The following is a 115,343-nucleotide window of genomic DNA, read 5'->3' as shown; positions in this document are numbered from 1 at the left end:
CGATTGCGTGGGCAATCTCTTCCGGGTTGCCAGGCTGTACGAAAACCCCGTTTTCTTCGGGGGTTATTATTTCTCTGACGGGCGGCAGATTTGTTGAAACAACCGGAATCTCCATGCTCATGGCCTCTGTTACGACATTTCCAAAACCTTCATAAATTGCTGATAAAACAAACACGTCAAAAAAGGACATTATCTCAGGCACATCCTTTCTTGCGCCAGTGAACATTACACTGTCAGATATTTCAAGGGTCTCACTCAATTGCTTTAAATCGGCATATTCCGGCCCGCTGCCTACAATAATCAGGAAAGCATCTTTGATATTTTCCTTTATGATTTTAAAGGCGTGCAATAAGGTTTTGAAATCCTTCTGTTCGTGAAGCCTTCCCACGGATCCAATAACAAAAGAGTTTTCAGGGATTTTAATATCAATTTCAGGAAACCCGACACTTTCTCTGGAGAACCTGTCGATATCGATTCCGTTATAAATTCTCACATACTTGTTTCTGGGCAGTCTGGTAAAACTCATGTCATATTCAAGAACTGCATCTGTTATGCACATGATCTTTCCGTTCATCTTCCCCAGTAGTTTATCCCAGAATTGTTGAAGATTGCTCCTTTTCTCAATATTGCATATTGTCGCTATCCTTGTACTTCTGCATGCAAGGATTGCAGCGATTCTACCCACCGTGTTTGCATCGGGTAATTGTGTGTGAACAATGTCGTATTTGCCCTTTTTCAGCATGCAGGCCAGCTTCAGAACAGCAAATAAATTTATTCTTAAAGGGAATGGTCTGGAAAAATCGAATACCTTTATAACTTTTACACTGATGCCAAGCCTTTCAAATTCCGGGATAAGGCTGTTATCCTCATCATAAAGGCAGTAGAAATCCAGATGGAATCTTTGTCTGTCAATATATCTTGCAACAGTCAACTGGCGGGTCTCCATACCCCCCAGACCCAGACCGGTAATAACTACAGCTACTCTGATTTTTCGGTCTGTCATGTCCTTATCTCCGAAACAAGAGTCACTCTATCCCGAAATGACGTTTAACCATATCGTCTTTTTCCTCAACAGAAAGCAGTTTGGTATCTATGCGGTTTTTACTGGAGAGCAGAAACTTCTCCATCATGCTGGTTTTCATGACGACTTTTCCTGGGTTTCCCATAACGACGGAATCATCCGGAACTTTACCCCTTACAACCGCACCTGCCCCTATTATGCAGTTTGATCCAATCTCCGTATTTGCCAGTATGATGCAATTAATCCCGATGAAGGTATTGGACCCTATCTTTATTTTGCCGAAAACACCTATGTCCGGAAACCTGTCCCTCAAGAGCCAGACCGATCCGTCATGCGTTATAAATTGCGTGCCTGATGAAACTACCACGTGATCTCCAATCTCAATAAGATAGGGTTCTGTTGAAAATTCCATTGAAAAGAGAAGACAGTCTTTTCCAATTTTAACGCCCCAAGATTTCGCCTTTTGAAGCCGCCACTCGAAAATATCTTTTTTATACAGCCTGCGCCAGTATATGCTTGTTTTGAATCTGTCGATAAGTGATATGAATTTCATAGTATTACTCCTGGGGTCATTTTTTGGAAAAACCTCTCAAAAAAATAACCGGATGGACAACAGCATTCTTCAATACCTCTTTTTCTTTGGAATTGAATATCGGAAGTACTAATATGCCCGCAATGAAGACAACAAATAACGTCAAATCCAAAAAAAGCGATAATAAAAGATTGTACTGATTTAATGATACAATCACGGAGACTCCATAAATAATTATACCCACAGTAAGCATCGAAATGGTTTTTATCCATGGCAAATGCAGGCGAAAATATCTTTGAGAAAAATAATACACCAGGCCGAATCGCACGCTGAAACCTATAATGGTAGCCAGCGCTGCGCCGTATCCATGTAACGGCGGAATCAGTATAAAGCTGAAGATTATTGTTGTGGCTGCTGCAGCAATTATGCTCCAGGCCAGATACTGAGTTTTTCCGCTATAATAAACACCGAAATTGCAGAAGGCAGTCCATATCTGAATAATATACGCCAGCACTATCAAAGGCACGATCTTGTAGGCATCCCAGAAATTGCTTTCGGACATTATCCTGAAAAAATCAAAGGAGAACAGACAGATAAGAAACCCACTGCTGATGGTTACAATATTCATTAAAAGGAAAACAGTGCCGTTGATCTCCTGAACGTCGGGTCTTCTGGCAATTTCGAACCTCTTCGGTCCCCAGACGTTGAATACCGGCTGTGCTGCAAAAACCCAGAGCACAAAGCCCAGTTTGTATCCGAGAGAATAGATGCCTACTTCAGAGAGGGTAGAGTATGCGTTGAGGAAGTATCTGTCTGAAAAGGTCAGAATGAAATCTCCCAGATTTGAAATAATCAAAGGGGCTCCATAGAGCATCATGGAGACTGCCAGCTTTTTTGAGAATCTGAACCCTACTTCCTTGAATGTATATACTATCAGCCAGGAGCCGACAATCAACGATGAAATAAGGGTACTATAAAGTACGCCCTGAATACTCATCTGTTCTATGACAACAAAGTAGATATTGAGTGAAAGCTGTAGAGCAAGTTTAATTGTTGTTATCAGGACAAAGAAAACCGGCTTCTCCTGGGCCCTTATAAATATCAGAGGTATTTCAATGAAGGCCTGGAGAAAGAAGCACATGAATATAAGCCTGAAATAGAATAAATTCTTATCACCTCCTCCGAGAATCAATCTTGAGAGTTCTCCCGAAGATAAGAATCCTATGCTGCTTGTTATGAAATATAACAGTATGAGTAGAAGCGAGACAGTCGATATTACACTGTTTCGCTCCTTTTCGTCCTCAAATCTGTAATAATAGCGGTATACTGCTGTGGATAAGCCGACGCCAGCTATTATTGAAACAACATCTATTGTCATCGTCAGAAGTTCCACTGTCCCATAATCCGATGGCGTGAGATAGCGCGTATAAATGGGTATCATTATAAAGCTGACTGCGCGGTTAAGTATCACACCAATGGCGTATATGGCCGCTTGTTTAGCTGTATTTGTGATTTCTGACATGATTATATTCTATATTTCAAAACCCGATCGGATCGGAATATTTGTTTTTCAAACGAGCAACCATAATTTCATTGTTAAAAGCTTTTTGAAAATATTTGACACTTGTTCTCTAACCTTTTCTGAGAATCGAATAGTAGATATCCTCAGTGTGTTTTATATTCTTTTCCAGGCTTAAAAAATTTTCTACCCTTTCACGCGCTTTTCTTGACATTGTCTCTCTCAAGGGCTTGTCGGTTAAAACCAGCCTGATCTTCTCGGAGAGATCTGATGGGTCTTTTGCCGAAACCAGGAAACCTGTTTCGCCGTCCTTTATGCTTTCCACGGCACCACCCAGGTTCGTTGCTATAACCACCTTGCCGAGAGACATGCCTTCAAGGATGACATGAGGAAACGGATCGGGTTCTATCGACGAGTTGATCTGAACGTCCAGTGCATTTACAATATCCGGTACGTCAGATCTGTACCCTGTGAATATAACCTTGCCGGCAAGGCCATATGCACCAATTTTCTTTATCAGCCGCTCTTTGAATCTGGTATCTTCATCGGAATTCTTCGCAACATCTCCAACGAGCAGACATTTGAAATTGGGGATATTCTTCTGCAGGATGTTGAGGCTGTCTATCAGCAATTCCTGGCCCTTCCATTCCCTGATGTTGCCAACAAGCCCTATTATATAATCATCTGGGCCTATTTTGAACTCGTCCGCAATGTCGGCTCTGGTTTTCTTCACCCTATTTCTGTAGGCGGCGGCATCAATTCCGTCATAGACTGTTTCCACCTGTTCCGGATTAAAACCCTGATCAATCAAGTTGTTTCTTATTACATCGGATACCGTAAGGACTTTTGAAAATCTTCTGGATAGAACATGAAAAAACTTGAGGTTCAATTTGTCGAACCTGAAATATGTGCGGTCATGTGTGATACAGGGTATTTTTGCCAGAAGGGCGGCAGGCAGCCATGTGTCATAACCACCGGCAACGGAATTGTTCAGGTGTATCAGGTCGATCTTGTGTTTTTTCAGGAACAAATAGCATCTCGCCACCGTCCTAATGCTAAGAATCAGATTCAGGATTTTCCGGACAGGCGTTATCTTGAAAGTTGAAAGCCTGAATTTATCCATAACGAAAGTAGCACCCTCTCTACTGAACAGATCCACCAATTGATTTGATTCATGAAATACCGTCACCGGCTCAAATGCATCACGGTTGAGGCGTTGTATCAGGTAGAGCAGGCAATAATGGGAACCTCCGATGGTGCCGTCCATGTTCTGTTCGACAAACAATATTTTTTTCTTATCCATAATATACATCCTTGTTCATTTATTTTTTCAAACAAGTATTTCCCTGTAGAGGGAATAATATGTTTCAACCATTCTCTGCATGGAGAACGACTCATGCACTCTCAAGCAGGCATTATCTCCCATTTCCCTGGCAGTATCCGGAGAGCTGATAAGTATTTCAATGGCTGCTGCAAATGATGCCGGGTCCCTGCCTTCTATAAGAAAGCCTGTTTTGTTATTTTCGATAATTTCCATAAGGCCCCCTACTGCCGGCGCGATTACAGGAAGTGAGTAGTTCATGGCCTCCAGAACGGTCATCGGGATGCCTTCATGTAGCGAGGTGTTGATGTAAATATCCAGTGATTCATAAAACTCTGCAACATCCTCGATTTGACCCGGCAATCTGAATCTGTCTCCCAGTCCATATTCATCTACTCTGGCCTTGAGGTGTTCCATCTCGGGGCCGTCGCCAGCAATTATAAATCTGATATCCGGAAATTTAGCACAGATTGACCTGGCTATTTCAGTTAGCAGAGTATAACCCTTGACCGGGACAAGTCTTCCTGCAGATCCCACTGTTAAGAATGCATGGCTTTCTTTCTTTTTTTCCATCCCCTGCACCGAGTCTATCCCATTGTAAATACGAGTCACCAGGTTTTCTGGCATGCCGAGATGCTTAATGAGATAATTGCGAAGATCATCTGAAACGGCAGCAACCTTTGAAAAGCATTTTCTTAACAGCAGCCGTTCAATTGCAGAGACGATCTTTGTGTACAAAGATACCTTTACCTCGGATATGCCGTGCACGGTCGTTACAAGCCTGGGAAATGTTACAAACGGAGCTACAATAGCTGCTAATATATTTTCTTTGTACCGGTGTGAATGAATTATCTGAGGTTTTATATTTTTCGCTGTTTTTATTAACTTATATGCAAGTGCAATAAACCCGTGTCTGTTTTCATCAATGACATAAGTTTTGATGCCCGCATCAGTGCACAGCTGATAAAGTCTCCCGTAATTGAAAAGTACCAGATGAACCTGAACTCCGGGCTTGTTCCGGAGTCCTTTGGCCAGCTGGTAGACAATGGCCTCGGCCCCGCCCCAGAGGTCCCCGGAAGCTAAAATCAGCAGGTTTATTCTTTTAGGTTCATCATGCATGTTTATTTTTGTTTCAGGATATTGACTCCGATCTCTCCTGACCGGGTTTCTGATGCATCATAAGCTGGACTGCGGTTGCCCGTCGCAATCGGAAAAACAAGTATATTTCTGCTTTCAAGTAGCGGCCTGTGGCTTCTGCGAAATGAATTCCGGCTTAACGGGGAGGTACGATCTTTTTTATTTCTTTTGCGGGATTTCCACCTACAAGAGTCATTGTAGGCACGTCCCTGGTGACAACAGAACCTGCCGCCACAACAGAGCCCATGCCGATTGTTACACCCTTCAGGATCATTGACCGCATGCCTACCCATACATTGTCTTCGATGGTTACCGGCGCGACATCCTCCTTTGTCATCTTTCTATTGTCGGTGTAATAAATCGAGTGGGAGTTGTTGTCGAAGATTACGGACTCGCCGGCTATCTGACAATTTCTGCCGATGCTCACTCTGCATTCGGCGCTTATGCCGACCTGATAGTTGATGGTTGTATTATCTCCTATTATCAGTTCAGGGCGTTCATAAAGATTGGGGGATAAAATCCATGCGTTACGGTTACCGATCCTGACATTGTCGCCGATTACAATTCTTCCGCTTCCTGAAATAAGCGGTATATCACCGTCCGTCTGCACATTCTTTCCTACGGAAGTGCATCTGCTCCTCAGCATAGGCTCATAATAGAATTTATTCAAAATCCATAACACCATGTTATGCCTTAATGTCCTTTCTGAGTACATCGCCCCTGCAAGTGCGGACGGTACTGGCACATTTACTCTCTGTATTGATTTATAGGAGTCATACAGAAATCTGTAAAAAGGATTCGATCTGCTTCTTATATTGTCAATCAATGCTTCAAGTGACATTTTCTGCTCCTGTTATAGCTTCCGCTACACGATAAATCCGTATGAATCTCCTACTTTATTAAGCATATCCAGGCGTTTTCTTAGATCAAGGTTGTTGATCAGGTAGTCTTCTCCGAACACGCCTTTATCAGCGCTTAAAGCCCGTATTTTTTCCATGTATTCATCAAGTGTTGCAATCACTTTTGCCGGATTCCCGGCGGCAACACTGTTCGGGGGTATGTCCCTGGTTACGACTGAACCGGCGCCGATGACTGCATCCGGACCAATAGTTACTTTTGGCAGTACAATCACTGAATCACCGATGAAACACCGTTCCCTTATATTGATTTTACCGATTTTCGTATATCCGAGTATTTTCTTGGTGCTGGCGTCATGAGCTATAAGCCTTACTTTAGGACAAATCGTACAATTATCTCCTATTGATATTAGAAAACAATGTGAAGGGTCAAAGAAAAAATCATCGATTATCTCTACGTTTTTGCCAATGGTAAGCCCGTTTTTAATAAGGTTATCCATGTAGTTTCGCTTTTTCCAGACAAGAAGTGCATGATATTCTCTCTTTAAATATTTGATAAACAGGTTTCCAATTTTCATACTATCCTCATTGTTTGTCCGTTATCATATCCGTGTACGTATAAGAAGGTAACAAAGGATAAATCGCATTCAGGAAATCCAGCATTTCATTTGTTATTTTTTCTTCGTTGCTTTCCAAAGGGGCCATTATGCGTACGAATGTTGCCGATGCCCTTTTGAACTGTAGCCTTCTTTTTAGGATGTTCAATCTTATTACTGACTGGCTGGTTGTTATTTCCCCTTCAACATCGAAAAAATACAGTACAACATGTTCCGAATTATTATAAATTGCCACCAGTTTATTTATTTCACAATCCCTGCCATTTAACTTTACCTTTACAGGACTCTTCTCAACGATGTTAATCCCCACTCCTCCCAGGCAGGCTTCCGGTGCGTGGAAGGCCACCATCCTGTCATCAAACCATACAAGCGAAAGGTTGACAGGTGAGGAATACCTGTCTGAACGGTAATTCCTCATGAACGAGTATCTGGTTTCAAGACTTTGATATACATAACCGGCCATGGGTACTTCTTCGCCCTTCCATTCGCCTATCACCATTGGGAAATCGAAAAATCTGCTGTTTTCAAGAGGCGGTTCATAACCTATTTGGGCGATAAAGCCTGCTGTGAGAAGGGTGATTGCAATAACGATGATAAATCTAATCCGCACTTTTTTCATTTTCAATCTTTCTGGAGATTATCAGTAACAGTGCAATCCCGATGATGAATACAAAAATGCCTGAACCGTCATGCAGATAGCTCTCGGGTGAAGCGGCTTCCTGACCATAACTGTTTGCAATGAAAAGGAGGATCGCTATCCTGAGGCCGTTTAATGCTATCGATATGATGGGAATGATAAAAAGAAAAATTATGGATTTCCACCAGCGGGGTCTGATGAAATAAAGGAACAGAAAACCCAGCGCGAAGTATGATATCAAAGAGCGCATCCCGTTGCATGGAGTGCCGACAACGAATGTTGAGGCCGCAAAGTTTATTTTGAACCCCTCACGGATATATGGAATACCGCTTAAATCAACAAGTTTCAGCGCGAGAGTCGTGGACAGTGATTTCATGGGAAGGGCTACCCAGTTGATTATGTTGTCGGGAACAGGGCACATGAATATCAGAAAAAGAACAGGAAAAGCTATCTTTCCTGAAAATTCCCTGCCCATGAGGTAAAGGACCGCCCCTGCTATATACAGCACCATGGAGAAGCTGGAAACGAAATTGATTACGGCAATCTCGCCTAAAACATGAATGATCAGGGCTGAAATTATAAGCCAAAGCCCCGCTAATGATGATGACGGTCTGATCGCCTTAAGTTCGCTTCTTTTGAGGTAGATCAGATAGACCGTGACAAACGGTACGAGATAGCCGTGCGAATAGTATGAATCCTGGCCTGAGAACTTGCCGTTGAGCCATAAAAAGGTCGGCAGGTAGCATAAAATGAAAGATACCGCCAGAATGCCCCAGAGGATCGGGTACTTCCCTTCTGCCCGGGTATCAGGAGGTTCTGTCATCTCTCGGACGGTGTCCATGTAACGAACCGTTCTCCCTTTAGGTATTTAATCCATGCGACCGCTATCGCCCTGTTTGAGGAGACAAAGAAATACGGGATTTTGAATACCGAAGAGAATCCGGCAAGCACCGGGCCCAATGCCGCCAAAACATAAAATAACGCATGCAGGACAAGGATCAGAAAATATAATCTTCTCTTCGTTGCGAGGATAATATTGGCGGCAAATGCGGCAGCCATGAACCACGGCACCATCCAGCGCATGAATTTGTGGGAAAACAGCTGCCATGAAAAAAAACCGTATTTAAAGGGATTCAACAGGCCAATGCTCACCATGAGGGCGGAAATGCCACGTGTGATGGTGCGCACCTTGCGATCGAATTCCTTTTTATCATCCCTGATATCCGTGTATATGCCTATGCTGTGCGGATCGCTTATGCCGCGGAAGCCTTTTTTTATTGAATTAAGAAGGGTATTGAAGTCGCTCGGGATATTAACGGGCCAGTCTTCGCATACCGTTTTCCTTGCCGCGAAGAACGAGCCGCTCAGGCCTACGACCGAATTCACCCTTGTCTCAAGCGACCTGAGCCACATCTCATATTTTACATAGGCGCCTTCGCCGCTTGCTTTGCCGTCCCTGCCGAGGAACCTGTCCTCGCTGCTGACGCTCCCGACACTTGCGTCGGCGAAGTTCGATACGATCTTCCTGATTCCGTCCCTTTCGAGCATTGTCGCCACATCGGTAAAAACTATTATATCACCTTTCGCTTCACCTATAGCGCATTTCTGGGCATACTCCTTGCCGCCTCTTTTGTCGGGTCTGACGAGCCTGAAACCGTTCGCGGAATATTTTCTCACAATATCGTCGGTGCCGTCGGTAGAGAAATCGGAAGCGAATATCACTTCGAATCTGTCCTTAGGATAGATGAGAGCAAGCGTGTTTTCTATCTTGCTTTCAATGCGCTTCTTCTCGTTATGTACCGTAATGATAAGTGACACCGTAGGCAGGTAATCAGGATCCTGCCTGACTTCCCGGTTTCTAATCATGGATATCATGTATAATGCCAGCGGGTATCCGAAATACGCATAAAATATCCCGCAGATGGACAGCCAGAAAACCGTCAGCATTAATACGTCTCCTTGATTATTGCCGCAATCGTTTGTGCAATATCAGGCGTGATGCGTTTATGCGTCGGCAGCGTAAGAAGTCTGTCCGCCACCGATCTCGACCCGGCAAGTCTTCCCGGAAGCCCGGAGATGTATGGTTTTATCTGAGGATCATCGGCTATTGCCTTCGGATACATCCTCCTGACGCCCAGACGCCTGAGTTCAGGAGAAATGTTTCTGGCACCGGCCAGAACCGGGAACCTTGTATATACAGCGATTCCGTTCTCAGGGACATTGATGCTTATATCGCCAAGGTTTTTTGAATAGACACTGGCCAGCTGCCGCCTGTGCAGATTGAGATCTGAAATGTAATTCAGCGATAACGCCCCCAGCGCATTAATCCTTCCGGACATGCTCCTCAAGGTGAATGCCGGATCAAAAACCGTTCTGCCCAGGCCGAGGGGCAGGCGTTCCATAAGGCCGTAAATCAGAGGATATGAAAACATCCTCATTGCAGCGGTTTTCATGACCTGCGATCTTCCTTTTCCGGAAGTCTTTGGATTTATTTGTTTCAGTATTTCGGAATGTTTGCCGGTTACCGCTCCTCCGCTTCCGAGAGGCAGAGGTTTTCCCCTGCCGAAGCTGAATAATCCGAAATCACCTATTGTACCAAGGGGCTTTCCGGAAATGCTTCCCCCCAGACCTTGTGCCGCGTCTTCAATAAGCCAGACACCGCGTCTGCTTGACAAGTCTCTGATATCTTCCATCTGCATCGGGATTCCGAACAGATGCTGCACCAGTATTGTAAGCGTATTTCCGCCCAGGTTTTCCTCTATGGATTCAATATCGGGCGCCAGTGTCACCGGGTCGATGTCATAAAGTCTTATCGCAAGCCCTGCATTAACGACCGAAGCGGCGACCGAGTAGCACGTGTAGCCTGGTATCAGCACCTCATTTTTGTCAGGTGAAGTCTGCTTCAATGATTTCAGCAGCTCTGCAAGCAGACCCCTTCCGCTGTCGCCCAGTACCAGCCGGGGAACTCTCAGGTATGACGAGAGCTCTTTTGAAAATTCAGGCGCCTGGCCGCTCATGGCCTGCAGTATGGCCTTTTTTGAAAGGCTTGTTTCTGCCGGTGGATACCAGAACATGTCTTTGATATTCATTATAGTGAGATATACCTTCTCAAAACAGGCCCTAAAAAATCCGCCAGTTTCTGCGGGAGTTTCGACCATGCTTCTTCAGCTTTCTTTCTCAGTTGTCCACTGAAGGCCATGCCATCCGTTTCGTCTTTGAACCCCTTGCCGTACCAGAAGAGGGGCTCCGGTTCGGCGCCCCACTGCTCCTTGAATTTGTAGGTGCCTTCGCCCGGGGTTGACCTTCCAAAGTCGAAAAACCTGAAACCGTTATCGGAGGCGTATTCCAGAAACCCCCAGTAAAGCATCATGTTGGGGCTCAAACTGTTGTATTCAGCCAGCGTCGATGCCCAGGGTATCGTTATCGTATCCCCGCAGGCAAGTATTATGCCGCCCCCTATGGCTTCTTCATCCCTGTAGACAATTCCCGTGCGGGCTTTATTTCCCATGAGTTCAAGAACCGAGCTGATCCATTTTTTTGAGTGTACCGGAGAGCCCAGGTCATGCATGTTGATCCTGAAGACATCATAAAAATCATCGAGAAGTTCAATGCCGCCCAGTCTGAAAACAAGCCCTTCCTTCCGGGGTTTTTTTATCTGGCTCCTGAGTTTTGACTTGAAACCCTCCCACAGCATATGTGAACTCTGCGGCAGCTCAAGTTTCATCCGGACCTTGTGGGAAATCACGCCCATGCCATATTTTTCTTTGAGTGCCGGGATCTCGCTTTTCGAGCGGATTTCGAGTTCTGCACCCAGGGATGATGCAAGCTCTGAAGCAAAACCGGCCAATCCGTCTGCGGTCTCGTCATCTGAGGATATGATGCCGCCGTAATCACAGAAAGGCAGAGATACGAGCAATCCCTTCAGAAACGGCGGTTTTATGAATACAAGGGGCAACGCGCCGTCTGCTTTTCCATCAGGTCCGAAAGACATTATATTGAAGGCTTTATGGCCGTACGCCTTTCTTGCCGCCCGTCCCCAGGCATAAAGCATGTATGGACCGGCAATATTTGATGAGAGGATGAATTCATCCCATATTCTGTTCTGACTGTCATTTATGAGACTGATATTTTTCATGAGAGGTTTAAACCGAATGTAATTTAAAGCTCCGCCACTAAAGGTGAAAATCATTCGACTAATTTTTTCTTTTCTGTAAAAAACACCTTCTCAGTTCAAGAGTTGTTTCTCTGCTCATCGGCAAGGACAGCGATTAACTTTATTAATTGCAGTAAGAAAAGCTATCATTGTATTTAGGTATTATGAAAGTATCAAAAAAGCGGAATAAAGTGTTCTTCGCAATAATTATCTGCCTGCTGATCGCCTTTGTTCTTCTGTTTAATCCGAATACCGGTTCATGGTCATTAAAGGAACTGATGGACTTCGGCCATGTGTTCCTGTTCGGCCTGATAGCCATTCTTGTGTTAAAGTTGATTGACAGAGGACAGGGGCTGTCCGGAAACAGGGTTAAAGCCTGGGTGATAACCATGTTTCTGGGGGGTTTTGTCGAGGTCGTTCAACTCGGCATGAAAGACAGATTCTTCGAGTTTAGTGATCTTATGAATGATGCAATAGGTGCGTTTGCCTTTCTCGCCATTTTTTCCGTCTATTCCAAGCCGTTAAGGGCCTTCACAGTGCGAATCCTGTCGGTCGTTCTTATTCTTTCAGCCGGTATCCCTTTTTATATTGTTTTCTTCGATGAGGCATATGCCAGGCTCAATTTCCCCCTCGTAAATTCATTCGAGAAGCCTTTTGAGATTTCGTTATGGCAAAAGGATAACGCCGGGATTGTCAGATCACAAAAGTTTCCGGCTGAAGGCTCCTGTTCGGCATTGGTGAGCTTTCTCCCCGGTGAATATTCCACCATATGCAAGGAAGGCTTCGTTCATGACTGGAGAGGATATAAAACTTTCAGCGCCGATATTTATCTGCCGGGAGACAGCGATTTGAGAATCACTTTAAGGATTAACGATAAGATGCATGATAACGAATTCAGTGACAGGTTCAACGGAAGAATCCTTCTCAAACCGGGCCTGAACCATATCAGTATAAACCTTGATGACATCAGAAAATCACCTGCAAAAAGGCAAATGGATATGAGCGATGTAACGAGGATATGTTTTTTTGCAGCAGGACTTTCAAAACCGGAGACTGTCTATCTGGATAATATAAGGCTTGAATAGTTGATCTGTCAAAGGCCCAGGTAAGCGGTCTTTATCCGTTCATTGTTCAGGAGTTCTTCAGATTTTCCCTCAATCGAAATCCTTCCCGTCTCCAGCACATATCCCCTGTCTGCAATTGCCAGCGCCATATTCGCGTTCTGCTCGACGAGGAATATTGTAGTGCCGTTTTCTTTGTTGATTTTTCTGATTGTGTCGAAGATGAGTTTGACAAGGACAGGTGCGAGCCCCAGGGAAGGTTCGTCAAGGAGCAGGAGTTTCGGTCTGCCCATAAGCCCTCTTGATATGGCCAGCATCTGCTGCTCGCCTCCCGACAGTGTGCCTCCCGGCTGTCCCCTGCGCTCGGCCAGCCTCGGGAAGAGTGAAAAGATATAGTCCATATCCTGTCTGATTGCCGTCCTGTCTTTTCTCAGGTATGCGCCCATGTCCAGGTTTTCCCCGACAGTCATTTCCGGGAATATCCTGCGGCCTTCCGGCACCTGGACAATCCCTAGGCCGAATATTTTGTCAGGGGCGAGCCCCTTTACCGATTCTCCCATGAAAACAATATCACCGCCTCTCGGCGGCACGATCCCGCAGATTGACATGAGAGCCGTTGACTTGCCAGCGCCGTTTGCACCTATCAGCGTGATAATCTCACCTTTGTTTATATTCAGGCTTATGCCTTTGAGCGCCTGAATTCCGCCGTAATAAGTGCTCAGGTCATTTATCTCAAGCATCGAATTCCTCTCCGAGATATGCCTTGATGACCTTCGGATTAGAGGCTATTTCCGCTGGCGTCCCCTGGGCGATCATCTGGCCGTAGTCGATTACATACACCCTGTCCGATATGCTCATCACGAGCTTCATATCGTGTTCTATAAGCATTATCGATATGCCGTCTTCATCGCGGATCGTTTTTATCAACTGGTCCAGCTCTTCGGTCTCCTTCGGGTTCATCCCTGCTGCGGGTTCGTCCAGGAGGAGCAGGAACGGTTCGGTCGCAAGCGCCCTTGCGATTTCAAGCCTCCTCTGGTCGCCGTACGGGAGCTCTCCGGCAAGGACGTTCACATTCCTTTCAAGTGAAAACCTTTTAATCGTCCGGTATGCATAATCAATAGTATCCTTGTGCTCCCTGCGCACGCTCTCTGTCCTGAATATCGCCCCGAGGATTCCAGATTTTGTCCTGCAGTGCCTTGCAACCATTACATTTTCAAGCACGGTCATCTTCTTGAAAAGCCTTATGTTCTGAAATGTCCTTGCAAGCCCTTTTTGGGTGATCTCATTCGGTTTCAGGCCGTTGAGAACCATATCAGCCCCGTCTCCGGATGATGCCGTGATGGTGCCTTTCGTGGGTTCGTATATGCCTGTTGCGCAGTTGAAGAATGTCGTTTTGCCGGCGCCGTTGGGCCCGATCAGTGCAACGATCTCACCCTTATCGACAGCCAGATTAATATCTCTCAGGGCGCTGAGGCCGCCGAACTGCATGCACAGGTTTTTTACATCAAGGACGTGGCCCATCTCAGGTGTTCTCCTTCCACCGGTAGTGCTGCCTGATACCGCTTATAATGCCCTGAGGCCTGAAGACCATCATCAGGACCATGCATGCACCGAATATTAACATCCTTATCTGCGAGATGGACTGCAGGTATTCAGGCAGCAGTATCAGTATGAAGGCACCGAGGATCACGCCGGCTATCGAACCCATGCCCCCGAGCACAACTATTGAAAGTATTATTATCGATTCCCAGAAAGTGAAGCTTGCCGGGTTGACAAACGTGGTTTTGGCTGCGAATACGCATCCCATCATGCCTGCCCATGTTGCGCCAAGGGCGAATGCGGTCAGTTTGGCCCTGGTAATGTTTATGCCCATGGACCGGCAGGCGGTTTCGTCTTCCCTCATGGCGATCCATGCCCTTCCTATGCGAGAATTTCTGAGTCTGCCAACCACGAATATTGTCAGGATCACCAGGACGATCATGATATAATAGAGGAAATCGCTTGACTGCTTCAATGTCAGTGTCTTTCCCAGAACTGAGGGCTGTGCGATATCCGCGATCCCGCTCGGGCCCATGGAGAAGCTGCTCCAGTTGTTCAGCACCAGTCTGATGATTTCGGCGAATCCAAGCGTCACAATGGCCAGATAATCGCCTCTGAGTCTCAATACGGGGAGACCCAGCAAAACCCCGAAAATGGCGGCCAGTATCGCACCTAGGGGCAGCGCAATCCAGAAGCTGATGCCGAAGTGATGGTATAAAAGCGCATAGGTGTATGCCCCTACCGCATAAAATGCCACATAGCCCAGGTCCAGCAGTCCTGCCAGGCCGACCTCTATGTTAAGCCCCAGACCAAGAACCACATACATGAGCGCCGTGGTCACAACCGAGACCTGATATCCTGAGAATACAAGAGGAAAAGCAATCGCGGCGGCTATGACAACGGCTGCCAGGAGCGGCATTAGTTTTTTCTGCTGCTTGAGCTTCAGCGCGGTGAGGTTCTGCCATGTGTTTTCGTCATCCTTTTTCTTTAGCCTCTTTTTCATAAGGTAATGCCAGAAGAAAGACAGCACAAAAGCGCATATGCCTACATATACGACATTTATCAGACGCCATGTAATGACCTTTTCAACTGTATTGACCTTGACCGCCATTATGGGGAAGGTGAGGAACATGAACCAGACCGCAACAACGAGAGAATTGAACGTTTCTTTAATGACCCTGTTCATTTCTACACCTTTTCCGAGGGTTTTCTGCCGAGCAGGCCTGACGGTCTGAATATAAGGATGAGGACCAGGAGCCCGAATGCGAATACGTCTTCATAGTCGCTTGATATGTATCCCGCGGCAAAGCTTTCGGTGCATCCGAGTATCAAAGCCCCGAGTACGGCCCCGGGGATGCTTCCGATACCTCCGAGAACCGCGGCCGTGAATGCTTTGAGTCCTGCAATGAAACCTATGTAGAAGTTTATCTGCCCGACATGTGAGGATATCAGCACCCCACCCACTGCGGCGAGCGCCGAACCGGTTATGAAGGTGACCGAGATAACCCGGTCGACGTTCACGCCCGAAAGCATGGCCATGGTCTTGTCCTGGGAGGTCGCACGCATGGCCTTTCCGATTTTCGTGAACTTGATGAAGATCGTGAGCAGTACCATCATAACCACGGTTGTCGATATTATGACAAGGTCCGAGGGCTGCATGAAGGATCGGTAATTTTCCATGAATTCGAAGTCCGGTATCAGCTGCGGAAAGCTAACGAAATCCGATGTCTGTGCCAGCAGCACATAATTCTGCAGGAATATGGACATGCCGATTGCGCTTATTAGGGGCGAAAGCCGGGGGGCATTTCTGAGCGGTTTATAGGCGATCTTCTCCACGGTATAACCGTAGGATGACGCATAGACGACGGCAATCGCACCTGCCAGGACAAGAAGAGAAAGACCGCTTATTCCGAGTAGCGCAAGGATGCTTGCAGCGATCAGGGCAGTGAAGGCCCCTATCATGTAGATTTCACCATGTGCGAAGTTAATAAGAGCGATTATCCCGTAGACCATTGTATAGCCGAGTGCGAGCAGGGCATAGATGCTGCCCCTTGTCAGACCGCTGAAGAAGAGTTCGAGAAAATATTCCATCCGCTTGAAAAAGAAAGGGGCGGATTGTCCGCCCCGTGCTGGTCTATTTAACCTGCGCGTACCTGCCGTTTTTCACGACAAAGACCGAGAACCCTATGCCCTTAGCATCGCCCTTGGCATCAAAGCTTATCTTACCCAGAGGCGTTTCGACCCACTGGGTCTTGAGCGCCTTTCCCACTGCATCATAATCTGTTGAGCCCGCTTTGCTTATCGCATTGGTAAGGGCCATGATTGCGGAGTATGCGTTCAGATAGAATGCCCCCGGGTCTGAACCGAAGCGGCTTTTATGTTTTGCAATCGCCTCCTGCGCGAGCTTGAGTTTTGTCGTATCCGTAGGGCCGGTTGCATACACCCCTTCCGCATACCTGCCCGCCACCTTGATGAAGGTGTCGTCCTTCAACCCGTCATCCGAGATGAATATGGTTTTCATGCCTTTCTTCCTCATGCCGCTCACTATCTTGGAACCTTCGGGATGATAGCCGCCGTAAATCACAACATCCACCTTTTCCCTGTTGATTCTCTGTATTATGGCCGAATAGTCCACGGCTCCCGGCGTGATGCCTTCAAACAGCTTAACCCTGCCCCCGTGCTTTTCGAGATATGCCCTGGCAAACTCCGCGACATCCTTACCATAGTCGCCCTTGTCATGAATGACGGCGAAGGTCTTGAGCTTGAGTTTGTTAACAGCGAAATCGGCCATCAGTTCTGCCTGAAGCTGGTCCGAGCCTATTGTCCTGTAAAAGTTAGGATAAGCCATTGATGTCGTCAGGTCTGTTTTGGTGGCTGATGGTGATATTGTTATTATTTTTGCATCACGGTATGTGCTCAGCGCGGTGCGTGTCGCACCCGAGCATATATGTCCGACAACGGCGACAACCTTTTCCGAAACCAGTTTCTGGGCGACATTGGTTGCCTGCTCGGGTTTGCATACGTCATCCATCTTTATGATTTCTATCTTGCGGCCGTTGATACCGCCTTTTGCGTTGATGTCATCCACCACTATCTCAACTGCATTGGCGCTTGGTATTCCGTAAGACGCAAGGTCTCCGCTGTGAGGGCCCGCAACTCCGATTCTTATAGTATCGGCACCGAAGACGGGAAGGGCGAATAATGCCGTGATGATGATTGCCAAAACAGACTTTTTCATAAGCATCCTCCTGTATGCATTTTAAAAATCCGGCTTTGAGAAAAGCTGAGCCAGCCTGAAAAATATGCATTAAATAGAAGGTGCTGTCAAAAAATATTTGCCTGTGCCTTTAAGCGTCGCATACCCTGACTGCTTTAAGATTTTTAGAAATATCCATGGCCTCATTCCATTCAGGGACGGCGGCCCTGCCTCCATACCCACGGCATGAGAGGGTGGCAACGGCTATTGCGAGCTTGACCGAATCCTTAAGGGAAAAGTTTCTGCTCAGCGCCAGCGCCAGGGCACCATGAAAATTATCCCCTGCACCCGTTGTGTCAATTATTTCCACCCTGGGGGGCCTGATATTGAATATATTGCCGTTTTCAATGAAATATGCGCCGTTTCTACCGTCGGTCATGATGAGCCGGTTAGAAACTTTCCGGGCGAGAGTCTTGATGCCCTCTATCGGGTCTGATGTTTTAAATCCCATCTTTTCATCTTTCAGGAACAGAGAGGACGGCACGAAATAATCGGCCAGGTCCATCATGTCATATATGCCTTCACGCCATCTTTCGCAGTCGTAGACGATCGGAGGCCTGTCCTTGATTGCTTTGAGTTCCGTAGCCAGGTGCGTGACCGAAGGGTCAAGAAGCAGAACACCTGCCCTCGAAATCGAAGACCTCATCATTCTGTCAAGCCTGAGATCGGGAAGGGCCTCGGATTCGTACATGAGGGTGCGCTTTCCGCTCAGGCGCGAGATGAAGACAAAAGAGACAGTAGTATGCCCGCCTTTGACAAGCCTAATCGAGCTTGTGTCGATGCCGCTTTTATTAAGAAGCTCAATACAAAACCTGCCCTCGTCATCATTGCCAATGCGGCTTATGAACTTGAGGCTTCCGCCCAGCCTCTTTATGCAGCAGCTGGTATTGCCTCCCTGACCTCCGATGTCGGAAATGCGTTTAATTATCCTTATCTTTGTATCTTCTTCCGGGTATCTTTCAATCACGCACAGATAATCGACGTTGAGGCGACCTGCTACGAGAACTTCTATTGGTTTATTCATTAATCTTCTGTCCCCCGTAAATTGAAGTGATGGCCTTAACTGTATCGTAATAGCCGATGTTGGCTGTATCCAGAAATTTTACCTTATCGATCTCGATGCGCCTTACGGGAAGCGGCCTGCTGGGTGTGATTATATGAAGCTTATGCTTTATTTCATCCGGGATGCTAGAATTGAGCTCCCGGATAGCATTGGGAGATGCCGCAGCGAGCCATATCTCATCAAACCTGTTGAGGTCGGTTGCATCCAGCGGGATGCGTCCGGTCAGTCCGCCGTCAAGGCATCTCTTTCCGCCGACAAGAGTTGATGAGAATATGCCGTTTATGAACGGCATGTGGCAGCTCGCCCTTATCGCTGTTAGAAGCGCATTTGTATCGAAATCGCCTTTGAAGCTCAGATACCTTCTCCTGAATATCCCCTTGCTCCATTCGAGAAACGGCCTTATTTCAGATACTCCTATATGAACCGTCTTGCCCGATTTCTTGAGCCCCTCGACATCGAGCCTCGGAAGGGTATCGTTCGCAATCATCCAGTCCAGGTTTTTTGAGGTATTGTTGTTAAAGAAAGGATGAATCGTAAGCTTTTCAACAGCTATCATAAGCCATGTATCAATGCCTGTTATACCCTGTCCTGCGGCATGCCAGGCCGCTCCCGTAGAGCCCACGCTGATGCCTGCGAACTCTTCGAAGTCAACGTCCGCTTCGGCCATCGCCCTCATCACTCCCGCATAATAGACGCCTCTCATGGCCCCTGATGCATAACACATAAGCCTCTTTGTTTTCACGTTGATCATGGAATTCCAATACACTGTTTTAGCATATTTTCAACCAGGTCTTTCATCCTGCGACATGCATAATTATTTGATAAAACTGGGAATCGCATCTTGACAAAACACGCCCATTGATATTAGAAGAATACCTCGACGCGGGGTGGAGCAGTCTGGTAGCTCGTTGGGCTCATAACCCAAAGGTCAGAGGTTCAAATCCTCTCCCCGCTACCAATTATAAATATCAATCCCGGAATATAATCCCAAGCAGATCTGATTTAATGTTTAGAATTAAATCTATTTGTCTACTCGTTGACGTTGTACCCATATTCAAGGCCGCCGTCGTCGGAGGTGAAATCCCGGATCACTTCAAATTGTTTTACCTTGACGGGGAATTTACGTGCAGTATCCCATTTTGCATATGTGGTTTTTTCAGTCAGTCTGGAAACAACCACGTGAACATTTACCCCGAGCGCCTCGAAATCGCTGAAGATATAGTCCTCATGCGGAAACAGCAGCCTGTTGTAGTCTCCGATCTCGGAGTTGAAATCCATCACGGTCTTATAGTTAGTCGTCTCAATTGTGATCTTCTGATTTAAAGGGATTTTCGCCGAACCTATAGCATCGGTATAAACCGCCCAGTTGTTGCGCTCAATCCTGAATATCTTTACCAGCCCGTCGTTTGTGGTCACAAAGCCGGGCTGATAAACATCCTCAACGGAATCCGGCGACATGATGATGCTCCTGACCCCGATATGCGTATTGCCGTCAAGCCTTATATCAGCGAACTTTCCCATTCCGGGAATATTCGCTTGAGACGCTTTGCCGCTCAGGGCGTTTGCCAGGTTATGCCTTCCGATCCCGGCTATGATTGACAGGTCTTTTTTGGGGTCCGCATCGGGAACGTTGACGTGATACCAACCCCACGGGAAATCGATTGATGGTGTGCCTTCCGGGAAGTTCTCGCCCCAGTTCATGTCGCAGTAGGCCCTGAAATACTCGTTCCTTTCTATGTTGTATATGGTGCTGCCGATCTTTATGAAACCTTCAACTTCCGAATCGTGCGAGTACGTATTCCAGTGTATGAGGCCAACGGCCTTTGCTATGTTCTGGATGTCATACTGCCCGTACCAGCCGTAATTCCTGTGAATGATGAGGTCCCACTCGATGTACATATCCGGGTCGCAGCCTTCGGCAAACCATACATTCGAAGGGTTCCTCATCTTCCCGCGTACATGGTATGTGTCATTATCGATTACCTTTATCTCGAAATCGACATCCTGATTGTTCCTTATGGTGATGTCAAAATTCCGTTCTGTCTTGAAGTTTTCAAAAGGATAGCGTTCGTATTTCTGGAAATTTTTACCGCTTCCCTTATCGACCATTGCAAACAGAACATATGATCCCCTGTTGGTCATGTCATTCGCGCAGTCGGACACGCTGTAGTCGAACGCAAAATAGCGCTTGCTCCTGTGATCCTTTATTGCAAAGTACCACCACTGGAAGAAAGGCTTGTCAGCGTCGAATTCCGCACCGCGATACCGCTGATGGATACTCGGCGGCTGGACTACCCCGTCCCTCTGGAGCAGTACTGTCTTCTGGGGGTCTGTAAACGGATATGCCTTCAGATCATAGGCATGGGACAAGGCAGGCAGCAAAAACAATGCAAATAAAACAAGAGCGGCTCTCTTCATAAATTATAATCTCCCCGTAATTAATTGTTATAAAAATAACTCTTAAGGCCGATGCTTAAGCCCTACTGTAAACTCTTCATTAAATAAGGCGAATAGGAACTGCCTTGTATTACCTTATCAACCGAATATGCGGTTATTTTTATTCTAAAGAAATCCACCTTGGTTCCTGCCGGAACAGTCTCAGCCAGAGTGAATGCCGCGCTGTTTTCTTTGATGCCTTTTGCAACGGGTATGCTGAGTTTTGAAGTTACCAGATCGACATCATATGTCAGCGGGTTTCCCTGGTCAGGGTTTCTGACTTTCCAGCCCACCTCTATTACTTCATTGGTTTTGTAAGCCGTTTTTTTAGGATAATTATTCACGCTTATGTTAAGCCTGGGTATTTCATAGCGGTGCATAAGCTCCCCGAAAGCGCGCCCTGATACCGGGACATTGTCCAGAGTTCCGTCGACATGTATGCTTCCTTCCCAGAAGTCACCGTTTAAGGGGAATTTGACCATCTGGTTTTTGAACTCGGGGGTCAGCGTCAGTTTTAAATTAATCGCTGGCGCTTCAAGCGTCCATCCCATGGACATGTAATTTTTACTTTCAGGATCCTGCCAGTAGCCAGTCCTGGTGAATATGGAAGTAAGACCGGGGACCGTGTAGCCGTCGGGACCGCAATACTGGATTCCGCCGTATTTCCCGCCGTAGGGAAGGTTATAGTTTCTGTCAAAGATATTGCTTATCATTATTTCTGCGCCGTTATCGAGCTGTACGCAGAACCATTCATATGTTTCAAATACCCCGAACAGTTCGACAGGCGATACCAGGAATTCTCCCCATTGATGGTCAAACCATCCAAGACCAGTGATTCTTTCGGTGATGCCGTTATAGGTAAGGACGGCATCTACATCGAGTCTGGTCAGCGAATAGTACCAGCTGTTTCCGCTTGAGCCTATCGGTACATATCCGGTTCCACCGACCATCATCGGCGGCTTTAATGATTTCAGTTGCCCTTGAATGTGCATGTCCGAATGATTGGTTTCAAATTCATATTCGAACGCGACAAGTTTTCCGCCCGAATCTTTTTTTGTTCTCATGTAGTCGGTTCCGTATTGGGTCGTTTGTTTAACATCGAGATATCCGTGTTTTGAATTCAAAAGGCCCATTGTCGTTCCGCTCTTGTGGGTCTGCTGTGTTACATTGGTGACGGTGAAAAACCTGAACTGATTGTTGAAATGCGTGACAAGAATCGAATACTTATCGCCTGTAGTCTCTCCTGTTGCATGTATGACCATATACCACCATTCAAGGCCCAGAACCGGCGCATGGGAACCCTCGTCATCAGGAAACACTATCTTTGATTCAGGATTGTTATAGGGGTAAGCTTTCCAGTTGTCTGCATGAGATGAAAAAGGAAAAAAAAGTAGAGTAATCAAAATAAGAGCGTATTTTTTCATATTATTTAGCCCCCTCATATTAAATATTATAATCTCATTAAATCTTGTTATCTTTTTATATGTCAATGAAAAATTGGCTGGCCATGTGCATTTTGCTGCGTACTTCTTCCACGCATTGATGTTGCCGTTCAATTTTGTTTAAAATGAGCGGCAAGAAGCTTAGTGTAAATTATTCCGGTTTTTTGTTTGAAGGATTCTATAAGAAGAGGGGATGTAATTCCTACCGTGAAACAGGATTAAGTGGATTAATCTTATTATCTAGTTATTTTCCGGTTTGTCCTTGTTGCCGTATTTTTCAAGCATCCCATACTTATGAAGGATGTCTCTGGGCGGTATCCCCTGGGCTACTTTTGCCCCATGGACATAGGCGTAAGTTCCGGACTTATGTTTAAGGATGGCAAGGTCGCCTGACAAGTCAAACTCGATATAACCGGACTGCATCAAACGAACGACGTTTTTTTCAAAATGATTCATTATTTTCTATTCCTCCTTTTTTCTAATCCAACCTGTTTCAATAAAAATGCATAATAATATGAAATAGTTACGACAGAGCAAAAATATTAACAAATTAACCTGATGCAAAACATAACATTAAAACGCTAATGGAACAATAATTATTATTTACTTAATTAATATGATAAAAAGGAAACAAGTGTTGCCTTCCTCGGAGCAAACATAAAAGTATGAAAAAGGAGCAAGGGGCCTGATGCCGGCCACCTTGCTATGATATGGGTTGGGTATGGCTATTCTTTATGTCAGAAGTTCCAGGTGAGTCCGAAATCCAGGCTGTCTTCGACAAGGGTCGAAGAAAGGGTAACGGGCTGGCCGAAAAGGTCAGTTCCCGATTCGTTGATTGTCTTTTCGAATGCATGCATCCAGCCCACATTGAGGGTAAAGGTATCGCTGAAGCTGTAGCCAACCCCTAGCGTCAGGTGATTTTCGACGATAGCCGGGAATCCTATTATCCTGAAAGTCTCATAATAATATGTGGGAAGCATGTGTCCCTGTACATCGTTTACGCTGTTTGGCATGCCTGTCATCGGATTGAAGCTTCCATCGAAACCGTCATGGTTCTTAAGCGGGTTTTTCGCATAATTGTATCCTGCCCTTAATGAAAGCCTCTTAATTGGTTCGATCTTGACGCCTATCGAATACACCCACTGGTCGTTCCAGTCGAAATCCTTGTAGCCGTCCGCTCTCGACCACTGAAGCAGCTTGATGTCGCCCTCGATGAGAAGATTCAGCAGGTTCGCATTTGTATATGCCACGCCTGCTCCGAATTCCTGCGGGGATTCAAGTTTGAGCGAATCGAGACTGCCTTCCGGCGCTTCAAAATCGATTACCTTCCTGTAATTCACATTCTGCGGGGTTGTATAGGTCAAGCCAATTGATATCGGGGCAACAGGTTTGATGACCACTCCAAGATTGACGCCGAGGCCGTATGCGGATGACGAGCCATGCCTCAGGTCGAGAGTCGAGTAGTCTATCTGAACTGCGGCGCCTGCCGAGAACATGTCATTTATCCTGTAGGCAAGAGAAGGTGCGAATTTCATGATCTGAAGCTGTGTATATTCACCCTGAACAAGGGGCGCGGTCATACCGCCGCCGAAATCATATGCCGATGAATTGTCCAGCGCTGTTCCCCTGTAGTCGACACCCAGGCCAGTGACGCCATATGCCGCAATGCCGAACCTCAGATCTTTCAGGTTTTTGCTGACAGGCGTGTTGAGTCCGATTGCAGGGATGCTGAATATGGAATTTGAACTGTCGGCCTGAACCGTTCCTGATGTCCTTTCCACAGATGCCTTCACTCTCGGCATGAAAACCGTTCCTGCAAAATCGAATTCCGTGCTCTTCGAGATGTCGTCGTTTACCATGGTTGCCGGGTTGGAGAAAATCGAACTGACTGCATCCTGAGGTTGGGCAATACCCACACCACCCATGGACCGTGAAACCGGGCCTACACCGATGAGATTATCACCGTTTGTGGCAAACGCGTTTGTAGCGAGAGTAAAAATGATTGATAAAAAAAATGTACCTGTGATCATCGATTTTTTCATACCGCTCTCCCCCTGATTATTCTTGTAAGGTTATTAATTTATCATATAGCTATTCGGCTCATGCATGTACATCGGGGTAATCAATAAACGTTGATCTGAATCAATGATCTATAAGAAAAATGCCTGCCGGTTATCAACAGGGAGTCAATCCTGACCCCGGAGCTCAGGCTCCGGCGCAATGCTTAAAAGTTTAAACCGAGTGGATACCTTATTTATTCTGGCTGCCGTGCGCCTTGACTGGAGTCTGGTCCTTCTTGAGCGTTTCAACAGGTTTCACGATGATCCCGTCGCTCCAGGCTCCCATATCGAAGGCTGCTTCGTTCATACCGTCCAGCATTGAATCAGTGGCGGCATAATATACCCTGTAATCAAAAGCGTTTTCCTGGGAAAAGAGGCACTCTCCGCTACCTGGCTTTATCGAGCAGCCGATGATAAGCGGGCCGCAATGATCGGCAGTAAGCCCAGGCTTTCCGTGATAGTCACTGTGCACCATGTACAGTATCTTTGAAGTGGCGTTTATCAGCGCGTTGTAAGCGCTTATGGTGTCGGTAACGGGCGCGAAAGAGTCTTCTTCGGCGCTGAAGAGCATGACCGGGCAGGTAACAGCAGTTGCCTTTGTTTTAAAGTCGAGCATGGTCATCTTCTGCTGCACGAAATCAGGGACCCTGTCGTTCGTTACCGACGGGTTCTGCAGTATGATGCCCCTCGGTTTTATGCCGCCGTCCGCCTCCCAGCACAGTGCAAGCAGGCCGCCCAGAGAGTGGCCGACTAGAAGGACTTCGCTGCGATCTGCTTTGTTCCCGAGTTTTGTCAGGGCCGTTTCAGTCAAACTGATAGCCCTTGAAAGCATGAGATTCTGGTCAAGGTCCTGGAAAAAGCCTAGTCCCGTTAGGCCGAACTGCGGGAAGATGACTATAGAACCCTGCCTTACATAATGCCTTATCTGTCCCATGCTCCATGAAGGGTCGGTCTGCGAAAATCCATGAAGAACGATGATGACAGGCGCCCTGTCGCCGTGCTTCAGTGTTTCGGGCACATAGTACCAGACTGCGGTTCCGTCGGATTGTTCGATTTTGACGGTTTCAAAGTTTTCACAGATGTAGCGCTCTGCCGATCCCGGACCTGTTGAAGGTCTGCCAGGCGGCGTCGGCGCTGGCGAGCAGTTCAGTTCGGAATCCAGTATGATCCGCTTGAACCCGCCTATCAGGTTAGACCACGGCTTCCATGGATAGCTGCCGGGTGTGTTCGGGTCTCCTGTGCGGGCGAACTGCGCCCAGTATTTCATCATGGCCTCGGACAACTTCTGGCGAGCTGGCAGGTTAGAACTGCTCCAGGCGAACCTGAACAGGTCCTCCGGCGAACGGCCGAAGTTGCCGAAGGCGAACGGTATCTCTATGGCGTGACCTGCGCCGATAAGGGTATCTAGCGGTGCAGGCTCCTCGTCCCATGCGAATTCATAGACATACAGGTCCTTCTGCTGTGAGGCAAGCTTGCAGGACATGGAGTCAGTGCTTGCCTTCATTGCCAGCTTGTCAGCGAAATCGGCCAGCGGGTCATAAAGCACCAGCCAGATCGGGCTCAGAACATCGGAAAGGGACAGGTCGGGGTTGTCGGGATCGAATGACATGATGAGGTTATAAAATGCCGTCTCCACCGGTACATCGCCATTCTTGAACTTGGAGACGACGAGAGGCAGAAATATCTTGGCCTCGTCACGGGTGCTGCCGAATATCATGGGGACATGCCTGAACCTGCCCCGGCTGATGCGGTCGGATATGTTGTCGAGTATGACGGTTCCGTCCTCGAATATGCTCGACCATCCGCCGCCCAGCATTCCCGCAACACCCGGGGTCAGACATGCGTAGATGTCCTGCCAGCCTATGCCGCGCAGATATGCGGCCGGGTCGTTACGGCGCGGGTCGCCTGCCGGGATATGATCCTTTTCGAAAAGCTTTTCAAGTACCGCTGATGATACCTTATCACCGTCAACAAGCGGGGTCGAGCCGGGGCCTCCGCTCTGGGCTATGGCCTTTGAAAAGAGCCCTTCAGCAAGAGGACTTGCCAGAAGGGAGAAGACGTTCTGCGCACCTCCTGATTGTCCGTCTATGGTGACATTACCGGGGTCGCCGCCGAATGCGGCGATATTGTTCTTTACCCAGCCAAGTGCTTTTATGATGTCCAGCGTCCCGTAGTTGCCGGATGAATCCATCTTGTCGCCGTCCCTGAGAGACGGGTGGGTGAACCAGCCCATTGCGCCGACGCGGTAGTTAATGCTTACGAATACGATGTTTTCATGCGCAGCGAAATTTGCGCCGTAGTACATTGTCATGTCGGCCTGACCTGAAAAGTTTCCGCCGCCGTGTATCCAGAAGAGCACGGGAAGATTGTTTTCATCAGTCTTTGGCCGCCATATGTTGAGGTAGAGGCAGTCTTCGCTTCCCATCGGTTTCCCGAATGTTGCAGGGTCCATGGAGCCCATGAGGCCTCCATACTGCGGACATGCGTTGCAGAATCCCACGGTTTCGCGTATGCCTGTCCATGGGGCAGGGTCTCTAGGGGACCTCCAGCGCAGGTCGCCGACAGGAGGCATGGCGTAGGGAACGCCCAGCCAGACATACGTGCCTTCATCTTCAAAGCCCTTCACAGTGCCGAATTGCGTTTCGCGTACCAGCGGGCCTGTTTCGGCGGCGGTATATGAAACTGAATTTATTTCGGTCTCGCTTCTGCCGGAAGATGAATTGCTGCAGCCATAAATGATAACGGCAAGAACGAACAGGACAAAAGCGGTTTTTGCGGCATTTTTCATATCAAACCCCCGTTTCATACGATTTCAAATTAACTGTAATAATAAGTGCAGGCGTTCGCATGTCAACATGAACTATGGTAGGCTGTCTATCCATGGAACATTGCGGTTCTTTTTCCGATTTCTCTCAGGTCTCGTGTAATCCATCATATTGTTTCTTGTGACGCATGCGCATTTAATTTAAAGGGGAGTCATGGGTAAAACGAATCTGCATTCCGGACACAGGGAGCGTTTGAGGAAGCGCTTCCTCGAAGAAGGGCTCGATGCCTTTGATGACCACCAGGTACTTGAGCTGCTGCTCTTTTACGCAATTCCCAGAAACGACACAAACCCGATTGCGCACAGGCTCATGAAAAGATTCGGCAGCCTTTCCGCCGTGCTGGAGGCCGACCCGAAAGACCTCGCAACGATAGAAGGCATGGGAGAAAACGCGGCAGCCTTTCTTTCAATGCTGCCTCAGGCGCTCAGGAGATACATGAAGGGCAAGGCATCAAAAGAGAACCCGAAGCTCAATGACCCGGACAAGGCCGCAAAATATGTGATGCCGCTCATGGCTGGCCGCGCCGAAGAGGTGTTTTACGTGCTCTGTCTCGATGCGCAGCTCAAGGTGAACTATGCCGCGCTCGTAAGCTCGGGCACGGTAAAGGAGGCGCAGATCCTGCCGCGCAAGGTCGTGGAAGAGGCCATCCGTCACAAGGCCTGCTCGGTAATACTTGCTCACAACCACCCCTCGGGAACGCTCAATCCCTCGCAAAGCGATATCGAACTCACCCGCCAGCTTTCTGACGCACTTCACCGTATAGACATAAAAGTTCAGGACCACATCATCATTGCAGGCGAAGACTTCTTCAGCTTTTCAAAAGAAGGTCTCATGCCGGAATCGGCGATTTGAAATTTTTATAGGTTACTCAATTGCATTAATTCAGTCCGCATACGGACCCAATTCATATGAATTCAGTCTGTCTAAGGTTAAACTCATTATCTTTTAGTAGCTCCGACTTGATCTGACATCTCTCCTTTTCAAAGGGATATTTGTACGATTAAGTTTAAGCTGCCATATTGTTAAACTTCATAAATGCCGTGTTTATAAACATATCAGGTATTCTTTCCATGAACTGCTTCTTCCATTATTCGGATGAATCTTATAAACAGATGCTATCTCGTTTATCGTCTTGTCGCCACGGACGGCCTCAAGCACAACCTGGACTTGAATTCATTACTGTGTGTTTTTCTCTTGTTCATCTCTATCCCGCTATCAGGATTCCCGGTCACCTCAACCAAGAATCTTCAATAACTCCTCTCCTAAAATCCACCTTATTCAGTGGTCCGAAAAACGGGGTTCATTATACAAATAAGGTCATTCGTCAAGTCAACTATCTTGAAGCAAGACAGATCAACACAATAGGAAAAATGGTTTCAGCGGATTATTATTCCTCTTCAGAAGGCGGCGTGTAGGACCTAGTATAGATATACCTGCCGTATATGTTCGAAAAGCTGCTGAAGGCGTCGCTGTCGGGTGTGGCCTCGATTATCGAGTTGAGGCCCGCGAGCTTGGCGTCCAGGTCGTCTATCATGTGTAGGAATATGGCTTCTTTCGTCATCGGCACCTTGGGCGAGCCGAATTCGAGCTGGCCATGGTGGCTGAGGATAAGGTGAATAAGCTGCAGCCTGAGTTCCCTGGGAAATCCCTCGATCGCCTCGATCTCTTCGTCCGTGATCCTGGCCGAGATGTAGATGTGTCCTATCAGCCTGCCTTCGGCAGTCACATCGATCATCTTACCAGAACTGTATTCGATGATCTTGCCGATATCGTGGAGCAGAGCGCCCGCAAGTATGATGTCCCTGTTGAGCCCGTAGCGGGCCAACGCTGGGTACAGAGCGGCGCATGCGTTCATGACGCTCAGCGTATGTTCGAGCAACCCGCCGATGAAATTGTGGTGCACGCCCTTGGCAGCGGGCGATTTCATGAAGGCCGCCCTGAAGTCGGTCCGTTCCAGTATCCTCGAAATGAGCATCTTTATATGCCCGTCTTCTATGGTTGCGACAAGGCTTTCGAGTTCAGCCATCATATCTGAGGCATCCCTTAAACTTGCTGGAACAAGGAGCGTCAGGTCGATTTCGCTGTCATCGAGCCTCTTTATCTTTTCGATCTTTACCCTGAGCCTGCCCTTGTCGATGACTTCGGCAAGACCGGCCACACCCACCGCATCCCCTGTTTCAATACCGTCGGTCTTTTCGACAGGCCTGTCCCAGATAAAGCTGTTGAGTTCGCCAGTTTTATCCGCAAGGGTGAGCCTTGCGAATGACGCGCCGTTTTTGGCCGTGCCGATCTTTTTTTCTGCGATGATGAAAACACCCCAGAACTTGTCTCCCGGTTTGAGCTCGTTTGCGAATTTTCCCTTATCCATATCCGGGCCGGCCCTAGAGGATGTACCTGCTGAGGTCTTCCTTCTGCATGATGGCCTCCAGCTTTTCTTTTACGTATTTGGCGTCGATTGTGATTTTTCCACCTTCGTCGGGCGCCTTGAACGATATGTCTTCGAGCAGCTTTTCAATGACCGTGTGCAATCTTCTTGCCCCGATGTTTTCGGTGTGCTCGTTTATGTATTCTGCTATACGGGCGATCTCTTCGACCGAATCGTCGGTGAATGTCAGGTCAACCCCGTCGGTTGCAAGCAGGGTCTTGTATTGCTTGGTGAGTGCATTCTTGGGCTCGGTGAGTATTCTTACAAAATCCTTTACAGTTAGCGGCTGAAGCTCTTCCCTTATGGGGAATCTGCCCTGAAGCTCGGGTATGAGGTCGGATGGCTTGCTGACATGGAAAGCGCCCGAGCCGACAAAGAGTATGTGGTCGGTCTTTACCGGACCGAAGCGCGTATTGACCGTGGTGCCCTCCACTATCGGCAGCAGGTCGCGCTGCACACCCTCGCGCGATACATCCGGGCCGCCTTTGCCGGATTCGCGCCCCGCGACCTTGTCAAGCTCGTCGATGAAGACTATGCCGGAGTTCTCGACACGCTCCCTCGCGATGGACGAGACCTTGTCCATATCAATAAGGCGGGCTATCTCCTCGTTGGTCATGAGTTCGAGGGCTTCTTTGACCTTCATCTTTCTTCTTTTTGAGCGTTTGGGCATGATGTTGGAGAGCATACCCTGGAAGTCGAAGCCCATCTCTTCCATGCCCTGGCCCGAAAATATCTCGACATGGGGTGTCTGAGTCTCGTTCGTTTCTATCTCGACCGGCCTGTCGTCGAGCTTTCCTTCATCGAGCATTGTCCTGAATTTCTCTCTGGTATCCGCATGCGTTTCCTGCGCTTCTTTGCCGAGAGGAAGGAGCGCGTCAAGCAGCCTTTCCTTGGCATTTTCGGCGGCCTTTACCTTTACGTTTTCGCTCTCTTCCTTCTGCACCATCTGCACCCCCATGCGCACGAGGTCGCGTATCATGGATTCCACGTCGCGGCCGACATAGCCCACCTCGGTGTATTTAGAGGCCTCGACCTTTATGAAGGGCGCGTTCGAGAGCTTGGAGAGCCTTCTTGCGATCTCGGTCTTTCCTACACCTGTGGGGCCGATGAGGATTATGTTCTTGGGATATATGTCATCCTTCATGTCTCCGGTCACCTTCTGGCGGCGGAGCCTGTTTCTGAGTGCAATTGCAACGGCCTTTTTAGCCTTGTCCTGGCCGATTATGTATTTGTCGAGTTCTGCAACTATCTGTCTCGGGGTTAATTCCTTCATTTAAAGTTCCTCGGTTGTGATATTTGTATTCGTATATATGCATATGTCCGATGCTATGGCCATAGACTTCTTCGCTATCTCGGCCGCATCGAGATTCGTGTTGCGCAAAAGTGCGAGCGCCGCCGCATAGGCGTAAGCACCGCCCGAGCCGATTCCGCAGACCTCGTCGTCGGGTTCTATGACATCGCCGGAGCCTGAGAGCATAAGGGTCTTTTCCTTATCCGCCACAATCATGAGGGCTTCAAGCCGCCTAAGAATGCGGTCGGTTCGCCAGTCCTTGCCGAGTTCGACCGCGGCCCTTGCGAGGTTTCCCCGGTATTCCTTGAGCTTTGCCTCGAAACGCTCAAAAAGAGTGAACGCATCGGACGTTGAGCCTGCGAAGCCTGCCAGCACCTGGCCTTCATAGAGCTTGCGGACCTTTTTCGCCGTGGCCTTCACCACGGAATTGCCCATCGTGACCTGCCCGTCGCCCGCTATGACGACATGGCCGTTTTTCCTTACACATAAAATTGTGGTTGCATGCATGGTTTCCATAAAACCTCCCCTTCCTGTTGAAGATTAGTGGCAGCGGCCGTGATTTTCAAGAAGGCATTCCCTTATATTCTCAAGCAGCGGCTTTTTTAAAGCGCCTTCTTAACCCTTGGCCCTTGGATGCGACTTGTCGTACACCGCCATCAGCTTGTCAAGCTCAAGGTGAGTATAGCGCTGCGTGGTTGATAGCGATGCATGGCCCAGCATCTCCTGTATCGACCTGAGATCGGCGCCTGCGTCGAGCATGTGCGATGCGAAACTGTGTCTGAGTGAGTGCGGGCTTATATGCCTTGGTACTGCCGCCTCCAGGGACCGGTTATATACAACCCTTCGGATGCTTCTGGAGCCCAGCCTGCCGCCGCGCTTGTTGAGGAAGAGGGGCTCGTTCGAATATATGGCGTCCGCTATGCCGCGCGTCCTCAGGTAGGCGTCGATGGCGTCGATCGCCTTTTTGCCGACAGGGATCGTCCTTTGTTTCGAACCCTTTCCAGTCACCTTGATAAATCCCGAGTGCCGGTCGATATCGGAGCAGTTCATGGACTCGACCTCGCCCACACGCACACCGGTGGAGTAGAGAAGCTCGAGTATCGCATGGTCCCTCAGGTCATCCGGCTTATCTATCAGGTCGGCCGCCTCTTCCGGGCTCAAGAATGATGGCAGCTCCTCCTTGCGCTTGAGCGAACGCACATGTGAAAAGGGGTTCTGTTTGATATCATCGGTCAGCTTCATGGCGAAATCGAAAAAGCCTTTGACCGCGCTTAATTTGCGGTTGATGGAGTTTACTCTGAAATGCGAGTGCAGATGCATCATGTATGAGCGTACCACCATGCGGTCGAGGCTGCCTTTTTCCGTGAAGAATTCCGCCATGTCCTTGAGGTCGTTGATGTATGCCCGGTAGGTCTCGCGCGACAGCCCCTTCTGGTTCAGAAGGTACATGCGGTACTGCTCGATTAGGGGTTCGAGATCGGGCATCATGGGTTACCTTTACAACAAAGGCTGTTGGGCAAGCAAGCATCGCAATCTGAATATTGGAAAAGTATAGTCATCACATTTTTTGCGTCACAGGGTTGTCGAGTAGGGATATTTTTGTGCAAGGTTTTCTATTACAATTCAAATGCTGTCAAAATTCTGATTGTCAAATTATTGAAATTACATGAAAATGCAGCAGAGTGACAATTCAATATTATGTTTTAAAGGGAGACCAAATAGCTTCATATGCAATCGGAATGTATGCTGTATGATTTTGTTTTAATCGATATTGAGACAACCGGTTTATACCCGGGAAGAGGGGCAAGGGTAATTGAGGTTGGCGCTGTCGGATTGTCCGTTATGGAAATCAAGAGGGAGTTCGGAAGCCTGATTGATGCCGGGAAAAGAATTCCAGCAAATATAACGAAAGTAAACGGCATAACCACGGATATGCTTGCAGGAATGCCCGGGCCGGAAAAGATATGGCCAGCCTTTATTAATTTTATCGGCGATTCGACGCTTGTTGCGCACAACGCATCTTTCGACATGTCTTTCATAAGGCATGAACTTTCAAGGCTTGGGCTGAATATAGGCAACAAAACAATATGCAGCCTTGAGCTTAGTAAAAAAGTTTTTCCGGGTCTTGCAAACTATAAACTCGAAACCCTGGCGAAGCACCTTCTTGGAGGTGTTCCAGAGGGTTTAAAACTACACCGCGCTCTTTCCGACGCCCGTCTTCTGGCGATGGTGTGGATTGAGATGATAAGAGGAAAAAGATGATGAATACACCTTTATATTTCAAATACTGGGGTAAGGCAGATAAGATCTCAGGGAAATACCACCTCCTACCCTATCACTGCCTTGACGTTGCAGCGGTGGGTCATGTGCTTTTGTCAAAAGATGCGACATTACGGCATAAATTTACCGTTATTACTGGTCTTGATGAGGAAACATGTATCCGTTGGATTGTTATGTTCCTTGCTTTTCATGATATCGGGAAGTTCTCTGAGAGCTTTCAGAATCTTCGTCCGGATTTGTTGAAAAAACTGCAGGCAATCACAAGCGCAAAGAGTTATATCGAAAGACATGACAGCCTCGGTAATCTCTTCCTCAAAGCTGCTTATGAGAATGAAAATCTCGCCTTTCCATTAAATGAATCATACTACGATTGGCAAGATGTCACTATGGCGATGGTAAGGGCATACACTGGTCATCATGGTGTTCCACCACAGATGAAGGGGCAAAACGGGATGCCCCTAAACTATTTAAAATATTTTAATGAACAAGATTTGGCAGCAGCTGAACAGTTTGTCCGTGAAGTCGATTTACTGATGGGTTGTTCTTCTACAGAAAATGATCTTCCCACACCGGAGGAACTCGAAGAACGGATGAAGAAGGCATCATGGCTGATGGCTGGTTTTGCTGTGCTCTGCGATTGGATTGGATCTAACAGCACTTGGTTCCCATTCTGTGAAGAAGAGATGCCATTTGATGATTACTGGAAAATCCACTCCATTCCGCAAGCCGAAAAGGCAATTCGTGATGCGGGAATCAACACTTGGATTCCATTATCCGAACTGCCCGGTTTTTCCGATCTGTTCCCCAACATTTCATTCCCAACACCATTGCAAAGATTTATTGAGCAATGCCCGATTGAAAGTTCGTCGCCACAGCTTTTCATTCTTGAAGATATAACCGGTTCTGGAAAAACAGAGGCGGCGCTCCTTCTAGCAGGGCGATTGATGGCTGCCGGATGCGGAAAAGGCCTTTTTGTTGCACTACCAACCATGGCGACTTCAAATGCCATGTATGATAGAATGATCAATATATATCAGAGGCTGTTTGCCCAGGGCACATCACCATCACTTGTATTGGCGCACGGCTCACGACATCTATCGGAGACCTTCATGGTTTCTGTTGCCGGACATGACACTAATTCACTAGATGGAGAATCAGCCACAGCCCAATGCTCTTCATGGCTGGCAGACAATCGTAAAAAGTCTCTCTTGGCGGACGTGGGAGTCGGAACACTAGATCAAGCTTTATTGGCAATACTTCCAGCACGCTTTCAGTCATTGAGACTTTTCGGTCTTGCAAGTCATATCCTCATAGTAGATGAGGTCCATGCCTACGATCCTTACATGAACAAGCTGCTGCAGAATCTGCTGGCGTTCCATGCCGCACTTGGAGGCAGCGCAATCCTGCTTTCTGCAACCTTGCCGACACATATCCGGCGTGATTTCATTGCTGCTTTTGCCCGTGGTTGTGACGATCAAAAGAACCTGGAGTTGGAAAACAACGCATATCCTCAGGCAACCGCCTATTCAGAAGAGGGAGGTATAAAGGAAATACCAATTGAAGCAACTCCTGGGCGTTGCTGTAGTGTGGCGATAAGCCTCGTTGATGATGAATCTAAGGTGATGCAACAGATTGTGGAGGCGGCAAACAAGGGCAGGTGTGTCTGCTGGATCAGAAACACCGTTCATGATGCATTGAATGGCTTTGCACTTTTAAAGGGCAGTCTTGCGGAAGAAAAATTAATGCTTTTTCACGCCCGTTTTGCCATGGGAGATCGTCTTGATATTGAAAGCGCTGCTATCTCCGTCTTCGGCAGAGAAAGCACTGCAAGAGAAAGAAGCGGAAGGGTTCTGATCGCCACACAGGTTGTTGAGCAATCGCTTGATCTGGATTTCGACCTCTTGATTACCGATTTGGCCCCCATGGATTTGCTGATACAGAGGGCTGGGCGTCTCCATCGTCACCCTCGCGACGAGCAAGGGAATCCTCTGGTAGAAGGACCTGATAGACGTGAGCCGCCCTGCCTGATTATTCATGGCCCGCTTCCAGAATATGATGTTGCAGATAGCTGGTACAAGGCCGCCTTCCCAAAAGCTGCTTTTGTCTACCCAAGTCATGGTTGTCTTTGGCTTACAGCAAAACTGCTGTCAGATAAAGGGGTGCTGAAAATGCCTGATGATGCGCGCGAACTCATTGAAGCTGCATTTTCAGAGAGTGCGGACATAATCCCCGAACCTCTACGGCAACGTGATCAGCAGGCAGACTCCAAATGGCAGGCGGATAAATCCCTTGCCCATATCAATATGCTTAAACTGGATGAGGGATATGAAGCCACGATAACGCAGTGGCGTGAAGACATGAAAACTCCGACCCGGTTGGGTGGAATGGAGACTACAGTACGCTTGGCTCGGTGGGACGGCGTGACGCTTGCTCCCTGGTATTCACATGAAAGATTCTCATGGGACATGAGTCAGGTGAACATCAGGAACGCCCTGGTGGATGCCGAAGTCAGTCATGATGGCGCTCTGGGTGACTCCATTGCCAAATTGAAAGAGCAGTTGCCGGATAAAGGTAAATGGACGGTACTTGTTCCTCTTCAACAGGGGGATGATGGGCGCTGGCGAGGATTGGCGATGAACAAAAAACAGGAAACTATTATCTTGGAATATGATCCACAGACTGGAGTTACGGTCAAAAAGAAGGAGGAATAAATGCAATTCAATCTGATTGATGAACAATGGATACCGGTAATCCGCCGGGATGGGACAAAAACCATGATTGCCCCGTGGGAGGTGACAGATAAGTTCGCGAACAATCCTGTTGTGTCTCTTGACGCTCCGCGCCCGGATTTCAACGGAGCACTTATTCAATTTTTAATCGGGCTGGTTCAGACAGTCGCTGCTCCACTAAATGGCACCGAGTGGCGTAAACGACTTATTGAACCGCCCACGCCGGATGAACTGAAAGATAAGTTTGCAACGGTTAGACATGCCTTTGAACTTGGCGGGGATGGGCCAAGGTTTATGCAGGATTTTGAAAGATTAGATGTTGCCCAAGGAGATATTGATGGATTGTTGATCGATATGCCTGGGGAATCAACAAAGAAACACAACAAGGATCATTTTATCAAAAGAAATACAATTGGTGGGATGTGTCCTTCTTGCTGCTCAACTGCATTATTCACGATGCAAACCAATGCTCCTGCCGGAGGTGCTGGTTTTAGAACATCTCTCCGTGGGGGCGGCCCACTATCAACTATTATAGCAGGTGATGATAATCATAGTACCCTATGGCAGCTAATTTGGCTGAATGTTCTTGAAAAAAATATTTTCAACAATATTTGTGGAGATCCTACTTTATCAGAGGATTCAACAAGGTTCCCATGGTTGGGAAGAACTCGTACCAGTGAAAAAAACATCGGTTCGGATGCAACCCCAGAAGTTTATAATCCATCTGTTATGTATTGGGGAATGCCCCGCCGCATTCGTCTAAATCTGGACAATTTGGTAAATGGTGTCTGTGATATATGCGGGAATACTTCAGAGAAAATTATTAAGGAATATCAGGATAAGAACTATGGCATGAATTTTAATGGCTCATGGTTGCATCCTCTCTCGCCATATACAAAAAATAAAGAGGGTGAATTGTTGCCGGTTCATGCCCAACCAGGTGGCCTCAACTACCGTCACTGGCTTGGACTTGTGCAACAGGATATTAGTGAAAACAGAATGCCGGCCCGAGTTGTCCTTGAATTTTACAAGCGCTGGAAAAGTGGATGGCAGTTCCGCCTTTGGGCTTTTGGTTATGACATGGATAACATGAAGGCACGTTGCTGGTACGAATCAACCATGCCATTGCTCTATGTTAAAGATTCTATCCTTATTGATTATCAAGAGAAGATCGGGGGCATGATAAAAGCTGCTTCTGAAATCGCACATAATACCAGGAGCGCCCTGAAAAAAGCCTGGTTTAAACGCCCGAGCGATGCAAAAGGCGATACATCTTTTATTGATAAAAGTTTTTGGCAACAGACAGAAACTGATTTTTATTCCGCCCTGAATACTTTGAATACTGCATTAGAGGCAGGTAATGACACACATGAAGTCTGCAATCAATGGCTTTTTGTCCTCTGTCATCAATCGTTGAAACTCTTTGACACCTATGCTTGGAACGGCCCGATCGAAGATGCCGACCCCAAGCGTGTAGTAATTGCCCGTAATGATTTGGGCAAATTCAACCGTAGTGAGAAGATTATGGAATTGCTTGGAATACCTTAGAATCAATCGGTTAAAAACAAAAAAAACAAAGTCTAAAACAGCATAAAAACAAGCAGATTCACTGCTTTGATTATATAACTGAAAGGAGGCAAGATGAGTACAACCTATCTTAAATTCGACAAAGATTCACCCGAAACGCAAGCACTTGCTGTTTGGTGGCAGGCATTGAACGACAACAGGGGAGACCGGGCCGAATTGCGGCGCTGCGCCACTTTGACCGAAGTGGCGTTTACTCCTGCTTATCACAGATTACGACTTGCTCTTGGGAAATTAGGCGCAGTGAATGCCGATGCCCTTGCTCTAGTGGCAGGCCTTGCCGCACGAGTGAAAACCAACATTGCAGGTGATACACTGGCAGAGCAGATGGCAACAGTTAAGCCTGATGGTTCTGTATATGTGAAAGGCCTGCGTTTCCGAAGACTGCTCAAGGCAAAGGAGCCGGACGAGTTGTTTACCGCCATGGGGCGCATTGTGGCCCTGTTGAATGGTTCTGTTAATTTACAGAGTCTGGCTAGAAGCGTCTACCTATGGAACGACAGATATACCGATATTCGCAAGGAATGGGCTTTTGAATATTATTCAAAATCGCCATCAGAAAAATAATTTACATATATAAAAAAGGAGAAATGAATATGAGTACTTTTATCCAATTACATTTGTTAACGTCATACCCGCCATCGAACCTTAACCGTGATGACCTTGGCCGTCCCAAGACCGCAATCATGGGCGGGAAAACCAGGCTGAGGATTTCCTCGCAGAGTCTAAAGAGGGCCTGGCGGACTTCAGACCTGTTCTCCGAAGCGTTGAAAGGCCATATCGGCATCCGTACCAAGGAGATGGGAGTCGAGATATATAATGCCCTGAAGTCAAAAGGAGTAGCCGAAGGAAACGCAAAAACATGGGCTAAAGAGATTGCCGAGGTTTTCGGCAAAGCGAAGAAAGCCAATGCGGCAAAACCCCTGGAAGAACTGGAGATTGAGCAGCTTGCGCATTTCACTCCGGAAGAGAAAGTAAACATTATGGCCCTTGTTGAGAAACTGGCGGCAAACAAAACGGCGCCTTCTGCTGACGATCTCAAATTGTTACAGAAAAACCATTCCGCCGTTGATATCGCCATGTTCGGCAGGATGCTGGCCAGCTCTCCCGCCTTTAATACAGAAGCGGCCGTGCAAGTTGCTCATGCAGTGACCGTGCATGAAGTGGCGGTCGAAGATGATTACTTTACAGCTGTGGATGACTTGAACAGTGGAGAGGATGATCTGGGTGCAGCCCACATCGGCGAAACTGAGTTTGGTGCCGGGGTTTTTTATATATACCTTTGCATTAACCGTGACCTGTTGGAAGAAAACCTGGGTGATAAGGAGCTTGCAAAGAAGTCTCTTGCCGCACTGGTTGAGTCCGCAGCAAAAATAGCGCCAAACGGTAAGCAGAACAGCTTTGCATCCCGCGCCTATTCTTCCTACATTCTGGCAGAAAAGGGTGAACAGCAGCCTCGTTCCCTTTCTGTTGCCTTCCTTAAGCCGGTGCGTGGCGAGGATGTTCTTGGAAAAGCAATCACCGAGATAGAAACCAAACGTACGAACATGGAAAAGGTCTATGGCAAATGTGCCGAAGCTACAATGACAATGAATGCCGAAACCGGCGAAGGAAGTCTGGACAATATTATTAAGTTTGTAACGGAGTAGGCCATGCGCGACTATCTATTGTTTCGCCTTTATGGGCCACTGGCTGCCTGGGGTGATATTGCCGTAGGAGAATATCGTCCCAGCTTCGCGTACCCTTCAAAGTCGGCTATTATCGGTTTTTTAGCTGCTGCACTTGGTATCCGTCGTGACGAGGAAGAACGACAGAAGTCCTTGGCTGAATCTTGCTCTTTCGCTGTCCGTGTTGATTCAATGGGAGTGCTCCTTCGTGACTATCATACGACACAGGTTCCACCTGCCAGGAAGGGAGTTGTTCACTACACCCGACGCTCAGAGCTGTCAGCGGATGACCTCAGTACTATTCTCTCCAGCCGTGATTACCGTTGCGATGCCGCCTATACAGTGGCAATCACCATGGCAGACGGTTCGCCATACACTGTCCAGCAACTGGCGGCTGCCTTGGCTAAACCAGTCTTTACTCTCTATCTTGGGCGAAAGTCATGTCCGATCTCTCTGCCATTACAACCGCAGGTTGTCACCGCAGCCACATTGCGTGATGCATTGGAATCTGTGCAACCAGTCGAAGAATTATCGGGAATTATCCAGAAGGGTGATGCAATGATTTATTGGGAGGATGACTCGACAAGCGGGCTTGATCGTCAACAAGTAATAACCCGTCGGGATGAACCACGTTCCCGCAAGCGTTGGCAGTTTAGCGAGCGACGAGAAAACTGCGGTGTAATGCGTAAGGGGGAATAACTATGTACATAAGCAAGATCAGCCTGCGGCGGGGCCTTTCCCCCAGCAATATAACCGATCTTACCAGAAAGAATGGCTATCAAACTCATCAGCTTATCTGGAATCTGTTTGCCGACAATCCAGGTCGGCCGCGTGATTTCATCTATCGTCATGAGGAGATTAATGGCTGGCCAACCTTCTACACGGTTTCAAAACGCGAACCGGCAGATACAGTCGGGATGTGGGAAATCCTGTCAAAAGAATACAATCCTCAACTTAAATCAGGTCAGCGTCTCGGTTTTACCTTATGCGCAAATCCGATCCGATCCCGACATGATGAAAACGGGAGGCAACAGCGGCATGACGTTGTGATGGAGAAAAAATTAAAATTAAAGAAAGAGGGAATGAGTTTCAACATTCCTGACATTATTCAGCAGACGGGTTTCCACTGGCTGGAAGAACGTGCAGTCTCGCATGGATTTAGAATTTTGGAGAATGAGGTCAGAGCTGATGGATATCGTCAGCACAGGCTTTTTAAGGGAAAAGAAAACAAAACCATAACCTTCAGTTCACTGGATTTTAACGGCATTCTGACGGTTATTGAGCCGGATATTTTTGTTAAGAAGTGTCTGTTTGAAGGCATCGGCCCAGCCAAAGCTTTTGGCTGCGGGTTGATGATGGTTCGGCGAGTATGAGGTAAGTTGATGGAAACAAAGCTGGTGGTGTTTCAGAGTAAGGAAATCAGGCGAACGCTTGTTAATGATGAATGGTGGTTTGTGGTCGTCGATGTTGTCGAGGCTCTGACGGATACTGTGAATGCATCGGATTATATAAAGAAAATGCGAAGCCGCGATGCCGAATTATCCAAAGGGTGGGGACAAATTGTCACCCCCCTTTCAATTGAAACTCAAGGCGGTATCCAGAAAATGAATTGCGCCAACACAGAAGGCATATTCCGCATTATCCAATCCATCCCGTCACCGAAGGCGGAGCCGTTCAAGCGCTGGCTCGCTAAAGTCGGCTATGAGCGTGTTCAGGAAATCGAAGATCCCGAGCTTGCCACAAAGAGAACGCGTGAGCTTTACAAGGCGAAAGGCTATTCGGATGACTGGATCGAAAAGCGCATGCGTGGCATAGCAATCCGCGCCGAACTGACTGACGAATGGAAAGACAGGGGCGTCAAGGGTGAGCCTGAATACGCGATCCTTACTGCTGAAATCTCGAAGGCCGCATTCGGCCTGACGCCTTCCGAATATAAGAAACAAAAGGGCCACAAACGCGAAAATCTGCGCGATCACATGAACGACCTGGAGCTTATATTCTCCATGCTCAGCGAGGCGGCCACAACCGAAATCACCAGAAAACATAACGCACAAGGATTGCCTGAGAACAAGGTTGCCGCCCGCAAAGGAGGGCGCATTGCCGGAGAAGCACGCGAAAAGCTTGAAGCCGAGACCGGTTCGAAAGTCGTATCAAAAGAGAACTATCTCGCCGAGCCGGAAAAGCTGAAACGACTGAAAGGAAAAGCCTGATGGCCGAACCAATACTTCCGCCGTTGAAGCCGACCCTTATGAAGGACAGGGTCTCAATCCTGTTCATTGAAAAGGGAAATCTTGATGTCCTCGACGGTGCATTCGTTGTTGTCGATAAAACCGGCGTGCGTACGCATATCCCGGTTGGTGGCGTGGCATGTCTGATGCTGGAACCGGGTACACGCGTTTCTCATGCGGCGGTCACCCTTGCATCACGTGTCGGGTGCCTGCTCGTGTGGGTGGGTGACGGCGGGGTGCGCCTTTATGCTTCGGGCCAACCGGGAGGCGCACGCGCCGACAGACTTCTTTATCAGGCGAAACTGGCTCTCGATGATGATGCAAGGCTAAAGGTCGTCCGCAAGATGTATGCAATGCGTTTCAGGGAGGCTCCACCGGAAAGGCGCAGCATTGAGCAGCTTCGCGGCATTGAGGGTGTCCGTGTTCGCAAAATGTATGAACTACTTGCGCGCCAGTACAGGGTTGAATGGAAAAACAGGAATTATGACTATACCGAGTGGGAAAGCGGCGACATACCAAACCGCTGCCTGAGTTCTGCGACGGCCTGCCTTTATGGAATATGCGAGGCCGCGATCCTGGCTGCGGGCTATGCTCCTGCCGTAGGTTTCATCCATACCGGAAAGCCGCAATCGTTTGTCTACGACATTGCGGATATCTTCAAGTTCGAGACGGTGGTTCCTGCGGCGTTCAGGATAGCCGCGCAGAAGCCTGCTAATCCCGAACGGGATGTAAGAATAGCCTGCCGCGATATGTTCCGTCAGTCGAAGCTGCTCAAGCGGATCATCCCGGCTATTGAAGAGATTCTTGCAGCAGGCGGTCTGAAGATGCCTGAGCCTGCGCCTGAAAACATCGAACCTGCAATTCCCAACAAGGAGGGTATAGGCAATGCTGGTCATCGTGGTTGAAAACGCGCCTCCCAGGTTGAGGGGCAGGATCGCTGTGTGGCTGCTTGAGGTCAGGGCGGGAGTTTATGTCGGAAATGTCTCGCGCAGGGTCCGGGAGATGATATGGGAAACGGTTGAAAAGGGACTTGAAGACGGTAATGCCGTGATGGTCTGGAGCACAAACGCCGAGGCCGGTTTCGATTTCATGACACTAGGGGCGAACCGAAGAATTCCTGTGGCGATGGATGGAATAAAGCTGGTTTCGTTCCTGCCGGAAACATGTTCCGAGAATATATGAATGCGGGATACGGCGAGAAGAAAATGAGGCGATATAACAAACAGTATCATGTATGCCGAGGTGAGCAGTTATGCCCGATTACGAAGATAAAATGAGACCCAATCGATATCTCATGGATCACGGAGAATGTAATGCCTTAACCGAGTATCTCATTCTTAAGGGATATAGTGATGATACTGTAGAAAGCGGCCTGGAAAGTTTTGTGAAAGATTGGGAAAAGAGGGTTGAATGGATCAGAGGCGAATACCGGGAAGTATCTGAAGAATATTATTTTGATATTTGGCGAAGGAGCATGCTTTTTCTTGCATTAGAGCATGCGTCGCCGGAGCAGATTGCGCCATACCGGGAAAGACTCAAATCGGCGGATGAGATTTTTAAAAAAAGCACTATTGAAGACAATTCTCTATGCGACATTTATCCTGATGAGATCGAGAATCCGAATCGTGAAACACATTGGTGGCTTTATCGGTTACCAAAAAACGGGTTTTGCTGATTTGAAGGCAAACACAAATACTATGCCGGGAAATTAGAAAAATTATACAGGTGGATTTTAGAAAAATTATCGGTAGAAAATTGATCTTTGAAAATATATAGTGAATTCTACGTGATACAAGAAGTATGTTCCCCGCACACGCGGGGATGAACCGCCAACATAACCGATTATGTATAATAATAATATATGTTCCCCGCACACGCGGGGATGAACCGCTGAGTATATTGACAAAGGTTAAGGATAGTAAATGTTCCCCGCACACGCGGGGATGAACCGGGATCGGTGGATATTTTGAATTAGAGCTTAGAATGTTCCCCGCACACGCGGGGATGAACCGTTTTTGTCTCTCATGATTTTCATCCTTTATTTATGTTCCCCGCACACGCGGGGATGAACCAGCAACAAAAGATATGCCCATAAATCTTATAAAATGTTCCCCGCACACGCGGGGATGAACCGTAAATATGAGATGTGTTCTTTTATAGAAGTGAATGTTCCCCGCACACGCGGGGATGAACCGGCGTTGTAAATGCTACAGGCAATCATATAGATATGTTCCCCGCACACGCGGGGATGAACCGAGAGACTTCACATTTTTCTGCAATCTGTTTTCATGTTCCCCGCACACGCGGGGATGAACCGTTTGTGAAGGAGATATGTGTATTCCTTTTCAAATGTTCCCCGCACACGCGGGGATGAACCGAACACTGACGCCGTCGCCGGTTTTACGTAATAATGTTCCCCGCACACGCGGGGATGAACCGAAACTTGACGGCGAAAACGAGGTCACGCAGTCATGTTCCCCGCACACGCGGGGATGAACCGGAAATGAAGGACTGCTTCGTCGGTTACATCTCATGTTCCCCGCACACGCGGGGATGAACCGAACCCCCAATTTTCGCTGCTGAATCGAGCTGAATGTTCCCCGCACACGCGGGGATGAACCGAGTGATCATACCGCATCCTCCCTGGCAGGGCGATGTTCCCCGCACACGCGGGGATGAACCGACGTTATCAGGCTCATTCTGGCTGCAGACCCTATGTTCCCCGCACACGCGGGGATGAACCGGTAACACATGGGGAGGGGGCCGCAGCATAGGAATGTTCCCCGCACACGCGGGGATGAACCGGCATTATCGGTAGCGGGAACTCTGCTGGATGAATGTTCCCCGCACACGCGGGGATGAACCGGTTCAACAACACGCACGCCGCAACAGATAAGAATGTTCCCCGCACACGCGGGGATGAACCGCATTTTACCGCTTCTTACTCCGCATCGAGGGCATGTTCCCCGCACACGCGGGGATGAACCGGTTATTCATGATTCTCATTATCTGATTCTTCAATGTTCCCCGCACACGCGGGGATGAACCGAAACAGGAGGAAAACCAATGGCTGAAAGATGGATGTTCCCCGCACACGCGGGGATGAACCGGTCACGCATCGGCTAGGACGAGCTGGATAACCATGTTCCCCGCACACGCGGGGATGAACCGATAGGGCCTGATTCCACCTGGTACATCATGCTATGTTCCCCGCACACGCGGGGATGAACCGATCCCAGCTTCCAGGCGTTTTATGGAGTTGAGATGTTCCCCGCACACGCGGGGATGAACCGAATAGGCCGCGAGATAACGGCATCATCGGATGATGTTCCCCGCACACGCGGGGATGAACCCCATTTTCGGTGAACTTCACATCGGGCATGCCCATGTTCCCCGCACACGCGGGGATGAACCGGGCGGTATAAAATTCTGGACCATGCTATGCGAATGTTCCCCGCACACGCGGGGATGAACCGCCTATCGCGTTCTCTCTGGGTTTCCACTTCGAATGTTCCCCGCACACGCGGGGATGAACCGCCCGTCATCAAAACACAGGGCCTGTTTCGGAAATGTTCCCCGCACACGCGGGGATGAACCGTATGAGAACGGCACGACAGTGACATACAACGGATGTTCCCCGCACACGCGGGGATGAACCGCCGGATCAGCGGCCTCTCTGGCCTGCGCTCTGATGTTCCCCGCACACGCGGGGATGAACCGCCGCGCCTCGAAAGGAGCGCAGGTCATCTTCCATGTTCCCCGCACACGCGGGGATGAACCGTAAATGTCAGGCTTTCCGAAGAAGATGTAATCATGTTCCCCGCACACGCGGGGATGAACCGTAAACATAACAGTGACCACGATGGTCAGGCTCATGTTCCCCGCACACGCGGGGATGAACCGTACCTTATTTTATTGAATGGTACCCCTGATAGATGTTCCCCGCACACGCGGGGATGAACCGCCGACAATCAGTAACATCCCTGTAAAACCAGTATGTTCCCCGCACACGCGGGGATGAACCGAGAAAATTACGGCCGGGATATAAAACTTATCAATGTTCCCCGCACACGCGGGGATGAACCGCGGATGAAAAAATATTAACCACATTCATGGACATGTTCCCCGCACACGCGGGGATGAACCGAAATTCTCAGGGACATTGAGAATGAAGATTTTATGTTCCCCGCACACGCGGGGATGAACCGACCTCAAACCGTTGCTTGTATAAAAAATATCTATGTTCCCCGCACACGCGGGGATGAACCGGGTCGGCAGCAAACCGGAAAAACCCGCTCTCGATGTTCCCCGCACACGCGGGGATGAACCGGCGGCGGTCTGTGGGGATTTTCGTGCGCAGAAATGTTCCCCGCACACGCGGGGATGAACCGCTCCAGTATTTCTTTTGTTTCACTATCCTGTGATGTTCCCCGCACACGCGGGGATGAACCGTGTATGACCTTCATTGGTATTTGACGAAGGATATGTTCCCCGCACACGCGGGGATGAACCGCTCCGCGCGTTCGCCGTTTCAGGAATAGCAAAATGTTCCCCGCACACGCGGGGATGAACCGACGATAAAGATGATAGCAACCGATGCCGGACAATGTTCCCCGCACACGCGGGGATGAACCGTATGAGAACGGCACGACAGTGACATACAACGGATGTTCCCCGCACACGCGGGGATGAACCGGCGGGCTCGAATTGAGCGGTAAGGAAATGGCAATGTTCCCCGCACACGCGGGGATGAACCGTACATAGCTCTGGCCACATCAGATTTTGGTGAATGTTCCCCGCACACGCGGGGATGAACCGGGTGAGCAGCACATCGAGGAGCTCGGAACGCAATGTTCCCCGCACACGCGGGGATGAACCGCTCATGCGTTTCGGCCACTGTCTCTCCTCAGGATGTTCCCCGCACACGCGGGGATGAACCGGGTGGCGCTATCAACCGCTAACCCCGGCGATTATGTTCCCCGCACACGCGGGGATGAACCGCTTATCCGGCAGATCGAGACATTCTTCCTTGGATGTTCCCCGCACACGCGGGGATGAACCGCGCGGGCAGGTGACATATCATTGCGAGCTGAAATGTTCCCCGCACACGCGGGGATGAACCGAGGTCAGCGGCTATTGTATTGCAACAGAGAAGATGTTCCCCGCACACGCGGGGATGAACCGCTCCCTGATGACATACAGCAATGAAGTTGAAAATGTTCCCCGCACACGCGGGGATGAACCGTATAGGCGGATCGGCAACAATACAGTTTACCAATGTTCCCCGCACACGCGGGGATGAACCGTAGTTGTCTGTCGCCTGATCCTTGATCCTCTGATGTTCCCCGCACACGCGGGGATGAACCGATATTTCAGAATATAGCCAATGAAATGGCTGCATGTTCCCCGCACACGCGGGGATGAACCGGTCGAACTCCAGGCGCTTGCCGTTTTTCTTGTATGTTCCCCGCACACGCGGGGATGAACCGCCTTCGCCACGTCCCATCATACCCACGTGAGGATGTTCCCCGCACACGCGGGGATGAACCGAAATTCCTCGGCCCGTTGGTGGATAGATAACAATGTTCCCCGCACACGCGGGGATGAACCGACGGTCGTGCCTGTGAGCATTATGCGGGCATACATGTTCCCCGCACACGCGGGGATGAACCGTCATTGCGCTCGCCAGCGCAGAGGAAATGGATATGTTCCCCGCACACGCGGGGATGAACCGACGAGGGGGCCACCCTGCCTAGCAGTCGGATGATGTTCCCCGCACACGCGGGGATGAACCGCAGAGCGTTATCGGAAATGTCTTCTGCCTCTGATGTTCCCCGCACACGCGGGGATGAACCGGAGATACAAAATGATTGATGTAGTAATCACCAATGTTCCCCGCACACGCGGGGATGAACCGTAAAGGAACTGGCTGGCGAGCCAGTCACATACATGTTCCCCGCACACGCGGGGATGAACCGAAAACGCTAAGGCTGCTGCAGCAAATGCAGACATGTTCCCCGCACACGCGGGGATGAACCCAGAACACCTCGCCTTTGACGTTCACAGTATTCATGTTCCCCGCACACGCGGGGATGAACCGCTAAGGATGGAATGTATCATATCGCCGACCTCATGTTCCCCGCACACGCGGGGATGAACCGCGGCATTGATACCTACACGACCGAATATGTCCATGTTCCCCGCACACGCGGGGATGAACCGGCCCAGGCGGCATTTTCCTTGATAGTAAAGCAATGTTCCCCGCACACGCGGGGATGAACCGAAATTGATGGCAACGAATATGCGCGCTGGGAAATGTTCCCCGCACACGCGGGGATGAACCGGCAGGGAAAAATCAGTAATGTTATATGGTTTTATGTTCCCCGCACACGCGGGGATGAACCGAGATAAACGGAAATTAACTGCCAACCAATCAAATGTTCCCCGCACACGCGGGGATGAACCGGCCGGCCGCCAGTATAGGCGCATCGGCCCCGGATGTTCCCCGCACACGCGGGGATGAACCGTTGTTAGGCTGTAATATCCAGTCCAGATCAGCATGTTCCCCGCACACGCGGGGATGAACCGACCCCTCTCGTACTCGAAAGCGACAGCTCCTAATGTTCCCCGCACACGCGGGGATGAACCGGTCATCTCGGATTTTGAATCCTACAGGATAGAATGTTCCCCGCACACGCGGGGATGAACCGAGACCAAATGCTCCGTGCTCATCCAGACTTTTATGTTCCCCGCACACGCGGGGATGAACCAGCCTGTAGTCAAACCCATCACGATACAGCACCATGTTCCCCGCACACGCGGGGATGAACCGGTGGCCCTGGCCGGAGCTGCTGGATATGCCATATGTTCCCCGCACACGCGGGGATGAACCGGGCAGCATAGAATCTGTTTCCATAGGCTATGAATGTTCCCCGCACACGCGGGGATGAACCGCCACTGTCACAGTGGGCCTTAATCGCCAGACAATGTTCCCCGCACACGCGGGGATGAACCGTTTATCCGGCAGATCGAGACATTCTTCCTTGGATGTTCCCCGCACACGCGGGGATGAACCGATTGATAGTACGGATATGGATACCGAATTGACATGTTCCCCGCACACGCGGGGATGAACCGGTATCAAAACGGATATGAGAATCCTGCACAATATGTTCCCCGCACACGCGGGGATGAACCGGCATCAGCCGCAGCAAACAGGTCGCTCTCTATATGTTCCCCGCACACGCGGGGATGAACCGATATTCCTCCCGGCAGCTATCTGGCTCAATTGATGTTCCCCGCACACGCGGGGATGAACCGCCAGAATCATAAATACTGATTCCGGTATCTGTATGTTCCCCGCACACGCGGGGATGAACCGACAGACAGCGGAAACGGCACGGCCTTGGCGTCATGTTCCCCGCACACGCGGGGATGAACCGCCATAGGTAACCCTGATTGTGAGCGTTTCTTTATGTTCCCCGCACACGCGGGGATGAACCGGCTGTCCTGATAATCATTCCTTTAATCGTGACATGTTCCCCGCACACGCGGGGATGAACCGCGGTTGTTCACATCATCCGGTGTCCCTGTTGAATGTTCCCCGCACACGCGGGGATGAACCGAAATTGCCGCGGTTAAATACATTGACCCTGGCATGTTCCCCGCACACGCGGGGATGAACCGCCAGGATGGAGGATGTTAAAGATACCCTGGGAATGTTCCCCGCACACGCGGGGATGAACCGATATTTCTTTTTAAAATCGGCGTCCGTGACATATGTTCCCCGCACACGCGGGGATGAACCGATTGGAAATTCGGCCAGAATGGCGATCCCGATATGTTCCCCGCACACGCGGGGATGAACCGACAAGAACGAGATATATATTCAGCTCGCAATGATGTTCCCCGCACACGCGGGGATGAACCGTTGCCATAGAATTATAAGAGCTTGTTGCCTGCATGTTCCCCGCACACGCGGGGATGAACCGCTCCGTTTCCGCAGGGGGCATTCGGATCAGGAATGTTCCCCGCACACGCGGGGATGAACCGCCCAGGCCGCATGAATGGTTTACATTCAATGCATGTTCCCCGCACACGCGGGGATGAACCGTTGTTAAAGATGCCATAAGTGAGCCTGTAATCATGTTCCCCGCACACGCGGGGATGAACCGCCTGGCGCTAATTCAGGGCAATGCTGTATATCATGTTCCCCGCACACGCGGGGATGAACCGGTATTTCCTGAATCGTAAATACTGGTACCATTAATGTTCCCCGCACACGCGGGGATGAACCGAGTTCCCGCTACCGATAATGCCTTGAAAAAATATGTTCCCCGCACACGCGGGGATGAACCGTTTCCGCAATGTCACGGACGCCGATTTTAAAAATGTTCCCCGCACACGCGGGGATGAACCGTGCCACGATAAACATGAATTCTCAGGGGCATTATGTTCCCCGCACACGCGGGGATGAACCGTTGAACTAAAACTTCTTCGGGATTGTTAATTTATGTTCCCCGCACACGCGGGGATGAACCGTTCGCCGGGAATGCTCTGTAATTTGCGGGTAAATGTTCCCCGCACACGCGGGGATGAACCGCGTGCATTGGATCCTCCGGGCGTTACTGTGATATGTTCCCCGCACACGCGGGGATGAACCGAAATTGTTGATGAGTGGATTGATGATCCAGATATGTTCCCCGCACACGCGGGGATGAACCGACGAGCTTCTGGGTTATGACCTTGCCAATCAAATGTTCCCCGCACACGCGGGGATGAACCGGACAAAACGATCATTGGCAAGGGTGTCAAGATATGTTCCCCGCACACGCGGGGATGAACCGGATTGACCTGATTGGCCTGGCCTGTGTTCCTAAAATTGATTGCCAAGGTAAGTTTTTTATATTCTCAGATATGCTTTGAGTGCGCTCTACATCCTTCTTTCCAGTATCTCAAAACAAGGCTAAAGTTGTTGACAAAAAAAGACGACTTAAGTAGAAGGGGTCTTCGTGGCGGCGTAGCTCAGTTGGTAGAGCAGGCGTCTCATACGCGCCGGGTCAGGGGTTCAAATCCCTTCGCCGCTACCACTCAATTGACCTCGGGATTATCATAAGATTGATTTTTCGCTATCAGGAGTAAGTAATGAACAAGATTACTGTCGGATTCCTTTGGCACATGCACCAGCCGTATTACAGGGATCCGCTTACCGGGTCTTTCCTTATGCCCTGGGTGAGGCTTCATGCCGTCAGGGGATATTACGACATGATTTCCGTGCTCGATGATTTCCCGGATGTGAAATGCACGTTCAATCTGGTACCGTCGCTGATATCACAACTTCTGGACTACACTGAAAACAACCAGACCGATATAGACTTCGTGCTTTCAGGAAGAAAGCCCGCCGAACTTTCCCCGGATGAGAAGAAGCAGATACTTCAAAGGTTTTTCTCCTGCAATCAGGCAACCATGATTACCCCTTTCAGCAGGTATGAGGAACTGCTTAGGAAAAAGGCCGGGAAAAAGACTGACGAATTTGCCAGAGATTTCAGCAACCAGGACATAATGGATCTGCAGGTACTGTTCAACCTTACGTGGATAGGATTCACCGGAAGGAAGGACCCGGGCATCGCCGAGCTCATCAAAAAGGGCAGGCAATTCGGGGAATACGACAAGAAATACGTACTCGATTTCCACATGAAGATGCTCGCAAAGATAATTCCGCTTTACAGGGACGCCAGAGACAGGGGGCAGATTGAAATAACGACGTCTCCTTTCTATCACCCGATAAGCCCACTCTTGATGAATGTCGGATATGCGCACAGGTGCATGGAAACGAGGCTTCCCGAAGAGGGGTTCTCCCACCCCGAAGACCTCGATGCGCAGATAGAAAAATCGATTGATTTATATAAAAAGGTTTTCGGCGACAGCCCTGACGGGTTGTGGCCGCCGGAAGGCTCCGTGTGCCCGGAAATGATGGAGATACTCTCCCGCTACGGTATAAAATGGGCTGCAACCGACGAAGACATCCTCTTCCTGAGCCTGAGGGAGCAAAGGACAGGCGTGAAGCTATTCAGGCCCTACAAGGTCGTACAAGGCTCATCATCGGTAGATATGTTCTTCAGGGACAGGGACCTTTCGGACATGATAGGATTCGTATATTCTAAAAACGCTTCAAGCACGGCGGCTGCCAACTTTATTTCGCATCTTGAAGACATAAGAAAGGGTGCGAGGACCTATCCGTTCAATCCGTTCGTGTCTGTTATTCTGGACGGTGAAAACCCGTGGGAATACTATCCGGACGGGGGTGAAGGCTTTCTGAGGGAACTGTATCAGGGGCTCAGCGGGTCTCAGAATATCGTAACGGATACGTTTTCATCCTATCTTGCAGCAAACCCTGACAGGCAGACTCTGGAAAACCTGTTCACCGGCTCATGGATAAACCACAACTTTTCCATCTGGATAGGGCATGAAGAAGACCGCAAGGCCTGGGAATATCTTTCAAAGACAAGGAAGTATGTCGAATCAAAGGGTAAAGACGCCCATAAGCTTTCATGGGAAGAGATTTATATAGCCGAAGGCAGCGACTGGTTCTGGTGGTTCGGCGACGAATTCACGATTCTCAACAAGGGCGATTTCGACAGGCTCTTCAGGCTTCACCTCAGGAACTGCTATGAACTGCATGGCGACGTCCCGCCCTCATATCTTTTCAAGAGCATAATAACGCCCTATGACATCTCGCCTCAGAAAGAGCCGTCCGGATTTGTCAGGCCGGTCATAGACGGATTCGTCACACACTTCTATGAATGGCGCAAGGCGGGCGTTTATCTGACAAGGCCAGAGTCTTCCAGCATGTACAGGCATTCCGGTTACATACATAAGATCCTATACGGATTCGACGAGCAGCACCTCTATTTCAAACTGGAAACAGCGGCACTGCCAATAAATGCGCTTGTGAAGATATGCTTCGTCCTCGATAAGCCGGTAAATGTAATTCTGAACCTGGCGGAAAGGAGGATGACCCTTCAGACTGAAGGCGTCACCGGAATCACCGGGGGGGAAACAGGCAAAATGGCGGTGGGGGACAGCATCGAACTGGGAATAAGCTTCAGCGCGCTCGGTCTTAAGCCCCATGATAAGATAAGGTTTTATTTTATCCTTATGGAATCGGGTATCGAGATTGAAAGACATCCTTCATCCGGACTTCTTGCCCTGGAAGTTCCCGGAGAGGATTTCGAAAGGAAGATGTGGTATGTCTGAGAAGATAAAACTGGCTTTTTGCATCCATTCTCATCAACCTGTGGGCAATTATCCGAAAGTGTTCGAACAGGGGGCAAGAGACTGCTATCTGCCATTCCTTGAATATCTGAAGAAATATCCCGACATCAGAGCCACACTTCATTTCACGGGACCGCTGCTTGAGTGGTTTGAGAAAAAAAGGCCTGAATTTTACAATCTGCTGGGCGCTCTTATCTCAACAGGTCAGGTGGAGCTGATGGGTGGCGGATTCTATGAGCCCATACTTCCGGCCATTCCGGCAGATGATGCAGTAAGGCAGATCATGATGTGCTGCGAGTTTTTCCTTAAGAAATTCGGTATGAAGCCATCCGGGATATGGTGCACGGAAAGGGTGTGGGACCCGTCTCTTCCCCTGAAGATATCAGGCTCGGGGATAGACTATACGCTACTCGATGATACACACTTCCTTGCCGCAGGGCTCAGGCCCGATGACGTTCACGGATATTATATCACGGAAAGGGAAGGGGCATCGCTGAAGGTGTTTCCGATAGACATGAACCTCAGGTATCTGATCCCGTTCAAGGAGCCCCGGGTGATAATAGATTACCTTCTGGAACTAAGGGACAGGGGGGTCGAGGTCGTCACTTACGGGGATGACGGCGAGAAGTTCGGGATGTGGCCGGGTACGCTCAAGTGGGTATATGAGGACAAGTGGCTCGAACGGTTCATGGAGGCTATGAGCAGGTGTGAAGACGTAGAGATTGTAACGCTGAAGAGCGTACTTGAAAACCACCAACCCAAGGGACTTATCTATCTCCCGACTGCGTCTTACCAGGAGATGATGGAATGGAGCCTGTTCCCGGAGCAGGGAAGGCTTTACGGAAGCCTTGTCAGGGACGCGAAAAACTCCTGGGACTGGAACGCGAAAAGGGGCTTTTTAAGAGGCGGCACCTGGGACAATTTTCTGGCAAAGTATCCCGAAAGCAACAGAATGCACAAAAAGATGCTCAGGATCAGCAGGCTTGTCAGGGAATACGGTTCCGATGAAACGGCCCTGAGGCATCTTTTCATGGCGCAGTGCAACTGCGGCTACTGGCATGGCCTTTTCGGCGGAGTATATCTCGATATATTGAGAGAAGCCATTTATGAAAATCTTCTCAAGGCGGAGAAGATAGTCGATGAAAAAAGGCTTAAAGACAAACCCTATATCGTCGAAAATTACGATTATGACATTGACGGAAATGATGAGATCCTTGTTTCTGGCAGGCGCATCAACTGCATCATCTCGCCCGATGAAAACGGCTCTGTCTTCGGATTGGAATACAAGCCCGGTGAAAGATGCATTACAAATGTAATGATGAGACACGAAGAGATTTACCACAACAAGATATTGAGCTCATCGGGGACCCAGAGCAGTCATGACAGCGGAAACAAGCCGCTTTCAATTCATGATATTGCGTTTGTCTCTTCCGATGAGCTTAAAAGCCTCCTGGTTTATGACAGCTATTCGAGGAACTCTTTCATAACGCATGTCATCAATGGCAGGCCGGACACGGAAAGCCTCCTGCAAGGCCTGAAGCCTGAAGGCTTCCCGGATACCTTGAGGCCCTTCAGGCTTGACGGCATGTCCGGAGAAGGCGATGTGCTCAAGGTCATGCTTTCGGCAAATGATGAAGGACTGGATATAACAAAAACGATAACCTTTGACCCCGAAGGTTCGATTCTGCTTGAACAGAGCATTTCAGGGGAGATTGACGATGATATGTTCCTGGCGGTCGAAATGAATATCATGATGCCGGACAAACCGGCCATAAAGGATGTGGGAGAGATAGACGAAAGGGGGATTTTCACCGGGAGAAGGATGGTTTTCAATGATGCGGGCAGAAATCTTTCGGTATGCATTGAATCCGATTCCGTGTGGGAAATCGTTCTGCTTCCCATAGAATGCGCATCTCAGAGCGAATCCGGTTTTGAAAAGACCTTTCAGGGCTGGTGCATGTATTTTATAAGACGCATCAAGGGCGGCATTCCCTGGCTTGCAATTAACATGGGTGAAATATGTCAGAATTGAGAAAAGATCCTATAATAGACAGGTGGGTGATAATTACCGACTCGGCGACGAGAACGCCCGGTATCATCCCTGAACAGGCTCTCAAAGACAGTCTTTCCTGTCCGTTCTGTCCCGGCAATGAACATATGTGCCCGCCTGAGATTCTTGCAAACAGGCCTTTCGGATCATTACCAAACAGCCCGGACTGGAGGCTAAGGGTGGTCCCCAACAGAAGTCCGGTGCTTGTCGTAGAGGAAGACCTGAAACGAATGGGTGAGGGACTTTATGACAAGATATCGGGGATAGGGGCTAACGAGGTCATAATAGAAACCCCCAGGCACGGAATAAGGCAGTCGGAAATGGAGCAGCCTGAGATGGAAAATCTCTTCTGGGCATACCGCGACAGGCTTGTTGATTTAAAGCGGGACCGCCGTCTGAGATATGCGCTTATCTATAAAAATTCCGGTTCCAATGCAGGGGCTACGCTCGAACATCAGTATTCGCTGCTTATGGGGCTTCCCATTATTCCCAGGGGTGTTCTTGAAGAAATTGAAGGCGCCGAAAAGCATTATGAATATAAGGAACGATGCATCTTCTGCGATATCATCAGGCAGGAACTGCAGCAGGGTGTAAGGCTCGTTTCGGAGACAAGGGATTTTATCGCATTTGAACCGTTCGCGCCCAGGGTTCCGTTCGAGACCTGGATATTGCCCAAGAGGCATATATCCAGATTCGAAGACGTCGAGCCGGGTGAGATAAAGGAAATGTCCATGATATTCATAGATGTCATGAAGAGAATAGACAGAGCGCTCGGCATGCCCCCTTACAACTATGGAATACATACGTCACCGTTCTCAATGGAATGCGCCTCATATTACCACTGGCATATGGAAATACTGCCCAGGCTGATGCCGCTCACCGGTTTCGAGTGGGGGTCGGACCTGTTTATCAACTCGACCCCTCCTGAAAAGGCCGCAGCCTACCTCAAGGAAATGTCCATATGAGGATCTCCTGAAATGCCCAGATTCTTTGCCCGGATTTCAGGAGATGAAGCGCTGATTTCGGACAAGGATGCAATGCATATTGCAGGTCCTCTGAGAAAGCGTCCGGGCGACGAGATTCTTATCCGGCAGGGAACGGATGGATTCAGGGCGAGAATTACAGGCATCTCGAAGAATGAAATCAGGCTTGAAGTAGTTGAGAAAGACGAACTTTGCGACAGGGGAAGGGCGCGGCTGCACCTCGGGATATCGCTTATCGACATAAGGGAAATGGACGATGCGATCAGACTCGCTGCGGAACTGGGTGCAAGCAGCATCTGTCCGCTTGTTGCCGAAAGATCCAATATAAGGGCGGTAAGCCAGGCAAAACTGAAAAGGTGGGAAGACATAATTAAGGAGGCCGTCAAACAATCGCAGCGAAGGACAGTTCCCGTGCTCGAACCGCCGGTTAAACTTCCTGAATTCGTAAAATCGGCCGTGAGCAGATACATGAACAGATACTATGCGTCGATGGACGGTACAAAAGGCATTCTGGATATCAAAGATGAAGAGATGTGCTTTGCAGTAGGACCTGAAGGCGGTTTTACTGAACAGGAAACGGGGTTGTTTTATAAAAGCGGCTTTATTCCCGTAAACATGGGAAAAACTACATTGAGAACCCTTGCGGCCGCAGTCGCAGCCGCCTCGATCCTCTGCATCTGACTTAACCGCCAATCTGTTTCAGCAGATTTTCGGCGTCTTTCCTCTCGTTGAATGACTTTGTTTTGAGCGCGGTTTTCAGATATAAAGCCGCTTCCTTTTTCTTGCCCTCTTTTGTGAGCGCCATAGCCATATGGTAGTTGAATGCAGGATCATCGGGGTTTTTATCCAGTGCAATCAGGAACTGGACTTTAGCATTGTTCACCATGTCCTTCTTAAGATAAACATAGCCCAGGGTGTCGGCTATGGATGGATTTCCGGGGGCTGACCTCTTAGCCTTTGTTGCAAGGTCCATTGCCTTGTCAAGGTCGGTTTTTCTGCCTCGTTCAGCGAGTATCCATGCCAGGTTGTTTGCCGCAATTCTGTTTGAAGGGTCCTTATCCAGGATGTAAGAATAGGTTTTTTCCGCGTTCACAATATCACCGCTGTCATTAAGGAGTATGGCAAGCATGGTAGCAGATTTCATGTCGTCGGGTTTTTTTATAAGGAGGTCCTTGAATTCCGCAATCGCAAGGTCGGTCATGTCGTTACGGGTGTAGAAATCCGCAAGTGCATAGTACAGGTCATCCCTGCCCGGTTCCTGTGAGATGGCGCCTTTTATCTTAGCCAGCGCATCGTTTCTCATTCCAGCCTTTTCATACAGGACTGATAGCACAAGCATGCAGTTCGAGGATTTTGACTTGGCGCATATCGAGCTTATTCCCTGGATTGTGGCGGCCGGGCCTATGGTATCAGAGCCGGTCTGGGCATAGATCGTTAGTGCCTCCATTTTATCGGGCCATGTCCTGATTGCCTTTTCTGCAAGCCTGAAAGCGGAAGCGCTGTCCTTTTTGTAAAGGAAGTATGTTATTTCGGAATATGTCGTGGCCCAATCTGATGGAGCGGCCTTCTTCAGCATCTGAATGAATTTAAGGGCTTTATCGGGCTGGTCCAGATTGAGTGCGGAGATGACGCCTATATTGAGCAGTTCCACGGAAGAAGAGCCTTCCTTGTGTGTGATCTCGACCTCGGAAAGGGCTCTCCTGTATTCGGCACTTTTGAAATATATGGAGGCGAGCATTGCATGAAGCTTCGGATCGTCCTTTTTGTCTTTCAGCGCGAACTCGATGAACGAACGCGCTTTTTCCTGCTCTCCTCTCATCATGTAAATTCTTGCTGCAAGTATTGCGATATCAGGATTTTCCGGCATGGATTTAACAAGTGGATCAATTATCTGAAGCGCTTTGTCGGCATCGTTTTTGACGAGAAGCTGACGTGCGAGAACAATCTTTAATGAAACGGATGAAGGAAATTTTGTGACCGCCTTGTTGAGAGTGTCGATTGCAGAATCGATATTGCCCTTTTGCACGTAAAGTTCGGAAAGAAGAATTGCATTCTGTTCCGAGTAATTCAATTCAAGGGCCTTGTCAGCAAATTTGATCGCATTGTCTATGTTTTTGTTTCTGCCTGCTTCCTCAGCCAGGAGCTGATAGATTCTATAGTCATCAGGGTATTTTTTCTTCATATCGGCCATGACGCTTGCAAATCTTTCAGGCATGTTGTTCTTTGCTGCAAAGCCGGCAAGGAAAAGGCCGGAATTTATATCTTCTTTTGATATGCTGTATGCATCCTCCGCCATTTTTAATGCGATATCGGGCTTATTTTTTGCCAGATATACCTGGCATGAAACCATTCTTATCCCGGCCGACGAAGGGAATTTCTTCAAGCCTGCATCGATAAGCTTGAGTGCATCATCCATATTGCCCATTTCATAAAGGATCTGGACCGCATCGATAAACATGCCCTCACCCGCCTCGTCCTTCGCGATCAGGTTATTCAACAGGGTAAGGGCTTCATCCTTCTTCCCCGACAGGAAGAGACTCTGTGCAAGAATCTCCTTTGCATGTATATCTGACGGATTCAGACCGAGTACTATGGTTGCCTCTTTTGACGCCTCATCATATTTTCTGGCAAGAAGGTAAATTGTCGCGAGATTGGAATGCGCCTTGATATTCTTCGGATCAATCCTGGAGGCTTTCATAAATGAACTGAAGGCGTCCCCGTGCCTTTGCAGGATCATCTGAAGCTCACCGAGTTTTATAAGCGTGGTTGCATCATCCGGGGCTATCTTTAATGCATTCTGATATTGAATTGCAGCTTCGGCATATTTATCCTGCGCCGCATATTTATCCGCACTCATAAGATAATCGGCCCTTTTTTCATCAGGGCTTTTGCTGCATGCAGATTGAGACAGAAGGATGATTAAAAATAAACTCATAATAAACAGTTTTCTCATAAATCCTCCGAAGGTTGTTTCCCGAACATGTCTAATAGGAAATATCGGCAGATTGAAGCTTGAACAATAGCAAAGAAATGGATACTTGATTTCAGGGTTTTGAGACACTATTTGAATAAGACAATAATCTGGAGGCAAAAAATGATTTTCGATCCGCTGTATATGGTAATGTGGCTGCCCGGGTTGCTTCTGAGCCTTTATGCCAGTTTCATGGTTAAGGCTGCATATGCTAAATATTCAAAGATTCCCACGATAAGGGGCATAACAGGTGCGCAGGCGGCTCAGAGCATTCTGAGAGCAGCAGGTATTCATGATGTCGGTATAGAGCTCAGCCGGGGTTTTCTGAGCGATCACTATGACCCGTCAAAAAAGGTCTTGAGGCTCTCAGAGAATGTTTACAGCGGATATTCGCTTGCAAGTGTGGGTGTCGCCGCCCATGAAGCGGGCCATGCCATTCAGCATGCACAGGGATATGCACCCATGAAGCTGAGAAGTGCCATTGTCCCTATGGCAAGCATCGGGTCAAACCTTTCATGGTTTCTGCTCATGTTCGGACTTCTGTTCAGATCCCAGAGCATGATCCTTATGGGAATAATGTTTTTTACAGCTGTCGTGCTCTTTCAGGTCGTGACACTGCCTGTGGAATTCAATGCATCTTCAAGGGCCCTTCAGGCATTGCCTGCTTCGGGCATACTTGCCGATCAGGAAGTAAGCGGCGCGAAGAAGGTTCTTAATGCGGCGGCAATGACATATGTAGCTGCGGCTGTTACGGCGGTCCTTCAGCTTTTATATTTCCTGATACGGGCCGGATTGCTAGGCGGCAGTGATGATTGACAGGTATTGCCCGGGATGTCCTGACAGCCGTACCTGAGGAACAATGATTATTATTGTCCCGGGCTTTTTCCTGCTGTATCTTATTGCCGGCTGCCGTGCTCAATAAATTCGGCCGTTCAATAGATGCAAAAGATTAAATATTGATTAATCATGTTTTCTCTTATGGTTTTCGATTCCGAATCCGAATATATATACATGTGAAATGTCACTTGCTCTATACTTTGAGTTTGACATTTCATCGGCGGCCGGAGAGTAAAAAAATAAATGGTGCGGTAAATGAAAACCAGGACGATTTCAGTATATATATTGGTTCTGCTGGATATGGCAGCTGCAATGGGTGCTGTCTTCCTTTCAAAATGGATTGAGATAAGACTCCCTTTCTTCTATCTTCCTGACCCGCTGTTAAGCCTGAAGGCTTTTGCTTTCATGTTGATTACTGTTTTTTGTTACTATTTCCAGGATTTTTACGACTGGAAATGGTGGAGGCGTCATTCCGAACTGGTTTCAACGGTGTTGATCGGCGGAGGGATGTCGCTCATAATATTGTCTCTTGCCTATTATATAATTCCCCAGATCGAACTCAGCCGTTCAATATTTCTGATGTCGCTCTTTTTCTCAATGGGCTTCAGTTTATTAATCAGGGTTATCTACATTGCAATCAGGGATTCCCGGCTGGCGGATACCAGGGTTGTTCTCCTTGGAAATGGAAGAAATGCAAAGTTTCTTGTCGACGAGATAAGGCTTTCAGGAAGGTCGGTTAAGTTCGAAGGTTACGTCGGCAAGGAGAACACCGAGATGGACATACCCTGGCTGGGTGATGTCGATGAACTGTGGAACATTATTAGGGGTATCGATCCTGACAAGCTGGTAGTTGCTTTTGATGACATGAGAGGGGCGCTGCCGCTTCATGACCTCTTGAGGATAAAACTTACATCATGCGAGATAGAAGACGCCCCTAAGTTCTACGAGGAACTGCTGGGGAAGATCATGATCGAGGATGTAAGGCCTGGTTCCCTGATATTCGCAAAAGGTTTTGCAAGCATGAAATCGGAAGATATATTAAAAAGGCTGTTCGACTTTTTCTTTGCCCTTGTGGGTACTGTAATAGCATCTCCGTTCATGATAATAACCGCTATAGCGATAAAAATAGATTCACCCGGCCCCGTTTTTTATAAACAGGAAAGGGTTGGTCTTAACGGCAGAGAATTCAAGGTCTTTAAATTCCGTTCAATGAGAACCGATGCGGAAAACGATGGCCCTCAATGGGCATCAGAAAAAGATCCCAGGGTGACGCGTGTAGGCAATATTATCAGGAAGACAAGAATTGACGAACTTCCCCAGTTTCTCAATGTTCTGATAGGAGATATGAGCTTTGTCGGACCAAGACCGGAAAGACGCTATTTCATCGACCAGCTACAGCAGGTGATACCGTTTTATGAGATGAGGCTCTATACGAAACCCGGCGTGACAGGCTGGGCGCAAATAAACTATCCTTACGGCGATTCCGTAGAAGATGCCAGAGAGAAGATGAAATATGACCTTTATTACCTCAAATACCGCTCGCTGTGGCTCGATATTGCAATATTGTTCCAGACCTTAAAGGTTGCGCTGAAAGCGCGCGGCGGCCAGTAATCCATATTCTGAATAAGGAATGAAAAAGCCGGCGGTAAGGATGCCACCACCGGCTTTTCATGATTCATCAATGGTGAAACTCTATTAAAGTTTTTCGTATATCACTATCGCAGATCCGGGTTTTGAAGCTATACTTACTGTAAGGCCGGAGTTGGCGAGATTATAACCTGTGTATGTCTTTACAACAGCCGGTTTGTTATCGGAATAAATACTGACTTTGTATTTTGCGAATGACCAGAAATAGCTGTCTATTCCGCTCAGCTTGAGTTTTACGGAAGTCTGGGTGCAGTCTGCCCTGCGGAATACCTGGACCATTCCTTTATTCAACTCTGGCATGTCATACTGCCATGCAAGAATTGTATTGGTTGCTGTGACGTCTTCGGGCACCGCCAACGGGTAGAAATCGCCTGATGCAAGGATCTGAAGGTCTTTCAGGCTGGAGATTGCCGCTGCAGCAGCTGATGCAATCGAGCTGGTTTCCCAGTCTACGGCATATGATGTACACCAGCCGAAACCACTGCGCATGCTGTAGGGATCGGTGCTTACAGCCCCCCTTCCTGTCAGTGGGAGCCAATAACTGAGTCCGAGGGTCTCATTCTGGTTTGCTTCAGCATTCCACTCACCCTGATCTGAACGCCATAGTGCCACACTGCGCCTAAGGGCTTCATAGTCAAGTCTTCCTCCGCCTGATGCGCAGTTGTCGATCAGAAGACCGGGACGGGTCGCCCTCAGATTATCCCAGTATTGATACAGTCCTGCAATGTGCTTGAGTTCCGATATCCCGTACCTGCTCAATGCCGGTACAAGTATATGTCCGTATGAGAGAATCCCGGCAACCGTCCTGCCGCTGTCCTGAGTAAGGGTGAGTATTTCGTCCTTGCCATCGCCGTTTAAATCGAAAGGCACGTATTCGCTGTTCCATATGCCTATGTCGGTCATCTTGTTTTCAGGGATGCGTCCGAAGGCTATGCCGTCAGAATAGAGGATATCTGCTTCCGCAAAGCCCTTGGGGTCTTTCCAAAGGCGTACAAGGTCGAATGCCTGGCCGGCGTTTACCTTCATTCCGAGAGATATTGTATCAACACCTGCAACGGCCCAGTCTCCCAGATCCTGCACCCCCCTGCCAGAATACCTCGTGAAGACACTGCCGTTCGAGAACAGGATATCCGATATTGCCTTGCCGTTTGCATCTTTATATATCCTTACGAGGTCATCCCTGTTGTCAGGTAATCCATTGGCGCTGGTTCCGTATGTCCCGACATCCATGACCATCACTGTTACAGGGGCGCCGTTTGAATTGTAGTTGCCTACAGAATACATCGCTGCTGCGCCGTCTCTTGTAAAGTTGCCGGAAGTGTTCGCCAGCAATGTGTCAATTCCCATTTTTCCGCCGTCATAACTGAACACCCTTACCAGGTCATCCCTTCCATCGCCGTTGATGTCGCACGGGAAGTCCTTGACCATTGAACCTTCAATCGACCAGCCTCCGATGTCGATCCTGGTGTTCCTTGTTGCGAATGCAGTTCCATTCGAAATTAATACCTGAGCCTGGGTTTTGCCATTTCCATCCATGTATTTATAAAAAAGATCAGCCTTTGAATCACCATTGATATCCATTGGTGTGAATACTGCATCAACACCGTTAGGTGCCCAGTCGCACACTTCTACCGATGTGAGGGCAGATGTTTCAAAACCGGTGGATGTAGCTCTGTATATCCTTGCTATTGCTTTCCCTCCTTCTTTTGAGATCCTCGCCAGTTCATCCTTGCCGTCACCGTTGAAATCCATCGCGAGGTTGATGACCTTGGAAGATTCGGTTGTCCATGCGCCAACATCCTGTGAACCGAAGGTCGTATTCTTGATGAAGTTATAGAAATCCTTCGGGGTTGAGCTGGCAGCATCTTCCTGGTCCCAGCTCATGGCAATGGCATAGGCATTCATGTCCTGGCGGTATATATCTACGCCGTAACCGTCGATAAGCCCTGCAAATGTCGAAATTACCCAGTCAAGAGCCAGGGGATTACCCAGGTTGAGCACCTTGTTTACATAGTCGTCAACACCTACGGCAGGCATTATCCATTCCGGGTGATCTGTCAGTACATTCGCATATTTTGAAACCCTTTCAGGTTCGAACCAGAGAAGGAATTTGTAGCCCTTTGCGTGTGCCGCATCAGATACAGGCTTGAGGCCCAGAGGAAACCGTGATGCATCTGCTGCCCAGTCGCCTTTCAGGCATATGAAGTCATCATTGGTTCCGAAATCCCTTTGCATTTCATACCACCCTGCATCTACCCAGAACGTGTTTATAGGGACATTTGCCGAGCTGATGGAATTAATCATCCTGATGAGGTTGCTCTGTGTCGTATCGGCAAACCCGTACTTTCCATGGGCTGAAGCTGCAACAATAGGTTCGGGAAGATTACCGTTGACCTTCGGTGTGAAATATTTGAGCATGAGCTTGCGGAATTTGTTGTGTCCCCTCATGCTGTCCGTATCATCATAAAACATCCTCAGGAAAGAAGATGTGCGAACGGTTTCACCGGGCTGAAGCTGGAAATCAGCACCAGGAAGTTCGGACTTGACCAGTATGCCGCTGCTTAAAAGTGACATGTTTACAGTCCAGTCTCCAGACCATCCGATGGCCATGATGGAACCCTTGCCGTCGGTATTTTCAATATTGAAGAACGGCAGGTATCCGCATGAGGACCTTCCGTTTATTGATGAAAGTGTTATTGGTTTCAGGGTTGCCACCTGGTCTTGAACAAGCATGAATTCTTCTTTAGCAGTTTTGGCAGGGCTCTTATGCTGATCCCATGGGGCCACAATGTCCATTATTCCGTATGAATAAAAAACATTGCACAAGGTAGGATCATCGGATTCAAACACGAAATTTGCCGGTAACAGGTTTGAAATATGCCATGAGTCAGATGTGCCCGTGTTGGTAAAATATATAACCCATTCAACGGCCGGATAATCAAGGTACTGGATTGCTTCACAACGGGCCTCAAGTCCTGTATTGGGATCCGTAAATGTACGGACCCATTTAACCCTGTTCTCGTCCAGTTTCTGTGAAGTGGCGGTCTGGGTCCATGTGCTGAATTTGGTATTAACAGATGTCGATGTTTCTTTGTAATTGAACGAGAAGGGTATATATTGTGTACCTTTTGAAAACCACTTCTCTATCCATTCCTGGGCATCCTGCGGGGCAGTCGGTGTCCCTGGTTTAGGTTTGCATGAAACTGAAATGAAACATGACATAACTAGGAAAATAACAAACAGCTTTAACCATTTTGGCGACCTGATCATAAAACCTCCCCCAACTAAATATTATTAATGAGTTTAATAGCAAATTTTATGCCGTATGGACAGAGCATTTAAGGGCTTGAATAAATAACAGAATATTAAATGGTTAAGATTGATATCAGGTATTGGTATTAACTGAAGATAACATATCATTGAATCCTTCTGGGCAATAAATTGCCCTTATTCTGAATAATTAAGAAATATATTACAATTACTGAAATAGCATCAATAAAGCTGTTATTTCAAGGGCATATATATTTTGAAACCGTATACGGTATCCTTGTTTGCTGGGTCCCTGTATGCCTGAAAAAGCGGACGCAACTCATATGCCCCGAATCCGACACCTGCAAAGAGGCCGATAGCCGCTCCGTAAGCGATGTTTTCAAGATGGTCTCCTGCGTCATCCAAATGAAATGCAAGGGTTGCGGTGCCGACAAGAGTGCCTATCAGGCACCCCCAGAGTGCGTCTTCAGCAACGACCTGCAGGGAGCTTGCAGCATCGGATTTTGATGGGATCACGGCTAATGAAATGATCATTATAAAAAGAATAACCAGCTTTTTCATACTGTCCTCCCCATAGGGTAATATTGCTGTCTGGTTGGATATTATAATCCCGGCAGTTATTTTATGACAAGAGATTCGGTTATTATTTCACTCGGGTCAAGGGCGGGAATGCCTGACATATAAGACAGCTGCATCCTGCATGCGCCGCAATCAGCCACCACTGCTTCGGGATTTGACTTTTTTACAGCGGCGGCAGCCTGTGCCCCAATCTTCAGTGCGGTAGCCTGATTCTTCTTTTTAAACCCGTAACTTCCGGAAAGTCCGCAGCAGTTATCATCAAGGACCTTGAAGTCGAGCCCGGGTATCTTTGAGAAAAGCCTTACCGCGGGATAGCCTATTCCCAGCGCTCTCAGGTGGCAGGGCACGTGATAGGCTATTTTCCTTCTCACCTCTCTGAATTCAGGTGCGATGTGGTTTTCCTCAATGAGCCTTAAGATATATTCGTTTACATTATAGCTGTTTTCCGCAATCTTTTTGCCTGATGCTATGCCTAGTATGCCAGGATAGTCATGGGTGAGCGTGAGGCCGCAGGATGTGCAGGAGTAGATGAGGTCATAGCCTTTGTTTATGTATTCACCAAAGACCGCGGCATTTTTCGATGCGAATTTTCTGGCCAGGTCTATCTGGCCGTTTCCCAGCGCGGGCAGTCCGCAGCAGACCTGCGAGGGCATCACAACTTCAAGGTCCATTGAAATAAGCATGTCTCGGATCTTTTTTCCTATGTCGGGCCTGTTGAAGTTAAGGAAACACCCATAGAAAAAGACCACTTTTCTCTGGCCTTTTCCCAATCTTCTTCTCCCCTTGTTCATTGAGATGAAGTCGAACGATGGAAAGGGCATGTAAGTGGAAATGCCTGCAAGATTGAAAAATTTCTTTGCAATCCCTGTTGCTGCGATTCTGTTGGCAATGGGTGCTGCAAGCGAACCAAGAGTCCCGAGGTAATAATTGTTTGCGAACATTATGGCGACAGGAGAACGCATATGCTCCCCGGCATATTTTATCTGGGCATTGAGGATTATTTCTGCTGGATTGACGCCGTATGGGCATGCCACTTCACACCTCTTGCACTGGCAGCAAAGGCTGACCCAGCTGTCCACTGATTTTTCACCCGTCATCCTGAACCTCTGCGAATCCGGACCGGACTGTTTGGGGCCGGGGAATTCAGGATTGACCCTGAATACCGGGCAGTTTTCAACACAGATGGTGCATCTTATGCAGTGTTCAAAGTTCATGAGAGGTACCTCTCGCAGGATTTGGCGGCGGCGAGGCCGGTAGCCAGTCCAAGACCGTGGCCGCAGCCGTTTTTCATGACTTCCGAATGGGCAAGAATACTTCCGCAGACAAAAAGGTTTTCATAAGGTGCATCTACAGGCCTGAATGAACTGTCGGTTAAAATGCCGGCCTTTTCTATCTCATGACCGCGTGTAAAGAATTCATTGCCGAACCACGAGTCTCTTGTTCCCGGCACAAAAACAGGCAGGTCAAAAACGGTTTCCTGGACTTTATCCTTCATGTCTGCATAAAGGCCGCCGCTTACGAATGAACCCGATGCCAGAATGAATGCCTTTGCATTGAGCCTCGTGTGCCTGGCATGGGTTTCAATAGTCAGGGCCTCGATCAGCTTTCCCTGTTTCTCAACGCTTGCAGTGGGAAGGCCCCAGAAAATCTCGCCGCCTTTTGACTGCAGGGCTTTCTTGAGAATCCTGAAGAGACGCATGCCCGGAATCGAAGGAGGAAGCGTCGGAATTTCGAACACAAGCCTTTCAGTGGATTCGGTTATAAGTTCGATGGCCTTTAGCGGCTCTGTCAATCCCAGGACGGCAGGCAAGGCTATTCTGCCGTCGGGTATTTCAAGTGACCTTAGCCATTTGATGAACTCTTCAATGAAACCGGAATCATCAAATCTTGACGATATGGACATCGTGCTTTCAACTCCGGCATCATAGATTGAAAAACCCGTATTAGATCTGTTTGAAGTGATATAGCTGGGATAAAAATCCTTAAGGCCCTTGAAGCCGATCACATGCACATAGGGGGTTTCATCCTGAGGCGCTGTTTCCATGGTCCTCGGGACAAGGCATGTGGTTTTTGAATTGCCTATGGGGGTTAGTATTTTTCTGTTCGAATGGACATTTCCGATATAAGGCAGACCAGCGTCAAACATGATATCGCCGAACTTAACAATTGCTTCCTCAATGATGGTGTGAGGCACCAGGTTGTAGGGATGTACCGGGGGAAGCTCATTTATGGCGGACAGAGGATCGTTCCCAAGGGCTAAAAGGTCTATGCAGCCTGTCGAAAGGCATACTGCAGGGTCGCCCCTGGAGATAACTGCTACACTTGCACCTGATCCGGCAAGTTCGATTCCAGCAATAAGTCCGGATATGCCCCCGCCAGTTATTACAACATCGAAGTTTATATCGCTCATTGCTCTCTCCCCATGCCTAGGATTCCAAGGTAAATGCTTTCGACAAGCTGCTCCTCTCTCAGCTGGTCGCCCCAAAGTGCAGGCCTGATTCCCCTGAACCTGCGCTGGAGAAATTCCCTCAATACCCTCATCGATTCGTCTGCGCTTACCCTGCCCATGTCCTGCATGATGCCGAGCGCCCTGTAGGTGCAGAAACCTCCCTGGCATGGGCCCATGCCCAGGCGCGTCCTGTGCTGGATGTCGCGTATGTATTTTGTTCCGATCCTGTTGACGATCCTTTCCACATCTTCCCTGTTTACGAGTTCGCATTCGCAGACAATGCCGTTCAGGCTGTTGAGGCGTTTAGAGAGAGGATATCCGCTCAATTCATCTTGTCCGTCAAGGGGCTTCTGGGCGGTCTCGCATGCCACATTCAACCCGAAGTGGTCCATGAGAGCGTCCGTCAGCTTTTCCGCCATCAGGCGGTATGTAGTGAGCTTGCCGCCCAGTATGCTGAACATCCCGTTTTTGTGGTCAATGATCTTGAATCCCCTGGAGATCGCTCTTCCGTCCGAATTATCACCCTTCAGCAGAGGTCTGACACCTGTATATGCCCTGATCATGCGAGTTGATCGGAATATGGGGATCATGGCCTGCGCCTCGCTTATAACCTTGTCCACCTCTCTTGAATCGACTTCTATCGCGTCCGGGTCGGTTACCGTGATTGATGTGGTTCCGGCAAGACATACTGCCTCGTTAGGAACGATGATATCTCCGTCCGAGGGGGGCCTCAGCCTGTTGACAACCATGTTTGTAAGCCTGTGGTTCGTTATCACGAGACTGCCCTTGGAAAGGGTCATCGGGGCGTCGCTTCCTCCGAGCTGTGCCATCTTGTCTCCCCATGCCCCGGTCGCATTTACGATAACCCTGGCCCTTATTTCCCTGATCTGGCCTGTGAACTGGTCGGCGGCCTTCACTCCCGCGCACCTGCCATGTTCCTTTATGATATCCACCACCTTATGATGTGTGAGAATGGTTGCACCCTTAAGCCGGGAAGTTGTTGCATTAAGCATGCACAATCTGAACGGGTCTATTGAGCAGTCGGGCACTTTAACCGCCTCTTCAAGCACCGGATTAAGATTGGGAACGAGGTCCAGCGCCCTTGATGCGGAAAGCACTTCGGTAGGTATGCCGACTTCTTCACAGCTTTTCAAGAATCTGTCCCTGAAGCGTTTTGAATCTCCGGGGAGCCTTACAAACAGGCCGCCCGTAATCTCAACGCATTTCTCGCCTATTTTTCTGAGTATCATGTTTTCTTCTATGCATTCCTTTGCCGCTTCAGGATCGTTGACAGCATATCTGCCTCCGCTGTGAAGAAGCCCGTGGCATGCCCCTGTAGCGCCTGCAGCAAAATCGTCTTTTTCTATAAGATAATGGGGTATTCCCCTGAGTGCGAGGTCCCGGGCTATACCGCAGCCGGTTGCGCCTCCTCCGATTATTATCACATCTGTTTTGGTCATATTCCACCTTTACAAGCCCTGATTAGACAATGAAAATGCCTGCCATACGACCGAGTTATCAAGAATTCTTGTCGGCGAAGTGCTTATATATCTTGAGTTCGTTTCCCTAATTTGTGTATATGGTGTACTTGACTTTAAATCAATTCTAAAAAGGCGCATTTATGGCAGAAGCAATGGAACTGATCGGCAGACTGGGTCTTAAAGAGGAAATAATAAGGCATCTAAAAAATCTAATCCGTATAAACACGACAAATCCTCCCGGAAATGAAATTGCAGCTGCCCGCTATGTAGCCGAGGTGTTTGAAAAAGAAGGCATCAGTTGCAATATACTCGAGTCGGAACCTGGGCGCGCAAGCATAATAGCAAGGCACAGGGGGAACGGGACAAAACGGCCGCTTCTGCTGATGTCGCATCTAGATGTGGTTGGCGTGGAAGCTGACAAATGGCAAAGAGACCCTTTCGGCGCAGATGAAGTGGACGGCGTGATATGGGGCAGGGGCGCGGTAGACTGCAAGAATTCGGTAGCCCTGTGGATGGCGGTGATGATTGCGCTCAAAAGGGGTGAGGTGTCGACCAGGCGGGATGTCATATTCCTTGCGGCTGCGGACGAGGAGACAGGCGGAAGCAAAGGGTGCGAATGGCTGGTGAAGCACCATTACGACCTTCTTGATGCCGAGGCGGCGCTGAACGAAGGCGGCGGTTTCGGCATCAATTTCATGGGAAGAACTTTTTACACATACCAGAGTGCGGAGAAGGGAAATATCTGGCTTAGGGTCACAGCACGGGGCGTCCCCGGTCATGCATCCATGCCCAGAGAAGACAATCCGGTTAAAAGACTTGTAGAAATTACAAATAAATTTACACACAAGAAATACCCTTTGAAGGTAACCCCCAGCGTACGAAAAATGATCGAGACCATGGCAGCATCCCAGAATGCCGTACTTGGAACTGCTATAAAGCAGCTGATGAATCCTCTGATATCAGACACCCTCATCAGGCTTGCAATCAAAGACCCTGGAACAGCAGCGGCTTTCAGGGCAATGCTTCACAATACCGTCTGCCCAACCGTATTCCATGCCGGGCAGAAAACGAATGTCATCCCCTCGGAAGCGGTTGCCGAATTCGATTTCAGGGTGCTGCCGTCTTATGATGCGGAAGAGTTCTGTGACCGGGCAGTCAAAGAGATAGGTCCAGGGTTTGAAATAGAGTTCCTTGATAAGAAAGAGGGGACGGAATCCGACGTGGATCACGAATTGGCGCATCTTATAAAAAAGGCCATGGCAAGGCATAAACCGGATGCAACGGTCGTACCGTTTCTGATACCGGGTGTTACGGACGGGGTGTTCTTCAGGCCTAAAGGTATGGTCGTGTACGGGTTTACCCCGGTGCTTCCTGTTGATGATATTTCGCTTGCACACGGTCATGATGAGCGCGTCTCTGTTGAAAGTCTTCATTTCAGCCTTGATTTGGGGCTGGAACTGGTCCTTGATTTTGTGCTTTAATTTCCGATTAGTCAGGGCAAGCCTCAAACAGAAACCGTATTTGCCGCTCTGAAAGAGGCAACTGAAATAGAATAAAGAGAGGGTGAAATTATGGAACAGGAAGACAAAAAAAAGGCCTTGCTTGAAGTCAAGATGTTTCTTGCCACGATTGTACTGCTTGCTATCCTGATTGCGGTATCGGGTATATGCTCGTATGTCATACCTGCCGGTGATTACGTAAAGACCACGGTAAACGGTACGACACAGCAGGTATATCATACAATTGATCAGACGCCTCTTCCAGTATGGAAGATAGCACTTGCGCCTCTTCTTGTGCTCGGCAGCAAGAACGGCCCCAGAATCATAGTGCTCATCCTCTTTATCTTCATAATCGGAGGAAGCTTTTCTGTAATGAACAAGAGCGGGATTCTTCCCAGACTTATATCCGACCTCGTCATGAGATTCAAAGACAGAAAAAGGCTTTTCATCTTTATCAATGTAGCCGTGTTCGCGCTGCTCGGCTCGACAATGGGCATACTGGAAGAGGTTACTCCACTGATACTCATTTTCATCCCCCTTGCTTATCAGATGAAATGGGATTCCATTGTGGGCGTATCCATACCTTTCGTTTCGGTCACCATAGGATTCTCGGCTGCAACATTCAACCCGTTCACACTGGGGACGGCCCAGGGGCTTGCAGGGATTCCTCTTTTTTCAGGCCTTTTCCTGAGGGTGCCGATACTTATCGTGACCATCATAATCGTTACCCTTTATATCCTGTGGTACATACGCAGAATTGAAAATGACCCTGCTAAAAGCTATGTTTACGGCTCCGACATGGAAATCAAGGCGCTTACGCACTATGAAGATGTCGTTCTCCATCAGGGAAAAGTCAAACCGGCACTTATGTGGATGGGGATATGTTTTCTCGGTATAATTGCTTCCGTTGCGCTTTGCAGTTCGGTCAAATCATTGCAGGACCTTTCTTTCCCCTTGATAGCCCTCATGTTTCTTATCATGGGATTCAGTGTCGGAATTGCATCCGGTTATGAATTCAAGAAAGTGTTCAAACTGTTCAAGGACGGACTGATCGACTTTTCGCCTGCGATCATACTCATACTCATGGCCTCGTCCATCGGATGGCTCATTGAGGAAGGAAACATTATGGATACGATCATGTACACTGTTTCCATGCATACCCAGGGAATGAGCAGGGAGATATCCGCAGTAATCATGTATCTTTTCCAGCTGTTCATGAACTTCCTTGTTTCTTCAGGTTCGGGCCAGGCTATGCTGACCATTCCGATCATGTCACAGCTGGGCGATGTGCTGGGACTGACGAGGCAGATCACGGTTCTTGCATTCCAGCTCGGAGACGGTTTCTCGCATGCATTCTGGCCAACGAATCCTCTGCTTATGGTGGTTATCGGGCTGGCCGGAATCAAATACAAGGACTGGTTCAAGTTCATGCTGCCGCTTCAGGTCATCCTGGCAACGACTAGCATAATATTCCTGCTCATAGCGGTGAAAATTAATTATTCATAGCAGTATATTGCGGGCGGATATTATTTCTGCCCGCATATTATGATTTTCATTAATTCCTTTTTTTCATGTAAACTTTTCCCTCGACTTGTGAAAACCGGTTCCTTTTTTATTGCCGGATTTGATATGACCCTAATTATATCAAATGGTTATGCATGGCATAAGTTATGCTTAAATAGTTTAACTGGATAAATTACCGATCTACAAAAAATTTCAAACAATAATTGAGAGGTTACAAGAATGAAAAAGACATTTTTTATTTTCTTGTTGGCTATGTCGATATTTGTTTTCGGCGCCTGCGGTGGAGGCGGCGGAGGGGGTGGAGACAGTACAACTCCTGAACCCGAAGATGTGGTATACACGCTGTCTGTAGCAACTTCCGGTAACGGAACGGTTACATATACCGAAGCAGGCGATGACGGCGGTTATAAGAAGGGTGAAACCCTTGTCCTGACAGCAACCCCTGACAGCGGCTGGAGATTCGATCACTGGGAAGGCAGTATAAGCAGCACCCAGAAAACCGTTTCAATTAAGGTGAGCGGGAATCTGTCGGTAACGGCCGTATTCATCCAACAGTTCACTTTGACGACATCATATACTGGTAACGGCAGCGTTACGGTAAACCCCTTATTAAGCATTTATGACACAGGGCAGGAAGTCATAATTACGGCAACCCCTGCTTCAGGATGGAGCTTTGATCACTGGTCGGGCAGTGTAACATCTACGGGTAATCCTCTCAGGATAACAATGGATTCCGACAAGACAATAACCGCAGTTTTTATCAAGCCCAGCACTCTAGGTCTCGAAGAGATGAAGGATGTTCTTCATGCCGCATATTCGGGCATAGGCTATGGACAATACAAAAAATATGACAGCAATACAGGAACTTACTATACATATACGGAAGATGATTCAAAACTTTATGGAATAGCCTTTGAAGATTTGAGGTGGCTGAGCGATGTGATTTCAATGAATTCGATAATAACCCTGATGAATTCAATAAATTACAGCAACCCGCTCGATCCTGTATTATGGAAAATGTTATATGTCATCGCAGGCAATCAAAGATCATTCGCCTTGATGGTAAACGGTTTAAGTGTAAAACTTGATCTTGTCCCGAATGGAAAAATCAGCACCAACCCGGATAATCCTTCGTCAATTACAGTCAAGATGACTGTAGGCATTCCAGCTTCAGGGTATGCCATTCAAAACTTGAATGGTGAGCATATTACCTATAAGGGGAATAATTCATCCGATCTCATCTTTACTGGAACGGGCAAGGCATATTACGATTCGGGCAGCAACCTGTTCGGCCTCTATTTCGAGTCTTTTACAACAACGGCAAGCAGCAATCTTTCAGCTATATATGAGAAACATTCTGTTCAATATAAAACCTGGACTGTAACTGCATCCGCTACCGGCAATGAAGGCAAGAAGCTCAATTATTTTATCGGGCCGTTGATGCTCTATGAATACAGTGAATTTCAGGCGCCGAATTATGACCACAGGTTCTACAAGCTCAACGGAACGTTCAGCATAGACGGAGAAGACTATTTCTATGACATGCTGTACGGCCAGCTGGACGGAAGATATAAACCGACGGTTTATGATGCTAACGCAAAATATATAAGCATGAAAGGATCAATCAGGATACCGGGACTTGGCGGGAATCTTATCAGCATATCCAGTCCCAAGTCAGATCTGTTCGAGGCCATTTTCAACGGCAAGGGCATTGACACTGTTACTCTCGGTGATATCAACGGTGCGATAAAGATCAGGATTGTCCCTGATACCGGAGTTTGGGAAACAGGCTCTCTGAGTATGATACAGGCGGGCTATTCTTCAGGTTGGGATGCTGTCTTCAGTTCAGACGGTTCTGTCGAGATTGACCCGGGTGACAATATAATCACCTCATGGCAGAAAGTTCTGGAGTTTATAAACTAGACCATTAATGAAAATTAGAAAATATTGAAGCCCGCGGGCTTTTTCTGACGTCGGGCTTTTCTTTTATTCCCGTGCTTATACATATCATGGAGATGCCGATAAAAAGGTTATAAAGGAAACAAGGTTAGCTTAAAGGTCGGGTCGTTTATGGGGGACGATCTGACTTTGATATTATTCCCAGTCAATCAGTCCGGCGATATCATGCCAGTCGGTTACAATCTTAAAATCATGGCTGCTTCTGTTCCAGGGCTGGTCGTAGAGTATGGGTGTTATGCCCTCACCGGCAAGCTGTCTGCATGTATCGAGCCTGTCGTCGATGAAGTATTTGATATTATTCTCTTTAAGAAACGGAAGCTTGGTCGTGTTATCGCCTGTGGCTTCCACATGGACTCGGCCTTTCAGCACCGGAAGGTTTTTCTCGACCCACTTCTCGACCGGATGACCGTAAGGTCTTGCCGTGACAAACATGACTGGGGCGAATAAAGAAAGCCTCGAAAGTGTTTCCTCTGCCCCGGCATTGGGTCTGAGATCAAGCTCGTGCGGGATGTCTGTCAGGATTTCAATGAGCCTGTTGGCAAGGGCCCTGTCCATCTTCACCACGTTCAGGAACTCGTAATCCGTGATTGATTCATAATCTATGCTGATTCCGAATTCGGTACATGCAAGCTTTACAAAAAGCCTGAATGTGTCAGCGACCACACCGTCAAAGTCAAAGGCGATTTCTCCCGGGCGAATTTTCATGGTAATCCTTTAAAAGATATTCCGGGGAGGATGCTCACCTCCCAGGAATGATTCTTACTTCTTGATATAGTCGAGCGTTATGTTCAGCATGCGCCTGATGGGCTCGGCAGCGCCCCACAAGAGCTGATCGCCGCAGGTGAACAGAGTCAGGTATTCTTCGCCGATATTTAGCTTGTGTATTCTTCCCACAGGCACTTCCAGCTTTCCGCTGACAGCGGCTGGCGAAAGATATTTAAGCGTATCTGGCTTGTTGTTTGGGATAACCCTTACCCATTCGTTATGACCTGCAATGATGCTTATGATTTCATCAAGCGGCAGGTTCTTTGTCATTTTGATGGTGAGCGCCTGACTGTGGCAGCGCATTGCACCCACTCGCACGCAAAGGCCGTCAACAGGGATGGGCTTGGTGAGGCCGAGGATCTTGTTGGTCTCGGAATATCCTTTCCACTCTTCCCTGGTCTGGCCGTTTTCCACGGCGGAGTCTATCCACGGTATAAGGCTTGCCGCAAGGGGCGCCCCGAAATACTGCGTAGGCAGTGCCCCGCTTTCAAGGGTTTCCTGTATTTTGCGGTCTATATCAAGGGCTGCCGATGACGGATCATCGAGCAATGCCTTCGATGCATCGCTGAGCGCCGCCATCTGGGCGACCAGCTCACGCATGTTGTTTGCGCCTGCGCCCGATGCCGCCTGATAGGTCATTGAGGTCATCCACTCTATGAGATTTTCCCTGAAAAGTCCGCCCAGGCCCATTAGCATGAGGCTCACCGTGCAGTTGCCGCCGATAAAGTCCTTGATGCCGGAATCAAGTGCCTTGTCGATTACATGCCTGTTGACGGGGTCAAGTATGATAACCGCATCATCCTTCATGCGGAGCGCCGAAGCAGCATCAATCCAGTATCCATTCCAGCCTGAGGCCCTCAATTCAGGGTAGACCTTTTTGGTGTAGTCGCCGCCCTGGCATGTGACGAGGATATCTGCTGTTGCAAGGGTTTTGACGTCGTACGCATCCACGAGCGGTTTTACGCCGAGCCCTACATCGGGCCCCATCTGGCCGGTCTGGGATGTCGTTGCGAAGAATGCCTCATAGCCTTTGAAATCCTTCTCCGCCTTCATCCTGTCCATAAGGACCGAGCCGACCATTCCCCTCCAGCCGATAAATCCTACTTTCACCATGACGATTCCTTCCTTTGTTTTAAGTATCGCAAGTCTGCTTGCGACACTAAGAAATAATGATAAATCGGCCTCACGTCAATCTTAATCGGGTGAATCAGGCAAAAAATATTCTTTGGATAAATGTTGTTGACAAACCTGCTTTTTACGGGATAACCAAACACCCACGCAGGCGCGTAGCTCAGGGGGAGAGCACCACCTTGACGCGGTGGGGGTCTAGGGTTCAAATCCCTACGCGCCTACCAATAAAACTTCTTTTAATGCGGCTTTACAGGCACATATAAACCCTTTACTCATGGTTCACCCTGAGGCAACTTAATTGTATTAAACTCGAAACACTTTTTGTAACCCACGAATAACTATGATGTAACCATGTTGACAACATTGAAATTTATATTCAGGAATTTGTTTCTTGTATTACAAAAAAGTCCTGCCGGTTTCAGCAATTTCTATTCTGTAATCATCTACATTGCTGCATGATTGATATGATAAATTTTTCCGAAACTTAACTCCGTGCAATCAGGAGCATTCCGGGGGTATACAATATCCATGTAGCAAAGAACGCGATGTCTGAATAAACCGGTACATGAAGGTTATACACAAGCCCGATCAGTTCCATGACAAAGACGAGTGTCGAGCCGGCGGCAATGAGGACGGCGCTTTTGTGCGGAAAGAGTCCACTGTGCAGAGACTCCCACCCTGTCCAGAGTACTGTCGTAAGACATGTCCCGTACACGATGCCGAGCCCGAGAAGACCTACCTTGGCAAGTCCTGCGCCCACTGAAACAAGGAGCACGGCAAAGGGGATATAAAAACATAGCGGGAAAATGAGTTTCTTCCATTGAAAGCGTCCGCCTTCGAAGAAAAAGCCGAACCCTTTTGCGCTCCTTATTGAGATGAGCAGCAGCGCAGGTACAAAAAGATACCCGCCTATTTTAAAGACAAACGGGTCACTCATGATCTTATACGTATTGAGAAGCACCGCAGTATCGCCCAGGAATGTAAGAGTAAATGCTATCGCACGAAGCAGTCCGCCGTGCTTTTCCTTTTCAGCCGAAAAGCCTGCCCACGCAACCGCCGTGCACAGAAAAGATGCAAAGAGCTTCAGATAAAAGGTTGCCCCGGATACACCGCCGTGCACGTAAGCCACAATATCGAGCGCCACAAAGGTAATATATACGAATAAAAGTACAAGGCTTAGTGCATTGATAATGAGACTCTTTTTTTCAGATGATACATTGTTCATAGGCCCTCCATGATTTCGAACACATTCCTCAGGTAATCCCTCGCATCACTGTATATGTCGGCCTTTGACTCTCGTGGCCCGGCAATGTTCAGGACTTCAATCCTGTTTGCCCGTATCCACCCGGTAGCAATTTCCGGGTCGGGATTTTCTTCAAGCTGAACTATGAGGAATGGTTTGCCGTTTTCCACTGCGTTTATGTGTGTTGCTTTGGTGCCGCCAGTGAGCTCTCCCTTATTAATTATAAGTGTACCGTCGGAATTTATTACATTCAGTTCGGTCCTCACTTTGTACTCTGCGGATTCTGTTTCGATGAGAGGGTATCTATCGGGAATGATGCCGTCCTCTGCAATTCTTCCTTTGGGGCAATATCCGCCGATAAGGTAGCCTGCTTCGATTGCGGCATCGAGTCCGGCGCGGTCAACACCTGTCTGTCCGCCTGTAACGATTTTTTTAAGTATCTTCATGATTTGATTTTTATCCAACCGCCGGGACATATTTTTCCATGAATGATTTTGTGATTCCACCTAGATATCCGTCAAGTATCTCATAAACATGTGACTGTATGGTTTCAGGAACGCCTTTGTAAAACGCCTGGGCGATGCCACCTGCGATGCAGGCAATAGTATCAGTATCGCCGCCTATTGAAACGGCTGTCCGGATGGCATCTTCGAAATCAGTTGACTCGATAAACGCCTTAATCGCCTGGGGTACGGTGCCCTGGCATGAGACATCAGAAGTATATGAATCACGGATATCGTCTATGCTGAAGTTTAAATCGTAACCGAATGTATTTTCAATATAATCACTGATTTCAAGTTTTGACTTTCCCGACCTTGCCAGGAATATCGCTGCTGCAACCGCCTGTCCGCCTTTTATGCCTTCCGGGTGACTGTGTGTGATCTCGGTGAATTCTTTGGCTTTCTGCAATACTTCTTCGATCACGTCATAGGCAAATCCCACAGGGCTGATTCGCATTGCGGCTCCGTTGCCCCAGCTGTTGTAGGGTTTGTTAAATCTGCCTTGCGCCCATTTCCTGAAAGCGCCTCCATACCCGGCATCGGGATACAACCTGAAGAACCTTTTCAGATTTTCCGCATATGGAGTGCCTGTCAGGATCGAATCGGCCAGGGCTATGGTCAGGACGGAATCATCGGTAAAAAAGTTTCTGCCGGTGAAGAGTTCGAAATTCTTGGTTTTTATGTTGTTCCATTCATAGACTGAACCGATGATATCACCCGCTATGGCCCCGATCATACTGCCTTTCAGTTTTAATCTTTACAGGATGGTTTACAGGCAGAGTATTTCGTCTATCGTGAGGTCCTGCACCCTGACCGGGTCGATCCCTTTTATCCGTGCTGCAAGCTCTTTGGCGGATATTTCCTTCAGAGTGCTGATGATCCTGTAGTCATGTTTTTCAAGCCAGAGGAAGAAGTTCCATGCGTTGCAGTCCTTGCACTGAATTTTTTTCTTTTCCCTATAGGCGTAGCCGGTAAGCGATTCGAGTTCTTTATGTTTCGGGCACTGAATATCCATACAAAAAGTTCCGGACTTGTATTTTTTTGTCATCGCTTCACTCCTTGTACATAATTGTTGGTTAAACCATTATCATTTACACAAGCTTTGCTCAACCAGGTATTAGGGATGGTTATTAATAATCATCCCGGCAACCTCTTTTCTCACCTCGTTCAGCACCTTTCCGTCATATGTCCACGGAGGACTCAGCGGATTATAGAGCCCGAGGACAGGCGCAGTGCCCATTTGTGTGTAGGCCCTGGATACACAAGCTTTTACAGCGTCCACACCTGCGGCGGATGACGCCATCTTGAACATTTCCCAGTCTTCAAGCCCGTCCCTTGTCTGCTTCAGACGAATGGATGTGATAGGTCCGTTTATCGATATCCCATGAGGAGAACCGGCCGGCGATAATGTTCCGTTATGGTCGCCCGGATAGAACAGGAACCCGTCGCCGTTGCGTGATGAAACCGGGAAAGTAACCGGGTCCTTGAGCTTGCCCCAGGGGTCGTCTTTTACCCAGTACATCGTGCTCCAGTAAAGGAATCCGGTCGCACCCTCATACCATGAACCCCACATGAGTATGCGGGGCTCATAGCCTATCATCGTATCAATGTCATATCCCGGATAAGGGGGGACGGTTGCAAGGCAGACATAGAACCAGAGCTCGCGGCCGTCTGCCAACATTTTTGCATACTGCTCGCGACCTGCAAATTTAACGCCGATTGCGCCGAGGAACCAGTCGTCGTATTTCGTGACCTCGGGGCACCATATATCTATCGTATCTTCAAGGTCCTTGACCCACCAGTTCGTTACTAGGAACGCACCTTTCCAGTCAGGGTCCGCTTCGAGGATGAGCTTTATGTCATTTGCAACTACATCATAGCTTTTCGCATTGATGAAGGGTTCGTCGAGGACATACATATAGACCCTGTCCATCCAGCCCTTTTCCTTCAGGTGCCTTGCGAATTCTTTTGCGGCCTCCTTGTACTGTTCATCGGTAAGGCTAGTCTCCATCCAGCCGGTGCCTCCCGGATAGAAGAAACCTGCATTGAATCGGTATAGAGGAACCCCGTCATTATAGAAGCTTCCATCGAGCCTCGGCCCCATGACTGCATCATAATTAGACCAGTCAACAGGCAGAAGATGTCCGTCGCTCCCGAACACGAATGGATACTCAAGCATTCCCGCAGTACTGAAAGAATCTATCCTGTGCCGGTGCAATTCCTGTTCGTAATTATTCTTCGCTTCCGCTGTTAAAGCCTGTGGATGGTATTGAGGAACGCTTCCCGGTAACAGCCCGTAAGAGGTTGCGATTGTTCTTTCCCTGGGAATGCTGAAGTCCCAGACCGTCAGATTCAAATCGATATAAACCGGATTCTTTCCTGCGGCGGTTATCTCAAGCTTTCCGGTATAAGAGCCTGCCGGAGTTTCTTCAGGGACATAAACATCTATCCACACCGGCTGGTTTTTTAGCCTTGTGATATCAAAAGGGGCTCCTACTGCCGGGTGTCCGGAATCATAGGGATCGAAAAAAGGTATAAGAGGGTCAGGATAGTTGCCGGGCAGTCTGAGATTTCCGACAACTCCGCCAAGGAAGGACGGGCTGTTCACCTTCACGTAATATTCCCTGAACATGGTTATATTCTCTTTGGGAATAAAGGCGTCTCCCGGTCCGGTTAAATCCGTTGCAGCAACATTGACATCTTTTAGACCTTTGAGCCCGCCACGAACGACAACCTGGAATGATTCGTATTCATTTCTTGCAGCATATATGAAGGCCTGAGAATCTGACCCGGCAGGCGTGTTCATCATGACCCTCTCGGTTGACGGTTCGACCCAGACCTTGATGCCATCATTACATGCACTGGCAAACATCAGGACAATGGCAGATAAAAAAAGAACAGGAATTTTATGGTTCATATCAGACTCCTCATACGTCAATCATAAATAATTAATACTGAATACCAAGTTTATAATCAGGATGACAATCAATCAAGCCAATATTTCAATAATGTTTAAAAATTCCATTTGCTTTGCAGGGTTCTCTGTTCGATAATTCTTCAGTATATTATTTTTTATACCGTGTGTTTCAGGGCAGCTTCTGCATGCCGGCAAAGCAATAAGGCCGTTAGCTGAAGGCCATTCTTTGAGTGGGCCGGGGCTTAATTTTTAAGGGCAACAGGGAGGTTCAATCATGCGTATCAGTAATGGGAAGACCAGACTTATTCCATTTATAATAATGCTTGCATGCATGTTGGGGACTGAAGATGCCTGGTCAAGGCCCACTGTTGGACTCGTGCTGAGCGGGGGAGGAGCCAGAGGGGCCGCTCATGTCGGGGTAATACAGGTGCTTGAGGAGATGAACATTCCCATTGATTTTATTGCTGGCACCAGCATGGGCTCGATAGTTGGCGGTCTGTATGCAATTGGGACGCCATCGGAAGAAATAGAGCAGCTTACCACCAGAATGGACTGGAATGAAATGTTCAGCGATACGATACCAAGGCAGATGCAGACCTATCGCCAGAAGGAAGGTCAGGAGAACTATATACTAAGCGTGTCGATAAATTCCAGGAAAGGTTTGCAGGCCCCCAAAGGATTGATATCGGGAAAGAAACTCGACCTTACGCTCAGGGCGCTTACCCTCGGGGCGGGAGATGATTTCAATGCCTACCCGATCCCTTTCAGCGCAGTAGCGACGAATGTGGAGACGGGCAAGATGGTTGTGCTTAATAAAGGTGATCTCGCCATATCCCTGCGTGCAAGCATGGCCATTCCGGTTGCGTTTTCACCTGTTGTGATAAATGGCATTCAGCTGATTGACGGAGGCGTGTCGAGGAACCTGCCGATTGACGTGGCCCGGCAGATGGGTGCCGATGTTGTGATAGCCGTCAATATCGGCACTCCGCTGAATACAGCAGACAACATCAGAAATGTCCTGAATATCGCGGACCAGACGACAGGTTTCCTGACGAACGACAACGTCGAACAGCAGATCAGGACTCTCAGAGAGGGTGACACCCTGATAACCCCTGATCTGGGAGACATCACGACTGGGAGCTTCGGCAGGATGGAGGAAGCTGTTCAGATCGGAAGGAAAACAGCGCTGGCAATGTCTGATGAGTTGAAGCGCTACTCGGTGAGTCCTGAAGAATACAAAGCCTTTCGTTCCAATCAGCTCAAGGCATCGCATCGTCCCGGCAAGATCGAGTTTGTCGAAATAGCCCAGAAAAAGCAGATCATCAACACAAACCTGTTAAAAAAATATCTCAGCTACGTGCTTAACAAGACAAAGCGAAAGAAAGCAGACCCTGATGTCCTTGCACAAACCATCTTCCAGATGTATCAACGGGAGGACCTTGAGAATATCGACTTCAAACTCATCGAGAAGAACGGTAAACAGGGAATACTTCTCGAACCCAGGCTGAAGGAGCATATACAGTACAATATAGACCTCGGGTTCAAGCTGTCCAACGATTTCAAGGGCAATACCGGATACGACATCCTTCTAGAATACCGTATGACCCATATCAACAGGCTGAATGCGGACTGGAAAAACCGGTTCAGGTTCGGTGAAATACGTGAAGCCTACACCGAATTCTATCAGCCACTCGAAACAGAGGCATGGAGAGCTTTTGTGGCCCCGTATGGAATGTACGATTCCAATCCGTATTACGTATACGACGGATCATCCCGCCTTGCCCAATATCAATTCGATAATGTATACGCAGGGGCCGACATCGGATATCAGATGGCCGAATTCGGGGAAGTGCGTATCGGCCTTTTTGCAGGATCGAGTGATACGGAGCTCAGGACCGGGGACCCGTCTCTGCCGGAAGTGGGTTTCCACAATGCCGGCTACAGGGCAAGCCTTGTCTTCGATCAACTCGACAATACGTCATTTCCTCACAGCGGCGGATATTTTAACGCGGTGTTTACCGCTGGCAGAAAGGGGCTCGGGGCTGATGAAAACTTCGATGCGATCGAGACGATGGGTCTGGTCCCGGTCACCTTCGGCCGGAGTACTATTTCTGCAAAAGCCAGGTGGGATTCGCAGCTGAGCGGCACGGAAGATTTCAACCAGCTGTTCTTTCTGGGCGGGTTTCTGGAGCTCTCAGGCCTTGTTCAGAACCAGCTTTACGGGCAGCAGCTGATTCTGGGCGAGCTTATATATACGTTCAGGCTTCTTAAAAAGAAGGTGTTCAACAACGACCTGTATGCCGGATGTTCCGTGGAAGCAGGTAATACGTGGATGAGCAAGTCGGATATGTGCTTTGACGACCTCCGTGGAGCGTTCAGCGTATTCCTTGGCGCCGATTCAATCATAGGGCCTGTATATCTGGCATACGGACATGCCGAGGGCGGAAACAACGCGGTTTATTTCTATATCGGCTCTTTCTTCTGAAGTCTGGGTTTACTGTTTTTTTGCAATGAATACGCGATAATTCATCTGTCAAAAATTGTAAAAATTATTGCGTCTGCTTATTTGCGCCCATAAATTTGCCGATAGTCACATAATATACTTAAAGGGAGGATATCCATGTTCAAGAGAATAATGCTTTTCATCCTGACTAATATCCTGGTGATGGTCACCATCTCGATAATAATAAACATCCTTGGAATAAATCCCTATCTGAGCCGGTATGGCCTCAACTGGCAGGCGCTTGCCGTCTTCTGCCTGATATGGGGTATGGCGGGTGCGTTCATTTCGCTTGCCATGTCGAAGTTCATTGCAAAGCATGCTTATGGCGTTCAGATTATCGACTCGAATTCCGGACATCCGCTGGTCGCGCTTGTAAGCAGGCTATGCATGCAGGCCAACCTGCCCATGCCGGAAGTCGGGATTTACGATTCTCCAGAAATGAATGCATTCGCAACTGGCCCCACAAGGAAGAGAAGCCTTGTGGCTGTTTCGACAGGACTTCTCAACAATATGAACAGTGCCGAGGTCGAAGGCGTGCTGGCCCATGAGATAAGCCACATTGCAAACGGTGACATGATTACCATGACGCTCATTGCAGGCATCGTGAACTCGTTCGCCATGTTCCTCTCCCGGGTAATCAGCTATTTCGTAAGCCTAGGGGTAAGGGAGGAAATGGCTTATCTGGTAAGATTTGTCCTTACCATAGCGCTCGACATCATATTCAGCATTCTCGGTTCGATAGTAGTGGCGGGTTTTTCAAGGACCAGGGAATATCGTGCAGACAAGGGTTCGGCAAACCTTGTAGGAAGGGATAAAATGATAGCTGCTCTTGAGAAACTGAAGGCGGTCTATCAGCCGCTTGATAAAAGAGCACCATCTCTTAATACTCTTATGATTGCAGGCAAGGGTTCCTTCATCGAACTCTTTGCAACGCACCCGCCGCTTGATAAAAGGATTGAGGCACTTAAACAAATATAAGCTTGTCCGGTAGTTTGTTGACCCTGAAAAGAGGTGTTTTCATCGATGAAAAGAGGTTTGTTGCACAGCAAATCGTGAGTTTACAAGGCAATTTTTTTAGTATATATGCGGGTTTGCAGGTATATTTTATTATATCAGTTTAAATATGCCAAACAATAATTCATTTATGGAGACCGTATGTCTGAAACCATGATGCTTGACGGCAGGGCTGTTCCTTCTGGCAGGACCATAAGGGATTTAGTAAAGGGACGTGACGTTGTTGCTGCAAAGATCGGCGGCACAACAGTTGACCTTTCGACAGAGCTCACAGGCACAGAAACGGTTGAGACAATAAAAAGTGATTCGAAAGAGGGACTTGATATCATCAGGCATTCCTGCGCCCATATTATGGCTGAGGCTGTAAAGGAGCTGTTCCCTGATGCAAGACCTACGATAGGACCGTCTACCGAAGACGGATTTTACTATGACTTTGACAGGGATACACCGTTTTCGGTTGAGGATCTTGCAAAGATCGAAAACAAAATGGCAGAACTCATCAAGGCCGATCAGCCTTTCATCAGGAAGGTTCTTTCAAGAAAGGATGCAACGGATTACTTTGAAAAGAATGGTGAACCGTACAAGGTGGAGATCCTGAATGACATTACAGATCCCGAAGTTTCTCTATACGAGCAGGGGTCTTTTGTAGACCTGTGCCGTGGTCCGCATGTGCCTTCGACAGGATATGTCAAGGCGTTCAAACTTCTTTCCGTTGCAGGCGCATACTGGCGCGGCGACGAAAAAAACAAGATGCTTCAGCGCATATACGGAACGGCATTCGCCTCGAAGGATGCGCTTAAAGATTATCTCAATTTTATTGAAGAGGCTAAAAAACGCGATCACCGGAGACTGGGCAGGGAGCTTGAACTGTTCATGATAAGCGATGACATCGGCCCGGGCATGGTCGTTTTTATGCCAAAGGGCGGGATATTAAGGAGCATCCTGGAGGAGTTTGAAAAGAGACTTCACCTGAAAAACGGATACGATATCGTTTACGGTCCAAGCCTTCTGAGGGGGAAACTCTGGGAAATTTCCGGCCATATGGACAACTACAAAGAGAATATGTATTTCTCAGAAGTGGACAGTCAGCTCTATGGAATCAAACCAATGAACTGTCTGTCACACATACAGATATATAAATCGAAAGTCAGGAGCTACCGTGACCTGCCTCTCAGATACTTTGAACTCGGTTCCGTCATAAGGCATGAGAAGTCAGGTGTTCTTCACGGGCTATTAAGGGTGAGACAATTCACGCAGGACGATGCCCATATTTTCTGCAGGCCTGATCAGATCGTTGAGGAAGTCACTTCGGTTATAAATCTGGTCGACAAGGTCATGGCCATATTCGGTTTCGAATATGAGGTGGAAGTCAGTACGAGACCCGAGAAATCCATCGGTTCTGATGAAGACTGGAAGCTGGCAACAGATGCGCTGGTTGAATCCCTCAATAAAAAAGAACTGCCATATGACATCAATGAAGGTGACGGGGCATTCTATGGCCCCAAGATCGATATAAAGATAAAGGACGCCATAGGAAGAAAATGGCAGTGTGCCACCATCCAATGTGACTTCGCTTTACCTCAGAAATTCGATATACATTATATCGGAGCGGACGGCGGCAAGCACAGGCCGGTTATGCTTCATCGGGTCGTTTTCGGGTCGATGGAAAGGTTCATAGGTGTGCTGATCGAGCATTATGCCGGTGCTTTTCCCGTTTGGATAGCACCTGTCCAGGCCGTTGTGATGAATATTACCGATTCTCAGGCAGACTACGCCGGGGACGTTGTCGCGAAACTCAGGGATGCCGATATCAGAGTGGAATTTGATGACCGCAACGAGAAGATCGGCTTCAAGATAAGAGAAGCCAGACTGGCACAGGTTCCCTTCATGCTGGTAATCGGTGATAAAGAAAAGTCGGAAAATATTGTCATGGTTAGAGATCGTTCGGGCCAGCAGAATCCGTCTTCGATCGACGAATTCATAAAAATGGTAAAAAATGCCAATCCGCTTGCCTGATACGTATTGACAACATGTAAGCACTAGGGTACATAATCGCATCTTTTTATTTAGGGAGGCCGGTATAAGTAAGGATAATGATAAAGAAACAATAAGAATTAACGAGAAGATAGTTGCCGACAGCGTAAGAGTAATAGCACCGGATGGTGAGCAGCTGGGAATCATGACAGTGCCGATTGCACTTGAAAGAGCAAACAGTCACGATCTCGATCTTGTTGAGGTTTCGCCGAAAGCAGTACCGCCTGTTTGCCGAATAATGGATTACGGCAAGTATAAATATGAACAGACTAAACGTCAGCATATTGCGAAAAAGAAACAGACTTCGGTTGTTCTCAAGGAGATCAAATTCAGGCCGAAGACTGATGAACATGATTACCAGTTCAAGTTAAGGCATATAAGAAAGTTTCTCGAGGCCAAGAATAAGGTCAAGGTGGTTATATTTTTCAGAGGCCGGGAAATAATACATAAAGATAAAGGGTTGGCTATTCTGGCAAGGGTTAAGGAAGAAGTGGCGGACCTTGGTACGCCGGCAAACGAACCCATGCTGGAGGGCAGGATCATGGTAATGATGGTGGTCCCCAAATAGTTTTCTTAAGGAGTTTTAAAGATGAAAATCAAGACGAACAGAAGTGCAGCAAAGAGGTTCAGTGCAACGGGTGGCGGTAAACTGAAAAGAGGAAAGGCATTCCACAGGCATCTCCTCTCATCAAAAAACAGGAAACAGAAACGTCATCTCGGAAAATCTGCCATAGTCGATTCGGCTAATCTGGCCGGACTGAAAAGAATTCTTCCATATCTATAAGGGAGTTTAAGATGCGAGTAAAACGCGGAATAGTAGGCAACAGGAAAAAGCGGGCTCTCCGTAAGGCGACCAAAGGATTCGTCGGAGGCAGAAGAAAGCTTATGCGTGCAACGATTGAAACACTTCACAAGGCAATGACCTATTCATACAGGGACAGACGCCAGAAAAAACGCGAGTTCAGGAGACTCTGGATTGCCCGTATTAATGCTGCAGCCAGACTGGAGGGAAAGAATTACTCCAGATTCATAGCAGCTCTTGACTCGGCAGGTGTTGAACTTGACCGTAAGATTCTTTCAGATATCGCAGTAACCGACCCCAAGGGTTTTTCATATATTATAAATACTGTAGCAGCGGCATAAATGGAACAAAAGCTCGAAGAACTGCGCGGGGTATTTGTTAACGACCTCGCGCTTGCCAGAACTTCCCAGGAGCTTGAAGATTTGAGGATAAAATATCTGGGAAGAAAGGGAGAGCTTACATCCATACTCAGACAGATGTCAGGCCTTTCAGCGGAAGAAAGGCCGAGAATCGGCGCCCTTTCAAATAAACTCAAAAGCTACATGGAAGAGGCGATCGCCTCAAAAATCAAGGAGTCTGGTTCTGTCAAGGTTAAGGGCATCGATATAACGCTTCCAGGCCGCAGGCCAAGACAGGGTACCATTCATATAATCAACAAGGTAAAATCAGATATAGAAAATATATTCCTGGGACTTGGTTTTACAATTGCAGACGGGCCTGAGGTTGAGGATGATTACCATAACTTCGAGGCACTTAATATCCCGGCCCATCATCCAGCAAGAGACATGCAGGATACATTTTATTTCACCGACGATGTTCTGTTAAGAACTCAGACTTCTTCCGTTCAGATAAGGGTTATGGAGACCAAGCCTCTTCCTGTGAGGATTATCGCACCTGGAAAGGTTTACAGATGCGATTCCGACGTTTCGCATTCACCGATGTTTCATCAGGTTGAAGGTCTCTGGGTAGAAGAAGGCATTACCTTCGCCAACCTCAAAGGTGTTCTTTATTCATTCATTCATGAGATGTTCGGAAAAGAGCTTCCTCTGAGGTTCAGACCGAGCTTTTTCCCGTTTACCGAACCTTCGGCTGAAGTGGATATGGGCTGTATAATTTGCAGGGGAAAAGGCTGCAGGGTTTGCAAGAATTCCGGATGGATTGAGATTTTAGGCTGCGGGATGGTTAATCCGCATGTCTACAGCTATGTCGGAATCGATGCCGAAAAGGTGACCGGACTGGCTTTCGGGATCGGAGTGGAAAGAGTGGCGATGCTGGTTTATGGCATTGATGACATAAGGGCGTTTTATGAAAATGACATCAGATTCTTAAACCAGTTTCCCCTGAAATGAGAATATGAAGATAAGTTATAAATGGATAAAAGAGTTCGTAGGTATTGATGCACCGGCTTCTGAAGTGGCATCGGCGCTTACAATGAGCGGTATAGAAGTGGAGGGCCTTGAACATTCAACCATTCCCGAAGATATAATCAGTGCAAAGATAATTGAAGTTATGCCGCACCCCAATGCTGATAAACTGAGTATATGCATGGTTGATGCGGGATCGGGTGATCCGATAAGAGTTGTATGCGGCGCCCCCAATGTGAGGACAGGTCTCGTAAGCGCTTATGCTCCTGAAGGGGCTACGATCGGAGACTTCAAGGTTAAAAAGGCCAAAATAAGAGGCGAGGAATCTTTCGGGATTCTGCTCTCGGAAAAAGAGCTAGGTCTGACGGATGATCATACAGGCATAATGGAACTTGATGATTGGCTTGACCCCGGATTAAGCCTTTTAAGAAACAACGATCTGGAAGACTGGCTGTTTGAGATAAATGTGACCCCAAACAGGGGAGACTGCCTTTCCGTTCTTGGCGTTGCTAGAGAGCTTTCCGCCATATACAAAAAAGAGCTCCGGCACCCTGTTTTTACAATCAACGAGGATATAGAACCGGTTGAGAAATATCTGAATGTTGAGATAATTGCCAAAGACGGCTGTCCGAGATACTGCGCCAGGCAGATCAGGGACGTGAAAATCAGAAAAAGTCCGTTCTGGATGAGACGAAGACTGTTCCAGTCAGGAGTAAGGGCGATCAACAATATAGTAGATATTACAAATCTGGTGATGCTTGAATACGGCCAGCCACTTCATGCCTTTGACTACAGGTTCCTTGACGGGCATGGAATTGTTGTTAGAAGGGCGCAGCCAGGGGAGAAATTCGTCACGCTGGATTCGGTTGAAAGGACACTCACTGAAGAAGACCTTCTCATTTGCGACAATTCAAAACCTGTTGCACTGGCGGGTATCATGGGTGGCGAGAACTCGGAAGTCAAAGACGATACGACGGATGTGACATTGGAGAGCGCATTTTTTGATCCCATAGGCATAAGGCGTACATCAAGAAAATCAGGGCTATCTACAGAGGCTTCATACAGGTTTGAGAGGGGAATTGACCCTGAAATACAGGCGATTGCTGCTGACCGTGCATCATGGCTTATGCAGGAACTTGGAGACGGTAAAGTTGCAAAAGGCATAATCGACAAGAATTATTCGACCCTTTCGGGCAGGATTATACAGCTTCGAAGAAATTATCTGGAAAGAGTCCTTGGCATATCGGACTTTTCAAACAGCGATGTTGAAGAAATATTTTTGAGGCTGGGCTGCAAAATCGAAGGATCAGATGATGTCTGGAAAGTTATTGTTCCGGCTTTGAGGCATGACCTCGAGAATGAAATCGATCTTGTTGAGGAGTTCATTAGAATATATGGCATGGATAGGGTAAAACCTGAATTGCCTTTATTCAGGCCAGGCGGAGAAGTTTTCAATGACAGCTTGACCAGATCTACAAGAGTCAGGCTTGCTTCGATGGGTTTAAACGAGATTATCACCTATTCGTTCATTTCACCTGTATGGAAGAAATTTTTCGGGGATGGGATGCTCAAGCTGAAAAATCCCTTATCAGAGGATATGAGCCTGATGCGTGTATCCCTCATCCCTGGACTGGTTGGCGTTGCGGCAAGGAATAAGAACCTGCAGAATAAAGATATAAGCCTGTTCGAGATAGGAAGATGCTTTTTGCCGAAAGAAGGCCATAAGCTTCCCCTGGAAAAAGAAATGCTCGGAATCGCCATATCCGGAACCCGCCGCGACCAGCACTTTTCTGAACAGAAGAAGAATGTCGATTTCTATGATATCAAGGGGTTAGCCGAGGCATTGATTCATGATCTTTCACTTGCGCCCTCGGAACACGCTTTTTTCAAGGCAGGTATGCAGGCAGACATTTTCTCAGAAGGTAATGCAGTTGGTTATCTTGGGGCCGTATCAGAAGAGATATTGCAGGCCATGGACGTCAGTGAAGATATATTTATCCTTGAAATGGAATTTTCCGCTTTATCGTCAAAAAAATGGACAGGCATGACCTCCGTCCCGAAGTTCCCGGCCACATGGCGGGATCTTTCTCTTATGGCGGATGAAGATGTTGAATATGGAAAGATAGAACAGCTTATAAACGGTCTGAAGATAAGGGAACTGAAAAACGTAACGCCGATCGATACATATTCGGGAGACAAACTCCCTTCAGGAAAGAAGGGGATAACTGTCAGGGTGACTTACCAGTCACTGGAGAAAACGCTTGACGACAAACAGATAAACAAATGGCAGGATATGATAATACAGGCTCTTCAGAAGGATCTCGGCATATCTATAAGATAATCACAGGGTTTGCAGTTGCCGGTCTTTTCTTTTTTATAAATACCTTACCGGTTTTTGGATATTATCTTGTAATCACCCCCAAGGAAAAGATCAAAACTGGATGCTACTGGATTACTGATAATACGGTACATTTATGTGAAAACCGTAACATAGCTCTTTCAGAAATTACCAGTATTGATGAAAGCCATCTGACCGAGCAGGAATACAATAAAAGCAGCGAGGATAAGGCGAAGTTTCTCGTGGAACTGGATGACCTTTCCAAACCTGAACAGGAGATCACCGAAGACCTGAACAGGTTGAATAACCTTATGGGAATGATTTACAGAAAGAAAAATGCAAAGAATAAGACAGTAAAAACTGACATCAGAGAGGCATACGATAATATTAATCAGATTGAAACAAAGGTTCAGGTGCTAAAAGATAAATGGACGGCACTTGTGATACCGTCAAAAAACATGCTGGTTCTGAGGGAGATTAAGATCCTTGAACTCAATTCCATCCATTCCATATGCCGTGACTGTAAAGAATATCTTGACGACTGGAGCCCTACAATCAGGGAATATGTAAAAGAGCACATCAGGCAGAAGAACTTTTTCGAGGCAAGCTACAAGCGACATCTGGAAGAACTGAAAAAAGAAAAAACATCAGACGATATCATCATGTAAGGTATATGCAATGTCCAGAATCGATACTCCGAGCTTTCCAGTGCTGAGATTTTCACCGGGAACCGCTTCTTGAAGCTCTTTCATTGAGTATGATCGCTTATAAAAGCCGAAGACTGCATTCATCATAATTTGAGCCTTTTTAAAGGCATCTACGAAAAGGCCTTTAAGGGTCACTTCCTTTTTTTCTCCAGTGATAATATCCCTTATTTTGTATTCATCGGAGATGTTTAGCCATGAGTGGGCCGCCTCCCGGTAGAAAAGTCCCAATATGTAAGTGTCTCCCAAGATGCCTGCCTTGATTGCGGGCCTGAATATTTTATGTGCCGTGCCCGAATCAAACAGCATATTTAAAAAGAGCTGTTTTTTAAGAGTTTTATCCAGCAGTGAACCTTCAACTTTAAAACGGTTTGAAACTATATGTCTGAACATAAGGCCTTTCATTGAGGACTTTTTGAGAAGCTTGTGAATTCTCAGCCTGTTTCCTGTTTTTATATCCAGTCCTGTTTCAAAAAGGGAATGATTATACCTTGAACGGGACATCAGGGCGGGATCTTTGTCATAATAATTGCCTGTCAGATAGTAGATTGCAGGGTGCATGATTATATCCAGGGCGCAGTGCGTAACAAAACCAAGTAGGAAGGCGATGTCCTTCGGATTTTCAGCATTGTCCAGGCAGGAGAAAATTATTTCATTGGTCGGGATGCCGTCTTTGCCATGAATATGTTCGGAGATGTTTGTCACTTCGGGATATTTGCTGTAAAAGAATATATCCGGGGTTATACTTCCGAGAATATAATCATTGATATACGGCGATACCAGTTTCACAATCTCTTTATTTTCAAGACAGGAAAGGATGTCATATGCAAAAAAAATATGTGTATTTTCTTTGGGCATAAGAGTTCCTAAATTTCGTTAATTTTGCTTTCCAGTAAATTTTATTGTATTATTTCAAGTATAAATATATTTTTACCGTATGGAAATATAATATTGCAGTGTGGAGGTTTACATGAAAAAAATATTTTCATCCAAACCTGTTTTAATAAAAGCTCTCGGGGTTTTTATTCTTTCATGTTCATTGCTGGCCGGATGTCTGCCTGTTCAGATAACCGATAATGCTATCAGGCCAGGCAAAGCCGGCGGAATATATCATTATAAGATTACGGCCAAGGGGGGGTCAGGCAAGTTTACCTTCTCCCTGGCATCCGGCACATTGCCTTTAGGCGTTACCATGGGGACTGACGGTACCATTAAAGGGACAGTATTGTCCGGCGCCGGAGATTATCCGATTACAGTAAAGGTGGAAGACAAGATATTCAAATCCAGCATGTATAAGGTTGAAAAGAACTATACGCTGAAAATTGATGATACCCCATACAAGTGGGCACTGATCGCGCATTTTGCAGTCGACAACAACATCGATTATGAATTTGAAAAGCAGTCGGGCATAATCACCCAATACCTGAATACTCTTGAAAAGATCAAGGCTGCGGATAGTAACAATGTCATACAGATCATTGTCATGATGGATGCATACAATGGAGATACTAAATTTTCAGATGGATACTACTATCTTTCGGGAGGGGCATTCGCCTCTGATAAGGTGGTTTCATTAAACGAGATTAATTCCGGCTCTGTTGACGACAACGAGACATTCCTTGACTGGGCTGCCGCAATATATCCTTCCGAGCGCTACATATACTCTATATTCAATCATGGCGGAGGATTTGATGACAGCACAAGAACAGGGACACTTGCCATAGGGATTGATGAAACAGACAAGGATTCGCTTACCCATTATGAACTGGGATTGCTGTGTAATCATCTCAAGTCTCTGACTGGAAAAAATATCAGCATTTTCTATCCGTTTGCATGTCTTATGGGCGGGGTGGAACTGGCGTATGAATTATCGGACAGTGTTGATTACATGTTATTTTCAGAAGAACTGTTCCCTGCAGCATTATTTTCGTATCAGGGAATGGAATCCATAACAACGAATCCGGATATCACGGAAAAAAATCTCGGGATAAACGTTTGTGATCAGGCTTATAAAGTACTTGCCGGAAGTTCGGCAGCCAGTCTCAGGACAGATTTTACCATATCGCTGATAGATGTGTCCCGGATGGCTGACCTGTATTCGTTTATCGGCTCTTATGCTAGCGATGCCATTGCAGATATCAATTTGAATCAGGCACAAGCCGTATATTATAACAGGGCGGCGGATAACAGCTATTCGATGATGGAGGATTACGCAAGCAGTTACGACGACTTCTATTATATCGATTTCGGCAATTACCTTAGCAATATTATTTCCGAAGGAAATCTGCCCCCGAACGTGAGGGCAAAGGCAAATCAGACATTGTCAGTTTATGACGATATGGTTGTCTATGCCAGGAATTATAACTATCCCCATACAACCGGAATGACGATATTCCATAACATATGGGGAGCCTATCACCAGTATTCACCGGCTTTATACGGGCATCTGCTGAAAATGGGCGCAAGCCCCTGGAAAGATTATATAGAGCTTCTTGACAGTCTGAAGCCATAAAAGGATGAAATGAAAAAACCCAGGGAATTCAAGGAAATCGAGGGCGTCAAAGGGCGTATACTCGATGTGGCCCTGGATATAATTGTTTTGGAGGGCTATGGAAGCCTCACAATGAGAAAACTGGCATCAAGGCTCAGCATGACAGCCCCGAACATTTACAACTATTATAAAAGCAAGGATGAGATATATATCCACCTGGTAATCAGGGGATTCGATATGCTCAATAATATCCTCAAGGATGTCATCCTCAGATATAAAGAACCTGACGAGCGGGCAAGGCAGCTTGCCAAGGCTTATCTTGCATTCGGTTTAAAACACAGCGGCTATTATGATATCATGTTCACTTACCCGACTCCGAAATACAATGATTATGTCGGGACCGCACTGGAGAAGCTTTCCGAGGTTGAATACAGGATATCGATGGAGATAGTGGACTTCGTTATGAGGGAAATAGCGGCATTCACCGGAAAAAAGGAAGTCGACGAAAGCGTGCGGGTCGATCTTATTGGTGTGTGGAGCCTGCTTCATGGCATGGTCTCTCTTTATAACAGCAGGATAATAAACTATACCACCGTAAACCCTGAAGATATGTACAACAGTCTTATCGATATGTTTCTTTCAAAGCTTAATATTAACTAGGCCCCAGAATTTTTTTGACATGCTACATTAACTAAGTTAAATTTAACAATATAACAACAATACCAAAGGGGGCAGGCCATGGCCAAGATTATTGTATTAGGTGGTTGCGGTGCAGTCGGTACCATTGCTGTTAAGACTCTTGCGAGACAGGATACTTTTTCGGAGATAATAATTGCGGATATAAACCAGAAAAGGGCAAATGAGATCGCCGCGTCCTTAGGGCCCAGGGTCAGTGCCGTGAAGTTCGACGCAGACGATTCCGCCAGCATAAGGGCTGCAATAAAGGGCGCCGATATAGTGCTTAATTGCGTAGGTCCTTTCTATAAAACGGTCAAACAGATCCTTTCTGTGGTTATCGAGGAAAAAATAGATTACATTGATATATGCGACGATGTCGATGTCACCCTGGAGATACTCGAATGGGATAAAATGGCCAAGGATGCCGGCATACTGGCGCTCATCGGAATGGGCAATTCTCCCGGAGCTACGAATATAATAGGAAAACTGGCTTACGAGATGCTCGACGAGACCGAGTCCATCGACATATTCCATGCGCACGGCGGAGAGCCTTTCGAAGGAGAAGGCGTCATAGGTCACCGTTTTCATTGCATGACAATAGATTGCCCCATGTTTCTCGACGGCGAACTCAAGTATGTGAAGTATTTCGAGCCTAGCGGGATTGCATTGAGGCAGAGCTTTGAATTCCCGATTCTCGGAGAGGTCCCGCTATACCCCTATCCGCACCCTGAGCAGGTCACTATGCCACGTTATTTAAAGGTCAGACAGGTGACGAACAAGGGTTCGGTTGTACCGAACGAATACTACAACCTTACGCGGGATCTTTGCGGGCTTGGTCTTTACAGCAAGGAACCCATAGATGTTAAGGGTGTCAAGCTGACCCCTTACGATTTTGCCGTGGCTTATATCATAAAGGAACGCGAAAGGATCATCAGGGAAACGAATTTCGGATCGCAAAAGGGGTGTGCTTCAGTTGTTGTAAAGGGAAAGAAGGACGGCAAATACAAGGAGTACCGCTTCCATCTTGCATCCCAGAGTCAGGCTCTTGGTGAAGGTACCGGTATCCCCGCTGCGATGGGGGCCATTCTGATGCAGGAAGGCAAGATTAAGGACAAGGGCGTATTGCCCCCGGAGGCATGCATGAAGCCTGCTGATTTTCTTGAACTGCTACCCAGGGTCATGGACCTGGACAAGAAGAAAGAAGGCGGGGACTCCTTCGGAGGAGTAATTGTACAGAGTGTCGATGAAGAAGGGAATATAACCACACTGGATATGTAGAATTTCAAGGGGCATGTATTACATGTCCCTTTCTTTTTTCACAAAGGAGGGTGTTATGAAATATGTCCTTTCAATCGATCACGGGACATCAGGCATCAAGGCTTCCCTGATTTCGGTTCACGGCCATGTGGCAGCCTTCGAGTATGAAAAAACACCGATCTATTTTCTTCCCGGAGGCGGGGCCGAACAGGATCCTGAAGACTGGTGGGCTTCGCTTGTCAAGGCTTCCAAAAGGCTGATGAGCGGCGGTCATGTTCTGAAAGACGATGTTGTGGCGGTCTGCGTTTCAAGTACGTTTTCAAGCACGGTCGCTGTTGATAAGAACGGGCACCATCTTATGAATTCAATAACCTGGATGGATTCACGCGGAGCCCCTTATATAAAGAAACTTGCAAAGGGTTTTCCCAGCATCGAAGGCTATGGCGTTTCGAAAATCATGAAATGGATTCCAAAGACAGCCGGAGGCCCGTCACTTTCAGGAAAGGATGACGTTGCGCATGTGCTTCTTATTAAAAATGAATTTCCCGAGATATATAAAAATAGCTTCATGTTCCTTCCCAGCAAGGATTATCTCAACCTGAGACTGACGGGAGAATTTGCTGCTTCATATGATTCCATGCATCTCTTCTGGGTTACCGACATCAGGGATATAAACAATATCCGTTATGATGAGGAACTCATCAGAATGGCCGGAATAGATAGAGAAAAGCTCCCGCCTATGAGAAACTCAACCGACATTCTGGGCAAAGTATTGTCCGGGGTTGCCGATGAAATAGGGCTGAACCGCGACACGGTTGTTGTCATGGGGTCACCTGACCACCAGTGCGCGCTTATCGGTTCGGGTGCGGTAAGGGATTATGAAGGTCACATCTATATCGGCACATCGTCCTGGGTACAGTGCATAGTGCCTTTCAAGAAAACAGACATGTTTCATTCAATAGCATCATTCCCAACTTCCATACCCGGCAAATACCAGAGCGTAAACGAGCAGGATATTGCGGGAGGCGCGGTGAATTTCCTGTTTGACAATATTATTTTCCATGAGAACAGGCTCAAAGGGATCGTGGAAGGCATCGACCGTTATGAGGCCTTGAATCAGATCGCAGAAACCGTTCCGCCCGGGAGCAACAATCTCATATTCACACCCTGGCTTAACGGCGAGCGTACCCCAGTCGATGATAACAACCTCAGGGCTGGAATATACAATGTCTCGAAGACAACCACCCAGGATGATATGCTTAGGGCTGTAATGGAAGGCGTGGCCTACAATACCAGATGGAGCCATATGTATGTCGAGAAGTTTGTGGGAAGAAAGCTCGATCCGCTTAATATTATAGGCGGCGGAGCGAAATCCGACCTGTGGTGCCAGATTTTTGCCGATGTGCTTGACAGAACGATCCGTCAGGTCAAAGACCCGATGCAGGCGAATGCACGTGGAGCCGCTTTCATTGCTTCAGTAGGTCTTGGTTTCATAAAGTTTTCCGATATCCCGGACCTTATTGAATACAGCAAAGAATTTAAACCGGATCAGGCAAACAGAAAAGTTTACGACAAGCTCTTCAGGGAGTTCGTGAATATATACAAACAGAACAAAGCGATGTATAAAAGACTGAACAGCTGAGACCTGAAATCGTCTATTAAAAGATATACCTATACATTCAAGCATTAATCAAAGAGACGGGAGGATGTGATAATGAAGAGATTTGATAGGGTTATCCCGGTGTTTTTCGCCGCCCTTTTACTGGTATCTGCTTATGCGGTCCCTGCATTGGCCTGGTCTGAACATGAACTGATCCTTATGCCGGTTTACAAGTCAATGCCCGAAGTTGCAAACGCAAAACCGGTTAAAGCTGAGACGCTTGGGAGTTTCCTTGTTGCAGAGGGGAAAGGGCTAGAAAACCTTCTGAAATCTGATGAAGAATGGAACAGAAAAAATCTTAAGAACTACAGGCCCTTGCCGGATTCCCTTTTATTCAAGGCCTCGAATGATCCGAATGAGGCGATAAAGAGGTTTTGCGATGCGATAAGAATAAGCGACCGCTATTATTACACCCTTTATATAAGACTTATGGCGGCGGACTCTTCAGCAGGAAAGGCCATTATCAAAGGTTCAGGACTCACCTACCTGAAGGATTTATCAGACATCGACGACAGGACGTATGTAAGCCTCCTTCCGGGGGAACAGGTCAGTGTTCTGGATGTACTTGGCACAGCTTCTGACGAGCCGGATCTCGGGATCGATATCGGCCTGTTTGAAGACAACGGTACCGAACAGGGGAAAAAGCTGAATTTCGGCAGGCAGCCATTCGGAAACGCTAATCTCGAATACGGCAGCCAGGCCCCGTTCCACATGGGCTTTTATAATGAAGCGGGCATAGTCTATACTCTGGCGGGATTCTTGAAAGAGACCTACCCCGAGTACAGGATACATATGTGCAAGGTCCTCTCCGAATATGCATTCAAAACTGGCCACAACTACTGGGGCTGGCGCTTTATGGGATGGGGAATGCACTATCTGTCGGATCTCAGCATGCCTTATCATGCGGTAGTCCTTCCGGGCGTCAGCACCTGTAAAATGCTGTGGATCAACACCAAGGCGATGATAGGTTTTCCGCAGGCGAAAAATAATGCGGTCCAGCTGGTTTCAAACAGGCACGGCGCACTGGAGAAATATCAGAAATACGCTATCAGAGATATCTATGACAGAAATGACATGGAAAATGAAATGCTTGCCTTAATGATAAAAGACAGAAAAACTGTTGTTTATGGTGATGATTCGATCAGAAAAGGTATTTCTAAACTCTCGGCAAAACGCGCGAAGGAAACGGATAAAATGCTGGTGAAATGCATGCCTGATAATTATGTGAATGACCCGAAAGTCGAATTCAATGATATCCCCGGGACGGATAAGATACTCGATACCGTAAGGAACGAAAAAGGACAGGAGTGCATAGACAACATGAACAGGCTTCTGGGAGAGCTTTTTGTTCCGGCTGCTGTTTATGGCAGGGCATATATCGAAGCAATTTTAAAAGCCCAGTAAAAGCAGTTTCATAGTAAATCAAAAAGGGGAAAGCGTCAGTAAAATGGCCTTTCCCCTTTTTTGCCGCTTATCTATTCTTCTCTTTCACGGTCAAAACATCCCGATCATCAATAAAGGGATTAAGAATACCAGGGAAATAGCCGATAAAGTCATAATCTCCGCCGAATCAAAAGGGAATAAGATGAACTTGAAAGGCAGCTCAAGCTCAAAGCATAAGCTCTGCTTTACGATAATGGGTAAACACAGGGGTATTGAAAAATGATGACACTCGACATGAAGACTGTCATCTTCATATATTTACTGAGTAATATCATCGTCACCCTGGTTCTGTTACCCTTCTGGCTGCAGAACAGAAACAGGTTCAATGGAATAGATCTCTGGCTGGCCGATTATGTCATACAGACAATAAGCCTGGTACTGATGTTTATAGGCCACGTAACAGACAATATTTTTGCGACCTTTTTGGGCGCACCATTATTTTTATCAGGTATCATTGCAATATATATCGGGCTGGAACGTTTTGCCGGGAAGAAAATCCCCCAGGTCCAAAATTATATTCTTCTGGGCCTGAGTATAATAATTCACGGTTATTTCACCTTTATAAAACCGAGTTTTACGGGAAGATCGATTAATCTGTTTATAATGTGCATGATCCTTTCCCTCCAGATATCTTATTATCTGGCCTTCAAGGTTGACAAGGAATTCCGCCAGATAACGCGAAATTCCGCGTATGTTTTTCTAGGGTTCTTTATTGTTTCCTTTTTAAGAGTATTGAATGTGATTTTTATGAACAGGGGGAATGATCTTCCCACATCCGGTTTGATCCCTGCATTGCTTATGCTGGCAGCCACTGTCCTGGTTTTCCTGCTCACCTTCTCTTTGATAACGATGATCAACAGAATGCTGATAAAGAAAGCCACAGAAGACGCAAATGAAAGGGATGAACTTGTGAAAAGGCTGAGCAGCGAAATTGCCGAGCGCAGCCGGGCAGAGATATCCTTGAACCTGAATACCCTGAGAACGCGTGACCTTCTCAAAATGCAGGAGATGTACAGCTATCCCAGATCGGAAATCATGAGTTACACAATCGAAGCCTCGATTGAGGCAACTCAGAGCCGGTTTTCATTTATCGGGCTCATGGATGAAGCCGAATTGGTAATGACAATTCATAAGTGGTCAAAAGAGACGATGGCTCAATGTTCGATCATGGATAAACCCATGCACTTTCCAATAGCCGAATCAGGGGTATGGGGAGACTGCGTGAGGCAGAGAAAGCCCGTCATAATCAACAATTATGAAGCTGCATGGCCTACAAAAAAAGGACACCCCGAAGGTCATATTCCCATTACCCGGTTTATGGCTGTTCCTATTTTTGACAATAAAAAGATTGTTGCCGTAGGGGCTGTTGCAAACAAGGAAACCGACTACACTCAGGATGACGTAGATTCCCTTACCGCAATAGCGAACAAAATGTGGGAAATGTTCAGACGCAAAATGGCTGATGAGAGCCTCAGGCAGACTAATGATTATCTTGAAAACCTCTTCAATTATGCAAACGCCCCAATAATTGTATGGAACCCAGAATTCAGAGTGACAAGGTTCAACCAGGCTTCTGAAACTCTCACAGGAAGAAAATCGGCTGATGTAATAGGAAAATCCATAGAGATCCTCTTTCCTAATGATCAGGCTGAAAAAAACATGAACCTCATCAGAAGAACCTTCAGCGGCGAAAGATGGGAAGCGGTCGAGATTCCCATATCGCGCACAGACGGCACTGTCCGCACGGTTTTATGGAACTCGGCTACAATCTATGACAGCGATAAAAAGACACCTGTTGCTGCCATTGCACAGGGACAGGACATAACCGACAGCAAGGAGGCGGAAGCCCAGAGACTTGATCTTCAGAAGCAGCTTTTCAAGGCGCAGAAGCTTGAGAGCATAGGCATCCTGGCGGGTGGAGTCGCCCATGATTTCAACAACATGCTTCTTGTTATCATGGGGAGTCTCGAGCTCACCATGCTCGGACTGCCTCAGGATTCAAAGCTTGTTTCCAATATCAAGCGTGCCATTGAAACCTGTACCCGGGCAGCCGATCTGACCAGGCAGCTGCTGGCATATTCAGGACAGGGCAAGTATGTGGTGGAGAAAATATCTTTGAGCAGTGTGGTTAAAGACAACATTTCTCTTTTCGAATCATCCATACCAAGGAATATCAGGATGATTTCAAAGCTCGACAAGAACCTGCCGTATATCGAGGCGGACAGGAGTCAGGTACAGCAGGTTATAATGAACCTTATTCTGAATGCAGCGGAAGCGATAGGCGACAATAACGGCACGGTAACCCTTGTCAGCGGGGCGATGCGCTACGATGAGAAAATGCTGAAAAACAGCGTCTTTGACGAAAAGCCCAAGCCGGGAGTTTATGTGTTCTTCGAGGTTACTGATACGGGCTGCGGCATGGATGAGAAGACAAAGGAGAAGATGTTCGAGCCTTTTTTCTCAACCAAATTTACAGGCAGAGGGCTTGGACTGGCTGCTATCCACGGCATATTGAGGAATCATGGCGGAAATATCTTTGTCCAGAGTTCCCCTGGCGTAGGCTCAACCATCCGAGTGTTGTTTCCCGCTGCACACCAGGTGAAAGAGGAGACAGCGGAGATGCCTGGTGTCTCCTCCGATAAATCAGTTGTTTCCGGCACAGTCCTGCTGGTTGATGATGAAGAGAATGTCCGTTATATAACCTCGGAATTTCTTGACCAGCTTGGATTCGGAGTGCTTGTGGCAAAAGGAGGCGAAGAAGCCCTCCACATATACCAGCAGCATAAAGATATAATTGACATTGTGCTGCTTGACTATCTGATGCCAGACCTTGACGGAGTAGCAACATTTGAAGCCTTGAGAAAAATGAAGCCTGACTGCAAGGTGGTACTCTCAAGCGGTTACAGTGAAGAGGAGGCTACCAGGCGCTTTGAAGGCAAAGGGCTCTCGGGCTTCATCCAGAAGCCGTATAAAATAGACAAGCTCAGGGTAATAATTGAGAACGCCATGAAATAAGCAGGCGGATATCCGTGGTCATCTCGGGAGGTCCCTGTCCGGACATTTATATGAATTTTGGAACTGACTTCAGCTTGATTGTATGCAAATGATATCTTCACACCAGCTCGAGAATTGATCTCTTCATGACATGTGATGTCTGCAAATATGACTGAACCCTGACTTTTTTAAAATGGTATAAGTGTTGAATACGGGTCAAAAGAAAAAATAATTCAAAGGAGAATATCATGTCCAAATCAGAAGATGCTTTGAAAGAGGCTTTCGCCGGAGAATCACAGGCAAACCGGAAATATCTGGCTTTTGCGGTCAAGGCCGATCAGGAAGGATTCTCACAGGCGGCAAAATTGTTCCGGGCGGCTGCTGAAGCGGAAACAGTTCATGCCCATGCGCATTTGCGGGCATTAAAAGGAATTCGATCTACAAAGGAAAATCTGCAGGAGGCAATAGCCGGGGAAACTCATGAATTCAAAAGCATGTATCCTGGTATGATTGAAACCGCTAAGGCTGAAGGCAATAAAGAAGCGGAGCGGTCTTTTAATTTTGCCAATGAAGTTGAGAAGATTCATGCCCGTCTCTATCAGCAGGTCCTTGATAATCTGGAAAGTACAAATGAATCTTACAGCTATTATGTATGTCCAGTATGCGGATATACCTCAGAGAAGGAAGCGCCAGAGACCTGTCCGGTATGCGGAGCTAAAGGAAAGATGTTCAAGAAAGTAGATTAAGATGGTGTAAGCCCGACATTTGCTGACGTAATAAAGATGCTTGAAAGCATCTGCATTATCAAGCAGGAAAGGTGTGCAAGATACTGTACGAGGTGAAGCTGAAGTTATTCTATACCTTCACACCGAGCAGCTCTGCCGCGTAGTTCACCATATTGAGGTCTTCATCCTGCGTGACCTTTTCAATACCGTCTTTGCGGTCCATCTGGCCTGAGCGGACAATACCCGCTATTTCCCAGGCATAAGGATGGAAGTTGAAGCGCTTGCGGTGGACGTAGTTCGCCAGAGCGTTCAGCAGGCAGTTTGAAGAGTTTGGGTCTGTATCCAGAGGCTTGACCCAGCCCATGCCAGTTATGATCTCTACGATTCTGTCCTCGTTGTAGTCCATGAAGGCGAGAGGATGTATATTGACTGGCCATCTCGATGCATCGGCATTCAGGTCTTCATCTGTCAGAAAATACTTGCCCAGTTCCTGACCGATTGATGAGAGCAGCGGGTCTCTGACCGTTCGCTGGGTAATACGCTGGAGCCTGGGGTTCGTCTTCATGATTGCTGAAGATATGGGCGCCTGACCGGGCGACCAGCCGTAGGCGACCAGCGGGATGCCGTAGGCGATTGCGGTCTTTAAAATCATCGCCTTGACCATGCCGATGCATGTGGTGCATATCGAGCTTGCGCGGTCGAGCGTTTTCGGGCTGTAGATGTCCTTGTCTGCGGCAAGTGCGAAGGCCTTTTTCATTAGAGGAAAGGGCGGCCTTATGAAGACCGATGTCGCTCCGAGCTTATCTGTCATGAGGGTGATGTTCTTCTTCGCCTGTTCAGAAACAAAGCCGTTGTCGAAAGTGAATGCCAGGATGTTCATTTTGTATTTTTCGGCAAGCACCATCATCGTGTATGTGGAATCCTTGCCGCCGGAATATGCCAATAGGACATCGAAAACCGCCTTGCCTCTGTTTTCATCAAGGAGCTGCTCGAACTTTTTCAAATGCTCCAGCTTTTCTTCAGGTGTCGGCAGAGGCGTATGGCTGCAGTAGTTGCAGACACCAGCATCGTCAAACGATATGCCGGGAAACGTATCGCCCAGAACGCATTTTGAGCATGTATTCATTTCTTTAAAGCCTCCTTGTCTATCTTTCCCGAAGGTTTTTTAGGCAGGCCCTTCATGATGTTCCATTCCTTCGGCTGCTTGTGTGCGGCGAGTCTGCTTCTTACATGCGCGGCAAGCTCCTCGAGGTTGAATGTCTTTGCATCTACCGGCACGATATAGGCCGCGGGAACTTCACCGAGCAGTTCATCTGGTTTCCCGATTACGGCTGCCTCATGGACATCGGGTGATTCGATTATGGTGTCCTCGATTTCCTTAGGAGACACGCGCTCGCCGCCGATTTTCAGCATTTGTTTTTTTCTGCCTGTCAGGAAGAAAAAACCCTCGTCATCCATATAGCCCAGGTCTCCGGTGACAAGGCCCCAGTCTTTGATAGCTTTTGCCGTCTCTATGGCGTCATTCCAGTAGCCCTGCATGATATTGGGGCCTTTCGCACAGATGTTGCCTTCCATGAAAGGCGCCACCATATTTCCATGATCATCCCGGACCGAAAGCTCCACGTCAGGGATCGGGATGCCTATGGAACCGAGCTTGTCAGTAAGTCTTTCGGGCGGCAGATATGATATGCGGGCAGAGGCCTCTGTCGCGCCGTACATTACATAGAGTCTCGCATGCTTCAGGACTTCAAGAAGCCTCCTGATAAGCGCGGGTGCCATCGCGCCGCCCGCCTGTGTCACAATGCGAAGGCTTGGAATGTCCGTTTTGGAGAAAATCGAACGGTTGAGCAGAATGGCGAATGTGGAAGGCACTCCTGCAAACAGGGTTACTTCCTTTTTCACCATCTCGTCGATTACAGAATTCGGAAATGCAAAACGGTTGTTGATTACAATTGAACCACCTGATCTGAAATGCGTGTTGAGTACGGTTTTACCGTAGACATAATAGAAAGGCAGTATGGACATGGCCCTGTCTTCAGGTGTCAGACCGAGATATGACACTATGGATTTTGTGTTGGCTACAAGGTTTCCGTGTGTGAGCATGACGCCCTTTGGTTTGCCTGTACTGCCCGAGGTGTAGACTATTGCCGCCAGATTTTCAGGTTTCACATCTGCTGCCGGCCTTGTATCAGGCATGGAATCGATTTCGGATGAAAAAATGTATTCGCCGCCTGGATTGTCAAATTCAGTCTCAGGCCCGATTATCGTTCTGCATGATATTCCTGAAAGCTTTGGTGCTGTCGCCCTTGAAAGCAGGCAGAACTTCGCGCCTGAATTTTCCAGATAATACTCGATCTCGGGTTTTGCGGAGCGGTCATGGACCTCTACGCTTATGCCGCCCGCCTTCAGGATGCCGTAGTAGGCGGCGATGTTTTCTATGGAGTTTTCAATGACGACCAGGACCCTGTCGCCGGTTTTGATTTTGTTTTCGATAAGAAAATTGGCGACCCTGTTGGCCTTTTTTTCGATATCCGAATAGGTTGCTGTTTCACCTCCATGAAATACGGCGGTTTTGCCAGGCTGTTTGTCAGCCTGAACTTCAAGATGGTGGTGAACCAGCAGGAACACTACTGAACGCCTTTTGTCTTAAGGAAGCCGATTATATTCTCAATCGTCTCGAGGTTTTCCGGGACAAGCTCTTCATCCTCTATTTTGATCGAATATTTTGACTCGAGGAACTCGACAAGCTCCAGCACTCCGGTTGAATCCATAACGCCGGAATCTATCAATGAAACTTTTTCATCAAGCACGACATCACTGCGTCCCATGATGAAGTTCTCGCGAATAAAATTCATAACCGTTTCTTTTATAGAACTTGATGAAGGCATGTTTCCTCCTAAACATGATTATGTAGGAACATATCGGCAATTCATCTGCAACTGATAAGGGTTTCCTGAAGTTATTTCAAGTTGTACCGCTTTGGAATATGGTTTATCAGGAATTCATCGGATATATTTTATTGAAATGGAGGCCTGGAGAGTTATGGAAGAGAATTCCGGAAAATCATACAGGGGTTTCTGGCTGAGGATTGTTGCAACTCTTCTCGATTATTGCGTATTTCATGCCTCATTTATATTTTCCATTCTGGGTATTGTTGTTGCAGTAACCGGTATAAACATTTTTCCGGGTATATTCATAAAATCACCAATAAGCAATCCCGTCCTGCTTTTTATATTTTTGTTGGTAATTCCAGCCGGGATATTATCAGTTTTCTGCTGGGCGGTTTTTTCTGCAACTCCGGGAAAGATTATCGTCGGAGCGAAGATCGTAGATGCATCAACAGGTTTGAAGCCGTCAGTCACAAAACTGATTATAAGATATCTGGCATATATTCTTTCGGCCTTTCCTCTTGGGCTCGGATTTATATGGATTACGTTCGATTCCAGGAAACAGGGCTGGCATGACAAGCTTGCCGATACTGTTGTTGTTAATAAAAAAATCACCTCGGAAACAACTTTATTTCCGACAGTTTCACAGCCAAGAGAGACAAAGATTTTCAGGGTGGTCTTTGCGCTTGCCTGCCTTGCCTTTGTAATCGTCGTCTTGTTTGGGGTTAAAACTGTATTTTTTGATGATATGCTTTCACCTGAAATAAAAGCATGGATGGCTGATGAAAATATCAGGTGCAATGAGGATAAGAACGCCTTCATTTTCCTGACAGGAATAATGGCAAGTGAAAATGAGGATCCTTATCAAACAGGGAAGAATCAGGCAGAAAAATACCGGAAGGCTCTGAATGATCATAAAGACAGAGATTACTTTGATGAACTCAATTTGAAAGAATCCGAAAAGATACAGCTGGGAAAAGATATTAATAACATATGTGATCCATTGGAAAACGAATGCATCAAAACATATTGCAGCACAAATTATGAAAAGATGCTGCCCGGAAACAGCTACGCCACAGTAATGAAAAGGTATGACAGACTCTATGATTATTCCTGTTTCCAGACAACCTTAAAGCCTAACATGCTGCCGCCAATAATAAACTTTGGAAGCTTGAGAATAATGCATTGTCTGAAACTTTCATCGATTGCTGTTTCTTATATGAAAGGTGATAAGAAAGAAGCAATTGCAAGGCTTGAAAGGGATATGCGGTTTTACCGCTCGATGCTTGCGCAGGCCGACACGTTGATCGCCAAACTTGTTTTCGTTACCTGGCTCAAAAGAGACATCCATTTTTATTCACAGCTTATGGACACAGAAAAAGACATGTCTGATACGCTCAATAAGTCAGTAGAAAAGATAACCCCGCTGAACCTTCAGGAAAGGTCGCTGAGGCCGGCCTTAAAATATGAGGTCAAAGCAAACCTTGATATGGCTCTTGCTTCTCCCGCATATGCGTTGAGTACATATAAAGAAGAAAATGATCCCGGAAGTGAAGATTTTTTTGAAAATGCCGTTAGGGACATCCTTGTCCAAACTACACCGCAGGAACGGAAGAGGTCAATGACCTGGCTGTTCAAGGACAACGCCACGATAAAGAGTTATTACAAAATATATGAATGTAACAGTAAAATGAGCGAGATGGAAATCAGGGATTTTCCAGCCAATAAAGGCAGATGTGAAAACAGCCTTACAAGATGTTGTGATTATATACACAATCCCATCGGGACAATTCTGGCTTCTATTGCCGCGTCTGCATATTCCGATTGTCAACTCAGGCTTCATGATGCTGACGGCCTCATCAGGCTCGTTCAGCTTAAAAGGCTTATAAGGTTGAATAAGGTACCGGCAGACAAAATCGAACAGTTTCTCAAGGACAATTCCATGAAATACGGCGATCCTTATTCCGGACTGACCATGAAATGGGATGCTGAAAGAAAGGTCATTTCATTCAGACCGTTTAATGAAAAAAGCATGCCCTTTGATTATGAGATCGCGATACCGGATATAGATAAGGAAATGATAAAGTCCGCTTCAAATCTGAAATGACGTCTTAAAAATCCGGGCAATGATTATCCCAGAAGTATCACAAAAAGCCTGCCCGGGCCGTGCATGCCTTTAAAGGGCGTCGCCTGTATGTCTGCGGTTGAGCTTGGCCCCGTGATCAGGATAAGCTCGCTCGGCATTGTTTCAATGCCTTTTATCGCGGTTTCATAGGTCGGATAAAGCCTGTTAAGGGGGATAACGGCTATATGAACAGGTGGGGCGATGGAAACAAGGCGCGGCATGCCCGTGACTGCTGCAATCCCGATGGTCCCTGATTCGGCTACTGCGAACGCCGCACCTGTGAGGCCTGCATCCGCTGAAAACGCCTTTTCTTTGAGAGATTCTCTTCCCATAAGATTTTCAGCTGAGAAAATTCTGATCCCGGTTGAATGACCCCATTCCGGCAATCCGAGGGTCCTTGTTATTTCATCATTTGATGCAATTACAGACTCGATGCCTTCAGCATTTGAAATTTCGGAAAGCATATGCCTGGTTTCCGTTATATCTGAGGCCCTGTGCAATATGCCTGCCTGAGAGGCCAGTTCAGCTGAAAAGCGCTCAATCAAAGCCTCTTTACCTAAGGACATTTCATTAAGGGACGGTGTCTTCGGTCTGGGAACGGCAGCATCCTTCGGCGCTGATTTAAGGGCATTCAAGATTTTATCTCTTGCCGTCTGCATTATGTATCTTTCCTGTTAAGTTCTTTCCACAGTTCATGGAAAGTCTTCTTTGCAATCTCAGGCAGGTCCCTGTTTGAAAACCAGCCCTTCTTTATGCCGCTTATGCTGCTTACATAGCCGTCTCTGGCGTTTCTGTTTAAAATGGCTCGAGCGGTTTTTATCCCGAGCCTCCAGGCAAGTCCGCTCTGCATTGCCGCCGCGGCGGATGCATAAAGCGCTTTTTCTTTCTGATCCGCATTTTCTGCTATAAGTGAACGGTAATACAGAAACAGCCCGGGGTGGTCTATCCCGGCGGGACATGCATCCCGGCAGGCACCGCACAGCGTACATGCGCTGAACAGGTCCTTTGTCCTATGGAACCCGAGAAAGAGCGGGTTCAGCATCTGCCCCATTGGGCCGGAATATGCGAATCCATAAGGATAGCCCCCGATCTTGGAGTATACCGGGCAGATGTTGAGGCATGCACCGCAGCGTATGCATTTAAGGGCCTGCCTTGTGAGACTGTCGCGGTAGATTTCTGATCTGCCGTTATCCAGAATTATGATATGCAGCTCTTTCGGCCCGTCAAGTTCGCTTTGTTTCGCTGGTCCGGTATCGATTGTGACATACCCTGAAATCTTCTGCCCCACGCAGTGCCTGCAGAGAATTCTCAGAATATGGAGCGCATCGTTCATATCCGGCACCACTTTTTCAATGCTCATTACAGCGACGAGGGTTTCCGGGCTGCTCTTGGTAAGGCGTATGTTGCCTTCGTTTTCCACATTGATGATTGCGCCGCTCGAGGAGACCGCCATGTTGATTCCGGTAATACCCACTTTTACGGACTTGAACCTGTCCCTGAGATATGCCCGGACAGACTTGCCCAGAGCCACAGCGTCGTTTGAAGGCTCGCTGATGATTCCTTTTTCAAGGAAGATTTCGCTTATCTCGGCTGCTGGGATATTGATGGCCGGCCCTACAATGTGAAAAGGCGGCCTTCCCATCTGCTGGGTTATGAACTCTCCGAGGTCTGTCTCAAACACCTCGATTCCGCCTTCTTCAAGTGCGCTGTTGAGGCCGGTTTCTTCGGTGATCATGGATTTGCCTTTAGTAACAAATGCTGCGCCCTTTTCTCTGCACAGGTTCAGTATGTATTCGTTCGCGGCAGCCGAGTCACCAGCCCAGAAGACTCTGGCTCCGTTAGAGAGCGCATTCTCCTCGAATTCTTCAAGAAGCTCCGGCAGCCTTGTCAGGGTTTCCTGCCTGATTGCCTTGGACAGTTCGATGGCAGCGGCAGGATCCGGAAAACTCGACATTGATAGCTGCTTCATTACGGCGAATCCCGGAGGCAGAACTGAGAGAAAGGCCTGGCTCAAAGGATTGGCCATTTCCTTTCTTGCGGTTTCAATAAAGGTGCCTGCTCTTTTTACCATTACAGCGCCTACTGAGATGCCAGAAAATTTGCGATGTGCATGGCCTTTTTATCCGGGTGGTGCCTGTGCAGATATCCCATGATATTAAGCAGGCACCCTGGTTCGGAAAGGATGATCACGTCCGCCCCTGATGCGATGAAGTTCTTAACCTTGTCACTTACCAGGGCTCCTGAAATTTCAGGGTAATTGTTCGAAAATTCTCCACCGAAGCCGCAGCATGAATCGGCCCCGGCAAGAGGTACAACCTGGGCGCCGTTCACTCGAGAGATTAGTTCTTTTGCATATCCGGTAACGCCAAGGCCTCTGAGCAGATGGCAGGATTCATGGTAGGCGACCTTGCCGTTAAACCGGGCGTCCGTATCTTTGATGCCTAGCCTCGATACGATGAATTCCGACAGTTCGAATACCCGCTCTCCAAGCCTTTTTGCCCGCTTGAGCCACCTGACGTCGCCACCGAACAGTTCCGGATAATGTTTTTTCACCATGTAAACGCATGAACCTGAAGGGCAAACTATGTTATCGTCGTGTTCGAATATGCTGATGAAGCGTCTGGCGAGTTTTGCGGCGTCCTTTCTGCGGCCTGCATTGAAATGCGCCTGACCGCAGCAGGTCTGTTCCTGATGGTAAACAACTTCGCATCCCAGTCTCTTGAGCAGGCTGAAAACCGCCGCCCCGATGTCCGGCATGAATATATCTACGGTGCAGGGGATGAAGAGGGAAACCCTCATGAAGGCATCAAGGGTTCTGTCTGAGAAGATGGAGCTGTTATCAGCAGGGCCTTTTCCTTTTTGATGTCCTCGTAGAAGAGCACCTTGCTGGTTACCCAGTAGGGCCCCACCCATATACCGGCTATTCCGCAGGTGATGATGCAGAGCAGGAACCAACCGATGAACCTGCACATGAGGCAGAAGTATTTCCACTTGTAACCGTTCATCATCTCCTTGCTCTTTCTTATAGAGGACATGCCGTCCATCCCCGGATTTTCCGCCATGATCAGGAACATCATCGAGTATGATATTGCAGCTATAATGCCCGGTACTATAAGTAGAAGGCTCCAGAGAAATATGAATATGAGAGCTACGAGGTAGGCGACGAATGAGTCAAGAAAACTTTTAAAGCCATCAAAGATAACTGCTATCCGCGGCGTCTCTCCTTTTACGTAGGGAAGGAAAAAGAGGTAAAATCCAAGTATCATCGGGCCCGAAATAAGAAGGCTCGCAATGCTTCCGATCAGGGGAACCGCGTTTAAAATTATGATAATGGCTGCAAAAACTATGCATGCGGCAATTGCATCGCCCCACCTTCCGCGCAGCGTCTCTCTTGCATTGGTCATTAACTGCTGGTTTTCTATAAGCATGTCTCACCTCCACAATAGACATTGATATGGAAAAATATTAGTCCATGCTTTCAAAAATGCAATACGATGCGGTTTTTTCTGTTTTTTTAATCCTGCACAAGAGCTATATATACTTTTTAAATGCTTCAGCAGACCTTATTAAATTATTTGAGGAGCCGGATATGGGGCATATTGTACAGGGAAAAATCGGTCGCATAATAAGAAATGTAAATAGGACAATAAAATCTGGATTTATGTTTTCACTGCTCTTTCTTTGTTTAACGATGTCTTCATCCTGCATCGGCGATAAGGTAACTGTTGAGATAGATCCTGCAGCACCCGGTGCACAAATTCAGGATGACTTTCTTGGTATTTCCGTGGAATGGGGCAGTGTCCCGGACTATCTTGGCGACGGCTCAGGCGGGTTAAGGCCGGCAGTGGTAACGCTTATGCGCGCATTCGAGGCCGAGGATCACCGGCTGTCCGTTCGAATAGGCGGAAACAGCCAGGATCTGGCGTGGTGGAATCCTCAGGGGGCAACACCCCCGTCGGGCGTCACCATCAACATAGGTCCTGCACACCTGGCCACACTGGCTGCACTGGCCGAAGTCCTGCAAACCCGCCTGATTCTGGGACTTAACCTGGCGATTGACGATCCCGCACTTGCAGTCGGCCTGATTGATGCGGCTTACGATGCCATCCCCGGTAATGCCATCCAGGCCTTTGAGATGGGAAATGAACCGGACCTGTATCGTACTGAAGGGCCCCGCCGCGGTCTGGGGTATGGGTGGAACGCATATCTTGCAGATATGGAAGCCTTTCATGACAATATAGCAGAGCAGGTTCCGCCATCGACCCCTTTCGCTGCGACTGCAATTGCAAACCGTTCATGGCTGGGGAACATGCCCGGCTTCTGCGAACGGGAGAAAAACAGACTCGCACTTGTGACGACCCACATCTACCCTTTCACAAACTGCTACAACCTTGCGCCTTCGGCTGAGGCCCTTCTGACCGAATATGCCACCAGCGGAATCGGGGCAAGCTACAAGACCCTTGCAGCCGCTGCGCACGCTCAGGGCCTGGCGTACCGGATGGACGAAATGAACAGCGTTTCATGCGGCGGGGCTGATGGTGTAAGCAACGTATATGCAGCAGCCCTCTGGGGTGCTGACATAGCCTTCCAGCTGGCAGCGGCGGGCCTTGACGGAATCAACTTCCATACCCCGTCCAGATATGCGGTGTTCAGCCTGGATGCATCCGGTGTCCCGGTTGTATATCCGCTTTACTACGGGATGAGGTTTTTCTCGCTGGCGACGGCAAGTCACGGCCGTTTGCTGCCTCTTTCCATAAAAACACCGGCCCGGGTACATGCCTGGGCAACACTCGGTGAAGATGGGGCAGTACGCGTTGCGCTGATCAACCTGAACCGGAAAACCGATAAAGTCGTTTATCTGCATATTCCGGGATGGTCTGAATCTGCCAGCCTTGTGCGTCTGCAAGCCCCTTCCTTGACTGCAAAGACAGGACTTACGCTTGGAGGTCTCACCTGGGACGGTTCAACAGAAGGCCATCCGCTCGGGATTGCAGCATCCGAGCCGGTGGCTTATGAAGCAGGATCCTATAAGGTTTCATTGCCTGCGCTTGAGGCGGTGGTTGTGAAGGTGTCCCCGGCTCTGTAGCATTAAGCTGATGATTTAATAAGCTGTTAAGAAGAATCAAAGTCTGAAAAGGTTCAACTTAACAGCTCAACAGCTCATTAACTTTTTTGTACAATAGTATAGGGATAAGGAACTACGCAGCTCCACAAGATTATCATACGCTGTATTAGAACGACGGGGTCATCGCATACAGACACACAATTCCGTCCTGCCGGTTTATCTCCGCCTTTGTCGGTTCGCCATCAAGGACCTTTTTTACGAGAGAGATGATATCTCCCCCAACATCAGCCAGCGTTGCACCTTCCAGTATCCGGCCGGCATTTATATCCATGTCGTCTTCCATTTTATTGTAAAGCCGTGATGTGCTTGCAATCTTGATGACGGGAACTATCGGGTATCCAAGCGGGTTGCCGCGGCCTGTAGTGAAGACCATAAGCTGGGCGCCCCCTCCGGCAACGCCGGTCATGCTTTCGGCGTCATAACCTGGCGCATCCATAAGGACTACACCTTTCTCAGAAGGAACTTCCCCGTATTCCACCACCTGGGTTATCGGCCTGCTGCCGGCCTTTACTATGCATCCGAGTGATTTCTCACGGATCGAACTCATGCCGCCGTCCATATTGCCGGGTGCGATTACATAAGCGGCAAGAGGGCCGAGAAGGTCATGTGTCAGCTTTTCCGCATCATCCACCATCTTTACTATCTGACCGGACACTTCAGGACAGCATGCTCGACGCGCGAGGATATGCGAGGTCCCTATCATCTCCGTATCCTCTGTAAGGATTACCGTGCCGCCTGCATCCACAAGCCAGTCCGAGGCTATGCCTGTCGCAGGGTTTGCGGTTATTCCGGAAAAGGCGTCCGACCCTCCGCATTCAAGACCCATGATTATCTTATCAAGGGGCAGTTCCTGTCTGGTGATTTTCGCTGCGTCTGCAACCATACGCTTTACTATCTCTATACCTTTGGCCGTTGTTTTTCTCGAACCTCCTTCATCCTGTATGACGAGCTTTTCGACAGGTTTGCCTGTTGCTGCGATTGCGTCATAAAGGATGTCCGCCTTGATCGGTTCGCATCCCAGGCCCACAACGAGTACGGCCGCGCAATTCGGGTGCCTTCCCAAATTCGAGAGTGTGCGTATATGCAGTCCGAGTTCCACGGCGCGGGCGCATCCGTGTCCGTGAAAAAGCGGCACCGCTTCGGGAACGGCCCTTGCGATGGCTGCTGCGACGCCGTTTGCGCATGCCACACTGGGCAGTATCGCCACATGGTTTCTTATACCAGCCGAGCCGTCCTGCCTGAGAAAGCCCTGAAAGGTAGACATCTTATTTCCCCTTTTCTTCAATATCGAGGTTGTGGGTGTGCACCCATTCACCTTTTTTTATATCGATTTTCGCCTCGCCTATGAGCTCGCCGTATTTTATTATATCGGTGCCACGCGGGATGTCGGCCAGTGCGATCTTGTGGCTGTACGGGATGTCCGAGACTGCTTCAATGAATGCCCCGTCAGCCAGGATTGCCTGCGTACCTTTCTTTATGTCAGCCAGTGCGACAGCGACATTGTCTTTTTTATTGATTATGATTACATTTGCATTCATGTACGAACCCCCGGAACTTTTGTTTATTATAAATAAGATAACAGAAAATTCTATCCATAGGAAATCTCGAGTGAGGTTACCGCACAATTAATATAGTCCCGCGGGAATTGCACCGGTGACTGAAAGTTATAGAATTTAACCGAAATTGCTGTTAAATCTTAGTACCTGTAAAAGTCAGCCTCTCAAGACGGCGGTTGTGAGATAAAATATAAAGAAACTGCGGATAAGGAGTGAAAAGTTTTGTTTTTCAAGGTCAGGACATCTGAAGAAGTTTTTGAGATATTAAAGGGCTTCAGTCATTGCGGCGAAGAGAGCGTATCTCTTCAAGAGGCGCTGGGCCGTGTCCTTTCCGGGGAGATCACAGCCCCTGAGGATCTGCCCGAATTCTCCCGGTCAACAATGGACGGCTATGCGGTGAGGGCCAAAGATACCTTTGGCGCAACAGAGAGTCTTCCGGCCCTGCTTGAAACAGCCGGTGAGGTTGTCATGGGCCGGGCCCCTGAAGGGAAGGTAACACCCGGCATGGCCATAAGGATATCGACCGGCGGCATGATGCCTGAAGGTGCGGATGCGGTCGTAATGATCGAATACTGCCACAGCCTTGATGAGAGGACGATTGAGGTAAGCCGCGCAGTATCGCCGCTTGAAAATGTCATCAGGCCCGGCGATGATCTGAAAAAAGGGACCCTGATTTTCAAGAAAGGATTTATCCTCAGACCGCAGGACCTGGGTCTCCTTGCAGGACTGGGCATTGAGAGAATTACTGTCTTCAAAAGACCGAGGGTCGCGATTATTTCTACAGGGGACGAGGTCGTGCCAATAGATCGAAGGCCGGTACCCGGACAGATCCGCGACATCAACAGCTACACCTTAAGCGCCTTCTGCTCTTCCGCAGGGGCGA

At 47.9% G+C, this 115,343-nt stretch carries 92 protein-coding genes, 3 tRNA genes and 1 CRISPR repeat array (2 of these 96 cut by a window edge); of the genes, 44 read left to right on the top strand and 51 right to left on the bottom strand.

What is annotated here, in order from left to right; all coding sequences use genetic code 11:
* The 12 genes from VIS94_06840 to VIS94_06785 all read right to left on the bottom strand — a co-directional run.
* A protein-coding gene (locus VIS94_06840) for a glycosyltransferase (protein ID HEY9160783.1) crosses the window boundary here: on the bottom strand, window positions 1-1,003 show its 5' portion. It extends 134 nt beyond the left edge of the window; only the first 1,003 of its 1,137 coding nucleotides appear in the window; the start codon lies at window positions 1,001-1,003; its stop codon lies beyond the left edge, outside the window.
* 22 nt (window positions 1,004-1,025) lie between these two features.
* Window positions 1,026-1,574 (bottom strand): acyltransferase, encoded by a 549-nt coding sequence (locus VIS94_06835; GenBank protein ID HEY9160782.1) that lies wholly within the window; start codon window positions 1,572-1,574, stop codon window positions 1,026-1,028.
* Between the two features lie 16 nt (window positions 1,575-1,590).
* The gene (locus VIS94_06830) at window positions 1,591-3,075 is read right to left on the bottom strand and encodes an oligosaccharide flippase family protein (GenBank protein ID HEY9160781.1); all 1,485 of its coding nucleotides are present in this window, start codon (window positions 3,073-3,075) and stop codon (window positions 1,591-1,593) included.
* 109 nt (window positions 3,076-3,184) lie between these two features.
* Window positions 3,185-4,375, bottom strand: a complete 1,191-nt coding sequence (locus VIS94_06825; GenBank protein HEY9160780.1) for a glycosyltransferase family 4 protein — start codon at window positions 4,373-4,375, stop codon at window positions 3,185-3,187.
* A gap of 27 nt (window positions 4,376-4,402) precedes the next feature.
* Window positions 4,403-5,512 carry a glycosyltransferase gene (locus VIS94_06820; GenBank protein ID HEY9160779.1) on the bottom strand — a complete coding sequence of 370 codons (1,110 nt, stop codon included), beginning with the start codon at window positions 5,510-5,512 and terminating at the stop codon, window positions 4,403-4,405.
* Window positions 5,513-5,666: 154 nt separating this feature from the next.
* Complete coding sequence (locus VIS94_06815) at window positions 5,667-6,371, bottom strand: acyltransferase (GenBank protein ID HEY9160778.1); 705 nt, start codon at window positions 6,369-6,371, stop codon at window positions 5,667-5,669.
* 24 nt (window positions 6,372-6,395) lie between these two features.
* Entirely contained in the window at window positions 6,396-6,965 is a 570-nt protein-coding gene (locus tag VIS94_06810; GenBank protein ID HEY9160777.1) for an acyltransferase, read from the bottom strand.
* A 7-nt stretch (window positions 6,966-6,972) separates the two neighbouring features.
* Window positions 6,973-7,623, bottom strand: coding sequence for an EpsI family protein (locus tag VIS94_06805; protein ID HEY9160776.1), 651 nt, complete (start codon window positions 7,621-7,623; stop codon window positions 6,973-6,975).
* Window positions 7,604-8,482, bottom strand: a complete 879-nt coding sequence (locus VIS94_06800) for an exosortase/archaeosortase family protein (protein ID HEY9160775.1) — start codon at window positions 8,480-8,482, stop codon at window positions 7,604-7,606. Before VIS94_06800 ends, VIS94_06805 begins: the two co-directional genes overlap by 20 nt.
* On the bottom strand, window positions 8,461-9,588 hold the full coding sequence (locus VIS94_06795; protein ID HEY9160774.1) for a glycosyltransferase family 2 protein: 1,128 nt from the start codon (window positions 9,586-9,588) through the stop codon (window positions 8,461-8,463). The genes VIS94_06800 and VIS94_06795 overlap by 22 nt, the downstream gene beginning before the upstream one ends.
* The gene (locus tag VIS94_06790) at window positions 9,588-10,730 is read right to left on the bottom strand and encodes a DegT/DnrJ/EryC1/StrS family aminotransferase (GenBank protein ID HEY9160773.1); all 1,143 of its coding nucleotides are present in this window, start codon (window positions 10,728-10,730) and stop codon (window positions 9,588-9,590) included. The genes VIS94_06795 and VIS94_06790 overlap by 1 nt, the downstream gene beginning before the upstream one ends.
* Entirely contained in the window at window positions 10,730-11,776 is a 1,047-nt protein-coding gene (locus VIS94_06785; GenBank protein ID HEY9160772.1) for a GNAT family N-acetyltransferase, read from the bottom strand. The genes VIS94_06790 and VIS94_06785 overlap by 1 nt, the downstream gene beginning before the upstream one ends.
* 209 nt (window positions 11,777-11,985) lie before the next feature.
* Between VIS94_06785 and VIS94_06780 the strand changes: the two genes are divergently transcribed.
* The gene (locus VIS94_06780; protein HEY9160771.1) at window positions 11,986-12,879 is read left to right on the top strand and encodes a VanZ family protein; all 894 of its coding nucleotides are present in this window, start codon (window positions 11,986-11,988) and stop codon (window positions 12,877-12,879) included.
* Window positions 12,880-12,887: 8 nt separating this feature from the next.
* Here the strand turns inward: VIS94_06780 and VIS94_06775 are convergent, their stop codons facing one another.
* The 7 genes from VIS94_06775 to VIS94_06745 all read right to left on the bottom strand — a co-directional run bounded on the left by VIS94_06775 (window position 12,888) and on the right by VIS94_06745 (window position 19,437).
* On the bottom strand, window positions 12,888-13,595 hold the full coding sequence (locus VIS94_06775) for an ABC transporter ATP-binding protein (protein ID HEY9160770.1): 708 nt from the start codon (window positions 13,593-13,595) through the stop codon (window positions 12,888-12,890).
* On the bottom strand, window positions 13,588-14,376 hold the full coding sequence (locus VIS94_06770; GenBank protein HEY9160769.1) for an ABC transporter ATP-binding protein: 789 nt from the start codon (window positions 14,374-14,376) through the stop codon (window positions 13,588-13,590). Before VIS94_06770 ends, VIS94_06775 begins: the two co-directional genes overlap by 8 nt.
* A gap of 1 nt (window position 14,377) precedes the next feature.
* Window positions 14,378-15,580 (bottom strand): branched-chain amino acid ABC transporter permease, encoded by a 1,203-nt coding sequence (locus VIS94_06765; protein HEY9160768.1) that lies wholly within the window; start codon window positions 15,578-15,580, stop codon window positions 14,378-14,380.
* 2 nt (window positions 15,581-15,582) lie between these two features.
* Entirely contained in the window at window positions 15,583-16,485 is a 903-nt protein-coding gene (locus VIS94_06760; protein ID HEY9160767.1) for a branched-chain amino acid ABC transporter permease LivH, read from the bottom strand.
* A 43-nt stretch (window positions 16,486-16,528) separates the two neighbouring features.
* Window positions 16,529-17,632 carry a branched-chain amino acid ABC transporter substrate-binding protein gene (locus tag VIS94_06755; protein HEY9160766.1) on the bottom strand — a complete coding sequence of 368 codons (1,104 nt, stop codon included), beginning with the start codon at window positions 17,630-17,632 and terminating at the stop codon, window positions 16,529-16,531.
* Between the two features lie 109 nt (window positions 17,633-17,741).
* The gene (locus VIS94_06750) at window positions 17,742-18,674 is read right to left on the bottom strand and encodes a carbohydrate kinase family protein (protein HEY9160765.1); all 933 of its coding nucleotides are present in this window, start codon (window positions 18,672-18,674) and stop codon (window positions 17,742-17,744) included.
* The gene (locus tag VIS94_06745) at window positions 18,667-19,437 is read right to left on the bottom strand and encodes a patatin-like phospholipase family protein (GenBank protein HEY9160764.1); all 771 of its coding nucleotides are present in this window, start codon (window positions 19,435-19,437) and stop codon (window positions 18,667-18,669) included. The genes VIS94_06750 and VIS94_06745 overlap by 8 nt, the downstream gene beginning before the upstream one ends.
* A 157-nt stretch (window positions 19,438-19,594) precedes the next feature.
* Between VIS94_06745 and VIS94_06740 the strand changes: the two genes are divergently transcribed.
* A tRNA-Met gene (locus tag VIS94_06740) sits at window positions 19,595-19,671 on the top strand.
* Window positions 19,672-19,742: 71 nt separating this feature from the next.
* On the opposite strand, the gene VIS94_06735 is transcribed toward VIS94_06740, so the two are convergent.
* The 5 genes from VIS94_06735 to VIS94_06715 form a co-directional block, all read right to left on the bottom strand.
* Window positions 19,743-21,131: a tocopherol cyclase family protein gene (locus VIS94_06735; protein ID HEY9160763.1), complete on the bottom strand. Its 1,389-nt coding sequence runs from the start codon at window positions 21,129-21,131 to the stop codon at window positions 19,743-19,745.
* 62 nt (window positions 21,132-21,193) lie between these two features.
* Window positions 21,194-22,573: a lipocalin-like domain-containing protein gene (locus VIS94_06730; protein ID HEY9160762.1), complete on the bottom strand. Its 1,380-nt coding sequence runs from the start codon at window positions 22,571-22,573 to the stop codon at window positions 21,194-21,196.
* A gap of 258 nt (window positions 22,574-22,831) precedes the next feature.
* Window positions 22,832-23,047 carry a hypothetical protein gene (locus VIS94_06725; GenBank protein ID HEY9160761.1) on the bottom strand — a complete coding sequence of 72 codons (216 nt, stop codon included), beginning with the start codon at window positions 23,045-23,047 and terminating at the stop codon, window positions 22,832-22,834.
* A gap of 281 nt (window positions 23,048-23,328) precedes the next feature.
* Window positions 23,329-24,633, bottom strand: a complete 1,305-nt coding sequence (locus VIS94_06720) for an outer membrane protein transport protein (protein HEY9160760.1) — start codon at window positions 24,631-24,633, stop codon at window positions 23,329-23,331.
* A gap of 208 nt (window positions 24,634-24,841) precedes the next feature.
* Window positions 24,842-27,439, bottom strand: a complete 2,598-nt coding sequence (locus VIS94_06715) for an alpha/beta fold hydrolase (protein ID HEY9160759.1) — start codon at window positions 27,437-27,439, stop codon at window positions 24,842-24,844.
* Window positions 27,440-27,629: 190 nt separating this feature from the next.
* Here VIS94_06715 and radC point away from each other — a divergent pair, with 190 nt between their 5' ends.
* Window positions 27,630-28,328 (top strand): DNA repair protein RadC, encoded by a 699-nt coding sequence (gene radC / locus VIS94_06710; GenBank protein HEY9160758.1) that lies wholly within the window; start codon window positions 27,630-27,632, stop codon window positions 28,326-28,328.
* 535 nt (window positions 28,329-28,863) lie between these two features.
* Here radC and VIS94_06705 read toward each other — a convergent pair.
* The 4 genes from VIS94_06705 to VIS94_06690 form a co-directional block, all read right to left on the bottom strand.
* On the bottom strand, window positions 28,864-29,844 hold the full coding sequence (locus VIS94_06705) for an HD domain-containing protein (GenBank protein HEY9160757.1): 981 nt from the start codon (window positions 29,842-29,844) through the stop codon (window positions 28,864-28,866).
* 13 nt (window positions 29,845-29,857) lie between these two features.
* Complete coding sequence (gene hslU / locus VIS94_06700) at window positions 29,858-31,174, bottom strand: ATP-dependent protease ATPase subunit HslU (protein HEY9160756.1); 1,317 nt, start codon at window positions 31,172-31,174, stop codon at window positions 29,858-29,860.
* Complete coding sequence (gene hslV / locus VIS94_06695) at window positions 31,175-31,708, bottom strand: ATP-dependent protease subunit HslV (GenBank protein ID HEY9160755.1); 534 nt, start codon at window positions 31,706-31,708, stop codon at window positions 31,175-31,177.
* 99 nt (window positions 31,709-31,807) lie between these two features.
* Window positions 31,808-32,680, bottom strand: coding sequence for a tyrosine-type recombinase/integrase (locus tag VIS94_06690; protein HEY9160754.1), 873 nt, complete (start codon window positions 32,678-32,680; stop codon window positions 31,808-31,810).
* 240 nt (window positions 32,681-32,920) lie between these two features.
* Between VIS94_06690 and VIS94_06685 the strand changes: the two genes are divergently transcribed.
* The 16 genes from VIS94_06685 (at window position 32,921) to VIS94_06610 (ending at window position 56,668) form a co-directional block, all read left to right on the top strand.
* Window positions 32,921-33,454: a 3'-5' exonuclease gene (locus tag VIS94_06685; GenBank protein ID HEY9160753.1), complete on the top strand. Its 534-nt coding sequence runs from the start codon at window positions 32,921-32,923 to the stop codon at window positions 33,452-33,454.
* Window positions 33,451-36,183: a CRISPR-associated helicase Cas3' gene (cas3, locus tag VIS94_06680; GenBank protein ID HEY9160752.1), complete on the top strand. Its 2,733-nt coding sequence runs from the start codon at window positions 33,451-33,453 to the stop codon at window positions 36,181-36,183. Before VIS94_06685 ends, cas3 begins: the two co-directional genes overlap by 4 nt.
* Window positions 36,184-37,749: a type I-E CRISPR-associated protein Cse1/CasA gene (gene casA, locus VIS94_06675; GenBank protein HEY9160751.1), complete on the top strand. Its 1,566-nt coding sequence runs from the start codon at window positions 36,184-36,186 to the stop codon at window positions 37,747-37,749.
* 93 nt (window positions 37,750-37,842) lie between these two features.
* A complete protein-coding gene (casB, locus tag VIS94_06670; protein ID HEY9160750.1) occupies window positions 37,843-38,352 on the top strand; it encodes a type I-E CRISPR-associated protein Cse2/CasB in 510 nt (169 codons plus the stop codon).
* A 29-nt stretch (window positions 38,353-38,381) separates the two neighbouring features.
* The gene (gene cas7e / locus VIS94_06665; protein HEY9160749.1) at window positions 38,382-39,434 is read left to right on the top strand and encodes a type I-E CRISPR-associated protein Cas7/Cse4/CasC; all 1,053 of its coding nucleotides are present in this window, start codon (window positions 38,382-38,384) and stop codon (window positions 39,432-39,434) included.
* Between the two features lie 3 nt (window positions 39,435-39,437).
* Window positions 39,438-40,151, top strand: a complete 714-nt coding sequence (gene cas5e / locus VIS94_06660) for a type I-E CRISPR-associated protein Cas5/CasD (GenBank protein HEY9160748.1) — start codon at window positions 39,438-39,440, stop codon at window positions 40,149-40,151.
* Between the two features lie 2 nt (window positions 40,152-40,153).
* Window positions 40,154-40,825 carry a type I-E CRISPR-associated protein Cas6/Cse3/CasE gene (gene cas6e / locus VIS94_06655; protein HEY9160747.1) on the top strand — a complete coding sequence of 224 codons (672 nt, stop codon included), beginning with the start codon at window positions 40,154-40,156 and terminating at the stop codon, window positions 40,823-40,825.
* 9 nt (window positions 40,826-40,834) lie between these two features.
* Window positions 40,835-41,662, top strand: coding sequence for a Bro-N domain-containing protein (locus tag VIS94_06650; GenBank protein HEY9160746.1), 828 nt, complete (start codon window positions 40,835-40,837; stop codon window positions 41,660-41,662).
* Window positions 41,662-42,585: a type I-E CRISPR-associated endonuclease Cas1e gene (cas1e, locus tag VIS94_06645; GenBank protein ID HEY9160745.1), complete on the top strand. Its 924-nt coding sequence runs from the start codon at window positions 41,662-41,664 to the stop codon at window positions 42,583-42,585. Before VIS94_06650 ends, cas1e begins: the two co-directional genes overlap by 1 nt.
* Window positions 42,566-42,862, top strand: coding sequence for a type I-E CRISPR-associated endoribonuclease Cas2e (gene cas2e / locus VIS94_06640; protein ID HEY9160744.1), 297 nt, complete (start codon window positions 42,566-42,568; stop codon window positions 42,860-42,862). The genes cas1e and cas2e overlap by 20 nt, the downstream gene beginning before the upstream one ends.
* A 70-nt stretch (window positions 42,863-42,932) precedes the next feature.
* Window positions 42,933-43,355 (top strand): hypothetical protein, encoded by a 423-nt coding sequence (locus VIS94_06635; GenBank protein ID HEY9160743.1) that lies wholly within the window; start codon window positions 42,933-42,935, stop codon window positions 43,353-43,355.
* Between the two features lie 125 nt (window positions 43,356-43,480).
* Window positions 43,481-50,526: direct repeats of the CRISPR family, unit length 29 nt; unit sequence ATGTTCCCCGCACACGCGGGGATGAACCG.
* Between the two features lie 167 nt (window positions 50,527-50,693).
* Window positions 50,694-50,769, top strand: a tRNA-Met gene (locus tag VIS94_06630).
* A 55-nt stretch (window positions 50,770-50,824) separates the two neighbouring features.
* Window positions 50,825-52,936 carry a glycoside hydrolase family 57 protein gene (locus VIS94_06625; protein HEY9160742.1) on the top strand — a complete coding sequence of 704 codons (2,112 nt, stop codon included), beginning with the start codon at window positions 50,825-50,827 and terminating at the stop codon, window positions 52,934-52,936.
* The gene (locus tag VIS94_06620) at window positions 52,929-54,986 is read left to right on the top strand and encodes an alpha-amylase/4-alpha-glucanotransferase domain-containing protein (protein HEY9160741.1); all 2,058 of its coding nucleotides are present in this window, start codon (window positions 52,929-52,931) and stop codon (window positions 54,984-54,986) included. Before VIS94_06625 ends, VIS94_06620 begins: the two co-directional genes overlap by 8 nt.
* A complete protein-coding gene (locus VIS94_06615; protein HEY9160740.1) occupies window positions 54,974-55,969 on the top strand; it encodes an HIT domain-containing protein in 996 nt (331 codons plus the stop codon). The genes VIS94_06620 and VIS94_06615 overlap by 13 nt, the downstream gene beginning before the upstream one ends.
* A gap of 12 nt (window positions 55,970-55,981) precedes the next feature.
* Entirely contained in the window at window positions 55,982-56,668 is a 687-nt protein-coding gene (locus tag VIS94_06610) for an RsmE family RNA methyltransferase (protein HEY9160739.1), read from the top strand.
* 1 nt (window position 56,669) lies between these two features.
* Here VIS94_06610 and VIS94_06605 read toward each other — a convergent pair whose 3' ends face one another.
* Complete coding sequence (locus VIS94_06605) at window positions 56,670-58,940, bottom strand: tetratricopeptide repeat protein (protein ID HEY9160738.1); 2,271 nt, start codon at window positions 58,938-58,940, stop codon at window positions 56,670-56,672.
* A gap of 141 nt (window positions 58,941-59,081) precedes the next feature.
* Here VIS94_06605 and VIS94_06600 point away from each other — a divergent pair, with 141 nt between their 5' ends.
* Window positions 59,082-59,774 (top strand): zinc metallopeptidase, encoded by a 693-nt coding sequence (locus tag VIS94_06600; GenBank protein HEY9160737.1) that lies wholly within the window; start codon window positions 59,082-59,084, stop codon window positions 59,772-59,774.
* A gap of 276 nt (window positions 59,775-60,050) precedes the next feature.
* On the top strand, window positions 60,051-61,406 hold the full coding sequence (locus VIS94_06595) for a sugar transferase (protein HEY9160736.1): 1,356 nt from the start codon (window positions 60,051-60,053) through the stop codon (window positions 61,404-61,406).
* 84 nt (window positions 61,407-61,490) lie between these two features.
* On the opposite strand, the gene VIS94_06590 is transcribed toward VIS94_06595, so the two are convergent.
* The 5 genes from VIS94_06590 to glpA form a co-directional block, all read right to left on the bottom strand.
* Window positions 61,491-64,712, bottom strand: a complete 3,222-nt coding sequence (locus VIS94_06590; GenBank protein HEY9160735.1) for an alpha-galactosidase — start codon at window positions 64,710-64,712, stop codon at window positions 61,491-61,493.
* 234 nt (window positions 64,713-64,946) lie between these two features.
* Window positions 64,947-65,273 (bottom strand): hypothetical protein, encoded by a 327-nt coding sequence (locus tag VIS94_06585; protein ID HEY9160734.1) that lies wholly within the window; start codon window positions 65,271-65,273, stop codon window positions 64,947-64,949.
* 56 nt (window positions 65,274-65,329) lie between these two features.
* Complete coding sequence (locus VIS94_06580; GenBank protein HEY9160733.1) at window positions 65,330-66,505, bottom strand: anaerobic glycerol-3-phosphate dehydrogenase subunit C; 1,176 nt, start codon at window positions 66,503-66,505, stop codon at window positions 65,330-65,332.
* Window positions 66,502-67,701, bottom strand: a complete 1,200-nt coding sequence (gene glpB / locus VIS94_06575; protein HEY9160732.1) for an anaerobic glycerol-3-phosphate dehydrogenase subunit GlpB — start codon at window positions 67,699-67,701, stop codon at window positions 66,502-66,504. Before glpB ends, VIS94_06580 begins: the two co-directional genes overlap by 4 nt.
* On the bottom strand, window positions 67,698-69,200 hold the full coding sequence (glpA, locus tag VIS94_06570; protein HEY9160731.1) for an anaerobic glycerol-3-phosphate dehydrogenase subunit A: 1,503 nt from the start codon (window positions 69,198-69,200) through the stop codon (window positions 67,698-67,700). Before glpA ends, glpB begins: the two co-directional genes overlap by 4 nt.
* A gap of 161 nt (window positions 69,201-69,361) precedes the next feature.
* Between glpA and VIS94_06565 the strand changes: the two genes are divergently transcribed.
* The 3 genes from VIS94_06565 (at window position 69,362) to VIS94_06555 (ending at window position 74,167) form a co-directional block, all read left to right on the top strand.
* Entirely contained in the window at window positions 69,362-70,702 is a 1,341-nt protein-coding gene (locus VIS94_06565) for a M20/M25/M40 family metallo-hydrolase (GenBank protein ID HEY9160730.1), read from the top strand.
* Window positions 70,703-70,792: 90 nt separating this feature from the next.
* Entirely contained in the window at window positions 70,793-72,226 is a 1,434-nt protein-coding gene (locus tag VIS94_06560) for a hypothetical protein (GenBank protein HEY9160729.1), read from the top strand.
* A 237-nt stretch (window positions 72,227-72,463) separates the two neighbouring features.
* Window positions 72,464-74,167 (top strand): hypothetical protein, encoded by a 1,704-nt coding sequence (locus VIS94_06555; protein HEY9160728.1) that lies wholly within the window; start codon window positions 72,464-72,466, stop codon window positions 74,165-74,167.
* 171 nt (window positions 74,168-74,338) lie between these two features.
* Here the strand turns inward: VIS94_06555 and VIS94_06550 are convergent, their stop codons facing one another.
* Entirely contained in the window at window positions 74,339-74,908 is a 570-nt protein-coding gene (locus VIS94_06550) for a haloacid dehalogenase (protein ID HEY9160727.1), read from the bottom strand.
* Window positions 74,909-74,962: 54 nt separating this feature from the next.
* Entirely contained in the window at window positions 74,963-76,081 is a 1,119-nt protein-coding gene (gene asd / locus VIS94_06545) for an aspartate-semialdehyde dehydrogenase (protein ID HEY9160726.1), read from the bottom strand.
* Between the two features lie 167 nt (window positions 76,082-76,248).
* Between asd and VIS94_06540 the strand changes: the two genes are divergently transcribed.
* Window positions 76,249-76,323: transfer RNA gene (locus VIS94_06540), tRNA-Val, on the top strand.
* 260 nt (window positions 76,324-76,583) lie between these two features.
* Here VIS94_06540 and VIS94_06535 read toward each other — a convergent pair.
* From VIS94_06535 to VIS94_06515, 5 genes are all read right to left on the bottom strand, one after another.
* The gene (locus VIS94_06535; protein HEY9160725.1) at window positions 76,584-77,324 is read right to left on the bottom strand and encodes a hypothetical protein; all 741 of its coding nucleotides are present in this window, start codon (window positions 77,322-77,324) and stop codon (window positions 76,584-76,586) included.
* Window positions 77,321-77,788, bottom strand: a complete 468-nt coding sequence (locus tag VIS94_06530) for a putative molybdenum carrier protein (protein ID HEY9160724.1) — start codon at window positions 77,786-77,788, stop codon at window positions 77,321-77,323. The genes VIS94_06535 and VIS94_06530 overlap by 4 nt, the downstream gene beginning before the upstream one ends.
* A 10-nt stretch (window positions 77,789-77,798) precedes the next feature.
* Complete coding sequence (locus VIS94_06525) at window positions 77,799-78,578, bottom strand: ADP-ribosylglycohydrolase family protein (GenBank protein ID HEY9160723.1); 780 nt, start codon at window positions 78,576-78,578, stop codon at window positions 77,799-77,801.
* Window positions 78,579-78,611: 33 nt separating this feature from the next.
* A complete protein-coding gene (locus VIS94_06520) occupies window positions 78,612-78,890 on the bottom strand; it encodes a hypothetical protein (GenBank protein ID HEY9160722.1) in 279 nt (92 codons plus the stop codon).
* A 69-nt stretch (window positions 78,891-78,959) separates the two neighbouring features.
* Entirely contained in the window at window positions 78,960-80,759 is a 1,800-nt protein-coding gene (locus VIS94_06515) for a glycoside hydrolase domain-containing protein (protein HEY9160721.1), read from the bottom strand.
* A gap of 274 nt (window positions 80,760-81,033) precedes the next feature.
* On the opposite strand from VIS94_06515, the gene VIS94_06510 reads away from it, so the two are divergent.
* From VIS94_06510 to VIS94_06470, 9 genes are all read left to right on the top strand, one after another.
* Window positions 81,034-83,244 carry a patatin-like phospholipase family protein gene (locus VIS94_06510; protein HEY9160720.1) on the top strand — a complete coding sequence of 737 codons (2,211 nt, stop codon included), beginning with the start codon at window positions 81,034-81,036 and terminating at the stop codon, window positions 83,242-83,244.
* A 135-nt stretch (window positions 83,245-83,379) separates the two neighbouring features.
* The gene (gene htpX / locus VIS94_06505) at window positions 83,380-84,240 is read left to right on the top strand and encodes a protease HtpX (GenBank protein ID HEY9160719.1); all 861 of its coding nucleotides are present in this window, start codon (window positions 83,380-83,382) and stop codon (window positions 84,238-84,240) included.
* A gap of 177 nt (window positions 84,241-84,417) precedes the next feature.
* Complete coding sequence (gene thrS, locus VIS94_06500) at window positions 84,418-86,292, top strand: threonine--tRNA ligase (protein HEY9160718.1); 1,875 nt, start codon at window positions 84,418-84,420, stop codon at window positions 86,290-86,292.
* Between the two features lie 64 nt (window positions 86,293-86,356).
* Window positions 86,357-86,878, top strand: a complete 522-nt coding sequence (gene infC, locus VIS94_06495; GenBank protein ID HEY9160717.1) for a translation initiation factor IF-3 — start codon at window positions 86,357-86,359, stop codon at window positions 86,876-86,878.
* A 21-nt stretch (window positions 86,879-86,899) separates the two neighbouring features.
* Complete coding sequence (gene rpmI, locus VIS94_06490) at window positions 86,900-87,094, top strand: 50S ribosomal protein L35 (protein ID HEY9160716.1); 195 nt, start codon at window positions 86,900-86,902, stop codon at window positions 87,092-87,094.
* 11 nt (window positions 87,095-87,105) lie between these two features.
* Entirely contained in the window at window positions 87,106-87,453 is a 348-nt protein-coding gene (gene rplT / locus VIS94_06485; GenBank protein ID HEY9160715.1) for a 50S ribosomal protein L20, read from the top strand.
* The gene (gene pheS / locus VIS94_06480; protein ID HEY9160714.1) at window positions 87,454-88,461 is read left to right on the top strand and encodes a phenylalanine--tRNA ligase subunit alpha; all 1,008 of its coding nucleotides are present in this window, start codon (window positions 87,454-87,456) and stop codon (window positions 88,459-88,461) included.
* A gap of 4 nt (window positions 88,462-88,465) precedes the next feature.
* Window positions 88,466-90,817 carry a phenylalanine--tRNA ligase subunit beta gene (gene pheT / locus VIS94_06475; protein HEY9160713.1) on the top strand — a complete coding sequence of 784 codons (2,352 nt, stop codon included), beginning with the start codon at window positions 88,466-88,468 and terminating at the stop codon, window positions 90,815-90,817.
* Window positions 90,760-91,482 (top strand): hypothetical protein, encoded by a 723-nt coding sequence (locus VIS94_06470; GenBank protein HEY9160712.1) that lies wholly within the window; start codon window positions 90,760-90,762, stop codon window positions 91,480-91,482. Before pheT ends, VIS94_06470 begins: the two co-directional genes overlap by 58 nt.
* Here VIS94_06470 and VIS94_06465 read toward each other — a convergent pair.
* Window positions 91,462-92,376 (bottom strand): zinc dependent phospholipase C family protein, encoded by a 915-nt coding sequence (locus VIS94_06465; protein HEY9160711.1) that lies wholly within the window; start codon window positions 92,374-92,376, stop codon window positions 91,462-91,464. The genes VIS94_06470 and VIS94_06465 overlap by 21 nt on opposite strands.
* 112 nt (window positions 92,377-92,488) lie before the next feature.
* Here VIS94_06465 and VIS94_06460 point away from each other — a divergent pair, with 112 nt between their 5' ends.
* From VIS94_06460 to VIS94_06430, 7 genes are all read left to right on the top strand, one after another.
* Complete coding sequence (locus VIS94_06460; GenBank protein ID HEY9160710.1) at window positions 92,489-94,030, top strand: clostripain-related cysteine peptidase; 1,542 nt, start codon at window positions 92,489-92,491, stop codon at window positions 94,028-94,030.
* A gap of 9 nt (window positions 94,031-94,039) precedes the next feature.
* Window positions 94,040-94,669: a TetR/AcrR family transcriptional regulator gene (locus VIS94_06455; GenBank protein ID HEY9160709.1), complete on the top strand. Its 630-nt coding sequence runs from the start codon at window positions 94,040-94,042 to the stop codon at window positions 94,667-94,669.
* A gap of 78 nt (window positions 94,670-94,747) precedes the next feature.
* Window positions 94,748-95,965: a saccharopine dehydrogenase NADP-binding domain-containing protein gene (locus tag VIS94_06450; protein HEY9160708.1), complete on the top strand. Its 1,218-nt coding sequence runs from the start codon at window positions 94,748-94,750 to the stop codon at window positions 95,963-95,965.
* Between the two features lie 55 nt (window positions 95,966-96,020).
* A complete protein-coding gene (locus tag VIS94_06445) occupies window positions 96,021-97,586 on the top strand; it encodes an FGGY-family carbohydrate kinase (protein ID HEY9160707.1) in 1,566 nt (521 codons plus the stop codon).
* A 72-nt stretch (window positions 97,587-97,658) separates the two neighbouring features.
* Window positions 97,659-99,008, top strand: a complete 1,350-nt coding sequence (locus VIS94_06440) for a hypothetical protein (protein HEY9160706.1) — start codon at window positions 97,659-97,661, stop codon at window positions 99,006-99,008.
* Window positions 99,009-99,266: 258 nt separating this feature from the next.
* Window positions 99,267-102,062, top strand: a complete 2,796-nt coding sequence (locus VIS94_06435) for a GAF domain-containing protein (GenBank protein ID HEY9160705.1) — start codon at window positions 99,267-99,269, stop codon at window positions 102,060-102,062.
* A 227-nt stretch (window positions 102,063-102,289) separates the two neighbouring features.
* Window positions 102,290-102,787 (top strand): rubrerythrin family protein, encoded by a 498-nt coding sequence (locus VIS94_06430; protein HEY9160704.1) that lies wholly within the window; start codon window positions 102,290-102,292, stop codon window positions 102,785-102,787.
* Window positions 102,788-102,896: 109 nt separating this feature from the next.
* Here the strand turns inward: VIS94_06430 and VIS94_06425 are convergent, their stop codons facing one another.
* From VIS94_06425 to VIS94_06415, 3 genes are read right to left on the bottom strand one after another with little or no spacing between them, the layout of a single operon-like run.
* Window positions 102,897-103,892, bottom strand: a complete 996-nt coding sequence (locus VIS94_06425; protein HEY9160703.1) for a hypothetical protein — start codon at window positions 103,890-103,892, stop codon at window positions 102,897-102,899.
* Window positions 103,889-105,394, bottom strand: coding sequence for a class I adenylate-forming enzyme family protein (locus VIS94_06420; GenBank protein ID HEY9160702.1), 1,506 nt, complete (start codon window positions 105,392-105,394; stop codon window positions 103,889-103,891). The genes VIS94_06425 and VIS94_06420 overlap by 4 nt, the downstream gene beginning before the upstream one ends.
* Complete coding sequence (locus VIS94_06415) at window positions 105,394-105,654, bottom strand: acyl carrier protein (GenBank protein HEY9160701.1); 261 nt, start codon at window positions 105,652-105,654, stop codon at window positions 105,394-105,396. Before VIS94_06415 ends, VIS94_06420 begins: the two co-directional genes overlap by 1 nt.
* 154 nt (window positions 105,655-105,808) lie before the next feature.
* Here VIS94_06415 and VIS94_06410 point away from each other — a divergent pair, with 154 nt between their 5' ends.
* Window positions 105,809-107,761 carry an RDD family protein gene (locus tag VIS94_06410; GenBank protein HEY9160700.1) on the top strand — a complete coding sequence of 651 codons (1,953 nt, stop codon included), beginning with the start codon at window positions 105,809-105,811 and terminating at the stop codon, window positions 107,759-107,761.
* Window positions 107,762-107,784: 23 nt separating this feature from the next.
* Here the strand turns inward: VIS94_06410 and VIS94_06405 are convergent, their stop codons facing one another.
* Genes VIS94_06405 through VIS94_06390 form a run of 4 tightly spaced genes read right to left on the bottom strand, consistent with a single transcriptional unit; the run spans window position 107,785 to window position 111,207 of the window.
* The gene (locus VIS94_06405; protein ID HEY9160699.1) at window positions 107,785-108,438 is read right to left on the bottom strand and encodes a lactate utilization protein; all 654 of its coding nucleotides are present in this window, start codon (window positions 108,436-108,438) and stop codon (window positions 107,785-107,787) included.
* Entirely contained in the window at window positions 108,438-109,850 is a 1,413-nt protein-coding gene (locus tag VIS94_06400; GenBank protein ID HEY9160698.1) for an LUD domain-containing protein, read from the bottom strand. The genes VIS94_06405 and VIS94_06400 overlap by 1 nt, the downstream gene beginning before the upstream one ends.
* A gap of 8 nt (window positions 109,851-109,858) precedes the next feature.
* Window positions 109,859-110,578 carry a (Fe-S)-binding protein gene (locus VIS94_06395; protein ID HEY9160697.1) on the bottom strand — a complete coding sequence of 240 codons (720 nt, stop codon included), beginning with the start codon at window positions 110,576-110,578 and terminating at the stop codon, window positions 109,859-109,861.
* A complete protein-coding gene (locus VIS94_06390; GenBank protein ID HEY9160696.1) occupies window positions 110,575-111,207 on the bottom strand; it encodes a DUF975 family protein in 633 nt (210 codons plus the stop codon). Before VIS94_06390 ends, VIS94_06395 begins: the two co-directional genes overlap by 4 nt.
* A gap of 161 nt (window positions 111,208-111,368) precedes the next feature.
* Between VIS94_06390 and VIS94_06385 the strand changes: the two genes are divergently transcribed.
* Window positions 111,369-112,865: a glycosyl hydrolase family 79 C-terminal domain-containing protein gene (locus tag VIS94_06385; protein ID HEY9160695.1), complete on the top strand. Its 1,497-nt coding sequence runs from the start codon at window positions 111,369-111,371 to the stop codon at window positions 112,863-112,865.
* Window positions 112,866-113,010: 145 nt separating this feature from the next.
* On the opposite strand, the gene VIS94_06380 is transcribed toward VIS94_06385, so the two are convergent.
* Complete coding sequence (locus VIS94_06380; GenBank protein ID HEY9160694.1) at window positions 113,011-114,168, bottom strand: UxaA family hydrolase; 1,158 nt, start codon at window positions 114,166-114,168, stop codon at window positions 113,011-113,013.
* A gap of 1 nt (window position 114,169) precedes the next feature.
* Entirely contained in the window at window positions 114,170-114,442 is a 273-nt protein-coding gene (locus tag VIS94_06375; protein ID HEY9160693.1) for a UxaA family hydrolase, read from the bottom strand.
* 240 nt (window positions 114,443-114,682) lie between these two features.
* On the opposite strand from VIS94_06375, the gene glp reads away from it, so the two are divergent.
* Window positions 114,683-115,343: the 5' portion of a gephyrin-like molybdotransferase Glp gene (gene glp / locus VIS94_06370; protein ID HEY9160692.1), read on the top strand. Its footprint extends 587 nt past the window's final position; 661 of the gene's 1,248 nt are visible here — the first part of the coding sequence; the start codon lies at window positions 114,683-114,685; the stop codon falls past the right edge of the window.

Source organism: Desulfomonilia bacterium, assembly GCA_036567785.1.
Taxonomy (GTDB): Bacteria; Desulfobacterota; Desulfomonilia; order UBA1062; family UBA1062; genus DATCTV01.
The sequence above is the reverse complement of the archived record's forward strand: the minus strand, read 5'-3'. Positions and strand labels throughout refer to the sequence as shown.

Excerpts from the sequence above, each read along its gene's own strand:
- VIS94_06835 (HEY9160782.1), bottom strand. The coding sequence starts at position 1,574 with ATGAAATTCATATCACTTATCGACAGATTCAAAACAAGCATATACTGG.
- VIS94_06830 (HEY9160781.1), bottom strand. The coding sequence starts at position 3,075 with ATGTCAGAAATCACAAATACAGCTAAACAAGCGGCCATATACGCCATT.
- VIS94_06825 (HEY9160780.1), bottom strand. The coding sequence starts at position 4,375 with ATGGATAAGAAAAAAATATTGTTTGTCGAACAGAACATGGACGGCACC.
- VIS94_06820 (HEY9160779.1), bottom strand. The coding sequence starts at position 5,512 with ATGCATGATGAACCTAAAAGAATAAACCTGCTGATTTTAGCTTCCGGG.
- VIS94_06815 (HEY9160778.1), bottom strand. The coding sequence starts at position 6,371 with ATGTCACTTGAAGCATTGATTGACAATATAAGAAGCAGATCGAATCCT.
- VIS94_06810 (HEY9160777.1), bottom strand. The coding sequence starts at position 6,965 with ATGAAAATTGGAAACCTGTTTATCAAATATTTAAAGAGAGAATATCAT.
- VIS94_06805 (HEY9160776.1), bottom strand. The coding sequence starts at position 7,623 with ATGAAAAAAGTGCGGATTAGATTTATCATCGTTATTGCAATCACCCTT.
- VIS94_06800 (HEY9160775.1), bottom strand. The coding sequence starts at position 8,482 with ATGGACACCGTCCGAGAGATGACAGAACCTCCTGATACCCGGGCAGAA.
- VIS94_06795 (HEY9160774.1), bottom strand. The coding sequence starts at position 9,588 with ATGCTGACGGTTTTCTGGCTGTCCATCTGCGGGATATTTTATGCGTAT.
- VIS94_06790 (HEY9160773.1), bottom strand. The coding sequence starts at position 10,730 with ATGAATATCAAAGACATGTTCTGGTATCCACCGGCAGAAACAAGCCTT.
- VIS94_06785 (HEY9160772.1), bottom strand. The coding sequence starts at position 11,776 with ATGAAAAATATCAGTCTCATAAATGACAGTCAGAACAGAATATGGGAT.
- VIS94_06775 (HEY9160770.1), bottom strand. The coding sequence starts at position 13,595 with ATGCTTGAGATAAATGACCTGAGCACTTATTACGGCGGAATTCAGGCG.
- VIS94_06770 (HEY9160769.1), bottom strand. The coding sequence starts at position 14,376 with ATGGGCCACGTCCTTGATGTAAAAAACCTGTGCATGCAGTTCGGCGGC.
- VIS94_06765 (HEY9160768.1), bottom strand. The coding sequence starts at position 15,580 with ATGAACAGGGTCATTAAAGAAACGTTCAATTCTCTCGTTGTTGCGGTC.
- VIS94_06760 (HEY9160767.1), bottom strand. The coding sequence starts at position 16,485 with ATGGAATATTTTCTCGAACTCTTCTTCAGCGGTCTGACAAGGGGCAGC.
- VIS94_06755 (HEY9160766.1), bottom strand. The coding sequence starts at position 17,632 with ATGAAAAAGTCTGTTTTGGCAATCATCATCACGGCATTATTCGCCCTT.
- VIS94_06750 (HEY9160765.1), bottom strand. The coding sequence starts at position 18,674 with ATGAATAAACCAATAGAAGTTCTCGTAGCAGGTCGCCTCAACGTCGAT.
- VIS94_06745 (HEY9160764.1), bottom strand. The coding sequence starts at position 19,437 with ATGTGTTATGCATCAGGGGCCATGAGAGGCGTCTATTATGCGGGAGTG.
- VIS94_06735 (HEY9160763.1), bottom strand. The coding sequence starts at position 21,131 with ATGAAGAGAGCCGCTCTTGTTTTATTTGCATTGTTTTTGCTGCCTGCC.
- VIS94_06730 (HEY9160762.1), bottom strand. The coding sequence starts at position 22,573 with ATGAAAAAATACGCTCTTATTTTGATTACTCTACTTTTTTTTCCTTTT.
- VIS94_06725 (HEY9160761.1), bottom strand. The coding sequence starts at position 23,047 with ATGAATCATTTTGAAAAAAACGTCGTTCGTTTGATGCAGTCCGGTTAT.
- VIS94_06720 (HEY9160760.1), bottom strand. The coding sequence starts at position 24,633 with ATGAAAAAATCGATGATCACAGGTACATTTTTTTTATCAATCATTTTT.
- VIS94_06715 (HEY9160759.1), bottom strand. The coding sequence starts at position 27,439 with ATGAAAAATGCCGCAAAAACCGCTTTTGTCCTGTTCGTTCTTGCCGTT.
- radC (HEY9160758.1), top strand. The coding sequence starts at position 27,630 with ATGGGTAAAACGAATCTGCATTCCGGACACAGGGAGCGTTTGAGGAAG.
- VIS94_06705 (HEY9160757.1), bottom strand. The coding sequence starts at position 29,844 with ATGGATAAGGGAAAATTCGCAAACGAGCTCAAACCGGGAGACAAGTTC.
- hslU (HEY9160756.1), bottom strand. The coding sequence starts at position 31,174 with ATGAAGGAATTAACCCCGAGACAGATAGTTGCAGAACTCGACAAATAC.
- hslV (HEY9160755.1), bottom strand. The coding sequence starts at position 31,708 with ATGGAAACCATGCATGCAACCACAATTTTATGTGTAAGGAAAAACGGC.
- VIS94_06690 (HEY9160754.1), bottom strand. The coding sequence starts at position 32,680 with ATGATGCCCGATCTCGAACCCCTAATCGAGCAGTACCGCATGTACCTT.
- VIS94_06685 (HEY9160753.1), top strand. The coding sequence starts at position 32,921 with ATGCAATCGGAATGTATGCTGTATGATTTTGTTTTAATCGATATTGAG.
- cas3 (HEY9160752.1), top strand. The coding sequence starts at position 33,451 with ATGATGAATACACCTTTATATTTCAAATACTGGGGTAAGGCAGATAAG.
- casA (HEY9160751.1), top strand. The coding sequence starts at position 36,184 with ATGCAATTCAATCTGATTGATGAACAATGGATACCGGTAATCCGCCGG.
- casB (HEY9160750.1), top strand. The coding sequence starts at position 37,843 with ATGAGTACAACCTATCTTAAATTCGACAAAGATTCACCCGAAACGCAA.
- cas7e (HEY9160749.1), top strand. The coding sequence starts at position 38,382 with ATGAGTACTTTTATCCAATTACATTTGTTAACGTCATACCCGCCATCG.
- cas5e (HEY9160748.1), top strand. The coding sequence starts at position 39,438 with ATGCGCGACTATCTATTGTTTCGCCTTTATGGGCCACTGGCTGCCTGG.
- cas6e (HEY9160747.1), top strand. The coding sequence starts at position 40,154 with ATGTACATAAGCAAGATCAGCCTGCGGCGGGGCCTTTCCCCCAGCAAT.
- VIS94_06650 (HEY9160746.1), top strand. The coding sequence starts at position 40,835 with ATGGAAACAAAGCTGGTGGTGTTTCAGAGTAAGGAAATCAGGCGAACG.
- cas1e (HEY9160745.1), top strand. The coding sequence starts at position 41,662 with ATGGCCGAACCAATACTTCCGCCGTTGAAGCCGACCCTTATGAAGGAC.
- cas2e (HEY9160744.1), top strand. The coding sequence starts at position 42,566 with ATGCTGGTCATCGTGGTTGAAAACGCGCCTCCCAGGTTGAGGGGCAGG.
- VIS94_06635 (HEY9160743.1), top strand. The coding sequence starts at position 42,933 with ATGCCCGATTACGAAGATAAAATGAGACCCAATCGATATCTCATGGAT.
- VIS94_06625 (HEY9160742.1), top strand. The coding sequence starts at position 50,825 with ATGAACAAGATTACTGTCGGATTCCTTTGGCACATGCACCAGCCGTAT.
- VIS94_06620 (HEY9160741.1), top strand. The coding sequence starts at position 52,929 with ATGTCTGAGAAGATAAAACTGGCTTTTTGCATCCATTCTCATCAACCT.
- VIS94_06615 (HEY9160740.1), top strand. The coding sequence starts at position 54,974 with ATGTCAGAATTGAGAAAAGATCCTATAATAGACAGGTGGGTGATAATT.
- VIS94_06610 (HEY9160739.1), top strand. The coding sequence starts at position 55,982 with ATGCCCAGATTCTTTGCCCGGATTTCAGGAGATGAAGCGCTGATTTCG.
- VIS94_06605 (HEY9160738.1), bottom strand. The coding sequence starts at position 58,940 with ATGAGAAAACTGTTTATTATGAGTTTATTTTTAATCATCCTTCTGTCT.
- VIS94_06600 (HEY9160737.1), top strand. The coding sequence starts at position 59,082 with ATGATTTTCGATCCGCTGTATATGGTAATGTGGCTGCCCGGGTTGCTT.
- VIS94_06595 (HEY9160736.1), top strand. The coding sequence starts at position 60,051 with ATGAAAACCAGGACGATTTCAGTATATATATTGGTTCTGCTGGATATG.
- VIS94_06590 (HEY9160735.1), bottom strand. The coding sequence starts at position 64,712 with ATGATCAGGTCGCCAAAATGGTTAAAGCTGTTTGTTATTTTCCTAGTT.
- VIS94_06585 (HEY9160734.1), bottom strand. The coding sequence starts at position 65,273 with ATGAAAAAGCTGGTTATTCTTTTTATAATGATCATTTCATTAGCCGTG.
- VIS94_06580 (HEY9160733.1), bottom strand. The coding sequence starts at position 66,505 with ATGAACTTTGAACACTGCATAAGATGCACCATCTGTGTTGAAAACTGC.
- glpB (HEY9160732.1), bottom strand. The coding sequence starts at position 67,701 with ATGAGCGATATAAACTTCGATGTTGTAATAACTGGCGGGGGCATATCC.
- glpA (HEY9160731.1), bottom strand. The coding sequence starts at position 69,200 with ATGACCAAAACAGATGTGATAATAATCGGAGGAGGCGCAACCGGCTGC.
- VIS94_06565 (HEY9160730.1), top strand. The coding sequence starts at position 69,362 with ATGGCAGAAGCAATGGAACTGATCGGCAGACTGGGTCTTAAAGAGGAA.
- VIS94_06560 (HEY9160729.1), top strand. The coding sequence starts at position 70,793 with ATGGAACAGGAAGACAAAAAAAAGGCCTTGCTTGAAGTCAAGATGTTT.
- VIS94_06555 (HEY9160728.1), top strand. The coding sequence starts at position 72,464 with ATGAAAAAGACATTTTTTATTTTCTTGTTGGCTATGTCGATATTTGTT.
- VIS94_06550 (HEY9160727.1), bottom strand. The coding sequence starts at position 74,908 with ATGAAAATTCGCCCGGGAGAAATCGCCTTTGACTTTGACGGTGTGGTC.
- asd (HEY9160726.1), bottom strand. The coding sequence starts at position 76,081 with ATGGTGAAAGTAGGATTTATCGGCTGGAGGGGAATGGTCGGCTCGGTC.
- VIS94_06535 (HEY9160725.1), bottom strand. The coding sequence starts at position 77,324 with ATGAACAATGTATCATCTGAAAAAAAGAGTCTCATTATCAATGCACTA.
- VIS94_06530 (HEY9160724.1), bottom strand. The coding sequence starts at position 77,788 with ATGAAGATACTTAAAAAAATCGTTACAGGCGGACAGACAGGTGTTGAC.
- VIS94_06525 (HEY9160723.1), bottom strand. The coding sequence starts at position 78,578 with ATGATCGGGGCCATAGCGGGTGATATCATCGGTTCAGTCTATGAATGG.
- VIS94_06520 (HEY9160722.1), bottom strand. The coding sequence starts at position 78,890 with ATGACAAAAAAATACAAGTCCGGAACTTTTTGTATGGATATTCAGTGC.
- VIS94_06515 (HEY9160721.1), bottom strand. The coding sequence starts at position 80,759 with ATGAACCATAAAATTCCTGTTCTTTTTTTATCTGCCATTGTCCTGATG.
- VIS94_06510 (HEY9160720.1), top strand. The coding sequence starts at position 81,034 with ATGCGTATCAGTAATGGGAAGACCAGACTTATTCCATTTATAATAATG.
- htpX (HEY9160719.1), top strand. The coding sequence starts at position 83,380 with ATGTTCAAGAGAATAATGCTTTTCATCCTGACTAATATCCTGGTGATG.
- thrS (HEY9160718.1), top strand. The coding sequence starts at position 84,418 with ATGTCTGAAACCATGATGCTTGACGGCAGGGCTGTTCCTTCTGGCAGG.
- rpmI (HEY9160716.1), top strand. The coding sequence starts at position 86,900 with ATGAAAATCAAGACGAACAGAAGTGCAGCAAAGAGGTTCAGTGCAACG.
- rplT (HEY9160715.1), top strand. The coding sequence starts at position 87,106 with ATGCGAGTAAAACGCGGAATAGTAGGCAACAGGAAAAAGCGGGCTCTC.
- pheS (HEY9160714.1), top strand. The coding sequence starts at position 87,454 with ATGGAACAAAAGCTCGAAGAACTGCGCGGGGTATTTGTTAACGACCTC.
- pheT (HEY9160713.1), top strand. The coding sequence starts at position 88,466 with ATGAAGATAAGTTATAAATGGATAAAAGAGTTCGTAGGTATTGATGCA.
- VIS94_06470 (HEY9160712.1), top strand. The coding sequence starts at position 90,760 with ATGGCAGGATATGATAATACAGGCTCTTCAGAAGGATCTCGGCATATC.
- VIS94_06465 (HEY9160711.1), bottom strand. The coding sequence starts at position 92,376 with ATGCCCAAAGAAAATACACATATTTTTTTTGCATATGACATCCTTTCC.
- VIS94_06460 (HEY9160710.1), top strand. The coding sequence starts at position 92,489 with ATGAAAAAAATATTTTCATCCAAACCTGTTTTAATAAAAGCTCTCGGG.
- VIS94_06455 (HEY9160709.1), top strand. The coding sequence starts at position 94,040 with ATGAAAAAACCCAGGGAATTCAAGGAAATCGAGGGCGTCAAAGGGCGT.
- VIS94_06450 (HEY9160708.1), top strand. The coding sequence starts at position 94,748 with ATGGCCAAGATTATTGTATTAGGTGGTTGCGGTGCAGTCGGTACCATT.
- VIS94_06445 (HEY9160707.1), top strand. The coding sequence starts at position 96,021 with ATGAAATATGTCCTTTCAATCGATCACGGGACATCAGGCATCAAGGCT.
- VIS94_06440 (HEY9160706.1), top strand. The coding sequence starts at position 97,659 with ATGAAGAGATTTGATAGGGTTATCCCGGTGTTTTTCGCCGCCCTTTTA.
- VIS94_06435 (HEY9160705.1), top strand. The coding sequence starts at position 99,267 with ATGATGACACTCGACATGAAGACTGTCATCTTCATATATTTACTGAGT.
- VIS94_06430 (HEY9160704.1), top strand. The coding sequence starts at position 102,290 with ATGTCCAAATCAGAAGATGCTTTGAAAGAGGCTTTCGCCGGAGAATCA.
- VIS94_06425 (HEY9160703.1), bottom strand. The coding sequence starts at position 103,892 with ATGAATACATGCTCAAAATGCGTTCTGGGCGATACGTTTCCCGGCATA.
- VIS94_06415 (HEY9160701.1), bottom strand. The coding sequence starts at position 105,654 with ATGCCTTCATCAAGTTCTATAAAAGAAACGGTTATGAATTTTATTCGC.
- VIS94_06410 (HEY9160700.1), top strand. The coding sequence starts at position 105,809 with ATGGAAGAGAATTCCGGAAAATCATACAGGGGTTTCTGGCTGAGGATT.
- VIS94_06405 (HEY9160699.1), bottom strand. The coding sequence starts at position 108,438 with ATGCAGACGGCAAGAGATAAAATCTTGAATGCCCTTAAATCAGCGCCG.
- VIS94_06400 (HEY9160698.1), bottom strand. The coding sequence starts at position 109,850 with ATGGTAAAAAGAGCAGGCACCTTTATTGAAACCGCAAGAAAGGAAATG.
- VIS94_06395 (HEY9160697.1), bottom strand. The coding sequence starts at position 110,578 with ATGAGGGTTTCCCTCTTCATCCCCTGCACCGTAGATATATTCATGCCG.
- VIS94_06390 (HEY9160696.1), bottom strand. The coding sequence starts at position 111,207 with ATGCTTATAGAAAACCAGCAGTTAATGACCAATGCAAGAGAGACGCTG.
- VIS94_06385 (HEY9160695.1), top strand. The coding sequence starts at position 111,369 with ATGGGGCATATTGTACAGGGAAAAATCGGTCGCATAATAAGAAATGTA.
- VIS94_06380 (HEY9160694.1), bottom strand. The coding sequence starts at position 114,168 with ATGTCTACCTTTCAGGGCTTTCTCAGGCAGGACGGCTCGGCTGGTATA.
- VIS94_06375 (HEY9160693.1), bottom strand. The coding sequence starts at position 114,442 with ATGAATGCAAATGTAATCATAATCAATAAAAAAGACAATGTCGCTGTC.